The sequence below is a fragment of the Kribbella swartbergensis genome (assembly GCF_054784135.1).
The window spans coordinates 1-104,442 of the sequence record NZ_BAAGPM010000013.1 but is presented as its reverse complement, the minus strand read 5'-3'; the positions used below and the strand labels follow the sequence as shown (position 1 = coordinate 104,442).

General features: G+C 69.1%; 96 protein-coding genes and 1 riboswitch. Of the genes, 50 read left to right on the top strand and 46 right to left on the bottom strand.

The genetic code is table 11. The features are described from left to right. Positions 1 to 237: 237 nt before the first annotated feature. Positions 238 to 642 (bottom strand): MarR family winged helix-turn-helix transcriptional regulator, encoded by a 405-nt coding sequence (locus tag ACYVOK_RS06850; RefSeq protein WP_460661410.1) that lies wholly within the window; start codon positions 640 to 642, stop codon positions 238 to 240. A gap of 28 nt (positions 643 to 670) precedes the next feature. Here ACYVOK_RS06850 and ACYVOK_RS06845 point away from each other — a divergent pair, with 28 nt between their 5' ends. Continuing rightward, on the top strand, positions 671 to 1,102 hold the full coding sequence (locus tag ACYVOK_RS06845; protein WP_460661409.1) for a MarR family winged helix-turn-helix transcriptional regulator: 432 nt from the start codon (positions 671 to 673) through the stop codon (positions 1,100 to 1,102). Here ACYVOK_RS06845 and ACYVOK_RS06840 read toward each other — a convergent pair. The 3 genes from ACYVOK_RS06840 to ACYVOK_RS06830 form a co-directional block, all read right to left on the bottom strand. Next, on the bottom strand, positions 1,099 to 2,142 hold the full coding sequence (locus ACYVOK_RS06840; protein ID WP_460661408.1) for a GNAT family N-acetyltransferase: 1,044 nt from the start codon (positions 2,140 to 2,142) through the stop codon (positions 1,099 to 1,101). The genes ACYVOK_RS06845 and ACYVOK_RS06840 overlap by 4 nt on opposite strands. A gap of 53 nt (positions 2,143 to 2,195) precedes the next feature. After that, positions 2,196 to 3,647, bottom strand: coding sequence for an MDR family MFS transporter (locus ACYVOK_RS06835; protein ID WP_460661407.1), 1,452 nt, complete (start codon positions 3,645 to 3,647; stop codon positions 2,196 to 2,198). 179 nt (positions 3,648 to 3,826) lie between these two features. After that, on the bottom strand, positions 3,827 to 4,957 hold the full coding sequence (locus ACYVOK_RS06830) for an MFS transporter (RefSeq protein WP_460661406.1): 1,131 nt from the start codon (positions 4,955 to 4,957) through the stop codon (positions 3,827 to 3,829). 57 nt (positions 4,958 to 5,014) lie between these two features. Here ACYVOK_RS06830 and ACYVOK_RS06825 point away from each other — a divergent pair, with 57 nt between their 5' ends. After that, complete coding sequence (locus ACYVOK_RS06825; RefSeq protein ID WP_460661405.1) at positions 5,015 to 5,764, top strand: AraC family transcriptional regulator; 750 nt, start codon at positions 5,015 to 5,017, stop codon at positions 5,762 to 5,764. Here the strand turns inward: ACYVOK_RS06825 and ACYVOK_RS06820 are convergent. The 8 genes from ACYVOK_RS06820 to ACYVOK_RS06785 all read right to left on the bottom strand — a co-directional run bounded on the left by ACYVOK_RS06820 (position 5,737) and on the right by ACYVOK_RS06785 (position 16,714). Beyond that, positions 5,737 to 6,372 (bottom strand): TetR/AcrR family transcriptional regulator, encoded by a 636-nt coding sequence (locus tag ACYVOK_RS06820; RefSeq protein WP_460661404.1) that lies wholly within the window; start codon positions 6,370 to 6,372, stop codon positions 5,737 to 5,739. The two genes, ACYVOK_RS06825 and ACYVOK_RS06820, sit on opposite strands and share 28 nt — an antisense overlap. Continuing rightward, complete coding sequence (locus tag ACYVOK_RS06815; protein ID WP_460661403.1) at positions 6,365 to 7,921, bottom strand: AMP-binding protein; 1,557 nt, start codon at positions 7,919 to 7,921, stop codon at positions 6,365 to 6,367. Before ACYVOK_RS06815 ends, ACYVOK_RS06820 begins: the two co-directional genes overlap by 8 nt. A gap of 70 nt (positions 7,922 to 7,991) precedes the next feature. Next, positions 7,992 to 9,149 carry an acyl-CoA dehydrogenase family protein gene (locus ACYVOK_RS06810; protein WP_460661402.1) on the bottom strand — a complete coding sequence of 386 codons (1,158 nt, stop codon included), beginning with the start codon at positions 9,147 to 9,149 and terminating at the stop codon, positions 7,992 to 7,994. After that, positions 9,146 to 11,416: an acetyl/propionyl/methylcrotonyl-CoA carboxylase subunit alpha gene (locus ACYVOK_RS06805; protein WP_460661401.1), complete on the bottom strand. Its 2,271-nt coding sequence runs from the start codon at positions 11,414 to 11,416 to the stop codon at positions 9,146 to 9,148. The genes ACYVOK_RS06810 and ACYVOK_RS06805 overlap by 4 nt, the downstream gene beginning before the upstream one ends. Positions 11,417 to 11,524: 108 nt before the next feature. Then, complete coding sequence (locus ACYVOK_RS06800; RefSeq protein WP_460661400.1) at positions 11,525 to 13,090, bottom strand: acyl-CoA carboxylase subunit beta; 1,566 nt, start codon at positions 13,088 to 13,090, stop codon at positions 11,525 to 11,527. Next, the gene (locus ACYVOK_RS06795) at positions 13,087 to 14,220 is read right to left on the bottom strand and encodes an acyl-CoA dehydrogenase family protein (RefSeq protein WP_460661399.1); all 1,134 of its coding nucleotides are present in this window, start codon (positions 14,218 to 14,220) and stop codon (positions 13,087 to 13,089) included. Before ACYVOK_RS06795 ends, ACYVOK_RS06800 begins: the two co-directional genes overlap by 4 nt. Next, positions 14,217 to 15,929 (bottom strand): acyclic terpene utilization AtuA family protein, encoded by a 1,713-nt coding sequence (locus tag ACYVOK_RS06790; protein ID WP_460661398.1) that lies wholly within the window; start codon positions 15,927 to 15,929, stop codon positions 14,217 to 14,219. The genes ACYVOK_RS06795 and ACYVOK_RS06790 overlap by 4 nt, the downstream gene beginning before the upstream one ends. Beyond that, positions 15,926 to 16,714 carry a TIGR03084 family metal-binding protein gene (locus tag ACYVOK_RS06785; protein ID WP_460661397.1) on the bottom strand — a complete coding sequence of 263 codons (789 nt, stop codon included), beginning with the start codon at positions 16,712 to 16,714 and terminating at the stop codon, positions 15,926 to 15,928. The genes ACYVOK_RS06790 and ACYVOK_RS06785 overlap by 4 nt, the downstream gene beginning before the upstream one ends. A 196-nt stretch (positions 16,715 to 16,910) precedes the next feature. Here ACYVOK_RS06785 and ACYVOK_RS06780 point away from each other — a divergent pair, with 196 nt between their 5' ends. The 5 genes from ACYVOK_RS06780 (at position 16,911) to ACYVOK_RS06760 (ending at position 21,387) form a co-directional block, all read left to right on the top strand. Beyond that, the gene (locus tag ACYVOK_RS06780; protein WP_460661396.1) at positions 16,911 to 17,639 is read left to right on the top strand and encodes a GntR family transcriptional regulator; all 729 of its coding nucleotides are present in this window, start codon (positions 16,911 to 16,913) and stop codon (positions 17,637 to 17,639) included. An 83-nt stretch (positions 17,640 to 17,722) separates the two neighbouring features. Next, positions 17,723 to 18,376, top strand: a complete 654-nt coding sequence (locus tag ACYVOK_RS06775; protein WP_460661395.1) for a hypothetical protein — start codon at positions 17,723 to 17,725, stop codon at positions 18,374 to 18,376. Between the two features lie 88 nt (positions 18,377 to 18,464). Continuing rightward, positions 18,465 to 19,352 carry an N-acetylglucosamine kinase gene (locus ACYVOK_RS06770; protein ID WP_460661394.1) on the top strand — a complete coding sequence of 296 codons (888 nt, stop codon included), beginning with the start codon at positions 18,465 to 18,467 and terminating at the stop codon, positions 19,350 to 19,352. Next, positions 19,349 to 20,038, top strand: a complete 690-nt coding sequence (locus ACYVOK_RS06765) for an N-acetylmannosamine-6-phosphate 2-epimerase (RefSeq protein WP_460661393.1) — start codon at positions 19,349 to 19,351, stop codon at positions 20,036 to 20,038. Before ACYVOK_RS06770 ends, ACYVOK_RS06765 begins: the two co-directional genes overlap by 4 nt. 104 nt (positions 20,039 to 20,142) lie before the next feature. Continuing rightward, entirely contained in the window at positions 20,143 to 21,387 is a 1,245-nt protein-coding gene (locus ACYVOK_RS06760; protein ID WP_460661392.1) for a hypothetical protein, read from the top strand. Here the strand turns inward: ACYVOK_RS06760 and ACYVOK_RS06755 are convergent. Both ACYVOK_RS06755 and ACYVOK_RS06750 read right to left on the bottom strand, forming a co-directional pair. After that, positions 21,384 to 23,447 (bottom strand): YhgE/Pip family protein, encoded by a 2,064-nt coding sequence (locus tag ACYVOK_RS06755; protein WP_460661391.1) that lies wholly within the window; start codon positions 23,445 to 23,447, stop codon positions 21,384 to 21,386. The genes ACYVOK_RS06760 and ACYVOK_RS06755 overlap by 4 nt on opposite strands. Next, entirely contained in the window at positions 23,444 to 24,121 is a 678-nt protein-coding gene (locus ACYVOK_RS06750; protein WP_460661390.1) for an ATP-binding cassette domain-containing protein, read from the bottom strand. Before ACYVOK_RS06750 ends, ACYVOK_RS06755 begins: the two co-directional genes overlap by 4 nt. A gap of 57 nt (positions 24,122 to 24,178) precedes the next feature. Between ACYVOK_RS06750 and ACYVOK_RS06745 the strand changes: the two genes are divergently transcribed. After that, positions 24,179 to 24,787 (top strand): TetR/AcrR family transcriptional regulator, encoded by a 609-nt coding sequence (locus tag ACYVOK_RS06745; RefSeq protein WP_460661389.1) that lies wholly within the window; start codon positions 24,179 to 24,181, stop codon positions 24,785 to 24,787. Here the strand turns inward: ACYVOK_RS06745 and ACYVOK_RS06740 are convergent. Further along, positions 24,784 to 26,253 (bottom strand): molybdopterin-dependent oxidoreductase, encoded by a 1,470-nt coding sequence (locus tag ACYVOK_RS06740; RefSeq protein WP_460661388.1) that lies wholly within the window; start codon positions 26,251 to 26,253, stop codon positions 24,784 to 24,786. The two genes, ACYVOK_RS06745 and ACYVOK_RS06740, sit on opposite strands and share 4 nt — an antisense overlap. 200 nt (positions 26,254 to 26,453) lie before the next feature. Continuing rightward, positions 26,454 to 27,005, bottom strand: coding sequence for a MarR family winged helix-turn-helix transcriptional regulator (locus tag ACYVOK_RS06735; protein WP_460661387.1), 552 nt, complete (start codon positions 27,003 to 27,005; stop codon positions 26,454 to 26,456). A gap of 184 nt (positions 27,006 to 27,189) precedes the next feature. Here ACYVOK_RS06735 and ACYVOK_RS06730 point away from each other — a divergent pair, with 184 nt between their 5' ends. The 3 genes from ACYVOK_RS06730 to ACYVOK_RS06720 are packed head-to-tail and all read left to right on the top strand — an operon-like array spanning position 27,190 to position 30,217. Further along, on the top strand, positions 27,190 to 28,008 hold the full coding sequence (locus ACYVOK_RS06730) for a hypothetical protein (RefSeq protein ID WP_460661386.1): 819 nt from the start codon (positions 27,190 to 27,192) through the stop codon (positions 28,006 to 28,008). Continuing rightward, positions 28,008 to 29,369 carry a type IV secretion system protein gene (locus ACYVOK_RS06725; RefSeq protein ID WP_460661385.1) on the top strand — a complete coding sequence of 454 codons (1,362 nt, stop codon included), beginning with the start codon at positions 28,008 to 28,010 and terminating at the stop codon, positions 29,367 to 29,369. The genes ACYVOK_RS06730 and ACYVOK_RS06725 overlap by 1 nt, the downstream gene beginning before the upstream one ends. A gap of 56 nt (positions 29,370 to 29,425) precedes the next feature. Beyond that, a complete protein-coding gene (locus ACYVOK_RS06720; RefSeq protein WP_460661384.1) occupies positions 29,426 to 30,217 on the top strand; it encodes a metallophosphoesterase family protein in 792 nt (263 codons plus the stop codon). Between the two features lie 972 nt (positions 30,218 to 31,189). Here ACYVOK_RS06720 and ACYVOK_RS06715 read toward each other — a convergent pair. After that, on the bottom strand, positions 31,190 to 31,834 hold the full coding sequence (locus tag ACYVOK_RS06715) for a GNAT family N-acetyltransferase (RefSeq protein ID WP_460661383.1): 645 nt from the start codon (positions 31,832 to 31,834) through the stop codon (positions 31,190 to 31,192). Between the two features lie 63 nt (positions 31,835 to 31,897). Between ACYVOK_RS06715 and ACYVOK_RS06710 the strand changes: the two genes are divergently transcribed. Further along, on the top strand, positions 31,898 to 32,824 hold the full coding sequence (locus tag ACYVOK_RS06710) for a hydroxymethylglutaryl-CoA lyase (RefSeq protein ID WP_460661382.1): 927 nt from the start codon (positions 31,898 to 31,900) through the stop codon (positions 32,822 to 32,824). Between the two features lie 50 nt (positions 32,825 to 32,874). Here the strand turns inward: ACYVOK_RS06710 and ACYVOK_RS06705 are convergent, their stop codons facing one another. Then, a complete protein-coding gene (locus ACYVOK_RS06705; protein ID WP_460661381.1) occupies positions 32,875 to 33,570 on the bottom strand; it encodes an EcsC family protein in 696 nt (231 codons plus the stop codon). Positions 33,571 to 33,775: 205 nt separating this feature from the next. Between ACYVOK_RS06705 and aat the strand changes: the two genes are divergently transcribed. Next, a complete protein-coding gene (aat, locus tag ACYVOK_RS06700) occupies positions 33,776 to 34,441 on the top strand; it encodes a leucyl/phenylalanyl-tRNA--protein transferase (protein WP_460661380.1) in 666 nt (221 codons plus the stop codon). A gap of 2 nt (positions 34,442 to 34,443) precedes the next feature. Here aat and ACYVOK_RS06695 read toward each other — a convergent pair whose 3' ends face one another. Further along, complete coding sequence (locus ACYVOK_RS06695; protein WP_460661379.1) at positions 34,444 to 35,139, bottom strand: TetR/AcrR family transcriptional regulator; 696 nt, start codon at positions 35,137 to 35,139, stop codon at positions 34,444 to 34,446. A 112-nt stretch (positions 35,140 to 35,251) separates the two neighbouring features. On the opposite strand from ACYVOK_RS06695, the gene ACYVOK_RS06690 reads away from it, so the two are divergent. Further along, positions 35,252 to 35,725 carry a nitroreductase family deazaflavin-dependent oxidoreductase gene (locus tag ACYVOK_RS06690; protein ID WP_460661378.1) on the top strand — a complete coding sequence of 158 codons (474 nt, stop codon included), beginning with the start codon at positions 35,252 to 35,254 and terminating at the stop codon, positions 35,723 to 35,725. Between the two features lie 12 nt (positions 35,726 to 35,737). Here the strand turns inward: ACYVOK_RS06690 and ACYVOK_RS06685 are convergent, their stop codons facing one another. Continuing rightward, positions 35,738 to 36,577 (bottom strand): SDR family NAD(P)-dependent oxidoreductase, encoded by an 840-nt coding sequence (locus ACYVOK_RS06685; protein ID WP_460661377.1) that lies wholly within the window; start codon positions 36,575 to 36,577, stop codon positions 35,738 to 35,740. A 119-nt stretch (positions 36,578 to 36,696) separates the two neighbouring features. Between ACYVOK_RS06685 and ACYVOK_RS06680 the strand changes: the two genes are divergently transcribed. Beyond that, positions 36,697 to 37,770 carry an adenosine deaminase gene (locus ACYVOK_RS06680; RefSeq protein WP_460661376.1) on the top strand — a complete coding sequence of 358 codons (1,074 nt, stop codon included), beginning with the start codon at positions 36,697 to 36,699 and terminating at the stop codon, positions 37,768 to 37,770. Positions 37,771 to 37,804: 34 nt separating this feature from the next. Here ACYVOK_RS06680 and ACYVOK_RS06675 read toward each other — a convergent pair whose 3' ends face one another. From ACYVOK_RS06675 to ACYVOK_RS06655, 5 genes are all read right to left on the bottom strand, one after another. Then, positions 37,805 to 38,608 carry an ABC transporter permease gene (locus tag ACYVOK_RS06675; protein WP_460661375.1) on the bottom strand — a complete coding sequence of 268 codons (804 nt, stop codon included), beginning with the start codon at positions 38,606 to 38,608 and terminating at the stop codon, positions 37,805 to 37,807. Beyond that, entirely contained in the window at positions 38,608 to 39,597 is a 990-nt protein-coding gene (locus tag ACYVOK_RS06670; protein ID WP_460661374.1) for an ATP-binding cassette domain-containing protein, read from the bottom strand. The genes ACYVOK_RS06675 and ACYVOK_RS06670 overlap by 1 nt, the downstream gene beginning before the upstream one ends. Before the next feature lie 153 nt (positions 39,598 to 39,750). Beyond that, positions 39,751 to 40,446, bottom strand: a complete 696-nt coding sequence (locus ACYVOK_RS06665; protein WP_460661373.1) for a PadR family transcriptional regulator — start codon at positions 40,444 to 40,446, stop codon at positions 39,751 to 39,753. Between the two features lie 57 nt (positions 40,447 to 40,503). After that, positions 40,504 to 41,589: an acyltransferase family protein gene (locus tag ACYVOK_RS06660; protein ID WP_460661372.1), complete on the bottom strand. Its 1,086-nt coding sequence runs from the start codon at positions 41,587 to 41,589 to the stop codon at positions 40,504 to 40,506. Positions 41,590 to 41,744: 155 nt separating this feature from the next. After that, positions 41,745 to 42,698 carry a GlxA family transcriptional regulator gene (locus tag ACYVOK_RS06655; protein ID WP_460661371.1) on the bottom strand — a complete coding sequence of 318 codons (954 nt, stop codon included), beginning with the start codon at positions 42,696 to 42,698 and terminating at the stop codon, positions 41,745 to 41,747. An 82-nt stretch (positions 42,699 to 42,780) separates the two neighbouring features. On the opposite strand from ACYVOK_RS06655, the gene ACYVOK_RS06650 reads away from it, so the two are divergent. Then, positions 42,781 to 43,050 carry a hypothetical protein gene (locus tag ACYVOK_RS06650; RefSeq protein WP_460661370.1) on the top strand — a complete coding sequence of 90 codons (270 nt, stop codon included), beginning with the start codon at positions 42,781 to 42,783 and terminating at the stop codon, positions 43,048 to 43,050. Between the two features lie 228 nt (positions 43,051 to 43,278). On the opposite strand, the gene ACYVOK_RS06645 is transcribed toward ACYVOK_RS06650, so the two are convergent. Further along, entirely contained in the window at positions 43,279 to 43,425 is a 147-nt protein-coding gene (locus ACYVOK_RS06645; protein WP_460661369.1) for a hypothetical protein, read from the bottom strand. A 134-nt stretch (positions 43,426 to 43,559) separates the two neighbouring features. Here ACYVOK_RS06645 and ACYVOK_RS06640 point away from each other — a divergent pair, with 134 nt between their 5' ends. Next, complete coding sequence (locus ACYVOK_RS06640; RefSeq protein WP_460661368.1) at positions 43,560 to 44,417, top strand: DNA-formamidopyrimidine glycosylase family protein; 858 nt, start codon at positions 43,560 to 43,562, stop codon at positions 44,415 to 44,417. A 24-nt stretch (positions 44,418 to 44,441) separates the two neighbouring features. Then, positions 44,442 to 45,317, top strand: coding sequence for an SDR family oxidoreductase (locus ACYVOK_RS06635; protein WP_460661367.1), 876 nt, complete (start codon positions 44,442 to 44,444; stop codon positions 45,315 to 45,317). Between the two features lie 8 nt (positions 45,318 to 45,325). On the opposite strand, the gene ACYVOK_RS06630 is transcribed toward ACYVOK_RS06635, so the two are convergent. After that, positions 45,326 to 46,144 carry a hypothetical protein gene (locus tag ACYVOK_RS06630; RefSeq protein WP_460661366.1) on the bottom strand — a complete coding sequence of 273 codons (819 nt, stop codon included), beginning with the start codon at positions 46,142 to 46,144 and terminating at the stop codon, positions 45,326 to 45,328. Positions 46,145 to 46,271: 127 nt separating this feature from the next. Here ACYVOK_RS06630 and ACYVOK_RS06625 point away from each other — a divergent pair, with 127 nt between their 5' ends. The 3 genes from ACYVOK_RS06625 to ACYVOK_RS06615 all read left to right on the top strand — a co-directional run bounded on the left by ACYVOK_RS06625 (position 46,272) and on the right by ACYVOK_RS06615 (position 51,030). Further along, positions 46,272 to 46,595: a rhodanese-like domain-containing protein gene (locus ACYVOK_RS06625; RefSeq protein ID WP_460661365.1), complete on the top strand. Its 324-nt coding sequence runs from the start codon at positions 46,272 to 46,274 to the stop codon at positions 46,593 to 46,595. A gap of 147 nt (positions 46,596 to 46,742) precedes the next feature. After that, entirely contained in the window at positions 46,743 to 50,111 is a 3,369-nt protein-coding gene (locus ACYVOK_RS06620) for a phosphodiester glycosidase family protein (RefSeq protein ID WP_460661364.1), read from the top strand. Between the two features lie 10 nt (positions 50,112 to 50,121). Then, a complete protein-coding gene (locus tag ACYVOK_RS06615; protein WP_460661363.1) occupies positions 50,122 to 51,030 on the top strand; it encodes a S66 peptidase family protein in 909 nt (302 codons plus the stop codon). Here the strand turns inward: ACYVOK_RS06615 and ACYVOK_RS06610 are convergent. From ACYVOK_RS06610 to ACYVOK_RS06600, 3 genes are all read right to left on the bottom strand, one after another. Next, positions 51,023 to 52,804 (bottom strand): S9 family peptidase, encoded by a 1,782-nt coding sequence (locus tag ACYVOK_RS06610; protein ID WP_460661362.1) that lies wholly within the window; start codon positions 52,802 to 52,804, stop codon positions 51,023 to 51,025. The genes ACYVOK_RS06615 and ACYVOK_RS06610 overlap by 8 nt on opposite strands. A 61-nt stretch (positions 52,805 to 52,865) precedes the next feature. After that, positions 52,866 to 54,644 carry an ABC transporter ATP-binding protein gene (locus ACYVOK_RS06605; protein ID WP_460661361.1) on the bottom strand — a complete coding sequence of 593 codons (1,779 nt, stop codon included), beginning with the start codon at positions 54,642 to 54,644 and terminating at the stop codon, positions 52,866 to 52,868. Then, the gene (locus ACYVOK_RS06600) at positions 54,641 to 56,404 is read right to left on the bottom strand and encodes an ABC transporter transmembrane domain-containing protein (RefSeq protein WP_460661360.1); all 1,764 of its coding nucleotides are present in this window, start codon (positions 56,402 to 56,404) and stop codon (positions 54,641 to 54,643) included. Before ACYVOK_RS06600 ends, ACYVOK_RS06605 begins: the two co-directional genes overlap by 4 nt. 144 nt (positions 56,405 to 56,548) lie before the next feature. Here ACYVOK_RS06600 and ACYVOK_RS06595 point away from each other — a divergent pair, with 144 nt between their 5' ends. Continuing rightward, complete coding sequence (locus ACYVOK_RS06595) at positions 56,549 to 57,967, top strand: MFS transporter (protein ID WP_460661359.1); 1,419 nt, start codon at positions 56,549 to 56,551, stop codon at positions 57,965 to 57,967. Positions 57,968 to 57,985: 18 nt separating this feature from the next. Here ACYVOK_RS06595 and ACYVOK_RS06590 read toward each other — a convergent pair whose 3' ends face one another. Continuing rightward, a complete protein-coding gene (locus tag ACYVOK_RS06590; protein WP_460661358.1) occupies positions 57,986 to 59,002 on the bottom strand; it encodes a GTP pyrophosphokinase in 1,017 nt (338 codons plus the stop codon). A gap of 151 nt (positions 59,003 to 59,153) precedes the next feature. Between ACYVOK_RS06590 and ACYVOK_RS06585 the strand changes: the two genes are divergently transcribed. The 7 genes from ACYVOK_RS06585 to ACYVOK_RS06555 all read left to right on the top strand — a co-directional run bounded on the left by ACYVOK_RS06585 (position 59,154) and on the right by ACYVOK_RS06555 (position 66,420). Further along, positions 59,154 to 60,347, top strand: a complete 1,194-nt coding sequence (locus ACYVOK_RS06585; RefSeq protein WP_460661357.1) for an ATP-binding protein — start codon at positions 59,154 to 59,156, stop codon at positions 60,345 to 60,347. 789 nt (positions 60,348 to 61,136) lie between these two features. Then, positions 61,137 to 61,763 carry a hypothetical protein gene (locus ACYVOK_RS06580; protein ID WP_460661356.1) on the top strand — a complete coding sequence of 209 codons (627 nt, stop codon included), beginning with the start codon at positions 61,137 to 61,139 and terminating at the stop codon, positions 61,761 to 61,763. A gap of 87 nt (positions 61,764 to 61,850) precedes the next feature. Then, positions 61,851 to 62,729: a DUF3152 domain-containing protein gene (locus ACYVOK_RS06575; RefSeq protein ID WP_460661355.1), complete on the top strand. Its 879-nt coding sequence runs from the start codon at positions 61,851 to 61,853 to the stop codon at positions 62,727 to 62,729. A 48-nt stretch (positions 62,730 to 62,777) separates the two neighbouring features. Further along, positions 62,778 to 63,602: a hypothetical protein gene (locus ACYVOK_RS06570; RefSeq protein ID WP_460661354.1), complete on the top strand. Its 825-nt coding sequence runs from the start codon at positions 62,778 to 62,780 to the stop codon at positions 63,600 to 63,602. Then, a complete protein-coding gene (locus tag ACYVOK_RS06565) occupies positions 63,599 to 64,258 on the top strand; it encodes an alpha/beta fold hydrolase (protein WP_460661353.1) in 660 nt (219 codons plus the stop codon). The genes ACYVOK_RS06570 and ACYVOK_RS06565 overlap by 4 nt, the downstream gene beginning before the upstream one ends. A gap of 20 nt (positions 64,259 to 64,278) precedes the next feature. Continuing rightward, positions 64,279 to 64,392: riboswitch (TPP riboswitch) on the top strand. Further along, the gene (locus ACYVOK_RS06560; protein ID WP_460661352.1) at positions 64,385 to 65,713 is read left to right on the top strand and encodes a purine-cytosine permease family protein; all 1,329 of its coding nucleotides are present in this window, start codon (positions 64,385 to 64,387) and stop codon (positions 65,711 to 65,713) included. (Overlaps the previous riboswitch by 8 nt.) 26 nt (positions 65,714 to 65,739) lie before the next feature. Continuing rightward, positions 65,740 to 66,420, top strand: coding sequence for a class I SAM-dependent methyltransferase (locus tag ACYVOK_RS06555; RefSeq protein ID WP_460661351.1), 681 nt, complete (start codon positions 65,740 to 65,742; stop codon positions 66,418 to 66,420). Between the two features lie 111 nt (positions 66,421 to 66,531). Here the strand turns inward: ACYVOK_RS06555 and ACYVOK_RS06550 are convergent, their stop codons facing one another. Next, on the bottom strand, positions 66,532 to 67,098 hold the full coding sequence (locus ACYVOK_RS06550; RefSeq protein WP_460661350.1) for a methylated-DNA--[protein]-cysteine S-methyltransferase: 567 nt from the start codon (positions 67,096 to 67,098) through the stop codon (positions 66,532 to 66,534). Then, positions 67,091 to 67,585, bottom strand: coding sequence for an RNA polymerase sigma factor (locus ACYVOK_RS06545; protein WP_460661349.1), 495 nt, complete (start codon positions 67,583 to 67,585; stop codon positions 67,091 to 67,093). Before ACYVOK_RS06545 ends, ACYVOK_RS06550 begins: the two co-directional genes overlap by 8 nt. Positions 67,586 to 67,890: 305 nt before the next feature. Here ACYVOK_RS06545 and ACYVOK_RS06540 point away from each other — a divergent pair, with 305 nt between their 5' ends. From ACYVOK_RS06540 to ACYVOK_RS06505, 8 genes are all read left to right on the top strand, one after another. Continuing rightward, the gene (locus tag ACYVOK_RS06540) at positions 67,891 to 68,451 is read left to right on the top strand and encodes a flavin reductase family protein (RefSeq protein WP_460661348.1); all 561 of its coding nucleotides are present in this window, start codon (positions 67,891 to 67,893) and stop codon (positions 68,449 to 68,451) included. Beyond that, positions 68,444 to 69,505, top strand: a complete 1,062-nt coding sequence (locus ACYVOK_RS06535) for an ABC transporter substrate-binding protein (RefSeq protein WP_460661347.1) — start codon at positions 68,444 to 68,446, stop codon at positions 69,503 to 69,505. Before ACYVOK_RS06540 ends, ACYVOK_RS06535 begins: the two co-directional genes overlap by 8 nt. Beyond that, entirely contained in the window at positions 69,502 to 70,341 is an 840-nt protein-coding gene (locus tag ACYVOK_RS06530; RefSeq protein WP_460661346.1) for an ABC transporter permease, read from the top strand. Before ACYVOK_RS06535 ends, ACYVOK_RS06530 begins: the two co-directional genes overlap by 4 nt. Then, positions 70,317 to 71,033: an ABC transporter ATP-binding protein gene (locus tag ACYVOK_RS06525; RefSeq protein WP_460661345.1), complete on the top strand. Its 717-nt coding sequence runs from the start codon at positions 70,317 to 70,319 to the stop codon at positions 71,031 to 71,033. The genes ACYVOK_RS06530 and ACYVOK_RS06525 overlap by 25 nt, the downstream gene beginning before the upstream one ends. Continuing rightward, positions 71,030 to 72,373 carry an LLM class flavin-dependent oxidoreductase gene (locus ACYVOK_RS06520; RefSeq protein ID WP_460661344.1) on the top strand — a complete coding sequence of 448 codons (1,344 nt, stop codon included), beginning with the start codon at positions 71,030 to 71,032 and terminating at the stop codon, positions 72,371 to 72,373. Before ACYVOK_RS06525 ends, ACYVOK_RS06520 begins: the two co-directional genes overlap by 4 nt. Before the next feature lie 324 nt (positions 72,374 to 72,697). After that, a complete protein-coding gene (locus ACYVOK_RS06515; RefSeq protein ID WP_460661343.1) occupies positions 72,698 to 73,567 on the top strand; it encodes a glycerophosphodiester phosphodiesterase in 870 nt (289 codons plus the stop codon). Positions 73,568 to 73,846: 279 nt separating this feature from the next. Continuing rightward, positions 73,847 to 74,263 carry an ATP-binding protein gene (locus ACYVOK_RS06510; protein WP_460661342.1) on the top strand — a complete coding sequence of 139 codons (417 nt, stop codon included), beginning with the start codon at positions 73,847 to 73,849 and terminating at the stop codon, positions 74,261 to 74,263. 95 nt (positions 74,264 to 74,358) lie between these two features. Beyond that, positions 74,359 to 75,327 (top strand): DUF5926 family protein, encoded by a 969-nt coding sequence (locus ACYVOK_RS06505; RefSeq protein ID WP_460661341.1) that lies wholly within the window; start codon positions 74,359 to 74,361, stop codon positions 75,325 to 75,327. A gap of 338 nt (positions 75,328 to 75,665) precedes the next feature. Here the strand turns inward: ACYVOK_RS06505 and ACYVOK_RS06500 are convergent, their stop codons facing one another. Beyond that, positions 75,666 to 76,886 carry an arginine deiminase gene (locus ACYVOK_RS06500; RefSeq protein ID WP_460661340.1) on the bottom strand — a complete coding sequence of 407 codons (1,221 nt, stop codon included), beginning with the start codon at positions 76,884 to 76,886 and terminating at the stop codon, positions 75,666 to 75,668. Between the two features lie 272 nt (positions 76,887 to 77,158). On the opposite strand from ACYVOK_RS06500, the gene ACYVOK_RS06495 reads away from it, so the two are divergent. The 3 genes from ACYVOK_RS06495 (at position 77,159) to ACYVOK_RS06485 (ending at position 80,335) form a co-directional block, all read left to right on the top strand. Beyond that, positions 77,159 to 77,749: a dihydrofolate reductase family protein gene (locus ACYVOK_RS06495; protein WP_460661339.1), complete on the top strand. Its 591-nt coding sequence runs from the start codon at positions 77,159 to 77,161 to the stop codon at positions 77,747 to 77,749. Between the two features lie 223 nt (positions 77,750 to 77,972). Then, positions 77,973 to 78,761, top strand: a complete 789-nt coding sequence (locus ACYVOK_RS06490; RefSeq protein WP_460661338.1) for a glycosyltransferase family 2 protein — start codon at positions 77,973 to 77,975, stop codon at positions 78,759 to 78,761. Continuing rightward, positions 78,758 to 80,335, top strand: coding sequence for a glycosyltransferase 87 family protein (locus ACYVOK_RS06485; RefSeq protein WP_460661337.1), 1,578 nt, complete (start codon positions 78,758 to 78,760; stop codon positions 80,333 to 80,335). The genes ACYVOK_RS06490 and ACYVOK_RS06485 overlap by 4 nt, the downstream gene beginning before the upstream one ends. A 33-nt stretch (positions 80,336 to 80,368) precedes the next feature. Here ACYVOK_RS06485 and ACYVOK_RS06480 read toward each other — a convergent pair whose 3' ends face one another. The 3 genes from ACYVOK_RS06480 to larB form a co-directional block, all read right to left on the bottom strand. Beyond that, entirely contained in the window at positions 80,369 to 82,396 is a 2,028-nt protein-coding gene (locus ACYVOK_RS06480) for a hypothetical protein (RefSeq protein ID WP_460661336.1), read from the bottom strand. Between the two features lie 135 nt (positions 82,397 to 82,531). Further along, entirely contained in the window at positions 82,532 to 83,815 is a 1,284-nt protein-coding gene (larC, locus tag ACYVOK_RS06475; RefSeq protein ID WP_460661335.1) for a nickel pincer cofactor biosynthesis protein LarC, read from the bottom strand. Further along, positions 83,812 to 84,531: a nickel pincer cofactor biosynthesis protein LarB gene (gene larB, locus ACYVOK_RS06470; protein ID WP_460661334.1), complete on the bottom strand. Its 720-nt coding sequence runs from the start codon at positions 84,529 to 84,531 to the stop codon at positions 83,812 to 83,814. The genes larC and larB overlap by 4 nt, the downstream gene beginning before the upstream one ends. 110 nt (positions 84,532 to 84,641) lie before the next feature. Between larB and ACYVOK_RS06465 the strand changes: the two genes are divergently transcribed. Then, positions 84,642 to 85,136: a DUF4446 family protein gene (locus tag ACYVOK_RS06465; protein WP_460661333.1), complete on the top strand. Its 495-nt coding sequence runs from the start codon at positions 84,642 to 84,644 to the stop codon at positions 85,134 to 85,136. A 156-nt stretch (positions 85,137 to 85,292) separates the two neighbouring features. On the opposite strand, the gene ACYVOK_RS06460 is transcribed toward ACYVOK_RS06465, so the two are convergent. Continuing rightward, a complete protein-coding gene (locus ACYVOK_RS06460; RefSeq protein ID WP_460661332.1) occupies positions 85,293 to 86,885 on the bottom strand; it encodes a bifunctional phosphatase PAP2/diacylglycerol kinase family protein in 1,593 nt (530 codons plus the stop codon). A 93-nt stretch (positions 86,886 to 86,978) separates the two neighbouring features. On the opposite strand from ACYVOK_RS06460, the gene serS reads away from it, so the two are divergent. Beyond that, entirely contained in the window at positions 86,979 to 88,253 is a 1,275-nt protein-coding gene (serS, locus tag ACYVOK_RS06455; protein WP_460661331.1) for a serine--tRNA ligase, read from the top strand. After that, positions 88,250 to 89,044, top strand: coding sequence for an HAD family hydrolase (locus ACYVOK_RS06450; RefSeq protein ID WP_460661330.1), 795 nt, complete (start codon positions 88,250 to 88,252; stop codon positions 89,042 to 89,044). The genes serS and ACYVOK_RS06450 overlap by 4 nt, the downstream gene beginning before the upstream one ends. 160 nt (positions 89,045 to 89,204) lie before the next feature. Here the strand turns inward: ACYVOK_RS06450 and ACYVOK_RS06445 are convergent, their stop codons facing one another. Then, a complete protein-coding gene (locus tag ACYVOK_RS06445; protein WP_460661329.1) occupies positions 89,205 to 89,750 on the bottom strand; it encodes a WhiB family transcriptional regulator in 546 nt (181 codons plus the stop codon). A 573-nt stretch (positions 89,751 to 90,323) separates the two neighbouring features. On the opposite strand from ACYVOK_RS06445, the gene ACYVOK_RS06440 reads away from it, so the two are divergent. Continuing rightward, entirely contained in the window at positions 90,324 to 91,136 is an 813-nt protein-coding gene (locus ACYVOK_RS06440) for an HAD family hydrolase (protein WP_460661328.1), read from the top strand. An 8-nt stretch (positions 91,137 to 91,144) separates the two neighbouring features. Here the strand turns inward: ACYVOK_RS06440 and ACYVOK_RS06435 are convergent, their stop codons facing one another. From ACYVOK_RS06435 to ACYVOK_RS06425, 3 genes are all read right to left on the bottom strand, one after another. Then, complete coding sequence (locus ACYVOK_RS06435) at positions 91,145 to 91,756, bottom strand: bacterial proteasome activator family protein (protein WP_460661327.1); 612 nt, start codon at positions 91,754 to 91,756, stop codon at positions 91,145 to 91,147. Positions 91,757 to 91,807: 51 nt separating this feature from the next. Then, positions 91,808 to 92,338 (bottom strand): CGNR zinc finger domain-containing protein, encoded by a 531-nt coding sequence (locus ACYVOK_RS06430; protein WP_460661326.1) that lies wholly within the window; start codon positions 92,336 to 92,338, stop codon positions 91,808 to 91,810. Between the two features lie 225 nt (positions 92,339 to 92,563). Then, the gene (locus ACYVOK_RS06425) at positions 92,564 to 93,139 is read right to left on the bottom strand and encodes a TetR/AcrR family transcriptional regulator (RefSeq protein ID WP_460661325.1); all 576 of its coding nucleotides are present in this window, start codon (positions 93,137 to 93,139) and stop codon (positions 92,564 to 92,566) included. 73 nt (positions 93,140 to 93,212) lie between these two features. On the opposite strand from ACYVOK_RS06425, the gene ACYVOK_RS06420 reads away from it, so the two are divergent. After that, positions 93,213 to 93,629, top strand: coding sequence for a VOC family protein (locus ACYVOK_RS06420; protein ID WP_460661324.1), 417 nt, complete (start codon positions 93,213 to 93,215; stop codon positions 93,627 to 93,629). A gap of 193 nt (positions 93,630 to 93,822) precedes the next feature. On the opposite strand, the gene ACYVOK_RS06415 is transcribed toward ACYVOK_RS06420, so the two are convergent. Genes ACYVOK_RS06415 through mobA form a run of 3 tightly spaced genes read right to left on the bottom strand, consistent with a single transcriptional unit; the run spans position 93,823 to position 96,236 of the window. Then, the gene (locus ACYVOK_RS06415) at positions 93,823 to 94,800 is read right to left on the bottom strand and encodes an NAD(P)H-quinone oxidoreductase (RefSeq protein WP_460661323.1); all 978 of its coding nucleotides are present in this window, start codon (positions 94,798 to 94,800) and stop codon (positions 93,823 to 93,825) included. A 17-nt stretch (positions 94,801 to 94,817) separates the two neighbouring features. Next, complete coding sequence (locus tag ACYVOK_RS06410; RefSeq protein WP_460661322.1) at positions 94,818 to 95,693, bottom strand: phosphotransferase family protein; 876 nt, start codon at positions 95,691 to 95,693, stop codon at positions 94,818 to 94,820. A gap of 3 nt (positions 95,694 to 95,696) precedes the next feature. Beyond that, positions 95,697 to 96,236, bottom strand: a complete 540-nt coding sequence (gene mobA, locus ACYVOK_RS06405) for a molybdenum cofactor guanylyltransferase (protein WP_460661321.1) — start codon at positions 96,234 to 96,236, stop codon at positions 95,697 to 95,699. Positions 96,237 to 96,295: 59 nt separating this feature from the next. On the opposite strand from mobA, the gene ACYVOK_RS06400 reads away from it, so the two are divergent. The 5 genes from ACYVOK_RS06400 to ACYVOK_RS06380 all read left to right on the top strand — a co-directional run bounded on the left by ACYVOK_RS06400 (position 96,296) and on the right by ACYVOK_RS06380 (position 102,183). Then, the gene (locus ACYVOK_RS06400) at positions 96,296 to 97,087 is read left to right on the top strand and encodes a carbon-nitrogen hydrolase family protein (RefSeq protein WP_460661320.1); all 792 of its coding nucleotides are present in this window, start codon (positions 96,296 to 96,298) and stop codon (positions 97,085 to 97,087) included. Between the two features lie 50 nt (positions 97,088 to 97,137). Further along, on the top strand, positions 97,138 to 98,163 hold the full coding sequence (cobC, locus tag ACYVOK_RS06395; RefSeq protein ID WP_460661319.1) for an Rv2231c family pyridoxal phosphate-dependent protein CobC: 1,026 nt from the start codon (positions 97,138 to 97,140) through the stop codon (positions 98,161 to 98,163). A 135-nt stretch (positions 98,164 to 98,298) separates the two neighbouring features. Continuing rightward, a complete protein-coding gene (locus ACYVOK_RS06390) occupies positions 98,299 to 98,988 on the top strand; it encodes a BatC protein (protein WP_460661318.1) in 690 nt (229 codons plus the stop codon). Positions 98,989 to 98,993: 5 nt separating this feature from the next. Next, positions 98,994 to 100,232 (top strand): cupin domain-containing protein, encoded by a 1,239-nt coding sequence (locus ACYVOK_RS06385; RefSeq protein ID WP_460661317.1) that lies wholly within the window; start codon positions 98,994 to 98,996, stop codon positions 100,230 to 100,232. Positions 100,233 to 101,541: 1,309 nt separating this feature from the next. Then, positions 101,542 to 102,183: a sucrase ferredoxin gene (locus ACYVOK_RS06380; protein WP_460661316.1), complete on the top strand. Its 642-nt coding sequence runs from the start codon at positions 101,542 to 101,544 to the stop codon at positions 102,181 to 102,183. A 646-nt stretch (positions 102,184 to 102,829) separates the two neighbouring features. Here the strand turns inward: ACYVOK_RS06380 and ACYVOK_RS06375 are convergent. Next, positions 102,830 to 103,432: a gamma carbonic anhydrase family protein gene (locus tag ACYVOK_RS06375; protein WP_460661315.1), complete on the bottom strand. Its 603-nt coding sequence runs from the start codon at positions 103,430 to 103,432 to the stop codon at positions 102,830 to 102,832. Positions 103,433 to 104,442: the final 1,010 nt, after the last annotated feature.

The following is a 104,442-nucleotide window of genomic DNA, read 5'->3' as shown; positions in this document are numbered from 1 at the left end:
AGGTGCGGTCCGGAGTCCTCCTCAACTCCGGACCGCACCGCCCACCAGACCCGGCTGGGCGTGGCGGCTGACCCCTGTATCGCCGCCGCCCAGCCGTTCCAACCACCTCCTGGCCGACACCTCGGGCCAGGCGGGGAGTGTCCTGGGCGGTAGGACACCGTATGGCTCGTGCCACCTCACCATGAGCCATCCCCCGAGGTGGCCCGGCTCCGCTGTGTGACCGCCGCGCCTGGGCGGTCACGCGGCGGAGCCTTTCAGGTTCTCCGCCATCTTCCGCAGTACGCCGATCGTCGCGGCGTACTCCTCGCCGGTGATCCCCGCCGTCACCCGCCCCCGCTGAGCCTGGACCTTCGCCTCGAGTCGCTCCAGCGCGGCCCGGCCCGCCGCGGTCAGGCGCTGGTCCTGCAGCCACCCGCGGGCGATCAACGGGTCGATCGCGGCCCGCAACTCGTCCGGTCGACCGCTCAGGAACGGTGCGAGGGCCACCTCGATCGGCTCCTGACCGGCGGCCGCGTTCAGCGCCTGCCACTGCCGCCGGGTCAGCCCGTCCTCTGCCAGGACCTGCTCGAACGCCGCCTCCAGCAGTCGGTCGACCTCCTTCAGCCACCACCCGATAGGCTTGTTGTCATCTGACATATACATGTCAATAAATATATATCTGGGAGGAGCGGTGGACAAGACGGATCCGGTGACCGCGGTGGAGGCGGCGATGATCGCGATCCGCCGGCGGCAGACCCGTCGTACCTTCGCCGTGCAGGCCGGTGGACCGGACCCGGTCCAGGAGGTCCTCGACGCGCTCGAGGCGGCCGGGCCGGACCCGATCGGCGTCAACGGAGTCGCGGCCGCACTGGGGGTTGACCAGCCACGGGCCAGCAAGCTGGTCGCTTCGGCGGTCACGGCAGGTCTGGTCCGACGTGAGGCCGACCAGGCGGACGGGCGTCGTACGAACCTGGTCCTGACCGCGGATGGCCGGCGGCAACTCGAGCGCGTCCACGAGTACCGCCGGGAGCGCTTCGCGGCCGCGATGGACGGCTGGACCGATGCCGAGCGGCGGACGTTCGCGGACCTGCTGACCCGCTTCGTGACCGCGCTGGACCGCTAGATGTCCGCTTCTGGTCCGGTTGGGGTGTCCGGCGTCCGGGTCGTGACGTAGACGGCGAACGGCGCGTCCGGCTGCACCTCCGCGGACCCTTCGACCAGGCCCTCCGTGGTGATCTCGCCGGCGTAGGTCATGCCGAGGCGTTCCATCACCGCTCGCGAGGCCGCGTTGTGCCGCTCGGTGAACGCGATCACCGCCTGAGCCTTCAGCGTCCCGAACGCGAACTCCAGTCCGGCCCGCCCGATCTCGGTCGCCAGCCCACGACCACGCGCCGACTCGGTCAGCGCCCACCCCAGCTCCAGCCGGTCGGCCGCCCAGTCCGGGCCTGCCAGCTCGCCGATCGCCTCGGTCACTGCCCCGCCCGCCGGCAGCCGGGACAGCCCACCCCGTCCCGCGAGCGCTCCGCTGTCACGCTCGTACGCCATCCACTTGTGGACGCCGTCGGCCTCCCAAGCAGCCCCAGCATCGGCGGCACAACGTACGGCGTCCTGCTCCGACCAGGCACCGCCGTACCAGTGCGCCACCCACGGGTCCGAGTACAGCCTCACCAGGTCCGCCGCATGTCCGGGCAGGACCTCACCGGGACCTCTCAACGGTTCGAGCCGGAGGTGCTTGGTGAAGCGGGTGCGGACCACGTGGGCGACGATGTCCCGCAGCCGCCGGTCGCCGTCGGTCCGGTTCACCATCAGCAGTTCGAGGTTGTCCGGTCCGACCCAGGCACCCGCGTCGTGCTTGCCGTCTTCGAGTCGCGGCCTGGCCAGGTCTCCGTCGACGGTGACGAGGAAGTCGAGTTCACGCCGTACCCGTCCCTGCCACTCCCACTCCCAGTCCGCCACGGTCCAGACGATGTCCCGGACCTTCCAGCCGGTCTCCTCCTCGACCTCCCGGGCCAGCGCCTCCTCAGGGCTCTCACCCGGCTCCAGGTGTCCGCCGACGACGTCCCAGATCCCGGGCAGCAGCCGCCGCCCCGCCGTACGGCGTTGCACGTAGACCCGATGCTGCCCGTCCCGGACCAGAGCAGCCACACAGTCAACCGGACGCATACCGCCAACCTAGCCGCCGGACTGGTGGCTGCCCGCGTCGCGCCGATGCCGCGTTAGCGGAGAGGTTGTTCGGTGATTCGGTTGGGCATGAAGAGTACGGCGGCCACCAGGAGGACTGCGGCCGCGGCGGCTCCGTAGTACACGTCGTGGATGGCAGGAGCGAGCACGTCGCTGGGCAGGTTCTCCAAGTCGGCGTGCGTGTCACCGAGTCGTGCGGCGACCACACTGTTGGCCACTGCGCCGAACACGGCTACGCCGACCGCACTGCCGACTGAGCGGGCGAACATGTTGGCGCCGGTCACCACACCGCGCGTCTGCCAGGCGACCGACGACTGTGCCGCCACCACCGAGGGCGAGGCGGAGAAGCCGAGTCCGAGCCCGATGACGAAGCAGGCCGCGGCCAGGTGCAGTACGGCGCTACCCGAGTCGACGGTGAGCAGCAACCCGGCTCCGATCACGACGATCACCGCGCCGAAGAGCATCGTCGTACGGAAGCCGAGGCGCAGATAGATCCGGCCGGCCAGCGAGGCCGCGATTGGCCAGCCCAGCGTCATCGCGGCCAACGCGAAGCCGGCCACCAGAGCCGACGTCCCCAGGACGCCTTGGGCGAACAGCGGCACGTACGTCGATAGGCCGACCATCAGCACGCCGATGAGCAGAGCCGACGAGTTCGCGGAGTTCAGCACGCGGTGGCCGAGGACCCACAGCGGCAGGATCGGCTCAGCGGCGCGGCGCTCGACCAGGACGAACGCGGTCAGCAGTACGGCGGCCCCGGCCAGGATCGCGATACTGACCGCCGAGTCCCAGGCCCAGATCACGCCGCCTTCGAGCAGACCGAGCAGCAGCAGCGAGCCGCCGACCGCGAGCAGGATCGCACCGGCGTAGTCGATCTGGTGGCTGGCCTGCTTGGCCACGTTCTCCCGGAAGCGGCGGGTCAGCACCCAGGCGGCGGCGAGGCCGAGCGGGATGTTGACGAAGAAGATCCAGCGCCAGGAGATGTAGTCGGAGAACACGCCGCCCAGCGCCGGGCCGACGAACGACGAGATTCCCCACACGCTGGCGATGTAGCCCTGCACCTTGGCCCGCTCGGCGACAGTGTAGATGTCGCCGACGATCGTCATCCCGATCGGCTGGATCGCGCCGGCGCCGAGCCCCTGGATCAGCCGGAACGCGATCAGGGCCGGCATGCTCCAGGCGAAACCGCACAGCACCGAGCCGGCCACGAACAGGCCGACGCCGAGCAGCATGATCGGCTTGCGGCCGCGCAGGTCGGCGAGCTTGCCGTAGATCGGCACCGAGACGGCCTGGGCGAGCAGGTAGATCGAGAACAGCCAGGGGAACTGGGTGAAGCCGCCGAGGTCCGCGACGATCGAGGGTACGGCGGTGGCCAGGATGGTCGCGTCGATCGCCACCAGCCCGATGCTGAGCATCACCGCGAGCAGAATCGGCCCACGCTCCGACCGGAGCCCCACCCCGGCGGCCCGGTCGATCCCCTCGGTAGTCATCTCAGACAGCAACTTACGTCACGGGCAAACGATTCCAGAGCCCCTGACCGTCTGGTGGACCGCCGCCCGGCCGAGGTCCGTCCTACGACTGCCTCGAGCCGGACGAGGTATCCCAGCATCGCCGACCTCGACCCCTCGCAGCCACTATCAACTCCGTCGGCTACTAGCTGCAGCTGGAATCACTCAGCCGCGGGTTCCTTCAGCCCGTAGCCGATCAGGCAACTGGTGAGGACCAGGACGATCAGGGTGCTGAGCGCCAGGCGCAGGGAGGTGTGTTCGGCGATGGTGCCGAGGAGGGGTGTGGCGATGCCGCCGATACTGACGGCCAGGCCGAGGGTCATGCCGCCGGCGGTGCCGATGCGGGTCGGGAGGTAGTCCTGGCCGAGGGTGACGTGGAGGGAGAACGGGACCGACATCGCGATGGCGGTCAGCGTGAGGAAACCGAAGAACGCCGGGCCGGGGACGAACACCAGGCCGGCGATCGCCGCGACAGCCACACCGTACGACGTCCGCATCGTCCGGACCCGCCCGTACCGGGTGGCGAACCGCCCGCCGAGCAAGGTGCCGAACGCACCAGCCGCGAACAGGACGAAGAGCGCGACCCCGCCGGTCGTCGTCCCGCCGCCGACTCGCTCACCGGCATACAGCGCGATGAACGTGCCGAGCCCGACGAAGACGATCGACCGGCAGACCATGATCGCGGACAACCGCAGGAACGAAGGCCAGTCGTCCTTCCCCGCCTTCGGGAGACGCCCGGTGACAACTCTGGAGCGATGCGACCGGACGGCACGTGACGTGATGAGCGCACCGGCGAGTGCGGGTACGACGAGCACCGGCGTCAGCGACAGCCCACCGGCAGCCATGATCGGCGTGACCAGCACGGGCGCGAACGCGAACCCGACGTTCCCGCCGACCGAGAACCAGCTCATCCCGACATGGCTGCCGCCGCTGACCACCCGCGCCATCCGCGCCGCCTCCGGGTGATAGGCCGCGACTCCGAGCCCCGACAACGCGGCCGCCAACCAGGTCAGCACATACGCGTCACCCACCCCGACCAGCGCGATCCCGAGCCCGGCTGTCGTCATACTCACCGGGATCAGCCAGGCCATCGGCCGCCGATCGGTCAGTACGCCGAACACCGGTTGCACCACGGACGACAGCAGCGTCGCGGCCAGCGTGATCCCGGACACCGCCACGTAGCCGAGCCCCCGCTCGGCGACCAGAAAAGGAACCAGAGCCGGTACGGCGCCCTGGTACACGTCCACGCAGGCATGCCCGATCGCCATCAGCCCGATCGGTCGAAGTCTCATCACCCGACGATCCTGATCGGGCAGGCATGTGTCGGTCTTCCGATAAAATGCCAACCTATGCCGGAAATACGCCAACTGCGCCCCGCGAACTCCGGCTTCCAGTCGATCCCGGCCGGAGGCGGCGTCGACCCGCACTGGCACGAGCAGAACCAGATCGTGTACGCCGGTCGCGGCGTCCTCTCGGTGACGACCGAGGCGGGCAGTTGGATCGCCCCTGCGAACCGGGCGATCTGGGTCCCGGCCGGCACGGTCCACCAGCACCGTGCGTACGGCGATACCGCCCTGCACACCGTCGGACTCACGGAGAACCTGCTCGGCCTGAACGCGCCGTCGGCGCTGGTGGTCAGTCCTTTGCTGCGCGAGCTGATCCTCGCCTACACGTCTGGAGAGGGTGGCGACGGCCGCGAGGCTGATGCGGACGAGCGACGGCGGCTGCACGCCGTACTGCTGGATCAGCTTCGGCGGTCTCCGCAGCGGCCGACGTACCTACCGACTCCCCGCGATCCACGGCTGGCGGCGGTCTGCAAGCTGCTGCAAGACGACCGGGCAGACAACAGGACGCTCGCCGAGCTCGGCCGGGAGATCGGTGCGAGCGAACGCACCCTGAGCCGGCTCTGCAAGGCGGACCTGGGCATGACTTTCCCGCAGTGGCGCACGGAGTTGCGGCTACACCTGGCTCTGCGGCTGCTGGCCGGTGGCGACTCGGTGACCCGCGTGGCGCATCAATGCGGCTGGGCGTCGACCAGTGCGTTCATCGACACCTTCCGACGCGCTTTCGGTCACACACCAGGATCTCGAAGCGCCTGATCGAGGATGTGGCTCCACTGCCGTACTACTCCGCGACGACGTGCACTGTCATCCGTGAGCAGGTCAGCCAGACCCAGACCGCGTGCCATGTCCAGCACGCCCTGCACGGTCTCCCGCACCCCAGGAGTCCGCTCACTCACGTCAAGCACTTCCAGTAGAGCTCTGTGAGCCTGACGCCCGACATGCGCCTCCAACCCGACGATCTGCTTCCGCAACCCCTCTTCGGTCGACGCTGCGACCCAGAGGTGCAGCGCGGCACGGAAGAGTGGTCCGGTGTAGACGTCCGCGAGCATCCCCACGATCGCCTCGGTCCGCCCCGGACCGCTCGGCAGAGCGGCGGCCTGGGCTCTGATCTCGGCCAGCCGCACCTCGGTCATGTACTCCACCGCCGCGGCGAACAGATCGGCCCGCGTCGGGAAGTGGTGCTGTGCCGCACCCCGCGAGACCCCGGCCCGGGCCGCGACGACCGCTACCGTCGTCGCGGCGTACCCGACCTCGGCCAGTGACTCCACCGCCGCCTCGAGCAGCCGCTGCCGGGTTGCCCGGCTGCGGTCCTGCTGGGGTTCCTTGGGGCCGTGAGCGAGCGCAGCGAGCTCACCATCACTCACGGGCGGCCTCGCGGGCTCTGAGCTCACGCCGGAGGATCTTGCCCGAGGCGGCCTTCGGCACCGCCTCGATGAACTCCACCTGCCGGATCTTCTTGTACGGCGCCACCCGCGCGGACACGTACTCGATCACGTCGTCCTCGGTCAGCTCCACGCCCGGCATCGGCACCACGAACGCCTTCGGCACCTCGTTCCCGTCAGCCTGGACACCGATCACCGCCGCGTCCGCGATCCGCTCGTCGGTGAGCAGCACCGCCTCCAATTCGGCCGGCGGCACCTGGTAGCCGTGGTACTTGATCAGCTCCTTCACGCGGTCGATCACGTACAGGTACCCGCGCTCGTCCATCCGGCCGATGTCGCCGGTGTGCAACCAGCCGTCGGAGTCGATCGTCGCCTCGGTCTCGGCCGGCCGGCCCAGGTACCCCTTCATCACCTGCGGCCCGCGGATCCAGATCTCGCCCTCGTCGGCATCGTTGCCATCGGCACCGACCAGCCGCAGCTCGGTCGACGGGAAGAGCTTGCCGACGGCGCCGGGCGGTGGCTCCGGGTCGTCCTGCGGCACCGAGTGCGTGCCCGGTGACAACTCGGTCATCCCGTAGGCCTGCAGTACGGCGTGCAGCCCGAGCCGCTTCGCGCACGCCTCGGCCAGCTCACCGTCCAACGGCGCCGCCGCGGACATCACGTACTTCAGCGACGACAGGTCGACCCCGTCGACGGCCGGGTGCTTCGCCAGCGCGAGCACGACCGGCGGCGCCACGAACGCCCGGGTGATCTTCTGCTGGTCGAGCGTGGTCAGGAACTGCTCCAGGTCGAACTTGGGCAGCACGACGACCGTCGCGCCGAGCCGGAGCGGGAGGTTCATCAGCACGGTCAGCCCGTAGATGTGGAAGAACGGCAGGATCGCGATGATCCGCTCGTCCTCGCCGAGCGTGATCATCACCTCGGCCTGCGCGATGTTGGTCGAGATGTTCCGGTGCGTCAGCATGACGCCCTTGGCCGCGCCCGTCGTACCACTCGAGTACGGGAGTACGGCGACGTCCTCGGCCGGATCGATGGTCACCTCCGGCTCCGGCCCGGTGGACGCGACCAGCTCCATCACCGAGCGGTACCCCTCCGCGCTGTCGCAGACGAAGATCTCGGTCACGTCCGTGCCCTCGACGGCCGCGGTCGCCGCCGGAAGGAACAGCGAGATCGTCACCAGCAGCTTGGCCTTGGAGTCGACCAGTTGCTTGTGCAACTCGTCGGCCGTGTAGAGCGCATTCACCGTGGTCACGGTCGCGCCGGCCCGGGTGGCGCCGTAGAAGACGACCGGGTAGAGGATCGTGTTCGGGCTGTAGAGCGCGATGACGTCACCGTGCCGGATGCCGAGCTCGGCGAACCCGGCCGCGACGCGACGGCTCATCGCGTCCAGCTGGGCGTAGCTGATCTCCTTGCCGCTCACGCCGTCCACGAGCGCCGGCCGGTCGCCGTACTCCTGGGCCCGGCCGAGGACGGCGTCGTGGATCGGAACGTCCAGGATCTCTACGGGTGGGAACTCGCTGGTGATGATCATCGTGGCCTGATCCTCTCTGGCGACCGCTGGTGCAGGAACTGTGGCCTACTCGGGGGTAGTGGGGAAGACCTCAGTACGACTTCGGCAGGCCGAGGCTGTGCTGGGCGACGAAGTTCAGGATCATCTCCCGGCTGACCGGCGCGATCCGGGTCGCCCGCGCGGCCGCGACCAGCGAGGCGACGCCGTACTCCGTCGTCATCCCGTTGCCGCCGAGGCACTGGACGGCCTGGTCGGTGGCCCGGACGGCGACCTCGCCGGCCGCGTACTTCGCCATGTTCGCCGCCTCACCCGCGGCCAGATCGTCGCCGGCGTCGTACAGGGCGGCGGCCTTCTGCATCATCAGCCGGGCCAGTTCGAGCTCGATCTTGATCTGCGCGAGCGGGTGCGCGAGACCCTGGTGCGCGCCGATCGGGGCCTTCCAGACCTGACGCTCCTTGACGTACGCCGTCGCCTTGCCGAGCGCGTGCCGCGCGATCCCGATCGCGAACGCCGACGCCATGATCCGCTCGGGATTGAGCCCCGCGAACAGTTGCAGCAGTGCCGCGTCCTCGGCGCCGACCAGGGCCTCCCGCGGCAGCCGGACGTCGTCGAGGAACAGGGCGAACTGCTTGTCCGGGCTGATCAGGTCCATCTCGATCTGGCGGAACTCGACCCCGGGTGCGTCCACCGGCACGATGAACAGGGCCGGCTTCAGCTTCCCGGTCCGCGCGTCCTCGGTCCGGCCGACGACCAGGACGGCCTTGGCGACGTCGAGGCCGGAGATGAAGACCTTGCGCCCGGTCAGCGACCAGCCGTCCTCGGTACGGCGTGCAGTCGTGGTGATCTCGTGCGAGTTCGAGCCGGCGTCGGGCTCGGTGATCGCGAACGCCATGATCGTCGTACCGTCGGCCAGAACCGGCAGCCAGTGTTCCTTCTGCTCGTCGGTGCCGAAGCGGGCGATCACCGTGCCGCAGATCGACGGCGAGACCACCATCATCAGCAGCGGGCAGCCAGCTGCGCCGAGCTCCTCGAGCACGATCGACAGGTCGGCCATGCCGCCGCCTCCACCGCCGTACGCCTCGGGCAGGTTGACGCCGAGATAACCGAGCTTGCCGGCCTCGAGCCACAACTCCTTGGTGTGCCCGCCGGTCCGCGCCTGCCGGTTGAACCACTCGTAGCCGTACTTCTTGCCGAGCTCGCCCACGGCCTTGCGAAGGGCTTGGCGTTCCTCCGACTCGATGAAGCTCATGCTTCCTCCCCAACCACGGCCAGTACGGCGCCGACCTCGACCTGTTGACCTGCCTCGACCCTGAGCTCGCTGACGACTCCATCGGCCGGCGCGGAGATGGTGTGCTCCATCTTCATCGCCTCCAGCCAGAGCAGCGGCTGCCCTTGTTCCACCTGGTCACCCACCTGCACGCCGACCCGGATCACCGTGCCCGGCATCGGCGCCAGCAACGATCCCGCCGCCACCTGGCTTGCCGGGTCCGCAAACCGCTCCACCGGCGTCAACTCGACGCTTCCGAGCGACGAGTCCACACACACCAGACCGTCGTACGTCGCCACCTCGAACGCCCGCCGTACGCCGTCGATCTCCAACACCACGCGATCCGGGTGGTGCTCGACGAGCTGGATGTTGCCGTCGACAACCAACCCGTCGCGGGTCAGCCGATAGGCGACCTCGTGCACGACATCGCCGGCGCGGTAGCTCTTCCGCTGAGGCTGGGACGGGACGTTGCGCCACCCACTGGGCACCCGCACGGGGGTCGCCGCCTGCCGCCGGGCCGCATCCGCCAGTGCCGCAGCCAACGCCGACACCCGCACCACGTCGTCACCGACCGGCACCCCCACGCCGTGCCTGTCGAAGAACCCGGTGTCGGTTTCCCCGGCGAGAAACGCCGGATGCCGAAGCACCCACACCAGCAGATCCCGGTTGGTCCCCACCCCATGAATCCGAGCCCGCTCCAACTCCCCCGCCAGCCGCCGAGCAACCGCCCTCCGATCCACCCCCGAACCAATCACCTTCGCCAACATCGCGTCGTAATACGACGAAACCTCCGACCCACCCTCCACCCCCGAGTCCACCCGCAACCCCGGCTGCACGCCCCACCCGTGGCTACCCCTCCCCGCATCCCCCGCGCCGGCGGCCTCCGGCCGCCGGCGCGGGCTTACCGGAGCGACACCGCCTACTCCACCACCCAGCGCGGCGGCGCTCTCCCCACCGCCCACCGCGGACCCGCTTGCTCCGCCGCCGAGCGCGGGGCCGGTTGCTCCGCCGTCCGGCGCGGGGCCGGTTGCTCCGCCGTCCATCGCGGGGCCGCGTGCTCCACCATCCAGCGCGGGGCCGGTTGCTCCGCCGCCCAGCGCGGACCCGCTTGCTCCACCACCCAGCGCTGGGGTGCTTCGCCCACCACCTAGCGCGGGGGCGCTCCCCACACCGCCCACCGCGAAGCGGTGGAGTGTGCCGGTTTGGGGTTGCCAGTCGTTGGATGGGTCTTCGGCGTACAACCGCACCTCGATGGCGTGGCCGAAGGTGGGCGGGGGGTCAGGCGGAAGCCGGTCTCCGGACGCGATGGCGAACTGCAACTCGACCAGGTCGAGGCCTGTGGTTTCCTCGGTGATCGGGTGTTCGACCTGGAGGCGGGTGTTCATCTCCAGGAAGTAGAAGTTGCCGTGCTCGTCGGCGAGGAACTCGACCGTCCCGGCACCGACGTAGTTGATGGCTGCGGCTGCCTTGCGGGCCGCGTCGAACAACGAGGCGCGCATGGACGGGATGCGTTCGACGAGCGGTGACGGCGCCTCCTCGACCACCTTCTGGTGGCGGCGCTGAATGGAGCACTCCCGTTCACCGACCGCCCAGATCGGGCCGTGCCGGTCGGCCATCACCTGCACCTCGATGTGCCGCCCGGACGCCAGGTAGCGCTCGCAGAACACCGTCCCGTCCCCGAACGCCGACAACGCCTCCGCCGACGCGGCCTCGATCTCCCGCGGCAGGTCTTCCAACCGTGAGACGACCCGCATCCCTCGCCCACCACCGCCCGCGGACGCCTTCACCAGCACCGGCAGCTCCGCCTCCGACACCTCCGCCGGCGTCAGCTCGGCGAGCACCGGGACTCCGGCCGCCGCCATCAGCTTCTTCGCCTCGATCTTCGAACCCATCGAGGAGATCGCGTCCACCGGCGGCCCGATCCAGGTCAGTCCGGCGTCGATCACCGCCTGTGCGAACCCCGCGTTCTCCGACAGGAACCCGTAGCCGGGGTGGATCGCGTCGGCGCCCGCCTTCACCGCTGCCTCGATGACGAGGTCGCCGCGCAGGTAGGTCTCACCGGGCGCGTTCCCGGGCAGGTGAACCGCCGCGTCGGCCTCGGCCACATGCGGCGACCCCGTGTCGGCGGTCGAGTGGATCGCAACGGTCGACAGCCCGAGCGATCGCGCGGTCCGGAAGATCCGCCGGGCGATCTCACCGCGGTTGGCCACGAGAACCGAGCTGATCACGGGCGGCTCCGAGGTGGTCATGGGGCCTCCCGGCCTGGACTGAGGAGCGGAGCGACGAGGGAAGGCCGGGAGTCAAGGCCCCAGGACCCTGCCGGCGCCGAAGGCCCGGCCAAAGCACGGTCATGCGCATCACATCCGGAAGACGCCGAAGTTGGCGCCGTCGAAGCGGGTGCCCTGGACCGGGGCGGAGTGGATGGCGGACAGGCAGATCCCGAGCACGGTCCGGGTGTCGCGCGGGTCGATCACGCCGTCGTCGTACAGCCGCCCCGACAGGAACATCGGCAGCGACTCGGCTTCGATCTGGCCCTCGACGTACGCTCGCATGGCCGCGTCGTCGTCCTCGTCGTACGGCTGGCCCTTCGCCTCCGCGGCCGCGCGCGCGACGATCGACAGTACGCCGGCGAGCTGCTGCGGACCCATCACCGCCGACTTCGCCGACGGCCAGGCGAACAGGAACCGCGGGTCGAAGGCGCGACCGCACATCCCGTAGTGCCCGGCGCCGTACGACGCCCCCATCAGGATGGAAAGGTGCGGCACGCGAGAGTTGGAGACCGCGTTGATCATCTGCGCGCCGTGTTTGATGATTCCGCCCTGCTCGTACTCCTGCCCGACCATGTAGCCGGTGGTGTTGTGCAGGAAGATCAGCGGCGTGTTGGCCCGGTTCGCGAGCTGGATGAACTGGGCCGCCTTCTGCGACTCCTCGCTGAACAGCACACCGCGCGCGTTCGCCAGGATGCCGACCGGGTACCCGTGCACCGACGCCCACCCGGTCGCCAGCGACGACCCGTACAGCGGTTTGAACTCGTCGAAGACGGACCCGTCCACCACCCGGGCGATCACGTCCCGCGGGTCGAACGGGATCTTCAGGTCAGCCGGCACGATCCCGAGCAACTCGTCGGCGTCGTAGAGCGGTTCGTCGTACGACGGAGCCGGCGGCGGACCGAGTTTGCGCCAGTTCAGCCGGGACACGATCTGCCGGCCGAGCCGGATCGCGTCCTGCTCGTCGACCGCGAAGTAGTCGGCCAGCCCGGAGACCCGGGCGTGCATCGATGCGCCGCCGAGCGACTCGTCGTCGGCGTCCTCACCGGTCGCCATCTTCACCAGCGGCGGCCCGGCCAGGAACACTTTCGCGCCGCCGTCGACCATCACCACGTAGTCGCTCATCCCGGGGATGTACGCGCCGCCGGCGGTGGAGTTGCCGAACACCAGCGCGACGGTCGGGATCCCCTCGGCCGACAACCGGGTCAGGTTGCGGAACATCGCGCCGCCGGGGATGAAGATCTCCTTCTGGGTCGGCAGGTCGGCGCCGCCGGACTCGACCAGGCTGATCACCGGCAGCCGGTTGGCCCGGGCGATCTCGTCCGCCCGCAACGCCTTCTTCAGCGTCCACGGGTTGCTGGCGCCGCCTTTGACGGTCGGGTCGTTGGCGGTGACCAGGCACTCGACGCCTTCGACCACCCCGATGCCGGTGACCAGGCTCGCGCCGACGGTGAAGTCGGAACCCCAGCCGGCCAGCGGTGACAGTTCAAGGAACGGCGAGTCCGGGTCGAGCAGCAACTCGATCCGTTCGCGGGCCAGCAGCTTGCCCCGCTGATGGTGCCGTTCGACGTACTTCGCCCCGCCACCGGCCAGCGCCTTGGCGTGCTCGGCCTCCAGTTCGGCCAGCTTCTCCAGCATCGCCTCGCGATTGTTCATGCGCTGAACCCCAGTCGTTTCGCGGCCAGGCCGGTCAGGATCTCGGTGGTGCCGCCGCCGATCGCGAGGATCTTCTGGTCGCGATACTGGCGTTCGACTTCGGCCTCCCGCATGTAGCCGAGACCGCCGTGCAACTGGAGTGCCTGGTCGCACACCCACTGGCCGGCCTCGACGGCGGTGTTCTTGGCGAAACAGGTCTCGGCGATCACGTCCTCGCCGGCGTCGGCCCGGCGAGCAACGGAATGCACGTAGACGCGGGCGACATCGATCCGCCGCGCCATCTCGGTCAGCGTGTGCTGCACGGCCTGCCGCGAGATCAACGGCCGGCCGAACGTCTCGCGGTCCCGGCACCACTGCACGGTCAGATCGAGCGCTCGCTGCGCACCGGCGTACGCCTGCACTGCCAGCGTCAACCGTTCGGCGACGAAGTTCACCGCCAGTTGGACGAAGCCGGTGCCCTGAGCTCCGACCAGGTTGGCCACCGGCACCCGTACGTCGGTGAACGACAGTTCGGCCGTGTCCGAGCACAGCCAGCCCATCTTCTCCAGCTTCCGCGACACCGTGAACCCAGGCGTGTCCTTCTCGATCACCAGCAGGCTGATCCCGTGAGCGCCCGGCCCGTCGGTGCGGACCGCGGTGGTGACGAAGTCCGCACGGCAGCCGGACGTGATGTACGTTTTCGCGCCGTTGACAACGAAATGGTCGCCGTCCCGCCGGGCGCTGGTCCGGATCGATGCGACATCCGAGCCGCCGCCGGGTTCGGTGATCGCCAGCGCGCCGATCAGCTCGCCGTCGAGGGTCGGCCGGACCCACCGGTCGATCTGCTCCTGGTTGCCAGCAGCAACGATGTGGGGCAGCGCGATACCGCAGGTCAGCAGCGAGGCGACCAGCCCGCCGGACCCGCCGGCGTAGTGCATCTCCTCGACCACCGCGATCGCGTCCAGCAGCGAACCGCCCCCACCGCCGACCGCCTCCGGGAAGCCGACGCCGAGCAGCCCGAGCTGACCCGCCTTCTTGTGCAGGTCCCGGGGCAACTCGCCGTCGCGCTCCCACTGGTCCAGCTGCGGCAGTACCTCTGCCACCACGAACCGCCGTACCGAGTCCCGCAGTGCCCTTTCTTCGGCGTTCACAGCAACACCTCCGGTACGTCGACGTACCGGGATCGCAGCCACTCGCCGACGGCCTTCGCCTGTGGGTCGAAGCGCGCCTGCGACGCGACGCCCTCACCCAGCAAGCCTTCGACGACGAAGTTGAGCGCCCACAGGTTCGGGAGGACGTAGCGCGTGACCGGCAGGTCCTTCGTTTCCGGCAGCAACTCCTGGAAGAGTTCGACCGTCAACGTGTGCGCCAGCCAGCGCCACGCCTTCTCCTGCCGTACCCATACGCCGACGTTCGCGTCTCCACCCTTGTCGCCCGACCGTGCACCGGCGATCCGGCCGAGCGGCACCTCCCGCGTCCGCGGCCGTCCACTCGACGCGAGTTGTGGCAACGGCATCGGCAACCCGATGTCCTCGACCTCGGTCAGCGGCTGCGTCTCCGCGCCGGGCTCGACGGTCTTCCGGGTCCCGTCCGGCAGTACGACGACGTGCTCGACCTCGCGGATGTCGACGTACCCGGCCCGGAAGATCCCGTACGGCGAACCGTCGCCAGGCGGAGCCGTGACGTGGAAGCCCGGGTAGCTCGACAACGCCAACTCCACCGCGGCGTTGGAGAAGGTGCGGCCGACGACCTGCGGATCCGGGTCCTTCACGGCGCAGCGGAGGATGACGCTCGCCTCCTCCTCGGACTCGGCGTTCGGCTTCTCGGTCCAGGCCAGGGTCCACTTGAGCTCGGCCGGACGCTTCGGCAGCGCCTGCTCGAGCTGCCGCTGGACGAGCTCCGCCTTCGCCTCGAGGTCGAGTCCGGTCAGCACGAAGCCGACCTCGTTGCGGAACCCGCCGACGCTGTTCAGCGACACCTTGTACGTCGGTGGCGGCGGCTCACCGCGGACGCCGCTGATTCTGACCCGGTCGGGCCCGTCGGTCCCGAGTTCGATCGTGTCGAGGCGGGCGGTGACGTCCGGACCGGCGTACCGGGCGCCGGTGATCTCGTACAGGAGTTGGGCCTTGACGGTGTCGATGGTGACCGCGCCGCCGGTGTTGTCGTGCTTGGTGATCACGCTGCTGCCGTCGGCATGGATCTCGGCGATCGGGAATCCCGGCCTGCCCAGGTCGCGGATCTCGCTGAAGAACGCGTAGTTCCCGCCGGTCGCCTGGCAGCCGCACTCGATCACGTGACCGGCCACGACGGCACCGGCGAGCTCGTCGTACTGCGTCCGCTTCCAGCCGTGGTGCGCGGCGGCCGGTCCGACGATCACCGAGGCGTCGGTGACCCGGCCGGTGACGACCACGTCCGCGCCGGCCTGCAGCGCCTCCGCGATACCCCAAGCGCCGAGGTACGCGTTGGCGGTCAGGGGTGCGCCGAGGCCGAGCTCCTCGGCTCTGTCGAGTAGATCGTCGCCTTCGACGTACGCGATCTTGGGTTGGAGTCCGAGCTTGTCGGCCAGCGTCTGGATGGCGGTGGCGAGTCCGGCGGGGTTGAGACCGCCGGCGTTGCTGACGATCTTGACGCCGCGGTCGAGCGCCTCGCCGAGGCCGGTCTCCAGTTGCTTGAGGAACGTCCGCGCGTACCCGAGCGACGGATCCTTCAACCGGTCCCGGCCCAGGATCAGCATCGTCAGCTCGGCCAGGTAGTCACCGGTCAGCACGTCGAGCGGCCCGCCGGTCAGCATCTCCTGGACCGCGCTGAACCGGTCGCCGTAGAAGCCGGACGCGTTCCCGATCCGGACCGGCGGAGTCATCCGAACTGCCCCGCCGCGCGGCCCTTGCCCGGCAGACCCGCGAACGTCTGGATGATGCCGAGCCACTCCTCCGCGTCGGCACCTTGGGCCTGTACGGCGAGGTCGTCGCGATGCCGGCGCTGTGTCGCGAGCAGGCAGAAGTCGAGCGCCGGGCCACTCACCCGCTGCTCCGCGTCGTCGGGACCCCAGGACCAGGTCTGCCCGTCCGGACCGGTGAGCTCGACTCGGAACGGCTCGGCCGGTGGGGTGCGGTTGTGCAGCAGGTAGGCGAAGTCACGGGTGCGGACAGCCAGGTGGGCGACGTGCCGCAGCCGGTTCGACGGCTGGCGGGTGACCTGCAAGGCGTCGACCACGTCCTGGCCGTGCGCCCACGTCTCCATGAGCCGGGCGGTCGCCATCGAGGTTGGACTCATCGGCGGGCCGTACCACAGCACCTTCTGACCGGGCGGGACCTGCTTGAGCGCCTCGGCGAGGTCGGCGCGGGTCTCCCGCCAGTACGTCAGCAGTTGGTCCGGCGGAAGTGTGGCGGTCTCGTTCGCGCCTTCGTCGACGTACGTCGCGGGGCTGGCGGCCGCCTTCTCCAGCGAGGCCCTGAAGGCGTCCGGATCGGTGACGGCGAGGTGCGCGGCCTCGTCGGTCCAGGCGAGATGGGCGATCTGGTGTGCGATGGTCCAGCCCTCGGCCGGCGTCGGCGTGGCCCAGTCCTCGGCCGGCAGCCCACCGACCAGCCGGTCCAGCTCCGCGCTCTCGGCCCACAGGTCGGCCAGCACTTCGTCCAGTTGCACGCTGCACTCCCCGCGGTAGGGATCGTGCAGCCGAGCGTCGCACGCCCCACAAAAAGAATCAAGCGTGCTTGTTTTCCACTTCGGCAGGACTGCCGCCCTGTGCGGGAGTGGAGTCGCGGCGACCAACTCCACTCCCGCACGTCGATCGGGGTGGAAAGCCTTTGCGACGACCCGGTGCCGGTGCTACGCAAGACCAATGCATGGTTCGCTGCCCGGCAAGGCCGCCGAGATACGGGCGTTGCTGCTCAGCCTCATCGACACCCTGCCCGAAGGAGCCGCGCTGCCGCCGGAGCGGGAACTGGCCGCCCGCTGGAACATCGCCCGGATGACGCTGCGCCGCGCCGTCGACGAACTGGTGATCGAGGAACTGCTCGTCCGCCGGCACGGCAGCGGGACGTACACCACCCGGCCGAAGGTGGCGAAGTGGCTCGGCATGGTCGGCTTCTCCGAGGACGTCCGGCGGCGCGGGATGCGACCGGGCAGCACGATGCTCGAGTTCCGCCAGTTGAAGGCCGAGCGCGCGGCCGCCCGCCGGCTGCGCATCCCGGTCGGTGACCCGATCATCACGTTCACCCGGCTCAGGCTGGCGGACGACGTACCGATGGTGGTCGAACGCACCACGCTGCCCGCGGCGTACGTCCCGGGGCTGCAGGCCGACGACCTCAACGGGTCGCTGTACGACCTGCTGGACTCGCGCTACGGCATCGGTCACGTCAGCGGCACGTCCCGGATCGAACCGGCCATGCCCGACGCCCGGACAGCAGGCTGGCTCGGCATCCCCACCACCCAACCCTGCCTCGCCGTCCACGGCATCAGCCTCGACCGCCGCGACCGCGTCTTCGAGTACACCTCAGCCCTCTACCGAGGCGACCGCTACGCCTTCACCGCCGACCTCCGTACGGCGCCGGCTCCCCGCGGGCTGTGACCCGGTTGCCCAAGGCAAGTAATTGTTGTTCCGTCACGTTGATTACTCCCCGTGGACGGTTGATACCTATCGTGGGCACCGTCATGGATCTCAAGAGCCCGATCAGCACCGTCATACCGTCGCTGGACGGTCCGGTCCTGCAGGTGCTGGCACGGAGTGAGCGCGGGCTGTCCGGCCGGCAGATCCACAGGCTGGCCGGCACGGGCAGCGTCGCCGGCGTCCGCCTGGTCCTGCAGCGGCTGGCGACGACCGGCCTGGTGCACGTCGACGACGTCGGCAACTCGTTGCTCTATCGCCTCAACCGCAACCACCTCGTCGCCCCGGCGGTCGAGTTCCTCGCCGACCTCCGCAGTACCCTCACCAGCCGGCTGGCCGACGAGATCAGTGCCTGGCGGATCCCACCCGTGCACGCCAGCTTGTACGGCGCGATCGCCCGCGGCGACGGCGATCTCGAGAGCGACGTCGATCTGCTGCTGATCCGGCCGGACCAGGTCGACCCGGGCGACGTCCTCTGGGAGGACCAGGCGGGCCGCCTGATGCAGTCGATCGTCGACCTCACCGGCAACCCGGCTCATGTCTTCGAACTCAGCCGGACCGAGCTCACCGACCACCTCACCAACGAGGACCCGATCCTCAACGACTGGCTCCAGCCCAGCATCCCGCTGTACGGCGTCCCCATCCCCTCACTCCTGGACCGCACGGCACCGGTGACCCGCACCCGCCTCGGCGTGGGCTGACATTGGTCTAGTCGGTGTGCTTTACCCGGCAGCCGGGGGCAGCGAGACTGGGCGCGGTGGGTACGTCGAGTCACAGAGGTCGCCCTGCATGACGAGCATTGCCATCGACGGCGGGCAGTCCGCCCTCAGGCTTCGGGTCCTGCCGACCGGACGGGTCGGCCAGGGACCTGGGTACGTCCACGGACCCGACAGCATCGAGCACCTGCTGGGAGCCGTCAGGACTGCCGCGGCGGCGGCCGAGGTCGCCGGCCCGATCGAGGTCGTGGCGCTCGGGCTGACCGGGTTCCCGCCGGCGCGTGAGGTCGCGGAGGGGCTTGCTGCGCGGATCGCCGGGCTGCTCGACGCCAGTGAGGTCCGGCTGACGCAGGACATGGTGACGGCGCACGCCGGAGCTCTGGCCGACGGGTACGGCGTAGTGGTTGCTGCCGGCACCGGTCTGGTCTGTCTAGCCGTGGACCGCGACGGGTCCTGGCACAAGGTCGACGGGCACGGGTACCTGTTCGGAGATGCCGGTAGCGCGTTCGCCATCGGTCGCGCGGGCCTTGTCGCCGTACAGCGGGCTCGTGACGGTCGCGGTCCCGCGACGAAGCTCGCGGACACCACATTGGACCCCGTCACGCTCTACAGGTCCGCGACACTGGTCGACGATGTCGCACGGTTCGCTCCAGAGGTACTTCGGTGTGCTGCCGAAGGCGACCCGGTGGCAGCGGAGATCGTCGTACGGGCTGCTCACGACATCGCCGAGACGATCGACGCGGCAGTGTCAGCGCTTGCGGGCCGGGATGCTGTCCCGGTCGCGTGTGTGGGCGGTCTGTTCGCCGGTGCGGGTGAGCAGCTACTCGGTCCGGTCCGTGCCGCCCTTCCCGCGCGTGCTGAGCTCGTTCCCCCCGCCGGCACGTCCCTCGACGGCGCAGAGCGCCTGGCAACCAGTCCACCCGGTCCGTACGCCGACCTGATCATCACCCACCGCTCGTGAGGACCCTGCCGCCCGGCTGCCTGGTGGTGTCGTGCCAGTCCATCGCCGGGGACCCGTTCGACTCCGCCGACCTGATGGCGTTGATGGCGCGTGCCGCCGAGCTCGGCGGGGCGGGCGCGATCCGTGCCAACGGCGCGGAGCACGTCGCCGCGATCCGGGCCGTGACGGAGTTGCCGATCATCGGCATCAACAAACTCGGCGATCCGGCGGGCGTGTTCATCACCCCGACGTTCGAGTCGGCCGCCGAGGTCGTCGCCGCCGGAGCCGACCTGATCGCCCTGGACGGGACGCTCCGGCCACGGCCCGACGGGCAGCCTCTGCGTCGTCACATCGAGCGCATCCACGACGAACTGGGTGTACCACTTCTGGCCGACGTCGACTCACTGGACGCGGGCCTCGCCGCGCGGAAAGCCGGTGCCGACCTCGTCGCCACGACGTTGTCCGGTTACACCGGCGGCGCTGCTCCGCCCGGACCCGATGTCGAACTGGTCCGCAGCCTTGCCGGCGCACTGGATTGCCCGGTCGTCGCCGAGGGCAGGATCAGGACACCCGAACACGTTCGCGCGGTCTGCGACGCCGGCGCCTACGCCGTCGTCGTCGGATCGGCGATCACCAATCCGACGAACATCACGGCTCACCTGGTGAGCGCGTTGCCACCGAAGTGGTCTACTCGATCTCACCGCTGACCGCCTGACCCCGGAGGCGCCCTGTCGATACCGCCGGCACCCACGGGCTATCTTGCCCGGACCGGAAAGATTTCACCGGCACGACCGTTGGAGCGTGTAAGTAAGTGAGCAAACTCCTCCTGGCCGCGACCTCCCTGGACGTCACGCCACCGCCTGGCCACCGTCTGGACGGCTACGCCGCCCGCACCGCCCCGGCCATCGGAACCGCCGACCCGCTGCACGCCACGCTGATCTGGCTCGGTACGGCGGACGACCCCGGCGTGCTCTGGCTGAGCCTGGACGCGATTGCTGTCGGCAAGGAACTCGTCGCCGAGCTGTCCGCCGCGGCCGCGTCGGCGACCGGAATCCCGGCATCGCACGTGGTCGTGTCGGCATCGCACACTCACTCCGGTCCGTCCGGCTGGACCGGCGAGATCCACCCGGTCATCCCGGCCGAACGTGAGCCGGTTCTGTACGAGGCTCTGGTCTCGGCGGTCGCCGGCGCGGCGTTGCCCCGCCGGCCGGTCACGGCGTCCTGGCGTTCGATCGAGGTGGTCGGCGTCGGCGCGAACCGGCACCGCAAGAACGGTCCGCACGACAACACGGCCGGCATCCTGGCGCTGCACGGCCTCGACGGTTCGCTCGAGGCGATCCTGTTCGACTTCGCCTGCCACCCGACGACGTACGGTCCGGAGAACCTGCGGTGGTCTGCTGACTGGCCGGGAGCCGCTCGGGCCGCCCTGGCTCCCGCAGTGGTCGGCTACCTCCAGGGCGCGGCGGGTGATGTGAGTCCACGGTTCACGCGTCGAGGTCGAAGTGCGGAGGAGGTGGCTCGTCTCGGCGGCCTGCTCGCGTCCCGGGTCCGTGAGGCGCTGGCCGGTCCTGGGCTGGAGCTACCACAGTCCGCACCGGCCATCCGCCGTACGACGATCGAACTGCCGGTCCGGGACCTGCCATCGGCCGAGGAGGCGGCGTTGACCGTGGCGGCGGCTGCGAGCGCGGTCCGCAGCAGCGTGGACGATCCGTCGGGCCGGATCGCGCAGACCCGGCTGGACGGAGCACGGGGTCAGTCGCTGATGGCGGCGGCCGTGTTACCTGACACGATGGAACTTCCGATCAGTGTGGTGACCCTCGGCGACGTCTGCTGGGTGAACCTGCCGGTCGAGCTGTTCGCCGTGCACGGCGCCTGTCTGCAGGCCGACAGCACGCATCCGATCACCCGAGTGGCCGGTTACACGGACGGGTACTTCGGCTACATCGTCGACCCGTCCGCCGCCGAGTCCGGCGCGTACGAAGCCCTCATCACGTACTTCGACCAGCCCACCACCAACCGCCTCCTCGCCGAGACAGCCGCCTTCGTGAACAGTTAGAGCGCCAGCTCAGGCTGCAGCTTCTTGGCGGGCCAGACGCGTTGGTTGCGGGCCGCGAGGGTGGACGCGGCGAGAGCAGCGAGGAACCAGGCTGCGAGGACCAGGAGGTCGCGGCCGAGGGAGGCGCCGGAGCCGCCGTACATGAGGTGACGTACGCCGTCGATCGCGTAGCTCATCGGGAGTGCGTGGTGGAAGAAGTACAGCGGCTCGGGGATCGTCTGCCACGGGAACGTACCGCCCGCGCTGACGAGCTGGATCACCATCAGCACCAGGCCGAGGAACTTGCCCACGGCCCCGAGCCAGGCCGACAGCGCGTGCAGGATCGCGACGAACGTGAACGACGTGAGGATCAGGAACCCGACCGTCAGCCACGGGTGCGCCGCGTGGATACCGAGACCGATCGTCACTGCGCTGAACACCAGCGTCGCCTGGATCGCGCCGAACAGAGCCGGCGGCAGCCAGCCGCCCAGTGCGACTCGGAACGGAGACTGCAACGCCGCCAGCGCGCGTGGTGACAGCGGACGGACCAGCAGGAACAGTACGTATGCCCCGATCCAGCAGGCCAGGCTGAGGAAGAACGGAGCCAGTCCGGCGCCGTAGCTGTCGGCGGTGGCCTGCGAGACGTTCTGCAGGGTCACGGGTGCGCCGAGCGTCTCGGCAACCGCCTTGCGCTGCTGGGCCGACGGATTGGGAATCTGCTTCAGGCCGTTGGCCAGTCCGGTCTGCAGCTGCGTCGCACCGGTCTTCAGCTGAGTGACTCCGGTCGCCATGCCGTTCACACCGGTGAGCAACTGGCCCTGCCCAGCAACTGCCTGCTTCTCACCAGCCGCGAGCTGCTGCGCGCCGGTCTGCACGCTCGCCAGACCGGTCTTCAGTTGGCCGGCGCCGGTGTCGAGCCGGTGCGCGCCAGTGGCCGCCGTACTGATCCCACTGGTCAGAGCAGGGGTCGCCTTGGCCAGCGCGGCAGCGCCGTTGGAGACCTTGCGAGCACCGGTCGCGAGCTGGTTGAGCTGCTTGGACGTCGACTGGATCTTGGTGTTCGCACGTACGACGGGTGCCCGCAGCTTGGCCGTCTCGGTCAGCACCTGGTTGATCTGCGTCTGGGTGAACCCCTGCGCCCTGAGCCGCGCGGCCAGACCGGTGTTGAAAGTGCTCAGATCCTTCACCAGCGTGCTGGACGCGGTCGCGACCTCTTGCCCGGTCGCGGCGATCTTCTCGTTGCCGTCGGCGACCTGATCGGCCCCCGTCGCCAGAGCCTTCGTCTGCTTCGGCAGGGTCGACGTCTTCTGCTTGAGGGTGCTCAGGCCGTTGTCGAGCTTGTCGGCACCGGCTGCGAGCTCTGTCGCGCCCTGCGAGGCTTGCGTGGTCCCGGCCGCCAGCTTGGTCGCACCGGCGGAGAGCTGCTTCTGCGCGGTGTTGAGCTGTGTCGCGCCGGTCTGCAGCTTGGTGACGCCTGTCGCCGCACTGGTGAGTCCACTCTGCAACTGGGCCGCTCCAGTCGCTGCCTCGCCCACCTGCGTGTGGATCGTGCTGAAGCCGGCCAGCAGCTTGCTCGCCGCGGTCTCGCTCACCTGTGACGCGACAGTCTTGGTGACCTGGGCGACGACCTGGTTGGCCATGGTGTGGGCGATGTAGTTGTTGGCGTCGTTGGTGAGCAGCTCGAGACTCGCCTGCCGGGGCGTGAACTCCGCACTCGACGCGAGGTCCGCGGAGAAGGACTCCGGCAGCACGAGGGCGAACTCGTACGTGCCGTCCGACACACCCGCTGTCGCCACGGCACGATCTACCTCGTGCCAGTCGAAGCTCTTGGACTTCACGAGCTCGTCGGCCACCTGGGGCCCGACATCCAGCTTCTCGCCGGTGGCGAGCGTCGTACCCTCGTCCTCCACCACGACCGCGGTCGGGATCTTGTCGAGCCGGCTGTAGGGGTCGTGATTCGCGTAGAGGTACAGGCCGCCGTACAGCACCGGCACGAGCAGGAGCGCCACCACGGCCAGCTTCGGCAGCCGTCCCGCGGTCAACCGCCGCAGCTCGCCCAGTGCCATCCGTACCGCGGTCACGCGTGGGTCTCCTCTGCAAGTGATTCATCGAACGGGATTACCTGCACTGGCTCCGGTTGCTTCTTCGAGCCCAGCTGGGCGGCCGGTACGCCGAGTAGCCGTGCCGATGCGTCCGCGCAGGTGATAATCACGCCGTACCCACGGGACGCCACGTCGCGGCCGACGGCGTACCAGTCGTGGGGATCACCACCATGCCGGTCCGGCATCGTCAGGATGACCATCTTGACGTCAGGCCTCGCCACAGTGAGCTCGGTAAGCAGTCTGGTCCGTACTGCGATCGGCAGGTGCTCGAACCGTTTGTCGGCGTGCTCAGCCGCTTGATGCTGGTCCAGCCACTCCAGCACCGCTCTGCGGCCGGCCTTGCGACCGGCAATCGCCAGCTCCTCGCCGACGACGGTCTGGACCGGCAGTGCGTCGTCCGGCTCGGTGATGCCGGGTGTGTCCACCACAGCGACCCGTCGACGAAGTAGAGCGGCGTCCGCGTTCCCGTCCAGCCGCACCTGACCGGTGTCGGGGCGAAGACGACCGGACAGCCCGAGAGACGCGGCCACGTGCCCAGGACCCGGGTAGCCGGCCAGGAGCACCAGCTGATGGTCAGCGACCCGCAGCGAAGTCGCGTCCAGCATCGGCGCGTGCGGGCCACGCACGCTGATCCCGGTCGCCTCGAGCTCCATTCCAGTGTCCCCGTTCAATACGATTGTGTATTCAATACAGAACTGTATCCTATGGTCATGGAACTGCCCAAACGCCGCCGCTCCAACACCCGGGCCCGCCTGCTCGAAGGCGCCCTCGACGTCTTCGCCGAGCGGGGTTTCCACGGCGCCTCGGTGGAGGACATCTGTGACCGCGCCGGGTTCACCCGCGGCGCGTTCTACTCCAACTTCGCGTCCAAGGACGAGTTGGTCATCGCGCTGTTCCAGGCGACCACCGACCGGCTGATCGAGCAGATCAGCGCACTCCTGCCTGAGTTGGCCGACCAGCCCGTGACGTTGCTGGACACCGTCCTCGGGCTGCTCGACGAGGCCGCGCCGGACCAGCGGCGGTGGCATCTGATCTCCACCGAGTTCACCCTGCACGCCCTGCGCAGCCCGGAGGCGGCGCGGGCGCTGAACGAGCAGCGGGACATGTTCCGGACGAGGCTGACGGAGTTGGTCGAGCAGATCGGCGAGACCAACGGGCTGGAGTTCAGCGTGCCGCCCGAGCAGTTCGTCCGGCTGGTGATGGCGCTGCACGAGGGTGCACGCTCACAGAGCCTGCTGGAGCCCAAGAAGGTTCCGGCCGGGTCCCTCGAGCGTACTTTCCTGCCGATGGTTCTGGCCGCGGTGACGTCGAAGAGCTAGCTGACCTTCACGTTCACCGTGTGCAGGCCGGTCGACCCGTTCGGAGCCGGCGGTGCCGACGCCTCGATCTGTGGGTTGCCTTTGGCATCGAACGCCCGTACCTGCAGCAGATGGTTGCCTTGCGGCGCGTCCCAGGTCCAGTGCCACTGCCGCCAGGTGTCGATCGACGCGTCCACGGCCAGCGTTGCCTGTTGCCACGGGCCACCATCCACGCGCACCTCGACCTTCGACACCCCGACGCGCTGGTCCCACGCGACGCCGGCCACGGTGACCGGACCGGGAGACACCTCCTTTCCAACGGGTACGTCGATCCGCGACGACAACTTGATCGGCCCGAGCTCCGACCAGCCGCGTGGCGTCCAGTACGCGTCGAACCGGTCGAAGCGGGTCACCTCGATGTCCGTCAGCCACTTGGTCGCCGACACGTAGCCGTACAGACCAGGTACGACGATGCGCACCGGGAACCCGTGCTCGACCGGCAACGGCTCACCGTTCATCGCGAAGGCGAGCATCGACTGCCGATCGTCCAGCAGCGTGCTGAGCGGCGTACCGGCGGTGAAGCCGTCCTTAGACGTGGACTTGATCGCGTCGGCCTCGATCGACGGACCGGCCTCCTGCAAGAGGTCCTTGAGCAGTACGCCGGACCAGAGTGCATTGCCGATCAGGTCGCCGCCGACCTCGTTGCTGACACAGGTGAGGGTGACCCACTTGTGCAGGACCGGACGCTTCAGCAGGTCGTCGAACGTCAACTCGAGTTCGCGGTCGACCATGCCGTGGATGCGCAGCTTCCAGTCCGACGGCAAGATCTGCGGAACCGACAGCGCGGTGTCGATGCGGTAGAACTCGTCGTTCGGTGTCACCCAGGGTGTGGCGCCCTCGGCCTGTACTCCGGCCGGCGGATCCAGGGTCGGCGGTCGAGGGAGGTCGAGCGCCTCGCGTGCCTCGGCGACAGCCGCGCGGTTGCCGCCGACGATCCGTCCGAGTGCGCCGATCGCCGCGGACCCGATCGCGACACCGGCCGACAGTTGGAGGAAGCCCCGGCGGCTGACCCCGTCGTCGGGGTCGTCGATGAGGGGTTCGAGTCGTCGGACGAAGAGTCTGAGGATGAGCAGCGCGGTGATTCCGGCAACTGCTGACGGGACGAAGCCCGTCTGCCCACTGTCAGGTCTGGTTGCGGCCGCGACGACCGCCAGCCCGGCCAGTACGACGGTGACGAGTGCGCCGGCCCAGTAACGCCGTACCGCGAGAACCCCGCCGAACGCGGCGAGCACGAGCAGCACGATCAGGATCCCGACCCGCAGTGCGGTCTTGTCGTGCGTGCCGAACCAGGCGATCGCGAGGTCCTTCAACCACGGCGGCACCCGGTCGATGAACGCGGACCCGATCGCCACCACCGGCGTCTGCCGCGTCCCGAGCAGACCAGCGACCACACTCCCCGCCGCCAACCCGGCCAACGCCGCCAGCACCCCACCAACAGCCCCCCGCCACCAGGTCGCGTCCCACCCCCCAGCCCTCGCGTTGACGGGACCGCTCTCACCTCGGGCGGGCGCAGGGGACTGCTCGGGCTGGTTCACCACTCAACGATTACGCGGCGGAGCGCCCGACACCAGTCGGGCGCTCCATCCGTTAGTCGCGGGTAATGCAGTGTGTTCGGTTGTCGGTTGATTCAGATCCGGTCGGCAGTGATCGCCCCCAGGCCCGGCCGGCCGTTCGGCCAGCGGCGGGCATTGTCGCGAACCCGGCGGAGCTTGCCGAGCACGACCTCCCGCTCGTCGGCCAGCTGCGACATCCACAGGCTGTCGATCTCCAGGAGGTGGTCCGGCAGTGCTTCGCGCAGCCGGCGCTTTCCCTCCTCGGTGATGACCGCGAACGAACCGCGGGCATCGTCGGGACAGGGCTCCCGGCGTACCAGACCGAGGTTCTCGGCGCGGTCGACCAGCCGGGTGATGCCGCCGGTGGTGACGGTCAGCTCCCGGGCGAGAGAGGTGAGACGCTGTTTCTCACCGTGGCTGCGGGCCAGCCGCAGCAACAGCTCGAACATTGCCATTTGCAGACCACTGCGCTTGAGGGAATGGCGCATCACGTGATCGAGTTCGGCCGCTGCTTCACGCAGCAGTCCGTACGCGGTGATCACGTCGCTTTCCCAGGGTTCGGCGGCACGTGTGGGTTCTGCATCGGCGAGCGCTAGGGGCGAGCAAAGCGATGGCGCGATGGTCATGCGCGGACTCTATTAGCTGACTAGGTCACTTCGCTACACGGGGTGACCTTTCGGCTACAGATCGACCCGGAACCGCAAACAGTCCGAGCGTAACCCGGCCCCCGTCCGCCCGTCTCCGCGCCCCACCCGCGGAGCCTGTGGATAACTTCCGCGGCGATCGCCCGGATTTTGCCAGCCTTGACCCGTGACGTTTTCGACCGACGGATCGGGGAGCCAGATGAACGACAACGACGACCAGTCCCCCTACGGCCGCGGCTTCATCGCCGCCTGCATCGTCATAGCCGCCATCCTCCTCTGCGGCACCGTCCTGCTCGTCACCGGACTCACCGATGACTCATCAGCCTCCACCGGCACGGCACCCATCAGCAAACCGGCCCAGGCCAGTTCGGGCGGTGCCGATTCCCCGGAGACGGCCATGCCACCGGCCACCCCCACCACCGAGCCCAGTCGACCCGCTGGTGGCGCAACGGCCGATTGCTTCCTCCCTACTGGCGGCCAGGCTATTCCTACCGAGCCCCCGTCCGTCGACACGTGGGACGTCAGCCGCCGAGTCGTCGTACCCCGTTCCTCGACGTACGGCCCAACCAAAACCGACCGCGACGGCTTCCGCCGGTGCTTCGCCCATTCCCCCACCGGCGCCGTGTTCGCCGCCTACAACGTGGTCGCCGCCCTCGCCGACCAGCGCCAATCCGTCCCCACGGTCCGGAAGCTCATGCTTCCTGGCCCGGACACCGACGCCCTCATCCGCGAACTCCGCGACGAGAGCCCGAGCGACTCGGTGCCCACACAACTGGCCGGCTTCCGGGTCCTCGACGCCAACCAGGATCGAGCCACCATCATGCTTGCCCTCCCCGTCGAGTCGGCCTACATGAGCATCACCTTGACCCTCATCTGGCACGGCGACGACTGGCGCCTCCAACCACCCCGCTCGGGTGACCCCGTAGGTAGCCCCTTCGCCCAACACCGCGATCTGAGCGACTTCGTGAACTGGAGTGGCGTCTGATGTGCAACAAGGTGGATATCGCGTGTCACGTGGAGAAGGGCTTCCTCTCGATCGCCGCAAACAGCCTCGAGCGGCTGCGGGACGAGGCGAACGCGGCAGCGCTGGACAGCCTGCACTCGCTCGCCACCTTCTGGCTCAAGCTCGACGGCCCCACCATCGCCACCAGCAGCGGTGACAGTTGGACGAACAGCGTGCCTGTCGGATTCCTGCAGAGCAAGGTTCTCTGGATCTCGGGTGCGATCTTCGCTGTCACCGTGATCATCGCCGGAGTACGAACGGCCTGGGAGCAGCGCGCGCAGCCGCTTCAGGAGTTGCTGAAGGCAACCATGGTGTTCGTTGTCGTCTGCGGCGCGGCGACGGCGGTGCTGCAGTTGCTCACCACGTTCTCGGACGAGTTCGCGGTCTGGGTGGTGACCGAGGCGGCCAAGAAAGAGCCCGACGCCGATCCGCCGCTGTCGGAGATCGAGCAGCGGCGGGAGGCGGCAACGGCGATCACCGACCTTCTCAAACAGGGCGGCCTAGCCGACGCGGTGTCCAGAGACCTGCCAATGTTGCTGGCGATGGGCATCAGTCTGACCGTGGTCTGCGCCTCGCTCATCCAGGTCGCCCTGATGCTGATCCGCTCGGCGATGCTGGTCCTGTTGGCCGGAACGTTCCCGCTTGCCGCGGCGGCGACCAGCACCGAGGCCGGACGAGCCTGGTTCAAGAAGTACTGCGCCTGGACGCTCGCCTTCATCGCCTACAAGCCGGCCGCCGCACTCGTCTATGCAGCGGCGCTCAAGATGAGCCGGGAGAGCATGCTCTCGTCCAGCAACAATCTCGTGCAGGCCATGACAGCCATCATGATGCTGATGCTCGCCATCTTCGCGCTGCCGGCGCTTCTGCGGCTCGCCGTACCGGTCACGGCGGCTGTCGCGGGTGGGAGTGCCGCAATGGGCAGCGCGGTCGCCGATCCGGGCGGCCTTGCGTCCGGCGCCATCAACGTGGGCCGCTCGACCTTCGGCGGACGGGCTTCCGGCGGAGGCTCGTCGTTCGGAGGCGGCGGCGGTGGAGGCGGCGGTGGGGGCGGCGGCGCCGCCGCGACCGGGGCGAAGGCGGTCGGCGCCGTGGCCAGCGCCGGTCTGGTCGCCGCCGGCGCTGCCGTCAACGGTGCTCGCAAAGCAGCAGGCGCCGTCGCAGGCGCCGCGGCCCACTCGGCCGGTGAATCAGGTGGCGGCGCGATCACCCCGACCGCATCCTTCGGTCCAATGGCTCGCGGTGCCTCCGGTTCGCGGCCGCCGCGGCATCAGTCCAGCTCAGGTGCCGGCGGCGCCTCCCAGGAACGGATCCCAGAGCCGGCCGGGCCGACCGGCAGCGGCTGACCCGCGGGGTGAAAACGGTTGTCGGCGGGGTGGGACAGGATGACAGCATGGCGGACATGGGGTTGGAACGGATCGCGCTGATTTCGGATGTGCACGGGAACCTGACCGCGTTGGAGGCGGTGCTGGCGGACATCGACGGGCGGGGGATCGAGCGGATCTTCAACCTGGGGGACTACGTCGGCAAGGGACCGCGCGGCCGGGAGGTGGTGGACCGGTGCCGGCAGGTGTGTGAGGTGAACATCCTGGGCAACTGGGACGACTTCCTGCCCAACTCGGACCGCGAGTACGACAGCGAAGCCCTGCGCTGGTGGAAGAAAGAACTCCGCGAGGACCAGTGGACCTGGCTGCGCGGCCTCCCGTTCTGTCACGACTTCCTGTTCAGCGGCCGCCAGATCCGCCTGTTCCACGCGTCCTCGACGAGTGTGCACCGGCGGGTGCAGTTCGATCACGACGAGGCGGAGTTCGCGGAGCTGTTCGTGAACACCGAAGCCACCGGCGAGGGTCCGGTCCCGAACGTGGTCGGGTACGGCGACACCCACGACCCGTTCTACGAGGTCGATCTGGGCCGGACGCTGTTCAACACCGGATCGGTCGGCAACAGCCTCGATGATCCGACCCCGGTGTACGTGATCCTCGAGGGTGTCCCGGACTCACCGGATCCGGCTCCGTTCTCGATCCAGTTCGTCCGCGTCCCGTACGACGCCCACGCGGAACTCGCCATCGCCCGCGAACTTGGCATGCCCGAAATCGAAGGCTACGAAGCCGAAATCATCCACGGGATCTACCGAGGCAACCACTACGCCAACGAACCCCACACCTACCACCGCCCGCCCCGCCCGTCCAACTAGGGCCTCAGGCAACTATCCACAACTTGTCCACACCTGTGGAACATCCGAAATAGATGCTCAAAGCAACCAGTCCGCTCCGAGCGTAGCCGGCCCACTCGGAGAGCATCTGGTTCCCGCATGACCAGCTGGGTCTCCGGGTGAGCGGCGAGTCTGCAAGGGCAACCGGTCTCACCTCAGATGCGGCTGGTCCTGCCGGAGCAGCAGCTGGTTCGCCTGGACAGGTACCTGGGCGCTCCCGGGAGCGCTGGTCCGGTGAAGCGACCGGTTTCACGTGGTGATGTGGCTGGTCTTGCTGGAGCAGCAGGTGGTTTGCCTGGAGAGGTACCTGGGTTTCCGGGGAGCGGCTGGGCCGGTGGAGCGGCTGGGTTTACGTGGTGATGTGGCTGGTTCTGCTGGAGCAGCAGGTGGTTTTGCCCGGGGAGGTACCTGTTTCCGGGGAGCGGCTGGGCCGGTGAAGCGGCTGGTTTCACGTGGTGATGTGGCTGGACTTGCTGGAGCAGCAGGTGTTTTGCCCGGAGAGGTACCTGGGTCTCCGGGGGAGCGGCTGGTTCGGTGGAGCGGCTGGTTTCGCGTGGTGATGTGGCTGTCCTGCTGGAGCAGCAGGTGGTTTTGCCCGGGGAGGTAACTGGGTCTCCGGGGGAGCGGCTGGTTCGGTGAAGCGACCGGTTTCACGTGGTGATGTGGCTGGTCTTGCCGGAGCAGCAGGTGGTTTGACCGGAGAGGTACCTGGGTCTCCGGGGGAGCGGCTGGTCCGGTGGAGCGGCTGGTTTCGCGTGGTGATGTGGCTGGGTCTGCTGGAGCAGCAGGTGGTTTTGCCTGGAGAGGTACCTGGGTCTCCCGGGGAGCGGCTGGGCCGGTGAAGCGGCTGGTTGCACGTGGTGATGTGGCTGGTCTTGCTGGAGCAGCAGGTGGTTTTGCCCGGAGAGGCACCTGGGGTATCGGGGGAAGCGGGTGGGTCCTCCGGAGGAGTAGTTAGTTGACTAGGAGGGCTTCGGAGCCTACGGGTTTGTAGCCGGCGGCGAGGAATGTCCGGAGGGAGGCCGCGTTGCCGGGTGTCACCTGGGCCCAGATGTGTGCGTCCGGCGGGATCAGGGCGCGAGCAGCGCGGGCGAGGCGTCGGCCGTGGCCCTTGCCCCGTGCAGCATCGGGTACTTCGACCGCGCACTCCAGGCGGCCAGCCAACCCTCGTCCAGTGAGCACGAGTCCGCCGTACGCGTCGACGTACACGCGAACCTCGTCGCGATACCGCCACGCCCGTTCGACCCGCGGGTGGTCGTGGTCGGTGAGCTCCGTCAGTCCGGTGATCGCCGCGGCTCGATCGGCGGCATCGACGAGGGCCGGCGCGAGCAGCATCGCGTCGATCGCGTTGACTCGGCGGCCGGTAGCCTCCTCCAGCGCCGAGAGGAACGGCGGGTTCGTCGGAGCGGCGAGATCTCCGGCCGGGACGCGTTCGGCGACCCAGGCCGGGTCAACGTCCGCGGCGATCACAATGTGCCCGGTGAACGCGACCACGCAGGCCTCCCCCGAGGACGGAGCCGGTACGACGGTGATCCCGAGGTCCGGGGCGGGGAAGACGCCACGTTCGATGCCGCGCAGAATGTCAGCCAGAGTTGTCATCACGAGCCATTGTGCAGGCGACCCCTGCCAGGCTCGTCCACGGACGCGACGGAGGCGACACACATGCGGAAGCCGCAACTGGTGAGGACCGACGGGCTGCCCGACCGGGTGACGATCTACGAGGTCGGTCCGCGCGACGGCTTGCAGAACGAGTCGGCGATCGTCGACGTCGCGGTCAAGGCGGAGTTCATCCACCGCCTGGTCGACGCGGGGTTGACGACGGTCGAGACGACGAGTTTCGTCCACCCGAAGTGGGTGCCGCAGCTCGCCGACGCCGCCGAGCTGCTCGCCGCGCTCGAGCTCCCGGACGCCGTACGCGCGCCTGTCCTGGTACCGAACGAACGTGGTCTCGACCGTGCCCTGGCCACGAACGTCCGGGAGATCGCGATCTTCGCCAGTGCGACCGAGACGTTCGCCGCGAAGAACCTGAACTCCACGCTGGACGAGCAGTTCGCGATGTTCACCCCGACGATCCAGCGGGCACTGGCCGAAGGGCTGGCGGTGCGCGGGTACGTTTCGATGTGTTACGGCGACCCGTGGGAGGGCGACGTACCGATCGACCAGGTGGTGAAGGTGGGTGCGCGTCTGGTTGATCTCGGCTGCCACGAACTGTCCCTCGGCGACACGATCGGTGTCGCGACACCGGGTCAGGTCTCCGCGCTGATCAACGCCTTCGCCGCGGCCGGAGTCGGTGTGGACAAGCTGGCCGTCCACTTCCACGACACCTACGGCCAGGCGCTCGCCAACGCACTGACAGCCCTCCGCGAAGGCGTCACCACCGTCGACAGCTCCGCCGGTGGACTCGGTGGTTGCCCGTACGCCGAGAGCGCCACCGGCAACCTCGCCACCGAAGACCTCCTCTGGCAACTCGACGGCCTCGGCATCCAGACCGGCGTCGACCTCGAAAAGCTCGTCGCCACCAGCACCTGGATGTCCACCCAACTAGGCAAACCCTCCCCAAGCCGAGTAGTCCAAGCCCTCGCCGGCTGACGCGCGCGCCCGCCGGCTTGGAATCCAGGGCGGCGTCTGGCGGAGTGGCGTCAGGGCTCGATGGGGCGGCGGATTCGGCGGATCAGGCTCTTTTCGGCGAACTCGCCGACCCGGTACGTCGACCAGCCGTCGACGCCGGCGCCGACGGCACCGCCGAGGAGCGGGACGCGGCGGGTGACGGTGAGCGCCATCCGCTTGCCGCTGATCCGGGCGATCAGCTCCGCGACGACCTCGCCGGCGACCTGGCGGTCCAGCTCCGGGTCGAACACCGGGGCGGTCGCGATCGCCAACGGCGACGTGGGCAGGCTCGACTTCTTCAGCCGGTCGGTCACCCCGTCCTCACCCAGCAGACAGGTGATCACCGCGGTGCGGACCCGCGGGTCGTCCAGGTCGTACCCGCGCAGGTGCGCGATCGCGGCGACCATCCGGGCCTGGACGATGGCGAGGCCGGTCAGGTTCGCCGGCATTGCGACCGGGAGCGTGACGAGTCCGCCGACGCTGGTGACGAACCCCTGGACGCCGGCCAGCCGGATGTGCTGGTCGATCACCGCGTCGATGGCCAGTTGCGCGTCGCCGGACGCCTTCTCCAGCTTCGTCTCGGCGATCTGCTCGGCGCCGGGGAACCGTTGATACCCGTCGATCGCGATCTCGAGGACCTGACGCAGCACACCCGCCGCGGCCTGGGGCGCGAACCGCTGCGCGGCGGGCGCGAGACTGCTCGCGACGAACCTGGCTACTCCGGCCACGGTGCTCCTTCCCGCCCTCCTCCGCGTCGGAGCTGGGCGTGCTTCAACTTTACGTGTCTCCGGGAAGACCGCCACTCGGGAGAAACCCCAGGTGTCCCCGGATCCCCTGCCGCCGGCCTTGACATCACGGCACTCGAGCCGTCTTCGGGTACGGCGGGGGCGGGCCGTCGTACCTCTGGGTGGAGGCGTGGTCCAGGATGGTGGTGTGCCTGTCGAGCCAGCCGCTTCTGTGTGGGACTTTCCGCCGGTGGCCGTTGCCGGGGCGAGCGACATCGTCGCGGGCGGGGCGGATCTGCAGCCGGGGACCATACTGGCGGCGTACCGGCGTGGGCTGTTCCCGATGCCGGATCACCGCGGTTCGCTGCTGTGGTGGTCGCCGGTCGACCGGGGGATCATCGAGATCGCCGGCTACCGCCCGTCGCGGTCGGTCCGGCGGGCGCGGAAGAAGTTCGAGATCCGCGTGAACACGGCCTTCGACCGGGTCATCCGGGCGTGCGCCGACCCGCGCCGGCCCGGCTCGTGGATCGACCGCGGCATCATCGCGGCGTACACCGAACTCCACCGGCTCGGGTGGGTGCACTCGGTCGAGGCCTGGGAAGGCGACGAACTCGCGGGCGGCCTGTACGGCGTCGCGATCGGCGGGCTGTTCGCGGGCGAGTCGATGTTCCATCACAGGACCGACGGCTCGAAGGCAGCCGTGGCCGGCCTGATCGAGCTACTGGACGACGAGTACGCCGCCGAGCGCGTCTTCGACATCCAATGGGTCACCGACCACCTGGCCACCCTGGGCGCAGTCTCCATCCCCCGGGAGACCTACGTCCGCCGCGTCCAACACGCCCTCAGTCTCCCGCTCCCGAAGGCCTTCAGCTGACATCAGCGGAAACCGACGAAGGCTGCCATTTGTTGGGCGGCTTCGGTGAAGAAGTCGTCGGCGGGATCCATCGTGCCGACGAGTTGGCCGAAGAGCTCGAAGCTGATCATGCCGAAGAGCTGGGTCCACATGATGGCTACTCGCACGAGGACCTTACGCGGGACGCCGGGGGCGTACTCGGCGAGGACGTCCACCTGCTCGGCGAGCCGGCCGGTCGGCTCGGGCGCGGCGGCCGGCGGCTCGAGCCAGCCCTGGGACCAGGCCCGGCTGACGATCTTCAGCATGAGAATCGGCACCCGGCTGGCAGGCTGCACGGTCGTCTGAGGCGCCTTGTACCCGCTGATGGGCGACCCGTAGATCAGCGCGTACTCGTGGGGGTTGCTGCGAGCCCAGTCGCGTACGGCGTGGCACACCGCCAGCCAGGTGATGGACGGGTGCGAATCGTCCTTGGCGGCTGCCGCGGCTTCCGCGGCAGCCCCGAGAGCGTCGTACGCGTCGATGATCAGGGCCGTGAGCAAGTCGTCCCGGCTGGGGAAGTAGCGGTAGATCGCCGAGGACACCATGCCCAGCTCGCGGGAGATGGCGCGCAGTGACAGAGCTTCGGCTCCCTGGGTCGCCAGTTGCCGCCGCGCGATCGCCTTGATCTCGTCGGTCAGCTCGGCCCGGGCTCTGTCGCGTGCGGTGCGTCCGGCGTTCATGAAGGCAGTCTGCCACAAAACCGAGAGCAGTGCTCTTGACAGTGAGCAGCGCTTCCGTGTTCACTGATCACAACAGAGAGCACCGCTCTCGCAAATGACGAAAGGTACGCCGATGCCGGAGTACAAGCAGACCTACGACAACCAGCGCGTGATCACCGCCGGCGAGGGCAGCATGCGCGTCTTCAACCGGATCGTCGCCCGCCTGACCAAGCTCGGCATCAGCCTGATGGGCAGCCGCGTCCTCTCGGTCCGCGGCCGCAAGACCGGCGAGTGGCGCAGTACGCCGGTCAACCTCCTGGTCATCGACGGCCAGCGCTACCTGGTCGCGCCGCGCGGGCACACCCAGTGGGTCCGCAACCTGCGGGCCAGTCGGGAGGGGCGCCTCCAGCTCGGCCGCACCATCGAGACGTTCCGGGCGGAGGAGGTCGCCGACGCCGACAAGACGCCGATGCTGCGGCTGTACCTGAAGAAGTGGTCCTGGGAGGTCGGCGCGTTCTTCGGCGGCGACGTCGACAAGAACTCCCCCGACGAGGTCCTCCGCCACATCGCCCCCGGCGTCCCCGTCTTCAAAATCCACCCCGCCTGACCCCAAACCCACTTAGGCCCGGGTGCCGTGGGATTGCAGGGAGAGGTCTTGCCAGTCGGACCAGGTTTTGAGGCGGTCGGCGTAGGTCTGCTCGATCATCGCGTGGAAGCCTTGGCCGAAGAGGATTCGCAGGGGTGGGTTGGTGGAGTCGACGATCTTGAGGAGTGCCTGGGCCGCGGCTGCCGGGTCGCCGGCCGGCTTGTTGCTCATGGCGCCGGCGAGGCGTTGGCGTAGAGCGTCATAGGCCGGGTGGGGCTCGGCCATGTAGCCGTTGTTGAGCGGATCGGGGTTCTTACCGGACCGGGTGGCGAACCCGGCCGGCTCGATCACGGTCACCTTGATGCCGAAGTCGGCGACCTCCTGGGCGAGGGTTTCGTTCAGGGCCTCGAGAGCCCACTTGGACGCCTGGTAGGCGCCGCCGAGCGGCATCGCGATGAGCCCGGCGATCGAGGACAACTGGATGATGTGACCCGCGCCCTGCTCGCGCAGGTGCGGCAGTGCGGCCTGAATGACCCACACCGCGCCGAACACGTTGGTCTCGAGCTGGTCGCGCAGGTGCTGTTCGGTCAGCTCCTCGATCGCGCCGATCTGGGCGTAGCCGGCATTGTTCACGACGACGTCGAGACGGCCGAACTGTTCCTTGGCCCGGTTGACGCCCTCGAAGACCGCAGCCTTGTCGGTCACGTCAAGCTCGAGCGGGAGCACCGCGTCGCCGTACGCCGCGACCAGTTCGTCAAGGCTGGCGGTGTTCCGGGCGGCCGCCGCCACCTTGTCGCCGCGAGACAGGGCGGCCTCGACGAAGTTGCGGCCCAGACCGCGCGACGAACCGGTGACGAACCAGACCTTGCTCATGATGTCCATCCATTCTTCGTTGTGCACTGTTGGCCATGAGATGCCGGCGGTTGCATCCCTGTGACAGGTACGGCGACGTGACCCGTGTCATAAGCACCTGGGCCTGGGAGGATGGCGGGATGATGACCCCGGAACAGGTGCAGTCGGCGCCCAAGGTGTTGCTGCACGACCATTTGGACGGCGGGCTCCGGCCGGGGACGGTTGTGGAGCTGGCCCGGGAGATCGGGCACAAGCTGCCGCGGACCGATGCCGGTGAGCTGGGGCAGTGGTTCGTCGAGTCGGCGGACTCGGGCTCCCTGGAGCGGTACCTGGAGACGTTCGATCACACGGTCGCGGTCATGCAGAACGCCGAGGCGATCAAGCGGGTCGCCAGTGAGTGCGTGCAGGATCTGGCCGCGGATGGGGTCGTGTACGCCGAGGTGCGGTACGCGCCCGAGCAGCATCTGGCCGGTGGGCTGACGCTCGAGCAGGTGGTCGAGGCGGTCCGGGAGGGGTTCGAGCACGGCATGGCGCACGCCGAGCGGCCGATCGTCGCGAGGCAGTTGCTGACCGCGATGCGGCACCGGGCGCGGTCGATGGAGATCGCGCAACTGGTGGTCGCCTACCGCGACGCCGGGGTGGTCGGTTTCGACATCGCCGGCGCGGAGGCGGGGTATCCCCCCACTCGGCACCTCGATGCGTTCGAGTACCTGCAGCGGGAGAACGCCCACTTCACCATCCACGCGGGCGAGGCGTTCGGGTTGCCGTCGATCTGGCAGGCGATCCAGTGGTGCGGCGCGGACCGGCTCGGCCACGGCGTACGGATCATCGACGACATCACCTACGATCCCGCCGGCGACAAGGCGGAGCTCGGCCGGCTGGCGGCGTACGTCCGGGACGGGCGGATCCCGCTGGAGATGTGCCCGAGCTCGAACCTGCAGACCGGCGCGGCGGAGTCGATCGCCGAGCATCCGATCGGGTTGCTCACCAAGCTCCGGTTCCGGGTGACGGTGAACACGGACAACCGGTTGATGAGTGGTACGTCGATGAGCCGCGAGCTCACCCTGCTCGCCGAGGCGTTCGGCTACGGGCTGGCCGACTTCCGGTGGTTCGCGATCAACGCGATGAAGTCGGCGTTCCTGCCGTTCGACGAGCGGCTGGCGATCATCGACAACACGATCAAGCCCTGGTACGCCGCAGCCCTCGCCGACTGAGATCGGCGAGGGCCACGCTGGGCACCAAGCTGGGTCAGACGGAGCGCTGGTAGGTGCGGAAGGCCCGAGTGGAGAGCCAGGCGACCACCAGGGTGAAGGCCAGGAGGTAGCCGCAGTGGCGGGCCACCGATGGCCAGTCGGGGTCGGCGGAGAGGGCTTGGCGGGCGGCGACGGTGGCCCAGTCGACCGGGTTGAAGCGGGCCGCCACCGTGACCCAGTGAGGTGCGACGTTCGGGTCGATCATGATCGACGACAGGAAGGTCAGCGGCAGCGAGACGAACTGCGAGATCCCGATCAGCGCGTCCTGCTGGCGGGTCAGCAGCGCCACCGCGTTCGACAGCGAACCGAACGCCGTGCCGACGAGCATCGACGCGGCGACCGTGACGGCGTAACCGGCGGCACCACCGTCGTACCGCGCGCCGGCGGCCATGCCGATCGCGAACACCAGCACGGTCTGGATCACCGTGGTGGTCGCGTTGCTGATCAGTTGCCCGGCCATCAGCCCACCGCGGCTGACCGGCGAGGCGAGCAACCGGTCCATCACGCCGCGCTCCATGTCCGCGATGAACGTCGTACCGCTCCACCCGCTGTTCATCAGGGCCGTCATCATCACGATCCCCGGCGTCAGGAAGGCGATGTACGACGAGTCGCCGAACCCCGGGATGTTCACCACCCCTTTGAACAACTGCCCGAACAGCAGCAGCCAGATCGCCGGCTGGATCAACGTGAACGCGATCAGCGCCGGTTGCCGGTACTGCGCCCGCAGCCAGCGACCCGTGATGAAGAGAGTGTGCCCGGCGAACCCGGTCCGGCGCTGGGCCACGCCGACTGTGCTCATCACGCCGCCTCGCCTTCGACCGACGCCTCACGGAACGAGCGACCGGTGTACCGCAGGTAGACGTCGTCGAGCGACGGACGCGACACCGTCACTGCCGTGACTGGAATCGACTTGTCCTCCAGCGTTCCGAGTACGGCGGGAACCGCGGTCGCACCGTGGTCGACGCGCGCCCGCAAGACATTGCCCTCGACAACGATCTCACCGACGCCGGGCAACGCGCCAAGCAGAGCGGACACGCTCCGGTCGGTGTCCGGAGCGACCAGTTCGACGTGCACCGAGTCGCCGCGCAGCTCGGCCTTGAGCGCCTCCGGGGTGCCTTCGGCAACGATCTTGCCGTGGTCGACGATGGCCAGCTGATCGGCCAGCCGGTCCGCCTCCTCGAGGTAGTGCGTGGTGAGCAGCACGGTCAGACCCTCTTGGCCGGACAGCCGCCCGACCTCCTTCCACAGGTCGGCTCGCGCCTCGGGATCGAGGCCGGTCGTGGGCTCGTCGAGGAACAGCACCTGCGGTCGGTGGACCAGACCGAGCGCGACGTCGAGCTTGCGCTGCATGCCACCGGAGTAGGTCTTGACCTGGCGGCCGCCCGCGTCGGTCAGGCCGAATCGCTCCAGCAGTTCCGCCGCTCGTCGTACCGCCTCCGCTCGGGTCAGGCCGTAGATCCGGCCGCTCAGGACGAGGTTCTCGACTCCGGTGGCCTGCGGGTCGGAGCTGGACTTCTGCGGCACGTAGCCGATCGCCCGCCGTACCTGATCCGGCGAGTGGTTGACGTCGTACCCGGCCACCCGGGCCGTGCCGGAGTCGGCCCGGGAGAGGGTGGTGAGGATCTTGACGGTGGTGGACTTGCCGGCGCCGTTGGGTCCGAGCAGACCCAGGACGACGCCTTCCGGAACGCTGAAGGTGAGACCGTCGAGCGCGCGCAGGGGTGGCTTCTTGCGGCCGGCCGGGTACGTCTTGACCAGCTCGACCGCTTCGAGGGCATGCGTAGTCATGGTGTGGTGACTCCCTTGTGGTGACGGGAGCCGGTCCGCCGCTGGCTATCCTGATGGTTGCGCCTTGGGTGCCAGGTCTTCGGACCGACTCGAGGAACTGCGGCCCTTGACCCCTGGTGTTGCCGCACCGTGGGGTCGAGGGCCGTCCTGCTACTAGGTGGCCTCCGGCGGTATCGCCCGCAGCCAGGCGAAATCGGTGCCGAAGTACTTGACCGGGTCTTTCAGCTGCTCGGCCGGGCTGATGCCCTCCTCCTCGAAGATTTGCCAGGCCTTGCGCCAGAACGCCGAGCCGTCGAGTGCGTCGGTCCGGATCTCCTCGACGAGTCGGTGCAGGTACGCCGACTCGGCCTCGAGCAACGCCAGCCGGAACTCCGACTCGACCCAGAAGAGCCGCGGGAACTCCGTCGACGTCATCTGATCGTGCATCGCGGTGAACTGCTGGATTTCCGCGTCGATCCCCTTGACCCGCTGCTCCAGCAACTCCACGACCCGGTCGGGTGGGAGGCCGGGGAGGTAGGCGAGGCCGGCCTCGAGCGGGTGGAACTCGCGGGTCGGCGTCCCGATCAGCTCGGTCAGCCAGCCGCGGAACTCCTCCCGGCCGGCCTCGGTGATCTCGTACACGGTGCGCTCCGGGCGGTTTCCCTCACGGATCGTCTCCCGGGCCTCGACGAAGCCGTTCTTCTCCAGGGCCGCGACGACGGAGTAGAGCGAGCCGTAGTTGAGCTTGATGCTCTGGTCCTTGCCGCGGGCCCGGAGCATCGTCGAGATCTCGTACGGGTGCATGGGCCGCTCGCTCAGGCTGCCCAGGACAGCGAACGCCAGCGGGTTCGCCACCTTGCGCTTCGCCATTCGCGCCTCCTGAGCTCGATTACTCGAAATCGAGTATTACGTCTCGGGTATCCGGCGTCAAGTATTCAGCCAGGCGAAGGCGCGGAAGCCGAGCCGATGCAGTGGCTGGATGCGGGTCGTGCTCAACACGCGGTACACCGGCTGTTCGACGTACTTCGTCAACAGCCAGGCCAGCGCGATCACGCCTGTCACGGCCCCGGCGATCTGCTCGACGCGTCCCGCTCCCAGCGTCATCAGGTGGTAGGCGATCAGGTACCCGAGCTGCTGGTTCAGCAGGTAGACGGCGAACGAGATCTGTGCCAGGAACCGGATCGGCCGCTGGATCGGCGCGAACACGCGCCAGTCCGGGCCGCGGGCAGCCAAGGCGACGACCACCAGCAGGACGCCGATACCCAACGACGACGGCAGGTCAGCCGTGTGGGCATGTTGAGCGAAGACCGTGGCGGCCAGCAGCGCGCCGAGGTGCAGTACGCCGATCCGACGCTGTGCCCAGAGCCAGATCGCGATGCCGATCGCGAACAGCTGCAGCCGGTGCAGCCCGAGGCCGTTCCAGGCCTGCTGGACCCAGAGCGGGCTGTGCAGGATCCGGTCGTGCCACTGCAGGATCACCGGCGCCACGATCATCACCCAGAGCAGTCCGGTGATTCGCCCGCCCGAACCCATGCCACGCGGCCAAAGCAGCGCCGCGGCGGCGAAGGCCATCAATTGCAGCGGAAGCGTCCAGTAGGAACCATCGATGAGGTGCACTGACGGGTCGAACGACGCGGCCAGCGTCAGATTGGCCCACAGGTCGCGCCGGGTCGGCAGATCCCAATGGTCGGGTCCTAGGTGCACCAGCGCCATGTAGGTGACCGGTACGGCGGCCAGGTACGGCGGAAGCACTCGGCAGACCCGGCGCCACAACCACCGTGAGGTCGATCCCTTCCGGATTGTCACGCAGACGAAGTACGCGCTGATCACCAGCAGGACGCTGGCTCCGACCTGGAACGGGTACTCACCCAGTGGCGCACCGAGCTCGGGATGCAGCACCGGGCCCTGGTACGTCGTGTGGCAGAACACCACTGCGAGGACGGCGAGGACGCGGACGACGTCCCAACTCAGACGGCGGGAGGTGCTGGCCCGAGGCGGGTCCGGCGTGGCCACAGTTGCTCCAACTTCTCTCGGCTCGCCGATCTCTTTCGGCCGTTACCCCCCTGTGACACCCGAAGGATCCTAGAAGGCCCGGGGAGGGTCACCGCAACTTGTGTGGGGGTTGTCACGCCGTGACGAGCGATCGAGAAGCAGGCCCGCCGCTGCGATCAGCTGGCGGTCCGGAAGGTGCGGCGGTAGTCCTGTGGCGGTACGCCGACCACCCTGCGGAAGTGGTGCCGCAGCAGCGCCGCCGTACCGAATCCGGACTCGGCGGCGATCTGCTCGATGCCCATCCGGGTCTGCTCGAGCAGCGTCCGCGCCCGCAGCACCCGCTGCGTGGTGACCCACTTCAGCGGGGTCGTCCCGGTCTCGGCGACGAACCGTCGTGCGAACGTCCGCTCCGACATCTGCGCCCGTCGCGCCAACGCCGGCACGGTGTGGTCGATGGTGAGGTTGTCGAGCATCCAGTCGAGCACCGGCTGCAGGCTCTCGCCCGACGACTCCGGCACCGGTACCTCGACGTACTGCCGCTGCCCGCCGTCGCGCTGCGGCGGGACCACCATCCGGCGCGCGATCCGGGTCGCGACCGCGCTGCCGAGCTCGCGCCGGACCAGGTGCAGGCAGGCGTCGATCCCGGCCGCGGTGCCGGCGCTGGTGATGATGTTGCCGTCGTCGACGAACAGGACGTCCGGGTCGAGCTTCGCGGTCGGGAACTGCTCGTTGAACAACTTCACGTACCGCCAGTGGGTCGTGCACGGCCGGCCGTCGAGCAGTCCGGCCGCGCCGAGCACGAAGGCGCCGGAGCAGACCGTCAGCAGGATCGCACCGCGCGCCTCGGCGCGGCGGAGAGCGTCGAGGACGCGCTCGTCGTACGCCTCCCGCCAGGTGGTCGCCGGGATTCCGATCAGGTCGGCGTCCTCGAGCTCCTCCAGCCCGTACGGCGCGACGATCGCGGAGTGAGTGCTGGTGCGCAGGGGCTCGCCCGGGCGGGTCGAGCACACCCTGAAGTCGAACGGGGGCACGCCGTCGTCGGTCCGGTCGAGGCCGAACACCTCGGACAGCACCCCGAACTCGAACAGGGCGACGTCCTCCATCAGGACGACAGCGATCTTCCGGAGCATGCGGACAGTATGGCAGAAATTTGTGGAACTATGTCAATAGTGCCAATGGTGGCAGGATCTGGTTGATAGCAAAATCTATGCCATGACCGGAATCCTTCTTCTCGCAGTACTCGCGCTGGCCGTGATCGCGGCCCTGGAGATCAGCAACAGGCGTCACTCGACCGGTCTGACAGCCGGTCCGAACGGCTCCTCGACTGCCGACGACCGCGACCTGGCCCGGACCAAGCTCGACCTGCTCGCCCTCGGCGGCGCGGCCGAGCCGCTCAACCACAAGCCCGCCGCCACCGCGGACACTGTGCACACCATCCGCCGGGCCCGCGTCATCACCCACGACGGTCGCCACGCGGCCTGAAGCCGGTTGCTCCGCGGCGCCACCGGGACACGGCGCCGGGCGCGACCCCACGACCGCCGGGGAGGCCACTCCCCGGCGGTCTTTTCGTGAAGTCGGTGGGAGCTCGGCTCGCCGCGACGCACACGCCGCAGGCGCCGAGCGACCTACACGCCGCCTGCGCACAACCCGCCTGAGCACACACCTCAAGCCCGGCTGCAACGGCCAGCCGGGCCGAAGTCCAGATCGGTCCTAGTGCGCGCCGCCGCGGCGCTGCTGCACCTTCTGGAACGCTTCCTTGAGTTTGCGCTGGTTCTCAGGCTTGCTGAGCTCCCGCTGCGCGATCTGCGCCAGTTTGGCGACGACCGCACCCTTCACCAACGTCTTCACAAACCCCATCAGGGCCTCCCTACTCTCTTGCCCTCAGACGCTACCGTCCCGAGCCAACAAACACCTGCGGGTTCACCCCACGAATCCCCTGTGCCCACCCTGAGCGCGGGAAACTTGTCCCTGGTGTAGGGCACACTGGGACGGTGCCTGAGTTGCCGGAGGTCGAGTCGCTGGCGGGGTTCTTGCGCGAACGTGCCGTCGGGCGGGCGTTCGTGCGCGCCGACATCACCGCGATCAGTGCGTTGAAGACGTACGATCCGCCGATCTCGAGCCTGGTCGGCCTGTTGATCGACGGCGTCCACCGGCACGGGAAGTTCCTCGACATCGAGGCCCAGGGGATCCATCTGGTCATCCACCTCGCCCGGGCGGGATGGCTGCGGTGGAGGGAGGAGCAGTCGACCGCGCTGGTGCGGCCGGGCAAGGGCCCGATCGCGTTGCGCACGGTGTTCGACGACGGCTCCGGCTTCGACCTGACCGAGGCCGGCACGCAGAAGAAGCTGGCGGTGTACGTCGTCCGTGAGCCGGCCGAGGTGCCGGGGATCGCGCGGCTCGGGCCGGATCCGTTCTCGCTGACGCTGGAGCAGTTCCGCGACATCCTCAAACGCGAGGGCCGGGTCCAGCTCAAGGGCGTCCTGCGGAACCAGTCCGTCATCGCCGGCATCGGCAACGCGTACTCCGACGAGATCCTGCACGTCGCGAAGATGAGCCCGTTCAAACCCGCGTCGAACCTGACCGACGACGAGGTGCAGCTGCTGTACGACGCGATGCTCGAAACGCTCCGGGACGCGGTCAATCGATCCGTCGGCCTCGCGGTGCAGGACCTGAAGTCGGAGAAGAAGTCCGGTCTGCGCGTGCACGGTCGCAAGGGCCAGAAGTGCCCGGTCTGCGGTGACGTCGTCCGCGAGGTCAGCTTCCACGACTCTTCGCTGCAGTACTGCGCCACCTGCCAGACCGGCGGCAAACCGCTCGCCGACCGGCGGCTGTCCAAGCTGCTCAAGTAGTTTCACCGTGGGTACTGCGGGACCATGGCAGACCCCACCGAACGCTACGCAGGAGCCGAAGCGCAGGGACCGGAGCAGCTCGAGCATCCCGGCCGCAGCGCGGACATGGAGCGCAAGCCCGACTACGGCGAGGACACCTACAAGGGCAGCGGCAAGCTCACCGGCAAGCGCGCGCTGATCACCGGCGGCGACTCCGGGATCGGCCGGGCCGTCGCGCTGGCGTTCGCCCGCGAGGGGGCCGACGTCCTCGTGTCGTACCTCGAGAGCGAGGAGACGGACGCTCAGGAGACCTGCCGCCTGGTCGAGGACGCGGGCCGCAAGGCCGTCGCGGTCCCGGGCGACATCCAGGACGAGAACCACTGCCGCAAGCTGGTCAACCAGTGCGTCTCCGACCTCGGCGGTCTCGACATCCTGGTGAACAACGCGGCGTACCAGATGTCGCAGGAGGGCATCTCCGCGATCAGCACCGAGCAGTTCGACCGGGTGATGAAGACCAACGTCTACGCGATGTTCTGGTTGTGCAAGGCCGCGGTGCCGGTGATGAAGCCGGGGTCGACGATCATCAACACGACCTCGATCCAGGCGTACCAGCCGTCGCCGCAGCTGCTGGACTACGCGACCACCAAGGCCGCGATCCTCAACTTCACCAAGGGTCTCGCGCAGGAGCTGGCGCCGAAGGGCATCCGGGTCAACGCGGTCGCGCCGGGTCCGATCTGGACGCCGCTGATCCCGGCGACGATGCCGCCCGAGAAGGTCGACGAGTTCGGGGCCGACACCCCGCTCGGCCGGCCGGGGCAGCCGGCCGAGATGGCACCGGCGTACGTCTTCTTCGCCTCGGACGACTCGACGTACATCACCGGCGAACGCATCGGCGCGACCGGCGGCCGGCCGCTGCCCTGAGGCACCGGTCAGCCCGGCAGGCGGACGACGTACGGCGACGAGGCCGAGCGCCGGCCGGCGTCGAGGCGGACCCGGAGCTCGTGACGACCGGATGGCCCGCCGATCTTGACCGGCCAGTCGATGGATGCGCCCGGGGCGAGGGCCCCGAAGCTCCAGTCGCACCGGGATCCGTCGGGGAGCGCCAGCCCGGCTTCGCCGTGCGCTCGCGTCCGGCCGAAGTTGGTGACGACGACCGACAGTTCGCCCGCGCCTCGCGGGTGGACCGAGGCAAGGACGGTCCCGATCGGCGCGACGAGGATGCGTCGTACGGCGGTCGCGTCGACCCGTAACGCTGTCACCCGGCCCGAGGGCATCGGGAACGGTCCGACGGTCCGGCTCGCGTCGTGGGCGACGTACGACTGGTTGGCCAGGCGGATGTGTGCGCAGTGGTCGGCGAACACCCGGACGGCGACGTCCGCGGAGCGCCGGGCGACGAGATGGGACGTCGGCCCGCTCGGGCTGAGGTCCCAGACGCCGTCGGCGTTCGCGGTGACGGTGTCCGGCGGGACGATCCGCAGCTTGCCCTTCAGGGCGACGCGGACCACGGGCGCCTCGGCGGAGTCGGGCAGCCGGACGAGCAAGTCGTCGCCGTCGCGTCGCCAGGTGAGGGCCCGGCCGGTGCGGTCCTCGACCACGTGGAGCGGTGTCGTCGCCAGTCCGGGCAGGCGGACCTCGTGATCGACCGGCCGGCGGGTGATCCGGAGCAGCAGGAGTTCGCAGTTCCGCAGGATCGCCTCACCCCAGGGTTGCGGCCCGAATTCCCCGGGGATGCCCTGAATCAGTGCCACCGCCGCCTCCTTCGCAGCAGGGTCCGCAATCCGCGGGCCGGTGTCAACGCGCGATCCACGCTTCGGGCAACCGCATTCCCGCTGTCCTGCGCCGGGCCGTGACCAGCGGCCTGAGATGATCGGGGGCATGTTCCAGAACCAGGAGATTCCCTCGGTCGTGGTGGCCGAGTTGGACGACGCCCTGCTCGCCGAGGCGTTCGTGTTGGATGTGCGGGAGCCGGACGAGTGGGACCGCGGGCACATCGACGGCGCGAAGCACATCCCGCTCGGTGAACTGCAGGAGCGGGTCGGCGAGGTGCCGGTGGACCAGAAGATCCTGTGCGTGTGCGCGGTCGGCGGCCGCTCCGCGGTGGCCACCCAGTTCCTCAACCAGCTGGGCCGCGAGGCGATCAACCTGGACGGCGGCATGCATGCGTGGCAGACCTCCGGCCGCCCGGTCAGCACGTCCTGAAGTATCAGTAGGGGAGAAAACCTTCCGGTCAGCCTCCGGAGACGTTACTTTGTCACCGGGCGGTTGACCGGCGTACACCTGTGCCTCATGTGGCGGTAGGGCGCACGGCGTCGGATGGCCGCGTCCGTCCACGTTGGGGAGGCTCCCGTGTCGATCTTCCGTTCCTTCACCACAGCGATCGGCGTGGGCGGCCTGCTCGCCGGTGCCGTCGTCGCTCCGGCCGTCGCAGACACGCCGGACCAGGCGATCCCGGACGCCGCGATCGCCGGCGACGGTGTGCTGACGACCCGTGAGGACAGCCCGGTCGCGCCGGGCGTGAACTACACCTCGTTCGAGCGGCTCGACCCGAAAGGCTGGCTCCGCGGCGACATCCTCACCACCGACCTGGACAAGAACGGCGTGACCGTCGGCTACGTCAACACCGGCAAGGTCTCGGGCGGTACGCCGCTCAGCCGGCAACTGGCCCGCAAGGGTGCGATCGCCGGTATCAACGGCGACTTCTTCGACATCAACGACACCACCGCGCCGCTGGGTGTCGGGGTCGACGACGGCCGCCTCGTCAACGCGCCGGCGGCCGGGCACAACGACTCTGCGGTGATCGGCAAGGACGGTCTCGGCCGGATCGCCCAGCTCTTCCTCCAGGGCAGCGCGACCGACGACGACGCGATCAAGCTCGAGCTGACCAACCTCAACTCGCCGACCGTCAACGCCGGCGGTGTCGGCCTCTACACGCCGGAGTGGGGCGACGCGGCCCGCACCAGGACCGTCGACGGCCTGCCGACCGTTCGCGAGGTGATCCTTCGCGACGGCGTGGTCGTCTCATCGGCCGCCACTCCGGGCACCATTCCGTTGGCGGCGAACGAGCAGGCGCTGATCGGCCGCGAGGCCGGCGCGACCGCCCTCGAGGCGTTCGAGGTCGGCGACAAGGTCGAGGTGCAGTACGGTCTGCGCCCCGACGCCGCCGACGTCGCGGTCGGGATCAGCGGCAACCACCAGCTCGCGAAGGACGGCAAGGTCCCGGCCACTGTCCCGGACGCCGACCTGGCGCCGCGGACCGCGATCGGCTTCGACGCCGACGGCAGCCGGATGCTGCTGCTCACGGTCGACGGTCGCGCGACCGGTTCTCGCGGTCTGTCCCTGAAGGAGCTGGGCGAGCTGATGGTCGGCCTCGGTGCCGACGACGCGCTCAACCTGGACGGTGGCGGCTCGTCGACGATGCTGGCCCGCTCTCCTGGTGAGGCGGCACCGCAGGTCGTGAACGACCCGTCCGACGGCGGAGAGCGGGTCATTCCGAACGGTCTCGGTCTGCTGCCGGTCAAGGGCTCCGGCAAGCTCACCGGCTTCCGGGTCGAGGCGGCCGGGACGTCCGCCGAAGACCCCGACACCGACGTCTCCCGCAGCTCCCGCGTCCTCACCGGCCTCAGCCGCGTGCTGGCCGCGACCGGTCACGACGAGACCTACGCTCCGGCGACCGGTACGCCGTTCTGGTTCGCCGGCAGCAACGTCCGGGTCGACCAGGAGGGCGTGGTGACCGGGCGGAGGGCCGGCGACGCGATCGTCACCGCAGTCCGCGGCCCGGCGAACGGCCGGTTCCCGATGACCGTCCTCGGTACGCCGGCCCGGCTGGCGCCGTCGAACCGGCAGGTGTCGTTGTCCGACTCGTCGGCCAAGGGATTCTTCGAGATCAGCGGGTACGACGCCGACGGCTTCTCCACCTGGATCGAGCCGCGCGACATCACCCTCTCGTACGACGCCGCGCTCGTGAAGGTGGTTGCTCGCGGCAACGGGTTCGAGGTGAACGCGCTGACCGACGACGCGGTGTCGACGGTGATCACCGCGAAGGTCGGCACCCTGACCACGCAGCTCAGTGTCACGTCGGGTCTGAGCAGCACGGTGATCGACGAGGTCGACGACCTGAGTCGCTGGGCGGCGAACGCCGTACCGGCTGGAGCGGCCAAGGCGTCGCGGTCCGCCGCCGAAGGGCACGACGGTGGTCAGGCGATCGCGCTCGACTACTCGCTCACGGGCACCACGGCGACGCGGGCGGCGTACCTCTCGGTGACGCCACAACTCACGCTGCCGGGGCAGCCGCAGAAGCTCGGCGCCTGGGTCTACGGTGACGGCAAGGGTGCGTGGTTGCGGGCGAACGCCTACACCGCGGCCGGTGGATCGCCGCAGACACTGAACATCGCCGCGTCGGTCAACTGGACCGGGTGGAAGTACGTCGAGGCCGACATCCCGCCGGGACTGGCGATGCCGCTGCGGTTCTGGCGGATCTATGTCGTCGAGACCGTGCCGACCCGGCAGTACTCGGGCCGGATCATCATCGACGACCTGACCCTGCGCGGCGCGCCACCGGTCGACATGGCACCGCCGGCGAGGGTGGCCGACCCGCTGGTGGTGACCGACGGGACCGTGGCGACCGACGGCCGGTGGCGGTTCGCGGTCATGTCGGACGCGCAGTTCACCGCCGACAACCCGGATTCCGACTTCGTCAAGCAGGCCCGGCGGACCTTCCGCGAGGCGCTCGCGCAGAACCCCGACTTCCTGGTCATCAACGGTGACTTCGTCGACCGCGGCTTCGCGAACGACATCGCGCTGGCCAAGCGGATCATCGACGAGGAGGTGGCCGGCAAGGTGCCGGTGCACTACGTGCCGGGAAACCACGAGAGCTACGGTCCCGGTGACCTGTCCGAGTGGACCAAGGTGTTCGGGCCGCCGACCAGCACGTTCGACCACAAGGGGACGCGGTTCGTCCTGCGCGACTCGTCGCTCGGGTCGCTGCGGGCCGGCGGGTTCGCGCAGATCCTCGACCTGCGTGCGCAGCTTGACGACGCGGCAACCGACAAGTCGATTCGCAACGTCGTGGTGATGGCGCACCACCCGATCGACGACCCGTCGCCGACGGCCAACTCGCAGCTGGGCGATCGCAAGGAGGCCCGGATGATCGTCGACTGGCTGGCCGGCTTCCGGGCGTCGACTGGCAAGGGTGCCGCGTACATGGCGGCCCACGCCGGTACGTTCGCGGCGTCGCGGACGGACGGCGTCCTGCTGCCGCTGACCGGCAACTCGGGCAAGGGTCCCTCGTCGGCACCGGACGACGGCGGGTTCACCGGCTGGGCGCTGGTCGGCGTCGACCCCGACGTCCTTCCGGCCCCGGCCGCTGAGCGGAACTGGTCGGCACCCGAGCGGTCCTGGCTGAAGCTGGAGTTCCGGGCGCACGTGGACTCACTCGAACTGACCGCTCCGGCGTCGCTGCAGCGAGGTGAGACGGGTACGGCGGGTGCGACCGTCGTACAGGAGAGTCGGCGAGTGCCGGTCGCCTATCCCGTGTCTGCTGATTGGTGGGGTTCGCGGCAGTTGCACATCGGTCCGGCGCAGACGGCTCCGTTCTGGGCAGTCGCGTCGTACGACCCGGCTACCGGTCAGGTGACCGGACTGCGTCCCGGCACGGCTCAGCTGGGCGTCACCGTCAACGGCGTCACCAAGAGCACCACGATCACTGTGGATTGGTAGCGTCGCCGGCGTGACTGACGTGAGGATGCCGGAGCGGTTGTCGGCCGGAGATCGAGTTGCCGTGGTCGCGCCGGCCGGCCCGGTCCGGGAGGATCGCCTGAAGACAGGCATCGAGCACCTGAAGGCGTGGGGCCTCGAGGTGGAGGTACTGCCGTCGGTGCTCGCCGGCCACGAGCGGCTCAACTACCTGGCCGCGGACGACAAGGCCCGCGCCGAGGATCTGCGAAACGCTTGGCTGGACCCTGGCTTCGCGGCGGTCTTCTGTGCCCGCGGCGGGTACGGCGTGCAGCGGATGCTCGAGTACGTCGACTTCGACGAGTTGTCCGCCGTACCGAAGTGGTTCATCGGGTTCAGCGACATCACTGCATTGCACGAGCCGCTGAACGCGCGGGGGCTGGTCACGCTGCACGGGCCGATGGCTGCCGCTGTCGAGCAGTTGGGGACTGCGGTTGGCCGGCAACGCCTGTACGACCTGCTGTTCGAGCCGAAGAGTGTCACCGACCTGCTTGCGCCGGCGGGAGCTCGCACTGTCGTCGATGGGGTCGCGGAAGGACCACTTCGCGGTGGCAACCTCGCACTGCTCGCGGCCAGCGTTGGTACGCCGACCTACGCACCGCCGGCCGGAGTCGTCGTGATGGAGGACATCAGCGAGGACGCGTACCGCGTGGACCGGCTGCTGACTCAGCTCCTTCGGTCAGGCTGGTTCACCGGCGTCACGGGGCTGGTCATCGGTGACTTCAGCGGTGCCGACGACTCCGGCCTGGTGAACGCGGTCATGCGCGATCGACTCGAGCCCCTTGGGCTACCGATGGTGGAGGGGGCCGCGATCGGGCATGAGGACATGAACCTCGCCGTACCGCTCGGACTGCCCGTCCGGCTCGACGCAACCGCAGGAACTCTCACAGCGCTCTTCAGCTGAGGTGCTCGCGGAGGAACGCCATGGCTTGTGGGTAGCCGTCGAGCTTGTTCTTGAGCTTCGCCAAGCCATGACCCTCATCCGGATAGACGAGGAGCTTGCACGGTACGCCGCGCCTGGTCAGGGCGTCGGTGATCTGCTCAGCCTCCGACAAGGGCACCCGTGGGTCGTTGGCGCCGTGGATGACCAGGAGCGGTGCCCGGATGTCGTCGACCCGGCTGAGCGGGCTCACCGACTCCAGGAACTCCCGGTCGGTCGCGAGGTAGCCGTACTCCCGCTCGCGCGTCGCCCGCCGGTAGTCCGACGTGTTCTCCAGGAACGTCACCAGCGACGCGATGCCGACGATGTCCACACCGGCCGCCCACAACTCGGGCTGGAAGGCCAACCCGGCCAGCACCATGTAGCCGCCGTACGAGCCACCCCACAGCGCGGCGCGCGAAGGATCGCAACCGATGGACGGCAACCAGGCGTGGATCGCGGCCAGGTCCTTCACCGAGTCCAGCCGCAGCTCCCGGTCGTCCAGGGAGTACCAGCGCTTGCCGTACGCCGCCGAGCCGCGGACGTTCGGCACGACGACGGTGTGACCCTCCGCCGCGAGTCCGGCGATCACCGGCTGCCAGGCCCGCATCGCCGCACCCTCGGGACCGCCGTGGATGTGGATGACCGTGGACCCGAGGTCAGGCCCGGTCGGGCGGAAGACGAACACCGGCACCTGCTCACCGTCGAACGACGGCACGCGGTGACTCTCGGGGTGTGCCAGTTCGGCAGGGAGCTCGGGCATCCCCGGCGGCCGCATCGCGACGACGTCTCCAGTCGCCAGGGTGTAGCGGTAGACGGTGGGCGGCTCGATCGGCGAGTTGTACGTGATCAGCGCGAATGCGCCGTCCGCAGACCAGATCGGATCCGGCATCATCATCGATCGGGCGCCACAGCCGAGCGGCGGCAGGTCGATCGGCGCGACCAGTGAGGCGTCCTCCAGTTTGTGCAACGTCAGCGGCACCTGGCCGTCGTCGATCGTCGCGACCAGCAGGTGCTCGCCGTCAGCGCAGACCCAGCCGGCCAGGTCGTGCTCGTCGTCCACCAGCAGATCAGACCAGGTCCCCTCGGCCACGTCGTACTGCCGCAGAGCCATCCGGTCCCGACCCGCGTCACTCGCCACCAGGAACCCGGAGGAGCCCGGCAGCCACGACACCGCCTTCTGATCGTTGTGAGCGTCGTACGGCGTGAGCTCGGTGATCGACCGGGTCGTGGTGTCGACGAGCAACAGCTGCACCGCGTTGGCGGGTGCACTGGCCAGGGACAGGACGACCCACTTGCCGTCCGGGGACGGGTCGACCGCCATGGGCCAGCCGCCACCGTCGTACAGCACGGACTCTTCGCCGGTGGACAGGTTGCGGGCGATCAGGTCGAAGTCGACGCCGTTGCGGCGGTTGGTCGTGTACAGCACGTGGTCGGTCTTGACCTCGACCAGGCCGTGCTTGAACGCGGGGTCGTGGACGAGCGGCGTGAGGGTCTTGTCGTCCAGGTCGAGAAGGGACAGCTGTCCGCGTTCGTTGCCGCCGCTGTCGTGCTCGACCACGGCCTTGCGGCTGCCCGGGACGAAGCGGGCGTTGCGGCACGTCTCGTCCAGGTCGGTGAGCGCACGCCAGGTGCCGTCGGGTGCCACTTCGTTGACCTGGCGGGTGCCGGTCCCGTCGTACAGGACCAGCAGGCGGCCCTCGTCGTTCACGTCGAGGGCCAGGGTGGTGGGCAGCGAGAGCAACGTCGTCAGCAGCACGCCAACATCCTCACATGCTCCACAGAGTGGGGCAGCCCGTCAGCGTGGGCTGCCCCACCGGTCAGCGGTCGCCGTGCCAGGAGTGCCACAGCGCGGCATAGGCGCCCTGGGCATCAACGAGCTCGTCGTGCCCGCCCAGCTCGACGATCCTGCCGTCCTCGACCACCGCGATCACGTCCGCGTCGTGCGCGGTGTGCAGACGGTGGGCGATCGCCACCACGGTCCGGCCCTCCAGCACACCGGCCAGCGACCTCTCCAGGTGCCGGGCGGCACGCGGGTCCATCAACGAGGTCGCCTCGTCCAGCACCAGCGTGTGCGGGTCCGCCAACACCAGCCGGGCCAATGCGACCTGCTGTGCCTGGGCGGGCGTCAGTGAGGTCCCACCGGAACCCACCTCGGTGTCGAGCCCGTTGTCGAAGCCGGCGACCCAGCCGTCGGCGTCGACCGAGCGCAACGCCGCCCACAGGTCGGCGTCGGACGCGTCAGGCTTCGCCAGCCGCAGGTTGTCCCGGACAGTGCCCACGAACACGTGGTGCTCCTGGTTGACCAAGGCAACGTGGCTGCGCACCTGCTCGGCCGACATCTTGTCGAGCGCCGCACCGCCCAACGTGATGTCACCGACCCGAGGCGAGTAGATGCCTGCCAGCAACCGACCCAGCGTCGATTTCCCTGCTCCTGAAGGGCCGACGAGCGCGACCCGGGCACCTGGCTGCACGGTCAGCGTGACCCCGTGCAGTACGTCGCGGCCTTCCAGGTAGCCGAAGCGGACGTCGTCGGCCAGCACGGTCCGGCCGTCCGGCTCGTCCTGCTGGTCGGCTTCGGCCGCCTCGATCTCACGGACGCCGACAAGCCGTGCCAGTGACACCTGCGCCACCTGGAGCTCGTCGTACCAGCGGATCATCATGTTGACCGGCTGGACCAGCATCTGGATGTACAGGGCACCCGTGGTGAGCGCACCGACCGTCAGCCAGCCCTGGATGGCGAAGCCGCCACCGATCACCAGCACAGCGGCCAACGCGACCGTGTGGGTCATGTTGATCACCGGGAACAGGATCATCCGCAGGTAGAGCGTGTAGCGCTCCCACGCGACCCACTGACCGATCCGGGTGTCGCCCACCTTGACCCGGCGACGACCGAGCCGGTGCGACTCAACGGTCCGGCCGGCGTCGACGGTCTCGGCCAGAGCCGACGCCACCGCGGCGTACCCGGCGGCTTCCGACCGGTACGCCGCTGGCGCGCGGCGGAAGTACCAGCGGCCGCCGATGATCAGGATCGGTGCCGCGATCACGACGGCCACCGCCAACTCCGGCGCGGTGACGATCAGCGCGCCGATCAGCAGCGACGCCCAGATCACCGCGATGGTCAACTGCGGTACGGCGTCCCGCATGGCGTGCGAGAGCCGGTCGACGTCGGTGGTGATCCGGGACAGCAGGTCACCGGTCCCGGCGCGCTCCAGCACACCCGGCGGCAGGCCGACCGCCCGGACCAGGAAGTCCTCGCGCAGGTCCGCGAGCATCTCCTCACCCAGTACGGCGCCGCGCAGCCGGGTCATCCGGACGAAGACGGTCTGGACCGCGAGCGCACAGACGAAGCCGATCACGACGTACGGCAGGTCGACGTCGCGTTCGCCGCGGGAGAGCTTCTCCACCACGGTGCCGAGCAGCCAGGGCCCGACCATGCCGCTCAGCGCCGCCACCGCGTTCACCAGGGTCAACCAGGCGAACTGGCGGCGATGCCGGCGGAACAGGGTCTTCAGGTAGGCGCGCACGGTGGCGGTGCCTGCCACCGGCAGCCGGGCCGCTTCCTGCGGGGCTGCCGGGTCGTACTGGGGGCGCTTCACGCCATCTCCTCGAGGGTTGGCTCGTCTTCGCGGGTGACCACCGCGCGGTAGCGCTGGTTGGTCTGCACCAGCTCGTGATGGGTGCCGACGGCATCGACTCGGCCGTCCGGCACGAACACCACCCGCTCCGCGCGGTCCAGCATCAGCGGGCTGGAGGTGAACACCACAGTGGTCCGGCCGGATCGCAGCAGCCGCAGGCCGTCCGCGATCCGCGCCTCGGTGTGTGCGTCGACCGCACTGGTCGGCTCGTCCAGCACCAGCACCGGCGGGTCGACGTACAGCGAACGGGCGAGTGCCATCCGCTGCCGCTGCCCACCGGACAGGGACCGGCCGCGCTCGGTCAGCACGGCCCGCATCGGGTCCGACTCACCGGCCGGCAGGGACTGACGCAGTACGTCGAGAATGTCCGCGCACTGCGCCGCGTCGAGTGCGGTCTCCGCGGACACCGCACCACTCGACGGCACATCGAACAGCTCCCGCACCGTCCCGGACAGCAGCACCGGGTCCTTGTCCTGCACCAGTACGACGGTCCGCGCCGACTCCAGCGGGATGTCGTCCAGGGCGACCCCGTCCAGCAGTACGGACGCCTGGTCGTCCTCCGCCGCCGGGCTGTGCCCGCCCAGGCGGTCGGCCAGCCGGCCGCCCGCGTCCGGGTCGCCACAGACCACGGCGGTGAAGCTCCCGGCCGGCACGTGCAGACCCGAGACCGGGTCGAGCAGGTCACCGTCGGGCAGCTGCGCCTCGGCCGTGCCCTTGGTCTCGTCGGTCCGCCGGAGCGACAGCACCCGCGCGGCCCGTCGCGCCGACACCTTGGAGAAGATGAACGCGCTCGCCGTCTCCTCGAACGTGTGCAGCGGCACCATCATGAACGTGATCAGGCCGTACGTCGTGACCAGCTCGCCGACCGTGATCCGGCCGGACATCACCAGCCGGACCCCGAGCCACACGATGAAGACCAGGAACAGCCCGAACAGCAGCACCTGGAGCGCCGCGATCAGCGACCACATCCGGGCACTGCGGACCGCGCTCGCGCGATACTCCTGCGAGGCCGACCGGTAGCGGTCCAGGAACAGCTGCTCACCGCCGATGCCACGCAGCACGCGCAGACCGGCGACGGTGTCGGCGGCCAGCTCGGTGGCGCGGCCGCCCTTGGCCCGCTGCGCGTCCGCCCGACGCTCCGCGGGACCCATCAGCGGCACGATCGAGAACGCCAGCACCGGTACGGCGACGGCGACGACGAGACCGAGCTGCGGTTCGTACAGGAGCAGCCCGATCACCACGGCGAAACAGGTGAGCAGCGCGGCCACGAACCGGCCGAGCACCTCGACGAACCAGCCGATCTTCTCCACGTCGCCGCTGCTCACCGCGACCACCTCACCGGCGGCGATCCGGCGGGTCAGCAGCGACCCCAGCTCCGCGGCCTTGCGGAAGAGCAGCTGCTGCAGGCGGGACGCCGTACTGATCCAGTTGGTCACCACGGCTTTGTGGAAGTACGAGTCGGCGGCGGCCTTGGCGGCGCCGAAGACGAGCAGCAGGCCGCCGGCCAGGAACAGTTTGGGCCAGGACAGGTCGATCACGGCCTGGACGGCCAGGCCGACCGCGACCGGAGCGGCCGCGATACCGCCGAAGTACACCAGGCCCCAGAACAGCGCGATCGCCTGACCGCGCAGCTGCTGGTGCTCGAGCCAGAGGATGAGTCGGAGGCCGGACCGGGTGTCCGGCACACCCGGGTCGGCGAATGGAACATGGCGCAGCGACATGACGCTCACAAGAGGGCATAGGAGGGTGGAAAGAAGGCACCTGACCAGGCGAACGGATCAAGCCTAGGCGGGCCCGCCGACAGTCCGTCAAACCGTTTTCAGCCGGTAGTACAGTCTTCAAGTACGACGATGGAGAGGAGCCGGGTGGAGGGACTGACGCGCAGGCGACGGTTGCTGATCCTCGGCATCTGCTGCTTCAGCCTGTTCATCGTCGGGCTCGACTCCACCATCGTGAACCTGGCCCTGCCGGCCATCCGGAACGACCTGGACGCGGACGTCTCCAAGCTGCAGTGGACCATCGACGCGTACACGCTGGTGCTCGCCGGCCTGTTGATGGTCTCGGGCTCGACCGCGGACCGGGTCGGGCGGCGGCGGACCTTCCAGGCCGGGCTGGTGGTGTTCGGCATCGGGTCGCTGCTGTGCGGATTCGCGCCGACCGTCGACCTGCTGATCGCGTTCCGGATGCTGCAGGCGGTTGGCGGGTCGATGCTCAACCCGGTCGCGATGTCGATCATCACCAACACGTTCACCGATCCGCGCGAGCGCGCCCAGGCGATCGGAGTCTGGGGTGGCGTGGTCGGGCTCAGCATGGCGGTCGGCCCGGTCGTCGGCGGGGCGCTGGTCGACACGGCGGGCTGGCGGTTCATCTTCTGGATCAACGTGCCGGTCGCGCTGGCCGCCGTACTGCTCACCGCGTTCTTCGTGTCCGAGTCGCGGGCCGCCGTACCGCGGCGGATCGATCCGGTCGGACAGGTCCTCGTCGTGCTGCTGCTCGGTGGGGTGACGTACGGGATCATCGAGGGGCAGCAGGCCGGATGGACGTCGCCGCTGATCATCGGGTGCTTCGTGCTGGCAGTGGCGGCGTTGAGCTGTCTGGTCGCTTACGAGCGACGGCGGGAGCAGCCGTTGCTGGAGCCGCGGTTCTTCCGGAGTGCGCCGTTCTCGGGCGCGACGCTGATCGCGATCGCGGGGTTCTCTGCGCTGTCCGGGTTCCTCTTCCTCAATTCCCTGTATCTGCAGTCCGTGCGCGGGTTCTCCGCGTTGCATGCCGGTTTGCTGACGTTGCCGATGGCCGCGATGACGGTGGTGTTCGCGCCGGTGTCCGGGTGGCTGGTCGGGCACCGCGGGCCACGGCTTCCGCTCGTGGTTGCCGGAGGCATGTTGACCGCCTCCGGGCTCATGTTGTCGCGGCTCTCCCTGGACACTCCGACGCTGGTGTTGCTGGCCGGCTACCTCGTCTTCGGGCTCGGGTTCGGGATGCTGAACGCACCGATCACCAACGCCGCCGTGTCCGGGATGCCACGCTCCCAGGCCGGTGTCGCTGCCGCCATCGCGTCGACCAGTCGTCAGGTCGGCGCGTCGCTCGGGGTCGCGATCGCGGGGACTGTGCTGACCGCCCGGCTGGTCGGGTCGCTGGAGTCGGGGTTCGTCGACGCGGCTCAGCTGTGCTGGTACATCATCGCCGGCTGTGGACTGCTGGTGCTGATCCTCGGCCTGATCACCACCGGCGCCTGGGCCCGCCGCACCGCCGCCTCCGTCGCCGAGGACCTGGTCAGGACCTGAGGCGTCGCCGCCCCAGGATCAGCCCGTGACGATCCCGGCCCGGGCGAGGGCCTTGAGGCGGCCGCGGAGGATCTTCTGCCGGCGTTCCTCGTCGGGGAACAGGTCGATGTACGCCGTACCTTTCGCGGCGAGCAGGTCGTCGTCGAGCCGCCGTACGGTGCCGGCCGGGAAGCGATGGGTCATCGCGGCCTGGACCGCGGCGCTGTCGATACCGGTGAGCAGATCGGTGAGCTGCTCCTCGGTGGTCACGCCGAGGCGCTCGAGGACGCTGAGGATCCACGCGTAGTGGTTGGTCTTCGCGTGCGGCGCATCCGGGTAGCGGCGGGTCAGGTACGACGTCAGCGTCGAGGGGGTGAGGTCGCGCGGAGCCTTGTCCGACTGGGCGGCCGCGAGTTCCCGGTACAGCCGGTCGATCTCGGTGAACTCGTTGTCGGCCAGTTCCATCAGGGCCGCCGCGAGCAGGAACCGTCGGTCGAACTCGGGTTTGCGGTCCGGCGGGATGTCCAACTTGTACCGGATGTCGTGCTCGAACTCGGCCCAAGCGTGCTGCACCGCGGTCCGGACCTGGATCTCCATGGTCAGGTTCTTCAGTACGGCGTACTCCGGCAACTCCCGCCGATGTGCGTTCAGCCGGACCAGGTAGTGCTTGCTGGCGTACCCGAACACGCCCTGCGCCCGGGTGTGCGCACCCATGTCGGTGTGCTCGACGATCTCGAACTCGGACTCGATCACCTCGCAGACCCGGTCCACCGCCTCCACCAGGAAGGTGATCACCCGGGCCGCGACCAGGTCGGTGATCTGGTTCAGCGGGTCGTCGTACTTCGGCCGGGTCGGGTCGTCCGGATGCGGTTTCGACGCCTTCGCCAGGAACGACTCCGGATCCTTCGCGCGGGCCGTCGCGCTCAGGTAGTTGATGCCCTCCTCCTCGCCGATCAACTCGTTGATCAGCGCCTCCAGCTTCCGGGCACCCCCGACGTACTGCTGATGCACCCGCTCGTACAAGGCTCCGGCTTGCCGAGCCCACTCCCCAACCATGGCGGCACGATAGTGCTCCGGCGGCGCTAGGCGCGTCTAGCGGAATCTAGGTCTATTACTAGAAAACTGTAGAGAAGGCTGATGCGACACGCTCTGGGTGTCGCTAGGGAAATCTAAGGAAAACGCTAGACGCGGTCATACAGTGACAGGCATGGATCCGATCCGGAATCCCTATGCGCCCGGCGCCGGTCAGCGGCCGCCTGAGCTGGCCGGACGCGACACCGAGGTGCGGCAGTTCGAGGTGGTCCTCGAGCGGGTCGCGGCAGGCAGGCCCGAGCGGAGTCTGGTGCTGAGCGGACTCCGCGGGGTGGGTAAAACGGTGTTGCTGAACACCCTGCGGAGCCAGGCCATCAAGCGCGCCTGGGGCACCGGGAAGATCGAGGCCCGGCCGGACCAGAGCATCCGGTTGCCGATCGCGCAGGCGATGCACACCGCGATGCGCGAACTCGGCCACCGGCACCGCGACGACGACCGGGTCGACCAGTTCAGCGCCGTACTGAAGGCCTTCGCACTGCGGACCGCGGCGAACGACCGCAAGGGCATCCGCTGGCACCCCCCGGTCGACGTGGCCGCGGCGAAAGGCCGGGCCGACTCCGGTGACCTGGAGATGGACCTGATCGAGCTGTTCACCGACGCGGCCGACCTGGCCGGCGACCTGTCCGTCGGGGTCGGGCTGTTCATCGACGAGATGCAGGACATCAGCGCCGACGACCTGTCCGCGCTGTGCGCCGCCTGCCACGAGATCTCCCAGCAGAGCGCACCCCTGGTCGTCGTCGGGGCCGGCCTGCCGCATCTGCCCGCCGTACTGTCCGCCAGCAAGTCGTACTCCGAGCGGCTCTTCCGCTACATCCGCGTCGACCGCCTCGCCCGGGACGCGTGCGACCGCGCGCTGATGATCCCGGCCGAGAGCGAGGGAGTCCGGTACGACGACGAGGCCCTCGACGAGCTGTACGCACAGACCGACGGCTACCCGTACTTCGTCCAGGCCTTCGCCCACGCCACCTGGGACCACGCCCCGACCTCCCCGATCACCGTCAAGGACGTCGCCGTCGCGGCCCCGGAAGCCTCCGCCGAACTCACCGTCGGCTTCTTCGGTTCCCGGTACGAGCGCGCGACGCCCGCCGAACGTGAATACATGCGCGCGATGGCCGAACTCGGCGTCGGCGTCGGCGACGGCGCGGTCCCCACCGCCGAGGTCGCCAACACCCTCGGCCGCAAACCCCAGTCCCTCTCCCCCGCCCGCGACGGCCTGATCAAGAAAGGCCTCGTCTTCTCCGCCGAACGCGGCACCGTAGCCTTCACCGTCCCCCACTTCGGCAAGTTCCTCCGGACCCGCACCGCGTGAGCTAGTCGACCCACGCGTACTGAGGTTCGATCCCACGCGTGCTACGCAGCGGCTCCTTCGTCGCCGCCGCTTCGCCCGCTCCCACCCGCCCCCCGGCTGTCGCCGGTGCATTCCTTGCCGGCTGCCGCCGGCGGTGGCGGGCTTATCGCCCACCGGGGCGGATACCGGGCAAGCGTGGTGAGTGGAAGAACTGCCAACACGCGCACTGAGGTTTGATCCCACGCGGGCTCCTTCGTCGCCGCCGCTACGCCCGCTCCCGCCCGCCCCCCGGCTGTCGCCGGTGCATTCCTTGCCGGCTGCCGCCGGCGGTGGCGGGCTTATCGCCCGTGGGCGACCATCGGGGACGGGTGGGTGGGCGAAAGTACTGTCATCACGCGTACCGGGATTGAAGCCCCACGCGTGCTACGCAGCGGCTCCTTCGTCGCCGCCGCTACGCCCGCTCCCACCCGCCCCCCGGCTGCCGCCGGTGGTGGCGGGCTTATCGCCCGCCTGCGCACCCCTACGTCGCGCGTATTCGAATACCCCGCTGACCCGCATCCGCGGGACCACCGTAGCCACGCCCGGCCGTCGGCACCCATAACCGCCTCACGCGATGATGTGGGTGTGCAGATATGCAGACGCTTTCGCTCGGATGGAACCCGTTGCCAGAACGCGACGAATTACGCGGACGGCTGGTGTCGCGAGCCGGACTGCGCTGGCTTCGTCCGCCCGGATCCGTCGTCTGCCCCGGAGGTGGAGGGTGCCCCCGAAGGGACACCTTCGCACCTGAGGACCTCTGGCGATTCCGATGTGGGTGACATCACGGTCGAGGACGTCGCGGCTGTCCACGTCTCGGATCGTGCTATCGAAAACTTCCGGTTCCATCATGGTGGCGGGCACCTGGAGGCCGACGCGCAGCTACGCTCGATGCTTGAGGACTTCCTGCTCAAATCATCGAGACGTGCGTCGCCGGAAGGATATCTGAGGCTGGCGCGCGGTGGGTACGCAGTGGTCCTCTCCCCTGATCGCGGCACCGTCGTCGCGTATTCGACGGTGCACCGCGAACGGACCTGGGCCCAGGTCAAGGCAGGTGTCCAGTCCCGGATCGCGGGGCCACGGCGGGGCCCCGGTCGGGCCGAGGCGCCAGAGCCAGGTCCGCCCGTCGAGCTGGGCGAGTTTCGCACGGCATTGTGTCCGGATGAGATCTTCTTGACAGCTCGCGTCCGTAGGTCGTACGCGAAGCTCGCATCGATGCAGGCGAGCACCGATGACGATCTCGACAGAGCAATCCGGGACGAGGTCGCGCAGTTCGCTTCGGCGATCATTGGCCAGCGCGACGATGGGATCTTCGAGGTCCAAGCGGGCTCGAAGATCTGGTTGGTCGCGCCGGATCTGAGATCACTCATCGGAGTGAAGCGGAGCCACGAAGAATTCTGAGTAATGGTGCGCAGCTCTGTCACCCGGCGAAGCTGTTCAACGACTGCACTTTCGGGACGGAGGTGGGGGTGGGTAAGGTGAATCGACATGACCACCGGGCGGACTGGCCAGCGCGGGGACGCGCGTGGGCGTGGTGCTGCCCGCGTGAAGCGGGGCCGGGGTGGGCGGCACAGCCGGAAGAAGTCGTACAGAGCGCAGTGGTTCTCGGTCACGGCGCTGGCGCTGCTGGGGACGGTGATGGTCGCGCATCCGGACGCGACGAACCGGCGCAGCCTGGCGTCCGAGGTGATCGCCGGGGTGAACGCGTCGGCGACCGAGGAGCCGTCGGTCAGTACGCCGACACCGGCGCCGGTGGCGACGCCGACGCAGAAGTTCACCACTCCGTTGCGCCCGGCACCGACGTTGACGCGGGCGCCGAAGGGCTCGAAGCCGAACTACTCGGTCTCGTCCGGCAAGCTCGCAGTCGTCCCCGGGTTCGACAAGGCGACCGGTGTCCGCGACAAGCTGACCTACCGGGTCGAGATCGAGCAGGGCCTGTCGGTCAACGGTGCCGCGGTCGCGGCGATCATCCACCGGACGCTGACCGACCCGCGCGGCTGGCAGGCGATCCACCCGGTGAACTTCGAGCGCACCGACAAGGTGGACGCCGACCTGCGCATCATCCTGGCCACGCCGACGCTGACCGACAAGCTGTGTCTGCCGCTCGACACCGGCGGTGAGGTCTCCTGCCGGGTCGAGGACCGGGTCGTGCTGAACGCGAAGCGGTGGATGTTCGCGGTCCCGGCGTACCAGGGGAACGTCGCCCTCTACCGCAACTACCTGGTCAACCACGAGGTCGGGCACGCGCTCGGCCACGGCCACTCCACCTGCGACAAGGCGAAGACGCCGGCGCCGGTGATGATGCAGCAGACCAAGGGACTGGCCGGCTGCCTCCCGAACGCCTGGCCGACGATCAAGGCGACCTGAGCGAAACCCTCGGTCGTGAGAAGCTGAGGCCGAGGGGAGGGAGCAGCGATGTCCTCACAGGATTTCCCGACGTACGGCCGAGGCGAGCCACCGGAACAGCCGGCGGAGGAGCATCACTACGCACCGCCCGCTCCGTACGGCGGCCAGACGTACAACGCCCCGCCGTACGGCCAGCCGCAGCCGGGTGAATACGCACAGCCCCAGCCCTACAACACCCCACCGGGCCAGTACGGCGATCCGCCCCAGGCGGCACCCGGTGCGTACACCCAGCCGCCCAACTACCGCCCCGGCAACCCGTACGGCACCCCCGCGCACCCGCAGCAGCACGAGCTACCGCAGTACGGGCGCGAGCAACCGGTCGCACCCCGTGACCCGCGCGCCGCCCGCGTCGTACTCCTGGCGACGATCGTCGCGGGCGTCTACGGCCTGCTCGTCCTCACGGTCCAACGGGTCGCTCTGCGCGAGATCTCCCAGGCTCCCGGCTCGCCGCTCAACCACCCGTTGCGCACGGATGTCATCGACACGATCGGCCAGTTGCTGCTGCTCGTGCTCGGTTCGGCCGCGATCGCGATGTGGGCGCGCGACCTGATCGCCCGCCGCAAGGTCGGGCGCGAGCTGGACCCGGTCGAGCTGGGCGGCCTGCTCCTCGTCGGAACGTCGCTGATCCCGATCGTGATCTGGGCGGTGATGGTCCTGTCGACCGGCATGGGCGCGATCGACGACACGCTCCACCGCCTGCCGACGGCGTACGGCTGGGGCGGTATCGGCCTGCTGATCCTCGCCGCCGGTTTCCTCCTCGGCTACCGCGAGCTGAAGCCGGACGTGTCGAACCCGGTCGTCCAGGCTCCACCGGCCCGAGCGCCCTGGGAGTGAGCATTCCGATCGTCCTGGTCCCGGGACTCGGCCTCGGGGTCAAGTCGTACGCGCCCACAGTCGAGCACCTCACCACGCCGTACCGGATCATCACCCTCCCCGGGTACGGCGAACCGGCCGGACCGGGCGACGACCTGCGACCGCAAGCCTTGGGTACGGCGGTGGCGGACAAGATCCGGGAGCGGTCGGTCCTGGTCGGGCACTCGTCCGGCGCCCAGATCGTCGTGGAGACGGCGGTCGCCTACCCCGAACTCGTCCATACCCTGATTCTCGTGGCGCCGCCCGGGGATGCGGGTTCGGTGACCTGGCCGCAGCTCGCGGCCCGCTGGCTCGGCTCGGCGATCCCGGAATCCCCGCGGCTGATCCCGGCGCTGGCCCCGCAGTACGCGCGGACGACGCTCCGCTCGATCGCCCGGGCAGCGGAAGCAGCCAGACGCCACGATCTGGCCGCGATCATCACCCGGGTGCAGGCGCCGGTGGTGATCGTCCGCTGTCGGCACGACCAGCTGTGCCCGGCCGACTGGGTGGAGCGGCTGGCCGCCCTCACCCAGGGCGAGGCGCGGACGCTCGCAACCGGCTCTCACATGCCGGTCCTGACCAACGGCCCCGAACTGGCCGCTCTCATCCAGCGGGCAGCCGCCGCCCGCGGCGACTGACGCGGTATCGTTGACGCGCTAACAACACCTGCGGGAGCTCGCACCATGCGCGGGCTGAGAGGGCGACGCCGGGTCGCCGACCGCCTGAACCTGACCGGGTAATGCCGGCGTAGGGAGTGGTCACCCATGACCAGTACTGCTGTTCGTCCTGCCGTCCGCACCGAGGCGCCGCTCGTCCTCACCACGGACGCTCCGCGCACGCTCGGCTTCTTCGACCAGTTCACCCTCTGGGGGAACCTCGGCATCTCGCTGTTCGGCCCGGTGACCGGTGCGCTGGTCGCGGCGTACACGGGCTCGCTGGCGCAAGGACTGCTCGCGGTCGTGGTCGGCTGCGGGATGGGCGCGCTCGTGCTCGGTGGTGCGGCCGTGTTCGGTTCGCACACCGGAGCACCGGCGATGGCGAGTCTGCGCGGGCTGTTCGGCCGCCGCGGCTCGATGGCGCCGACCGTGCTGAACATCGCGCAGAACGTCGGCTGGGCGACGATGGAGATCATCGTCATCTCGCAGGCCGCGGTCGCGGTGACGAGTGAGCGGTGGCGCTGGCTGTTCGTCGTCCTGGCCGGCGTACTCGCGACGGTGATGGCGGTCCGGCCGCTCGGCAGTGTGAGACTGCTGCGGAAGTTCATGGTCTGGCTGGTGCTGATCGCGTCGGTCTACCTGTTCGTGCAGGTGCTCAGCAAGCCGGTGCAGGACCTGCCGCAGGACGGTGTCTTCGGCTTCTGGCCCGCTGTCGATCTTGCCGCCGCCGGTGTCGTGTCGTTCGCGCCGTTGGCCGCGGACTACACCCGTCATTCGCGGACCAACAAGGCCGCCTTCGCCGGCTCGTCGCTCGGCTACGGGATCGCGGCGATCGTGTACTACGCCCTCGGCGTGTTCGCCGTGGCGACGCTGGGGACCAACAGCGCGGACGTGATCACCGCGCTGGTCACGTTGCCGGCCGGTGCGATCGCGTTGCTCGTCCTGCTGGTGGACGAGGTCGACGAGGCGTACGCGAACGTGTACTCGACCACGATGGCCGCGCACAACCTGATCGGCCACGTCGACCGGCGGTGGATCTCGATCGCGATCGGCGTGGTCGCCACCGGCCTCGCGCTGATGGTTGACCTCGGCAACTACACGCAGTTCCTCTACCTGATCGGATCGGTCTTCGTCCCGCTGTTCGCGGTCGCGATCGCCGACTTCTTCGTGGTCAGCAAGATGAACTGGGACGTGTCCGGTACGGCGCGGTTCCGCTGGCAGCCTGCCCTCGCCTGGCTGATCGGCTTCGTCGCGTACCAGTTGGTCAACCCCGGCACCGTCTCCGGCTGGTCGCCGTTCTGGACCGACGTACAGCAGTGGCTCTTCGCCGGGCAGCCGGTGCCGACCTGGCTCGGCGCGACGTACACGTCGATCGTGGTCTCGATGCTGGCCGCCGTACTGCTCGGCCGGATCGGTCGCCGACCGCTGGACAACTGACCCGGACCTACCGGGATACTTGCGCAATGCTGAACTCCGCACTGCGCAGCCGGGCCGAATACGCGGAACTCGGGGCGGACGGACTGGCGGCGCGCACCACGCCGGAGCGGGACGCGGCGATCGTCGAGGCCGTCGAGGAACTGCTGGAGGGCCGCGAGTCGGTGCTCGACCTGTGCTGCGGATACGGGCGGATCGCGCTGCCGCTGCGCCGGGCGGGGAAGGTGGTGCGGGCGCTGGACATCTCGCCGAACCTGGTCGAGGCCGGCAAGGCGAAGGCGTCCGAGGAGGGGTTGTCGATCGACTGGGCGATCGGCTCGATGACGGACCTGCCGTACAAGTGGGACTCGTTCGACGCGGTGATCTGCCTGTGGACGGCGTTCCACGAGTTGTTCGCCGAGGACGAGCAGTTGTCCACCATCTGCGAGATCTCCCGGGTGCTGAAGCCGGGCGGTGTCGCGATCATCGAGGGCCCGGTCTGGGGTCCGGCCACCGCGGCCGAGATCGCGAACGGGATGCGGCAGGGACCGGAGCACCGGATCGTCACCACCGAGCACTTCGGCTCCAGCAGCGTGCACTTCATCCACGACGAGATCAGCTACGGCCGGCTCTGCGCGGCGGCCGGAATCGAGAACTACAAGGTCTACAAGCGCGACTGGGGCGGCCGCCGCCGGCTCCTCCTGGAGATTCGCCAACCGGCCGCCGACTGACGCCATCTTCCTTACAAGGAAGGAAAAACAAGAAGCAGATCCCCACTCCACACTGGGGATCTGCTCCTGTGTCCGTCGAGTGTAAATGCTTTCTGCGCGCCGCGTGAAAAGTCAGTTTTTTGCTTCGAGATTCAGCAGAAATCGCTTTGCGTCCAAACCGCCGGCGTATCCGGTGAGCGCGCCGTTCGAGCCGATCACCCGGTGGCACGGGACCACGACACAGACCGGGTTGGCGCCCAGCGCCGTACCGACCGCGCGGGCCGCCTTCGGTTTGTCGATCTCGTTCGCCACCGCGCCGTACGTCGTCGTCGCGCCGTAGCTGGTGTGCCGGGGCAGATCCTCCAGCACGAGTCGCTGGAACGGCGTCGCCAGGGCGAGATCCACCTGCAGGTCGAACTCGTGCCGGAGGCCGGCCAGGTACTCGTCCAGTTGCCGTCGTACGTCGTCCAGTGCGCGAGGCTGCCGTAGTACGCGCGGGGAGACAGCCTTGGCGAGGCGGTTGGTGATGGTCTCCTCGTCGCCGAAGGAGCTGGCCACGACACGGCCGTCGGCGACCGCGAGCAGCATCGTGCCGATCGGGGTGTCGTGCAGGGTGTAGGCGACATCGGCGTCCGGTAGGACCGGTGGTTTGAGGTCTGGTGCGGTGAGCCGGGCCAGCCGGCTCTCGAGGTCAGTCATCGTTCACTCCGAGTTTGATGCGCAAGGTCGCGAGCGCGTCGCTGACGAGGCGCCGCGACGCGGCAGGCGTGGTGTCCAGGGCGGCGGCCACGCCGTGGTGGTCCAGGTCGCCGACGTACTTGAGCGTGATGGCGAAGCGCTGGCGTTCCGGTAGTGCGTTGACGGCTTGCCAGAGGTCGGGATCGGGCCAGTCGGCGGCGTCCGGGCCGTCGACGGCCATCGGTGGCGCTTCGTCGAGCGGGCTCTGCGGCCGACGGGACCGGTGCAGGTCGGTGGCGCATCGGGCCGTGATGGTCAGCAGCCAACTGCGGAGGTTCTTCGCCGAGGTGAGCTCGGGGTAGGCGGCGAAGGCTTTCTCCCAGGCGCGCTGGGCGACGTCGTCACCGTCCACCGGTCCGGCGAGCGCCCGCGCCAGCCGCGCCACGTCCTTCCAGTGCGCGTCGACGAGCGCCTGGAACGGTGGTAGCGAGACCTTCTGCTGAACCATCACGCCAGTAGAACGCATACCCGCGGGCCGATGTGAGGGTGCCTGGTCCGGATCCCGAGATTGTGCAGTTACTCAGTAGACTTTAGTGCGAAGATGGCTGACATGACGACGACCTTGCTCACCCGCCGTCGCGTCATCGATCTCCTGCGGACGGCGAGCGCCACCTGTCGCTGACCCCTGCACGCGTTGCTCCGGCGGACATCCGCCGTACGAGGCCTGTCTGAACGCCTCCCACACCCCGCCCGGTCGTGGTGCTTCCTGCTGCCCGCCGCCGGTCGTCCCTGCCCCGATTCCGAGGGAGAGACATGTCCGTTCCCGCATTGCATCGTCCCGCTCTGTCCGTCGTACCCGACCGCCTGGAGGAGCGGACCGTCGACGCCGACGTCTACCGGTCCGTCTTCCGTCGCCACGCCGCCGGTGTCGTGGTGATCACGGCGGACGCCGGCCGCGGTCCGGCCGGGTTCACCGCCACCTCACTGGTCTCGGTCAGCCTGCTGCCGCCGCTGGTCTCGTTCGCGATCGCCACCAGCGCCTCCAGCTGGCCGACCGTCAGCCAGGCCCGCAGCCTGGTGATCAACTTCCTGTCCGCCGACCAGCAGGCCATCGCCGGCCGGTTCGCGACCAGTGGCATCGACCGGTTCGCCGAGCCGACCCGCTGGTCCCGGCTGCACACCGGTGAGCCGGTCCTCGACGAGGCGCCCAGCTTCCTGCGCGCCCAGGTCGAGCACCGCTTCGCCGTCGGCGACCACTACCTCGTCGTCGCCCGCCTCACCACCCACTCCGAACGACGCGAGCACGAGCCGTTGCTGTACCACGACGGCCGCTACGCCACCGCCACTCCCAACTCGAAGGCACAACATGTCTAGGAACCGCACGTACGCCGTAATCGCCGCAGCACTCGCCACCGTCGCCGTGGTGGCCGGCTGCGGCGGCGACGCCCAGGCCGGAGGCAGCGGCGCCGCGAAGCTCGCCCTCGACGCCCCGCTGCCGACCACCGTCCCGGACGGCGTGAAGATCGTCGTCGGCGACCCGACCACACAGAAGGCGCTGGAGCTGTCCGGCCAGCTCGACAAGGTGTCGAAGTTCGTCCAGTTCGCCAACCTCAGCGGCGGACCGCAGACCACCGAGGCGTTCCGGGCGAAGGCGCTCGACGTCGGCTCGGTCGCGGAGATCCCGCCGATCCACGCGACCTGGACCGGGCTGCACGTGAAGATCGTTGCCTCCAAGTTCCGGCAGGACCCGTTGAACCACCCGATCTACAAGCTCGGCATCGCTCCGGGTACGACGGTCAAGACCCTGGAAGACCTCCGGGGCAAGAAGATCGCGTACAGCCCGGGTCAGGCGCAGGGCGCGCTGGTCCTCAAGGTGCTGAAGAAGGCCGGGCTGACCAAGGAGGACGTCAAGCTGGTCGAGCTGCCCAGCACCGGTGACGTCTACTCGCAGGCGCTGGCCGGCAAGCAGGTCGAGGTCGCACCGATCGGCGGTGTGCAGATCAAGCGGTACCTGGCCAAGTACGGCAAGGACGGCGCCACCACCATCGACCACGGTCTGCGCGACGACGCCGGCCACCTCTACGTGGCGACCGAGTCCCTCGAGGACTCCGGCAAGGCCGCCGCGATCCGTGCGTACGTCGCCGCCTGGGGCGTCGCCCAGGAGTGGATCGACAAGCACCCTCGCGAGTGGATCGCGGGGTACTACGTGAAGGACCAGGGGCTGACCGAGGCCGACGGCCAATGGCTGGTAGAGAACGCCGGCCACCCCGACATCAGCCCCGACTGGAGCGACGCGATCCAGCGTCAGCAGGAGACGATCGAGCTGCTCGCCAAGGAGACCGGCAACCCGGTGATCCAGGCGAAGGACCTCTACGACCTGCGCTTCCAGGCGGTCGCCGCCGACGCCATCAAGGGAGCCGCGAAATGAGCGCAACCACCCTGCCCGGCCTGCGCACCCAGCAGGTCGCCGAGACACCCGTCGTACGCCGCCGGCGGCTCGGACCGGGGAAGCCGATCAGGTTCGGCGCCATCCTCGGACCGGTCCTGCTGCTGGTGATCTGGAGCATCGGGTCGGCCACCGGCTGGCTCGACGAGCGGGTGCTGTCGGCGCCCTGGACCGTCGTCACCACCGCCGGCGACCTGATCGCCGACGGCCGGCTGCAGTCGAACCTGTGGACGTCCACCCAGCGCGCCGTCGTCGGTCTCGGCCTCGGCATCGTGCTGGGCGTCGTCCTCGCGCTGATCTCCGGGCTGTCCAGGCTCGGCGAGGCGGTCCTGGACGGGCCGATCCAGATCAAGCGCGCGATCCCGTCGCTCGCCCTGCTGCCGCTGCTGATCCTGTGGCTCGGCATCGGCGAGTCGATGAAGATCGTCACCATCCTGCTCGGCGTGTTCGTGCCGATCTACATCCACACCCACAACGGCCTGCGCACCATCGACGCGCGGTACGTCGAACTCGCCCAGACCGTCGGGCTGTCGCAGTGGGACTTCATCCGCCGGGTGGTCCTGCCGGGTGCGCTGCCCGGATTCCTGCTCGGCCTGCGGTTCGCCGTCACCGGCGCCTGGCTGTCGCTGGTCGTCGTCGAACAGATCAACTCCACCAGCGGTATCGGCTACATGATGGAGCTGGCCCGGACCTACGGACAGACCGACATCATCATCGTCGGCCTGGTCCTGTACGGCGTACTGGGCCTCCTCTCCGACGCCGCCGTCCGCCTGATCCAAAGAAAGGCCCTCTCATGGCGCCGCACCCTGGACTCCTAACAGCCGCCGTCCAGGTCCGGGACCTGGTACGGCGGTACGACGATCGCGCCGTGCTGGACGGGGTGGATCTGGACATCGCGCCGGGTGAGTTCGTGGCGCTGCTCGGGAAGAGCGGGTCCGGCAAGAGCACGCTGCTGCGGGCGTTGGCCGGGCTGGACTCGGGCGTCGACGGGTCTGGGGAACTCGTCGTACCCTCCAACGTTTCCGTCGTTTTCCAGGACTCGAGGTTGTTGCCTTGGGCAAAGGTGCTGGACAACGTCGTCCTCGGACTGGGCGGTGCCGACGCGCGCGGCCGGCAGAGTCTCGAGGAGGTCGGGCTGGCCGGACGTGAGACGGCGTGGCCGAACGAGCTGTCCGGTGGTGAGCAGCAGCGAGTCGCGTTGGCGCGGTCGCTGGTGCGCGAGCCGGAGCTGCTGCTCGCGGACGAGCCGTTCGGGGCGCTGGACGCGCTGACCCGGCTGAAGATGCATGTGTTGCTGCGCAACCTGTGCGCCGCGCACCAACCCGCCGTACTGCTGGTGACACATGACGTGGACGAGGCGATCGTGCTGGCCGACCGGGTGATCGTGCTCGACCAGGGCCGGATCGTCGCGTCGGAGTCGATCACGTTGAGCACACCGCGCAGTCCGGCCGATCCAGGTTTCGCCGCCGTACGGTCGCGGCTTCTCGATGCATTGGGGGTTTCGTTGTGAGCAGGCAGTTGCACCTGAACGCGTTCCTGATGAGCACCGGTCACCACGAGGCGTCGTGGCGGCTGCCGGAAAGCGACCCGTTCGCCAACACGTCGGTCGCGCACTTTCAGGAGCTGGCGCGCATCGCGGAGCGGGGGAAGCTCGACTCGATCTTCTTCGCCGACTCGCCGGTGCTGTTCGGAGACGTCGGCCGTCGCCCGGCCGGGTCGTTGGAGCCGACCGTGCTGCTGACCGCGCTGGCGGCCGTGACATCCCGGATCGGGCTGATCGCGACCGCGTCGACGACGTACAACGAGCCGTTCAACCTGGCCCGGCGGTTCGCCAGCATCGACCACGTGAGTGGCGGTCGTGCGGGCTGGAACGTGGTTACCACAGCCGGTCCGGAGGCGGCGAAGAACTTCAACCTGGCCGACCAGCCGGCCCACGCCGAGCGGTACGACCGGGCCGCGGAGTTCCTCGAGGTCGCATACAAGCTGTGGGACTCCTGGCAGGACGACGCAGCGATCGCCGACAAGGCGTCCGGTGTATGGGCGGTGAACGACCGGGTTGTGCCGATCGATCACGTCGGCCGACACTTCCAGGTCCGTGGTCCGCTCAATCTGCCGCGGTCGCCGCAAGGTCACCCGCTGATCGTGCAGGCCGGCTCCTCGGAAGACGGGAAGGGTCTGGCGGCTCGGTACGCCGAAGCCGTGTTCACAGCCCAGCAGACGCTGGAGGATGCGCAGGCGTTCTACCGCGACCTGAAGGCCCGGGCAGCCGCGTTGGGGCGCGATCCGTCGACGCTCAAGATCCTGCCGGGGATCGTGCCGGTGATCGGCGGGACGGTCGAGGAGGCGGTGGGGCTCGAGCGTGAGTTGGACTCGTTGATCCGGCCCGAGTACGCGCGGCTCCAGTTGGCTCGGACGCTGCGGGTGGCGCCGGAGGACCTGCCGTTCGACCAGCAGCTGCCGGCCGACCTCCCGGACGAGGACGAGATCGAGGGTGCGAAGAGCCGCTACACGCTCATCGTGACGCTGGCGCGACGGGAGAAACTCACCGTCCGCGAGCTGATCGGCCGGCTGGGCGGTGGTCGCGGGCACCGGACCTTCAGCGGTACGCCGGAACAGGTCGCGGACGCGATCCAGGACTGGTTCGACGCCGGCGCGGCCGATGGCTTCAACATCATGCCCGCGGTCCTGCCGTCGGGCCTGACCGCCTTCGTCGACCACGTGGTCCCGATCCTGCAGCACCGAGGCCTGTTCCGCACCGACTACACCGGCACCACCCTCCGCGACCACTACAACCTCCCCCGCCCCCCAGCCCGCCACCCCTCCCCAACCCCCACCAAAGCCACGGCGTAACCCCCACCCCGGGTGCCCCACCAGGTGGCGGGGCACCCGGCTCTCCCCACCCACCCCGCTCCAGTCCCGCACCCCCGACGCCAGCCACCTCTCCCCAACCCCACCAAAGCCACGGCGTAACCCCCACCCCGGGCCCGAGCGCAGGCCCGGGACCACCAGTCCGTCCCGCTAGCTCAGCGTGCCACTCAACGGCTCTCTAGGCTGACCGCATCCTGCCTGCGCTTCGTGTGATCGGGGTGATCCAAGACGTGGTGAGTAATCGTTTTCTGGGGATGGGCGTGGCTGGGTGACGGGGGGAGTTGGGTGCGTGATTGAGTTGTCCTCATGGGGAAACGCCCGAGCGTGGTGGCCCATCGTGGCGCGAGTGAGGTCAGTCCGGAACACACGCTGGCGGCGTACCGCCGGGCGGTCGACGCAGGAGCCGACGGACTGGAGTGCGACGTTCGGCTCACCTCCGACGGACATCTGGTCTGCGTCCACGACCGCCGGATCGACCGCACCTCCAACGGCCGCGGCGTGCTGTCCACGATGAGCCTGGGGGAGCTCGAGTCGTTCGACTGGGGTTCCTGGAAGAACCCGTGGTCGGAGCTCGACGAGGAGGCCGAACTCCCGAGCCCCGACATGCGCAAGGTCCTCACCCTGGACGAGCTGCTGTCAACGGTGCGCGACGCCGGCCGCCCGCTCGAGCTCGCGATCGAGACCAAGCATCCGACCCGGTACGCCGGTCTGGTCGAACGCCGCCTGATCGAGGCCCTCGACCGCTACGGCTGGGCGCACCCGAAGATCGGCACCGAGTCCCCGGCCCGGGTGATGAGCTTCTCCTGGCTGTCGCTCCGCCGGATGCGCACGATGGCGCCCGGCCTGCGAACCGTCCTGCTGATGGACCGTGTCCCGCTCCGCTTCCGCGACGGCTCCCTGCCGACCGGGGTCTCGCACGCCGGCCCGAGCCTGGAGATCGTCAGCGCCCATCCGGAGTACGTCGACCGCGCGCACAAACACGGTCACCAGGTGCACGTCTGGACCGTGAACTCCGACGCCGACATCCGCCACTGCCGCGACATCGGCGTCGACGCCATCATCAGCGACCGCCCCGAAGCCGCCCTCAAAATCGTCGCGGAACCGGCAGCTCCACCCCTGCCCTCCTACACGTTCCCGCCAAAGCGGCCACCCCGCCGCCACCGCCCCAACCCATAGACCTCCCCACCCACATCGTGCTCCTACCGGGACTGTACGAGCCTGGCGCGGAGCGTATGACGTGGGTCACTCAGGGTGAGTGGCCGAGAGGTTTGGATACGTAGTGATGTGAATGCGTCGTGTTATCGCAACGTTCAATTCTGTCGTTTTCGTCTCGGTTTCTTGGGTAAACCTGTGATCTTCGGCGCCGGTGTGTAACGGAATACCCGGTGGTGTTTTCCCGGGGTGGATCGTGGGCAGAAGTGCATATGGCTGTTCCGATGATCGAGGAGACCCTGCTTGTCCTCAGCGACCCTGCCCGCCGACGTGAGCGTCGTGGACGTCGTACTGCCGCACGAAGTGTCCGCGGTGGCGGACGCCCGACGCCGTCTGGCCGCCTACCTCAAGCGCTTCCGGGTCGCCGAACACGCCTGTGACGACGCCCAGCTCGTCCTTTCCGAACTGCTCTCGAACGCGATCCGGTACGCACCCCCGCTCCCGGCCGGCGAGGTCCGTGCGGCCTGGTGGATCGACAAGGCCGGCATCCACGTCGAGGTGACCGACGGGTGCGGCGACACCGAACCGCAACGGATCAACGACGCCCACCCCGAATCCATCGGTGGCCGCGGTCTCGCCATCGTCGACGTACTCACCTCCGCCTGGGACGTCCGCACCGCCCCTCGCCACCGCACGGTCCACGCGGTCATCCCGAGCTGACCTTCGGCTCCCACGGACGAACCTCCGCGGCGGCGTTTCCTCCGGTCAGGTCGGCGGGTTGGCCGTCTGGGGTGGACGGCTGCAAGACTGCGCGTATGGGAAAGAAGTCGCGGCAGCGCGCGAAGAACACGACGACCGTCACGCTGGATCCGGCCGACCTGGTTGATGTCGGACCGCGGGAGCCCTGTCCCTGCGGATCGGGTAAGCGGTTCAAGCAGTGCCACGGGCGGGAGCGGGCACAGGCGGCTGACGCGTTCGTGGTGCGGCCGTTCGAGGGGTTGCCGTCGGAGTGCGACCTGATCGCGTTCCGGGAGATCGTTCCGGCGGGTACGGCGGAGGTCGTGCTGACCGGCGAGAACGCGGGCAAGGTGGTCAACCTCGTCACCCTGCTGCCGATGGCGATGCCTGGTCTGGTCCGCGACGACGAGACGATCTGGATCGGCATGCAGACGCACGCGTCGTCAGGCGATCCGAGCCGCGACCTGGGGCACGCGATCACCGCGGCGCTGAACACCGAACCGGGCAACCCGATCCAGCTGGGCGACCTGCTGAAGGAGGGGCCGCGGCTGCAGGACCTGATCGACACGTCGAAGCCGATCGAGGTGAAGGTGCACGAAGGGTTCGACTTCTGGGTCAGCGAGAGTGTCGACGACCCGACCGGTGAGGTCGCCGCGGGCCTCGAGCGGGCGAACGCGGCCGCGGCGCCGACCGTACGCCTGGAGTCCGTCGAGGCGGCGTACTGGACGCAGATCGGTGACCGCCGCTACCTGCGCTGGGTGATGCCGCACAGCGAGGACACCCTGCTGGACGCACTGGCGCGTCTGCATGCGGCCGGCTCGTCCGCGCTGATCGAGGGCAGCCGGCTGATCGGCTCCTTCCGCGCACTCGGCGTACTCGCGCCCGTGTGGGAGCTCCCCGCCGAGACCGAAGCTGCCGACCTGGAGAAGCCGGCGGCCGAGTTCGCCGTCGCTCTCGAGAAGGCGCTGGCCACCGAGGCGCCCCTCACCACCGAAGAACGCGCCGCCCGCGCCGGCCTGTCCAGCCGCCAACTCACCATCCGCTGACTCCCGCCGATCCCGGACAAGCAACCCCGGTCACACTCCCGTGACCGGGGTGTTTGCTGACCCGTCGACGGGCGCCGACCGGCTGTGCGAACCGTCAGCGGGTTGGATGCGGTGGGCAACCGTTTTGGTCTAGGCCGATGGGGGCCTGGAGCAAAGGCCGGGAGGCTTGTGCCTGCTACCGGGGAGAAAAGTGGACGGCCCAAGTCCTGCTGACGGGGGAGCAACAGGGCCTGGGCCTAGGCATGAAGAGTACTCAGGATGGTGGTCCGCCACAAGCCCCGATTTCACTGCGCGTGTCGCTGGGCTCACTTGGCCGGTCAACCCGGTCTTCACGCAGGTCAGGCCATCGCGAGCGGGGCCCGGAGGACCGGGCAGGACATGCAGCGGGGCCCGCCACGGCCGGAGCCGAGCTCGGAACCGGAGATGCGGATGACCTCGATCCCGGACTCCTCCAGTCGCGTGTTCGTCTCCACCGTGCGCTCGTAGGCGATGCACACGCGTGGCGCGAGCGCCAGGGTGTTGTTGCCGTCGTCCCACTGTTCGCGTTCGGCCGTGACGGGGTCCAGACCGGTGTCGATCCGGCGGAGAGTGTCGATACCGAGCGCCTTCGCCGCCGCGACCAGGAACGGCTCGGGCTCCGCGACGTGCAACTCGTCCCCGTCGGTGGTGACCGCGTGCGCGCGCATCTCCTCGGCCATGTTCGGATACATCAGGACGGCGTCGACGTCGACCATCGTGCACACGGTGTCGAGGTGCATCGTCGCGCGCTGCTGTGCGATCGGTACGGCGAGCACGGTGTGCGCCAGTCCCTTCGCGAACACCCGCCGGGCCAGTCGCTCGACCCCGGCCGGTGTCGTCCGCTCGCCGACGCCGACGGCCAGGACGCCGGGGCCGAGCGCGAGGACGTCACCGCCTTCGACGTGTTCGAGCTGGTGGCCGTACACCTTGTCCGCGCCCCGGAACCGGGGGTGGAACGTGTAGATCAGGTCGGTCAGCTGGGTCTCGCGCGCCCGGGCCGGCATCGCGAGAGACGTGACCGCGACGGAGTCCTGGATCCAGACGCTCGAGTCGCGGGTGAACAGCAGGTTCGGCAGGGGGTCGATCAGGAAGTCCTCGTGCGCCAGGAGCGACGTGACCAGGCCGCCGGCGCGCACCTCGTCGTTCCGTACGCCGGCCATCAAAGCCTCGGCCAGTTGCGACGGATCGAGGTCGCCCAGGGACGCGCGGAGGTAAGCCCGCAGGGTGTCGCCGAGCCGGAGGTCCTCGGTCGCGCCGGTGACGGCGACCGAACGTGCTTCCGGGTCGGTCAGCGCCTCGGTCAGCAGCTCGCCGAGGTACAGCACCTCCACGCCGCGGTCTCGCAGTGCCTGGGCGAACGCGTCGTGCTCCTCCTGCGCCCGGCCGACCCACGGGATGCCGTCGAACAGGAGCTTGTCGTTGTTCCGCGGGGTGAGCCGGCGGAGCTCGTTGCCCGGCCGGTGCAGCATCACCGTCCGCAGCGGTCCGACCTCGCTGTCGACGCCGTACGCCGTGTCGACTCCCTGAGCAGCCTCGGTCATCCGCCTGTCCCTTCTCCGGTCGTCCCAACCACGCTACGGCAGCGGCGCCCGTTGCGCCGATCACCACGACGATCTGTCTGATTGTCCGACAATATCCCTCGATCTCCAATTCCTGCCGGTGCACGGCGGGAACAGACCGGCCAGTGGCGGCGGTCAGCGTCGGCCAGGGACGCAGGGATATCGGCCAGGTGGCAGATGTTCGGCACAGGCCGCGGCGACAGGATTTCGGGTGTGAGGACGCCGAAGGGGTGTCCGGGACCGGAGGTACTGAGATGACTCGCACGGTGACCGCCAACATCACGCTCTCGCTGGACGGCCGGGTGAACGGCGTCGGTGGGGACTTCGACATGGGATGGATCGTGCCGCACGCGATCACCGAGACGTCCCGGAATCACATGATGCGCGTGACCGAGCCGGCGACCACCATCCTGCTCGGGCGGAAGAACTACGAAGGGTTCGCCGGCTTCTGGCCGGCGGTGGCCGACGACGAGAACGCGGCCCCGCAGGACCGGGCGGCGTCGAGGTGGATGACCGAGACCGAGAAGGTCGTCTTCTCGTCGACGCTGACCGAGGCGACCTGGCAGAACAGCCGGATCGTGGACGCCGAACCCGCCGACGTGGTCAAGCAGCTGCGCGGCGAGGACGGCGGCGACATCGTCGTCCTGGCCAGCGTCAGCGTGATCAAGGCACTGCTCGCCGCGGACGAGATCGACCGGTTGAGCATCACGCTCGCCCCGGAACTCGTCGGAGGCGGCGCGCGGCTCTTCGAGGACGGTCTGCCGTCGTCCTCGTGGTCGCTCGTCGACTCGACGCCGACGGAGTCCGGCGCCCTCTGCCTGCTCTACGACCGCGTCCGCTCCTGAGCCGGCGAGCGACCACACGGGGCCCGCGCTCGCGATGACTGTGTGTGGTTGTGAAGTGGGCATGAGGTCCTCCGCTGGGCTGATCGGCTGTCGGCAGAGAAGATGCCGCGATCCGGGCGGAGGGCCTCGAGGTTTTCCACAGGTCGTTCGAAAGAAGGAGATATCCACAGCGGATCGGAACTGACGAGGTCGATCGGCTGCGGAGGAACTAGGCTGCGGTGCTGTGTCCGGTCATGACCTGCCTTCCGAGCCCTTCGAGCGAGCCGTCGCCTGTGTGATCCCGGCGAAGGACGAGGCGCAGCGGATTGCGGCCACGGTCGACGCGGTGCACAAGATCATCGGAGTGGACCTGGTCGTGGTCGTGGACGACGGCTCGGCGGACGGTACGGCGGAAGCCGCCGAGCGCGCCGGGGCGGTCGTCGTCCGGCACGAGCGGAACCGGGGGAAGGCAGCGGCGATGGAGACCGGCGCGGCGGCGGTCGCGGAGCGGGACGGCGCACGTGCGCGGCACCTGCTCTTCCTCGACGCCGACCTCACCGACTCCGCGACCGCGGCCGCGCCGCTGATCGAGCCGGTGCAGACCGGCAAGGCGGACATGACGATCGGCACCCTGCCGGCGCAGTTGCGGCCCGACGGTTCCAAGGCCGGCGGCCACGGTTTCGTCGTACGGCTCGCGCGGGCCGGGATCGAGGAAGCGACGGGGTGGGCGCCGGAGCAGCCGCTGTCCGGTCAGCGCTGCCTGACCCGGGCCGCGTTCGACGCCGCCGTACCGCTCGCCGCCGGTTTCGGGGTCGAGACCGCGCTGACCATCGACCTCGGTCGCAAAGGGTTCCGCATTATCGAGGTGCCGATCGACGTCAGGCACCGGCCCACCGGCACGGACCTGCGCGGTCAACTGCACCGCGGCCGTCAGTACCTGCATGTCCGTCGTGCCCTGGCCGCGCGGAGCGCCCTGCCCGCCGGCAGCGGCCCGTCGCTGCGCAGTCTGTTCCCGCGGAAGTCGTCGCAATGAGCACCAGCAATCCCGGCGACACCAGCACCGAGGCGACAGACCCACGGCTGGCGGAGCGGTACGGCCGCCGTGCTGTCGCGCTCTACCTGACCTGTACGGCGCTCATCGTGGGAGCCGGCCTGCTCGGCCCGTCCGTGGTCGTGCTGACCCTGACGAACCGGCACCCGTGGCTGCCGTCGTACTGGTTCGACGCCAAGCCGAACGACTGGCTCGTCACGACCATGGTCTACGTCGGCATCGTGCTCGGCGGGTACGGCGTCTTCCTCGCGACCAGGGCACTCAAACACGGCTGGGCCCCGCGGGTCGAGCGATTGATTGCCCTAGGCATCGGTACGACGGCGGCCATCACGCTGGTCCCGCCGATGGCGTCCGGTGACGTTCTGATCTACGCGGCGTACGGCCGGATCATGTCACTCGGCGGCGACCCGTACACGACCGCGCCGGCGGACACGATCCGGCTCGGGTACGACCCGGTCATCGCGGCGACGGAACGCCCGTGGCAGGGCGCGAAGAGCGTGTACGGACCGATCGCGACCTGGATCCAGTGGATCTCGTCGCTGATCGGCGGCGACTCGATGCAGCTGACCGTGTGGATGCTGCAGTTGTCGGTCGCGATCAGCCTGGTCGTCACCGGGTTGCTGCTGCTCAAACTGGTGGGGCCGAACCTGCCGAACCGCCGCCGCGTGGTGATGCTCGGCCTGGCGAACCCGCTGATCCTGTGGACAGTCCTGGCCGGCGCGCACAACGACGCGATCGCGGTGATGTTCGCGGTGATCGCGCTGTGGCTGTTCCGGCGGCACGTGTTCTGGGCGGGCATCATGATCGGCGTCGCGGGCTGCACGAAGCTGTCGATCGGTCTGGTCGGTGTCGCGATGCTGTGGGCCCTACGGGCGGACCGGCGCAAGGCCGCGATCTTCTGCGGGGGCGGCGCGCTGGCGATGGGCAGCCTGTACGCCGTCGTCGGGTTGCAGGCGTTCCAGCAGGCGCGGTCGCAGACGTCGTTCATCTCCACCGGTACGCCGCACAAGGTCCTGCTGAGCTTCTTCGACCTGTTCCTGCCTGGGCCGCTGGTCCGGACGTTCCTGGCGATCCTCGCCTGGCTCGGGCTCGTGGTCGTCGCGATCCTGCTGTCCCAGGTGTTCCCGAAGTCGCTGGTCCCGCAGACGCATCCGGACGACCCGACCCCGGCCGCGATCCGGTACACCGCGATCTACGCGATCGCGTGGATCCTGACCGCGATGTACTCGCTGCCCTGGTACGACCTGATCGCCTGGGTCGCGCTGGCGGCCGTCGCGGCGTCGAAGGTGGACGGGCTGATGGTCGTCCGGACGACGATGCTCGCGATCGCCTATGTCCCGGGACGAGATCCGAACGCACGCCAGGTGGCGGCGAGTCTGTCGGACTCGCTGGAGTGGTTCAGCGCTCGCCTGCGGGACACCATCTGCCCGGCCATCGAGCTGGCCGTGCTGATCGGACTCATCGTCTGGGCCCGGCGCAGCGGCGCACAGTGGTGGCCATACGACTGGCCGCGCCGCCGACAGAAAGCTGTGCCGGAGAAGGCCGAAGCACACTAGTGTCGCCGGGTGAAGAACTGGTCGGGGCACGCGTCAGGTGCGCCGTACGGCGAGCCCGTCGATCTGGTAGACCTTGCCGGCTACCCGTGTGGTCAGGAGGACTGACCCGGTGAGGAAGGTCGCCGGCAGCGGAAGCGGTACGACGGCCTGGTACTCGGTTGTGGCCTTGTACAGGTTCACGACGCCGACGTACTTGCCGTTGTAGTAGACGTTCAGGCTGCCGCAGGTGGCGCACTTCGTCGCGATCAGGAACAGCCGCTTGGCCTGCACGCTCCGTGAGACAGAGATGCTCTTGGCGGTGGTGACGGTCGCGGTTCCGAGGTAGTAGGCCCGATGGCTGGCCCGGACCCAACCCTTGGACGCGCCCATCAAACGGTCGTCCGACGGGCGGGAGAAGCACTTGTCGGCGGTCCATCCCGACACGTTGCCGGCCAGGTCACGTGCCCGGACCGACACGCAGTACTCGTAGCCCGCCGCGACGTTGATCAGCACGGAGGTCGCCGTCGTACCGGACTTGACCGGAGCGTAGGCGCCGAAGTTGCCCGCGGTTGATGCGATCCGCCACCGGACGTCGTACGAGCCGATGCCGCTGTCGTCCGACCCGGAGTAGGTGACTGTCGCCGTGGCGGCCTTGGTCACGTCGAAGGTCGGGCCGGTGAGCCGAGCGGTCGGAACAGTGTTGTCGACGGTCAGCCAGCGGACGGCTTCGGTACCGCGACCCCCGGGTTCGACGCCCCAGATCCGCAGTACGTGGGTACCGGCCGCGACGCCGGCTTTCTGGAAGGGCGACGGCGGGCACGGCGCGGTCTTCACGCCGTCGAACTCGCAGGTGAGGTACGGCGAAACCAGTCCGGTCGTGTCGAACGGCACAGACAGGTTCGGTCCCACGACCGGCGCGGTCGGCGGGATCGTCAGGTTGGGGCCCTGCCAGACGGCCGACTCGACCAGTTCCCCGGCCGGCGGATCGAAGAGCTGGGCGTTCACGTACGGTCGTCCGTCATTCACCGGCACCTGCTGGAGGGTGCTTCCGGTCTCGGTACGGCGGGTGACGAGCAGCAGACTGCGACTCGCCCAGCTGATCGACTCCCCACTGGTGCCGAACGGGTACGCCGGTACGGGAGTGCCGCCGGCGACCGGGATCACGTTCACCGAGGTGTTCTTGAAGTAGGCGATCCAGAGACCGTTCGGTGACGCGACCGGATGCTGCGACAACTCAGTACCGGCGTACGTGGTCAGGACCGCTCCGCCCGCCCGCGCCTGGACGCGTTGCAGCTTGCCGGTCAGCTGGTCCTTGACGATCAGCGTCTGGTTGTCGGGCAGCCACGACGGCGAGGCCAGGTTGCAGCCGACCCGGACCGGCACGCCGCCGGTCGCGGCGATGATCTCGACGCAGGGGGTGCCGTTCTCTGCCCGTTGGAAGGCGATCCGGGTGCCGTCCGGGGACCAGGACTTCGCGGCGAGTCCGCTGGACCCGTCCAGGATCTTCACCGCTTGCGCGTGCGGGACGACCGCCGAGACCGTCCAGAGGCTCGACTGTCCTTGGGAGAAGACGACCCGGCGCCCGTCCGGGGAGGCCGCGATGGCCTTGTCGACCTGCTGGGTCGGACCCGAGGTGTCGAGCGGGATGATCTTGGTCGCGCCCTGGGGCACGATCTGACCGAGGAAGGTACGGCTGACGCCGTTCTCCGTCACGGTGTGAGCGACCGTGACGGCGTCGGTTGTCGTACCCGGGGACGTCGGCGTGCTGGCCGGCCCTTCGCCGTCCGCGTTGACCGCGGCAACGGCGTACGTCGCACCGGAGAGCCGCTCGGTGTCGTGCCAGTTGAGGGTGGTCCGCGGCACGCTGTAGGTGGTCTCGGCTCCGTTCGCGGATCGCCGTACGACGAAGCCGGTCACGCCGTCGGCGGTGCCTTCGTCAGTGGGAAGACTCCAGGCGACGTCGACCCCGGTGAACGTTCCCTTCACCCGAACCCCGACCGGCGCCGAGGGAACCGCCTCGGCCTGTTCACTCGACGCCACGGCCGGTACTGCCGCAGTCAGGAGAAGAGCCGACAGAACCATCGGCGCAGCAAAACGCAGAGCGGTGCGCAAGGGAGCCCCCCAGAATCAGAACGGGCGGACCGACCGCACCTCCCCTTCTATCGCGGCAGACACCCCGGCGTTACATCCAGCGTTGAGCTCGGGGCGGGTTGGTGGTCAATGCCAGAGGGGTTCCGCGGCGGCGATGGCTCGGGCGAGGACGGTTTTGACCGGTTGTTTGAGTTCGGCGGCGGCCGCCACGACGTCGTCGTACTCCGGTTGCACGTTGACGACCTGACCGTCGTACCGGGCGATCTTGACGCTGATGCGCTGGCCGTCGACCTCAACGGTGGTGAACTCGCGGTCCGCGGCGTGCTTGGTGATCGGGAACTCGCGCAGGCCGATCGCCGTGGTCTCGGTGAGGATCACGCGGCGGACCGCGTCGGCGTTCACGCTGCTGACCAGGACCGAGAGGGTGTGGGCGGGCCGGCCCTTCTTCATCAGGATCGGGGTGAGCCAGGCGTCGGCCGCGCCGGCTTCGAGCAGGCGGGCGAGGATCTGCGGCCAGAGGCGTGGGTCGAGGTCGTCGATGTTGGTCTCGTAGACGAGTTCGGTCGCCGGGCGGTCGGTGGTCTCGCCGACGACGACGCGGACGACGTTCGGCACCTCGACCGGGTCGCGGCCGCCGGCGCCGACGCCGGTCCGGGTGATCCGCATCGGCGGGATCATGCCGAACTCGTCGGCCAGCGTCGCGAGCAGCGCGGCGCCGGTCGGGGTCGTCATCTCGTACGGCGCTGTGCCGCCGACGACCGGGGCGCCGGCCTCGGAGAGCAGATGGAGTACGGCGGGACCGGGCACCGGGATGCCGCCGTGCTGACCGCGCACCTGGCGGCCGCCCCCGAGCGCGATCGTCGACACCACGACCCGGTCCAGTCCGAGCGAGACCGAGGCCGCCGCGACGCCGACGATGTCCGCGATCGCGTCCAGCGCGCCGACCTCGTGGAAGTGCACCGCATCCGGCTCGACCCCATGCGCGGCAGCCTCCGCCCGAGCCAGCCGAGCAAACGCGTCCAAAGCCCGACTCCGAACCGCCTCGTCTAGCTCAGCCCCCTCCAGCAACTCCCGCACCTGAGCCCAAGCCCGAGTAGACCCATGCCCATGCTCGGCAGCAGGTTCGTGGCCGTGGCCGTGCCCATGAGATGGCTCCGCGCCGTGCCCATGGCCATGTCCGTGTCCGGCGTCTGGGGAGTTTTCGGGGTGGGGTTGGCCTTGGACGCGGACGGTGGCTTTGGTGGCGGCTATTTGGTGGCGGGTGGTGGGGGCGACGGTTACCGAGAGGGAGGGGTCTACTGCGGCTACGGCGGCGTTGACTGTGGTGAGGTCGGCGCCGGCGTCGAGGAGGGCGCCCAGGAGCATGTCGCCGGAGGCGCCGGCGGAGCAGTCGATCCAGGCGATCCTCACGGGTTCTCCTTGGTGTCCCGCGGTGCCGAGCGCCGTGCCACGCGGGCCGCGAACACCCCGGCCCCGAAGCCGTTGTCGATGTTCACCACGGTCACACCCGGTGCGCACGAGTTGAGCATCCCGAGCAGCGCCGCGATCCCGCCGAACGAAGCGCCGTACCCGACGGACGTGGGTACGGCGACGAGCGGTACGCCGACCAGTCCGCCGACCACGCTCGGCAGCGCGCCCTCCATCCCAGCGACGACGATCAGGCAGTCCGCCGCGTCCAGTCGATCGCGGACACCCATGATCCGGTGGAGCCCCGCGACGCCCACGTCGTTGATCACCTCGACCCCGGCGCCGAAGACACGAGCAGTTGTCGCTGCCTCGGCTGCCACTGGGGCGTCCGACGTACCGGCCGCCACGACTGCGACGGTCCCCCGCAGTACGGGCGGCTCACCGAGGACCGCCGTACGCCCGACCGGATCGATCACTGCGGTCGGCAGGGCGGCGGCTACGGCCTCCTGCGCCTCCACGGTCAGGCGAGTGGCCAGTACGGCGTGGGACGGGTGGGTGGCGTGCAGAGTGCGCAGCAACTCCACCACCTGGGCGGGCGTCTTGCCGGCGCCGTACACCACCTCGGCGTCGCCGGTGCGCTCCAGCCGATCGGTGTCGAGGCGGGCGTAACCGAGGTCGTGGACGCCCGGCTGGGGACCTGGGTCAGGCAAATGTGTCACGTCGTGAATCTACGTGGCGGCGGACACCAGTACGTCGTGTGGTCCGCCCGAGCACGCTCCGCAATCAGCTGAATACTCAGGTATGACGGGAGATGCTCTAGGCTTCCGTCGTGTCTTCGACGTTAGCCGGTGCATTCGGGATCGCCGCTCTGTTCGTGGCGGTCCTCGCCCTGGTGTTCGCCATTCAGGCGCTGCGCGCGCAGGCCGGCGCGGCCAAGGCGGCCAAGGCATCCGCGGCGCCGCCCCCGGAACCCGAGCCGCAGCCGCAGCCGGAGGCCAAGCCGGGCACGGTACGGGCCGAACTGCGAAAGCTCGGCAGGGAGATCGAGGTCACCCGCGGGGAGTTGCGCGAGACGCTGCAGCACCTGGCCGTCGTTCGGTACGACGCGTTCGGTGACACCGGGGGAAAGTTGTCCTGGTCGTTGGCGCTGCTGGACGACAACGGTGACGGGGTCGTGCTGACATCGATCAACAGCCGGGCCGACGCGCGGACGTACGCCAAGGAGATCCGGGGGTTCGCGAGCGAGTCGAAGTTGTCGCCCGAGGAGGAAGAGGCGATCGACACCCTCCGCAAGGAAGCCGGCGGCCCCACCGCCGAAAGCTGAACCGCTGAAGCCGACCGTTGAAGCAGAGCCGCTGAAGCCGACTGTCGAAGCTGGGCCGCTGAAGCCGACTGTCGAAGCTGAGCCGCTGTAGCCGACTGTCAAAAGCTGAGCGACCGGCAGTCGCGGAAGCCGGCCCGCAGCGCCCGCCAAGAGACCTCAGCGGCGCTTGGGAACGCGGGCGACCAGTGCGCCGGCCTCGATCTCCGCCGTCAGCGAGCGCCCCGGCCCGATCGGGTCCCCGTCCAGTTGCCGCTGTACGTCGACCGCCGCGGTGATCTCCACCTTCCGACCGGTGAAGCGTTCCAGGTACATGTCGTGGCGGTTCGTCCGGGTGAGCAGCCGCCAGACGACGATCGGCCACTGGGTCACCCGCCGCGGCGCGATCACCACCACGTCGAGCAGGCCGTCGTCCGGCCGGGCGTCCGGGAGCAGCGGGATGTTCGCCTGCAGCATGCCGACGTTGCCGACCACGACGGTCCGGACCCGGCGTTCGATCGTGAGATCGTCGTCGAGGGTGAGCTGGACCCGGACCGACGGGTGGTTGATGTTCTTCGCCGCCGACACCAGGTACGCCGTCCAGCCGATCTGACGCTTCAGGTGCGGCGGCGCGTCGGAGATGATCGCGGCGTCCAGCCCGAGCCCGGCCATCACCGCGAACCGGTCGGTGTCGAGTTCGTCGCCGTGCACCTTGACCAGGTCGATCCGCCGGTTGCGGCCCTCCAGGACCCGTTCCAGCGCGTCGTCCAGGTCGAGCGGGATGTGCAGGTTGCGGGCCAGCAGGTTGCCGGTGCCGGCCGGGATGACCCCGACCGGGATCGCGGTGTGCGCGAGCGCCGCGCAGACGACCCGCACCGTGCCGTCGCCGCCTGCCACCAGCACCAGGTCCGACTCATTCTCGATGGCCCGCTTGGCCATCGCGTTCCCGGCGTCGTCCTCGCGGGTCTCCAGCCAGAGCGGGTCATCGAACCCGCGCAGCGCCAGCGCCCGCGTCACCTTCCGCCGGAACGCCACCCCGTCGCCGACCTTGATCGGGTTGACGATCACGGCGGCCCGTGGCGGAGTCGTCGTACCGTCGTCGGCCGCAGGGGTACGGCGACGTCGTCGGCGCAGTCCTGGTCGCAGGCCGAAGCCGATCGAGGTGGCGGTCAGGATGGCCAGGCCGAGCGCCCAGCCACCGAGCACGTCGGACACGTAGTGGACGTTCAGCGCGATCCGGTCGACCGACGTGAGCCAGACGACGGCGATGGTGGGCAGCGCGACCAGCAGGCGAAACCGTCGGCGCCAGCCCCGGACGGACGGCAGCACCACGCCCAGCGCGCCGGCCATCACGAACGCCGCGGTGGCGTGACCGGACACGTACGCCCAGCTGTCGGCCGTGGCGAGCATCCCGTCGGGTCGTGGCCGGTCGAAGATGTGCTTCGCCGCTTGCACCAGACCGAGCTCAGCGCCTGCGGTCACCAGGAGCCAAATGGTCAGCACCCGGGCGCGCCGCTGCCAGAGGTACACCGCGACGACCACCATCACCGTGCGCAGCACCCAGGGCTGGGTCACCGCACCGACCACCTGCCAGAAGTCGACGAAGTCGTTGCGGACAGAGCCGTACGCGGCGGCCCGGGCGGCGAGGGTCCGATCCCAGCGCTCGAGCGGCGGCCACTGGTTGAAGACGAGCAAGGTGACCACGGTGAAGGGCAGCGCACCCAGCACGACCGTGAGCGCACGGCCTACCGGACTGGGTGGATGGTGGTTCATGGCCCGCTCGGTTCCCCCTAGTAGTCGCCTACCGCAAGCCCATCATCCCGAATAGACTTCGCCGGTTCTGACACGCCCCGATACCCTCGTCGTGTGATTGACGCAAAACTGCTCCGTGAGAACCCCGATGTCGTGCGTGCGGCCCTGGCCAAGCGCGGCGAGAGTACGGACCTGGTCGACCGGATTCTGGTGGCCGACAGTGAGCGTCGATCGTCCATCTCCGCGTTCGAGGCGCTGCGCGCCGAGCAGAAGTCGCTCGGCAAGCAGGTCGCCCAGGCCAAGGGCGACGAGCGGGCCGCGCTGCTGGAGCGGACCAAGACGCTGGCCGCCGAGGTGAAGGCGAACGAGGCTGCCGCGAACGAGGCCGAGCGCCGCTTCGACGAGCTGGCCCGCGCGCTGCCGAACCTGGTGTCCGACGAGGCGCCGGTCGGCGGCGAGGACGACTACGTCGTGGTCGAGGAGATCGGCAAGCCCCGCGACTTCGCCGCCGAGGGCTTCGAGCCGCGTGACCACCTGGAGCTGGGTGAGTTGCTCGGCGCGATCGACATGGAACGCGGTGCGAAGATCTCCGGCTCGCGGTTCTACTTCCTCAAGGGCGCCGGCATGCTGCTCCAGCTCGGCATGCTGCAGCTGGCGATCCAGCAGGCGGTCGAGGCCGGGTTCGTGCCGATGATCACGCCGACCCTGGTCAAGCCCGAGGTGATGGGTGGCACCGGCTACCTGTCCGCCCACGACGACGTCTACCGGCTGGCCGACCCGGACCTCTACCTGGTCGGTACGTCGGAGGTGTCGCTGGCCGGCTACCACATGGACGAGATCCTCGACCTGTCCAACGGCCCGATCCGGTACGCCGGCTGGTCGTCGTGCTACCGCAAGGAGGCCGGCTCGCACGGGAAGGACACCCGCGGCATCATCCGCGTCCACCAGTTCGACAAGGTCGAGATGTTCTCCTACTGCACCCTCGAGGAGGCGGCCGAGGAGCATCTGCGGCTGCTGAACTGGGAGAAGGAGATGCTCGACAAGATGGAGCTGTGCTACCGGGTGATCGACACCGCGACCGGTGACCTCGGCATCTCGGCGTACCGGAAGTTCGACTGCGAGGCGTGGGTGCCGACGCAGGGCCGGTACCGCGAGCTGACCTCGACGTCGAACTGCATCGACTTCCAGGCTCGCCGGCTGAACATCCGGCACCGGGACGCCGACGGCAGGACGCAGCCGGTCGCGACGCTGAACGGGACGCTGGCCACCACCCGCTGGATCGTCGCCATCCTGGAGACGCACCAGCTGGCCGACGGTTCGGTCCGGGTGCCGGCCGCACTGCGTCCGTACGTCGGCGGTCGCGAGGTCCTCGAACCGGTTGGCAGATGAGGGACGGTCAACGGCCGACGGCCGTTGCCCTGGACATCGACGGCACCCTCCTCGACCACGACGAGCAGCTGTCGCCCGCAGTGATCGACGCGGTACGGCGTGCCGCCGCCGAGGTGCCGGTGATCCTGGCCACCGGCCGGGGCTGGCAGACCACCAGGCCGGTGGCCGAGCTGCTCGGCCTGGCCGCCGGTGAACTGGTTGTCTGCAGCAACGGTGCGCGGACGATGCGGTTCCCGTCCGGTGAGCTGGTGGACGAGCGGACCTTCGACCCGACGACGGTGATCGAGTCGGTGCGCAGACACGCACCGAACGCCCGGATGGCGGTCGAGGAGCACGACGGCAGCTATCTGGTCACCGCGCCGTTCCCGGACGGCGATCTCGGGTACGACGCACGGATCCGGGTGGTCAGCGACGACGAGCTGGCGCCGGAACCCGTGACCCGGTTGATCATCCGGGACCCGGAGCAGTCGGAGGCGGACTTCGTCCAGCTGGCGGAACGCCTCGGCCTGCACGGCGTCAGCTACTTCGTCGGCTGGACCGCGTGGCTGGACATCGCGCCCGAGGGCGTGGACAAGTCGACCGGGCTGAAGGTCGCGCTCGCGCAGTACGACCTGGATCCGTCCGGGCTGGTCGCGATCGGGGACGGACGCAACGACATCGAGATGCTGACGTACGCCGGTCTCGGGATCGCGATGGAGTCGGCGCCGGACGAGGTCAAGGCGGCCGCCGACGAGGTGACCAAGTCGGTGCAGGACGACGGCGTCGCCGACGTCCTCAACCGCTGGTTCTGACCGGACCGTCGCCAGGCAGGAGGACCTTTCGATCAGGATCGAAAGGCTTGACAGCTCCATTTGCTCCAGGCAACCGAAAGGCCCGGAACCCCTGCGGAAGCAGAAGTTCCGGGCCTTCGCTGTCGGATTCCGATAGTCCGCTGGCGGGCCGAGTATCGGATCAGGCCACCCGGCTGCCGCCGGTCCGGCATTGCTGGTCGACGACCGTGTCGAAGGCGTCGAGGACAGCGCTGACCGCGGGCCGCGGTCGCGGGGTCTTGGCGGCCGGGCTCTGCCCGCGGCGCGCCCGGCGCAGGTGACGCTTCACCGTCGACAGCGAGCAACCGAGCCGCATGGCCAGCGATTCCAGGCTGTCGTTCGGGTACTGCGTGCGCAGCCGCAGCACCTCTTCGTGACTGACCGGCCGGCGGGTCCCACGGGCCCCGGCGAGCTGGTCGAAGTCGTCGGCCTGCACCTCGATGTCGAGCAGGTTGCGCATCGAACGCCGTTGTGCGGCAGTGGTTCCGGCGACGAAACCGCTGACGTCGTGTTCGGCGACCGCGCTGTACAGGCAGTCGGTGAACAGCGGGCACGCGGCGCACAGAGCCTTCGCCTCGCGCACGAGTTGTTCGTACCGCTCACGGGTCCGCCGGGTGGCGGATGCGGGCGGTGGCTCTTCCATCAGCCGGTGCTGGAAAATGTCCGACCGGGCGATACAGCCGGTCATTGCCCCTTCCATGGTGGAAGATGTGTCGACAGCGGCTCGGGAACTGCTGCCCCCTGATCCCGCTAGATTGGCGCTGTTGACGGTCATGTGGCTCCCCAAGTATTCGGACCCGAATGAACGAACGGTGAACGACGTTCGGCCACGCGGATCCACTAGCTGATGAATCGGCGAATGTTGCCGACCCACCGTGTCGTCCCCCACGGGACGCATCGATCCATAACTGTTGACGCCGCTGCCGTGGTTTTGGTTGCAGCCAACTCCACAACAGTTCTTCGACGTTTGTTTGTGCTTCCAGGGCGGTGGGTTGCTCCAGTCGCGCTGATCCAGAACAGGCTTACGACGCGGCTGAATCGCCCCCGGTTCCCCTCCAGACCACCGCATGAAATCATGCGTAAACCGCGCTGAGCAGGGGAACTTGCTGCCTTTGCAGCATCCTGCCGTAACGGTCTGGTGACGTTGTTCAAGCCTCAATCAGATAAGTCAGAAACGTCTCAAATCGGCTGTCCGATCGCTTGCGCCGACAGTGCCGGGAGGGGTAATGAGCAATCCTCACGTCCCGGATACGGTGGTGCGGTGACAGCCTCCGAAGATCCCCGCCGACCGCGTCTGATCGCCACCGATCTGGACGGAACCCTGGTGCACAGCGACGGGACCATCTCCGAACGCACACGTGCGGCGGTGCTCGCGGCGCAGCGTGCCGGAAGTGTTTTCGTGATGGTCACCGCACGTCCACCTCGCTGGCTGCACGATCTGGACGACCTGGTCGGCGAACACGGTGTCGCGATCGTTGCCAACGGCGCCATTTTGTACGACGTCGTCCGGCGGCAGCCGATCCGGACCCGGTTGATCGAGCCGGCCGTCGCACTCGAGGTGGCCCAGGCGATCCGGGCCGAGATTCCCGACGTGGAGTTCGCGATCGAGCGATCGGACCGTTACGGACAGGAGCCGCACTACCTGAACCGCTGGCCGAGACCCGAGGACGCCTTGGTCGCCGGCATCGAGGTGCTGCTGTCCGAGCCGGCCGCGAAGCTGCTCGTCCGGCATCCGAGCTGGCATTCCGACGAGTTGCTGGCCCGGATCAACCCGGTGGTCGCCGGCCGGGTCACCGCCAGCCACAGCGGCGGGACCAGTCTGGTCGAAATCTCCGCCAGCGGTGTGTCGAAGGCGGCGATGCTGGCCGATTTCGCCGTCGGCCAAGGGATTTCGGCGAGCGAGGCGATCGCCTTCGGTGACTCGATCAACGATCTGCCGATGCTCGCCTGGGCCGGTACGTCGTACGGGGTGGCCAACGCGCATGCCGAGGTGCTGGCGATCGTCGACGAGGTCTGTCCGTCGAACGACGAGGACGGCGTCGCCGCCGTCCTCGAGAGGTTGTTCCGCCGGTGAACTGAGAGTTACAGGTACATCCCGCCGCTGCCGGGACCGTCGGTGTTGTTCGCCTGGGGTGCGCCCGGGAAGCCGGGGGATTCCTCGCCCCGGACCTGCTGTCCGCCCGGCAAAGCGCGCCGCATCTGCTCCAACTGCTGGCGCGCTGCCATCTGCTGGGCGAACAACGCCGTCTGGATGCCGTGGAACAGACCCTCCAGCCAGCCCACCAGCTGGGCCTGCGCGATCCGCAGCTCCGCCTCGGTGGGAACGCTGTCGTCGGTGAAGTCGAGGCTGAGCCGCTCCAGCTCCTCGACCAGCTCCGGCGCGAGCCCGCTCTCGAGCTCCTTGATGGAGACCTCGTGGATCGACTTCAGCCGCTGCCGGGAGGCTTCGTCGAGCGGAGCCGACTTCACCTCCTCGAGGAGCTGCCGGATCATGTTCGCGACCCGCATCACCTTGGCCGGCTGCTCGACGAGCTCGGTCACCGACCGCGGCTCGTCCTGCTCGTCCTGGTCGTTGTCGGAGCGCGGCGGCCCCTCGACGGCCATGCCGTCCGGCCCGACGATCAGCACCTTGCCGTCCTCGGTCCGCGCCCCGGCCATCGGAACTTCCTGGCCCTCGCTGCTGCTCTCGGTCATCTGCCCATCCTAGGCGGCGCTCGCGCAGAACCGAGTGGCGGCTGGGCGCGACTACGAGGAGCGAGCGCGGTGGCGTCGTACGGCGTCCCGGTTGGCGCAGGCGGGACTGCAGTAACGCTGCCGGCCGGTTCGAGACAGGTCGGCGTACACGTTGTCGCAACCCTCCGTCGCACACCGGCCGAGCCGGGTGATGCCGCGGCCGGCCAGGTGCAACGCCGTACCCGTGCTGATCAGCGTTGCGACCAGCCGTCCGACCGAGACGTTGTCCGGGCGGTAGTGCATGTGCCAGCCGTCTCCCGCGTGGTTGGTCAGCCTCGGATGCTCGGTGTACTTCGCCAGCATCGCGTTGATCAGGTCGACGCGGGTTTGCTCGTCCTTCGCGTCGACCACCTCGAGCCACTCGTCCAGCGCGACCCGTACGGCGGCCAGGTCCGCGGCCGTGACACGACGCTCACGCACCAACCGGCTCTCGACTCCGCTCTCCTCGCACCGCTGAGCCAGCTCCTCCGGGGTCCCGGCCGGTCGTGTGACCAGGTTGACGGCCAAGAGCACCGCGTCGGCGCCGTAAGGGTTGAGATGCATAATGGCATTACATCACGATGAGCACATGACAGCCAGACTTGAAGCCCACCGCCACCGTTGGACCGTGGCGTCCTCCCACCAGGTCAGTGAAGGCCTGGTCGTCTATCAACGGTGCGCCTGCGGCCAGTGGCGAGTCACCAGCACCCCGCCGTACCCGGTCGCCTATCCCGAGCGTGCCCGGATCGTGGCGGGTCAGCCGTCCCAGCTTGTTGCTGTCGGCAACCTTTACCGGTCTTCCCGGACCAGGCGGCGGACCAGGCGTTCGGTGGTGGCCCGCACGTCGTACGGGCGGCCGGTGCCTGGAGTCAGTTGGTCGAGGACGAGGCCGTCGACGGCGAAGTGGAGGAGGCGGATCTCCTCGGCGCCGCCGGGCAGACCGGCGTTGGAGTTGAAGGCGACATCGGCGTCGAAGCCCTGCCTGAGCGTGCGGGACAGGATCTCGTGCAGGCCGGGCCGGCGGGCCGCTTCGAGCCGGAGTTCCAGGAGGGCAAGGGAAAGCTCCGGTCGGTCCAGGAGTCGCTCGACGATGTAGTGGACGTAGTCGATCATCAGGTCGACGCCCGGCTCCCGCTTCGACAGCGGTTCGAGCACGGCTTCGTCCGGGGCGAGCCGCTCGAAGATGCGCTCGCCGAGCGCGCCGAGCAGCGCGTCGCGGGTGCGGAAGTAGTTGGACGCCGTACCGGCCGGGAGTCCGGCCGCGGCGTCGACGGCTCGGTGGGTCAGGCCGCGGGCGCCGGCTTCGGCGAGCACGGCGAGGCCGGCGTCGGCGAGTTGGGTACGGCGTTCTGGGTTCCTCGGCATGTTGACAAGGCTAGCAGACATCCACTACAACTGTCGTGCACAACAACGACAGCTGTAGTAGTCAGGAGAGCGTATGCAACCGGCATCATTCGGCGCCACCGTGGTCACCGACCGGCCGGCGGAGGTCGCCGCCTTCTATCAGCAGCACCTCGATCTGGAGCTCACGCTCGACCTCGGCTGGTTCCTGACGCTGCGGCGCGGCGGGGCCGACTGGGAGATCGCGGTCTGCCGGCGTGGGCACGAGACCGTGCCCGCCGCGGTCAGCAAACTCACCGAGAGCACGAACGTGTTCGGCTTCGTCGTCCCGGACGCGGACAAGGTCGCGGAGTCGCTGACCGAAGCGGGCGTGAAGCTCGAGACCGAGGTGGTCACCGAGCCGTTCGGGCAGCGGCACTTCTTCGTCCGCGATCCCGAGGGGACCTGGCTGGACGTCATCCAACTGGTCGAGCCGGACCCGGAGTGGTTGGCCGCCAACATCCCGGCGACGTGAGCGGCGGCCCACCCACCCCCATCTCAGGGGTCAACCCCTGCGATGGGGCGTTGCGGAGCCGGATACTGGGTGCGCAACCCATCGGCTGAGGGGTTGACCCCTGAGACGTGGGCGGCGACGTCGGGGATTGGCCGGCGACCGAGCAGTCAGGCACCCGATGAACGCGCCGGATGGGCTGGATCGCGGCGGAGTGTCAGGTGGTGAGGAGGACCTTGCCGATCTGGGTGGACTGCTCGAGGGTCTCGTGGGCAAGGGCGACCTGGTCGAGGGGGAAGGTGGTGTGCACGATCGGGCGCACCTTCTTCTCCGCGACCAGCGGCCAGACGTGGCCGACGACCTCGGTGAGGATGCGGCCCTTGTCCGCCACCGAGCGGGCGCGCAGGCCGGCGCCGGTGATCGAGCCGCGTCGGCTCATCAGCCGGCCGAGGTCGAGCTCGCCCTTGACGCCGCCCTGGAGCCCGATGACCACCAGGCGACCGTCGTACGCGAGCGACTTCACGTTGTCCGTCAGGTACTTCGCGCCGATGATGTCGAGGATGACGTCGGCGCCCGCCTGGCCGGTGGCCTCCTTCACCACCGAGGCCCACTCGGCTTCCTTGTAGTTGATCGCGACATCCGCGCCGAGCCGGGTGCAGAACTCCATCTTGTCCGTGTTGCCGACCGTGCACAGCACGCGCGCGCCGTGTGCGACGCCGAGCTGGATCGCCATCGTGCCGATCCCCGACGCGCCGCCGTGGACGAGCAGCGTCTCGCCCTCCTTGAGGTGTGCGGTCATGAACACGTTCGACCACACGGTCGCGACCACCTCGGGCAGGGCGGCCGCACTGATCAGGTCGAGACCGTCCGGAACGGGCATCACCTGCGGCGCGGGTACGGCGACCTTCTCGGCGTACCCGCCACCGGCGAGCAGCGCACAGCACTCGTCGCCGACGGACCAGCCCTCGACCTCGTCGCCGACGGCGGAGATCGTGCCGGAGACCTCGAGCCCGATCGTTCCCGGCGCGCCGGGCGGCGGTGGGTAGTGCCCCTGCCGCTGCAGGAGGTCGGCCCGGTTCACGCCCGCGGCGACCACGTCGATGACGACCTCGTCGACGGCCGGTTTCGGATCCTCGACCTCACCGATCGCCAGAACGTCGATCCCGCCGGCACCCTCACACACGACAGCTCGCATGCTGCACACCGTACCCGCTACCTGCCGACGGTCTCGGCCATGTCCCGGGCGATGCTGTCGAGGTGAACCGCGTTGCCTATCGAAGCGAACCAGTCCCATAGTTCGAGCGAATGGTAGAGCCGGTAGACGGTGGTCCGTTCACGCCAGTCCGGCGGCAGTTCGCCGTACCCGGCCCGCAGACCGTCGAGTTTGTCGGCGTTCCCGCGGATGGAGTAGGACTCCGTCTTGGCGAGGTCCATCAGCGGGTCGGCGGCGATCGCGTTCTCGACGTCGATGAAGCCGGTGACGCGCCAGGTAGCCGGATCCACCAGCACGTTGCCCTCATGGAAGTCGTTGTGACACAGGACCGGTGCCCGGTTGGCCTCGAAGAGCACGGCATGCGTCTCGACGTACCGGTGAATAGCCTCGTGGAGCTCGGAGTCGCCTCCGAGGTCGGCGAACTCCCTGAGTTTCTTGGCGAATTGACGACGCATGTACTGCGCGTTGTCCGGCAGCGGGTCGAGGATATCGTCGGTGAGGTAACCGTACGCCGGTTGCCCGATGCTATGGACGCGGGCGAGGAGTTGCCCGAGTTGTTCGTACGTCGCTCGCCAGTCGGGCGGATCGGTCTCGGACAGTGGTACGCCGTCCAGCTTGGAGAGCACGGTGAAACGGTCACCGGTGTCGATCACGTGCGGGACCGCGTTGCCGAGCTCCGTCAACAGCAGGCCGTAGACGTGGATCTCCTTGGCTTGTTTCCAGGCCCACTCGGGTTCGTAGATCTTGACGATCAGCGGCTCGGCGGCTGTTCGCCGTACTTCGAAGACTGTGCTCAACTGGCCGCCGGTACGGCGTACGACGTCTTCGATTTCGCTGCCGGGGCAGGCCTTGGCGACGATCGCGGCGATGTCCACGGATCAGTCGTCGAGGTCGGACCAGGTGTCGACGTCGCGGCCGGCCCGGGTCGGTGCGGACCAGCTCATGTCGAGACCGGCGAGTGTGCGCCGTACCGGTTTGTCCCGGGGATCGCCGACCTGCTTGATGGCTTCGGCGAGCGCCGTACGGCGGTAGGCCGCGGCGAGGTGTTGTTCGCGGCCGCCGGTGTCGCGCAGACCGTGGCCGTCGTGGTCGCCGAGGCCGTTGACCAGATGGGCGATGTCGTCCCTCTCGAGCCAGGGGAGGTCGCAGCTGAGCACCACGACCACGGGTGCTGTGCCGTGGGCCAAGCCGGCCGCGATGCCTGCGACCGGGCCTCCGGACGGCGGATCCTCAACAGTCCAGTCGACCGGGCGGCACGTCGTACGCACCGGACCCACGACCACTGTCGACGTGGCGTCTGCCGTTGCCGTCAGGACGCGGTCCAGCAGCGTGACGCCGTCGAGCACCAGCATCGCCTTGTCAGCTCCGCCGAACCGGGTCGACCCACCCCCGGCGAGGACCAGCGCGTCGTACTCCACGACGGCAGTCTTCCCGGCTCGGACCACCGGCAGCAACCTGTTTCGGGCACCATGGAGTAATGAAGATCGCCGTGGTGCAGGCCGCCAGCAGCTACGACAAGGCCGCCAACCGGGAGTTGGTGACGCGGGTCGTCGCCGATGCGGCCCATGAGCGGCCCGACCTCGTCGTACTGCCGGAAGCGATCATGGCCGACTTCGCGGTCGAGGGCGGGTCGGTGGCGGAGGCCGCGGAGGCGCTGGACGGGGAGTTCGTGAGCACGCTGCGCAAGTGCGCGGTGGACCACGGGGTGGCGATCGTGGCGGGGATGTTCGAGCTCAGCTGCGACCAGCACCGGCCGTACAACACGTTGCTGGCGGTCGGCGCGGACGGCTCGCTGCTGGGTGCCTATCGGAAGATCCATCTGTACGACGCGTTCGGCTACAAGGAGTCCGATCAGCTGACCGCGGGAGATGTGGCGCCGGTGGTCGTCAAGGTCGGAGAGTTCTCGCTCGGGCTGATGACCTGCTACGACCTGCGCTTCCCGGAGCTGTCTCGCGCCCTCGTCGACGCGGGTGCCGAGGCCCTCGTCGTACCGGCGGCCTGGGTCCGTGGTCCGCTGAAGGAACACCACTGGACGACGTTGCTGACCGCTCGCGCGGTGGAGAACACCTGCTACGTCGTGGCTGCCGCCCAGAACGGGAAGAAGTACTGCGGACTGAGCCAGGTCATCGACCCTCAAGGCGTCACGATCGCCTCCGTCGGCGAGGCGGACGGGCACGCTTTTGCGGATCTGTCGGCGGACCGGTTGGCCGACGTACGCCTTCGGAACCCGTCGCTGCAGAACCGCCGCTACACCGTGACTCCTCGATAGTGCGCGGACTCACACACCTTCGGCGGGCCCGGAGCGGTTAGCCTCCTGGGGTGGCCGACGGGTTTGATCTGGAGCATCACGGCGATCTCGAGGTCGGGGGTGGGCTGGTCGACCTCGCGGTCAACGTCAGGATCGGCACTCCACCCGGCTGGCTGGTCGACGAGATCACGGCCAGTTTGACCGACCTCGCGGCGTACCCACGGCAGGATGCCGCGTTGACGGCAGTCGCGGGGCGGCATCGGGTGACGCCGGATCGGGTGTTGCTGACCGCCGGTGCAGCCGAGGCGTTCGTGCTGATCGCGCGGGCCTTCCGGCCGCGGCACGCGGTTGTGGTGCATCCGCAGTTCACCGAGCCCGAGGCCGCGCTGCGGTCGGCCGGTCATCTGGTGGACCGGGTGATCCTGCGGCCCGAGGACGGCTTCGTCCTCGATCCGGGCGCCGTACCGGCCGACGCCGACCTCGTTGTTGTCGGCAATCCGACCAACCCGACGTCCGTGCTCCACCGTGCCGACGACCTTCGCGAACTGGCCCGGCCGGGCCGGATCCTGGTCGTCGACGAGGCCTTCATGGACGCCGTGCCGGGTGAGCCGGAATCTCTGGCGGGCGCGCCGATCCCCGGGCTGATCGTGATCCGGAGCCTGACCAAGACCTGGGGCCTCGCTGGGCTGCGGATCGGTTATGTGCTCGCGGCGCCGGGACTCGTCGAGCAGTTGGCGGCGGTCCAGCCGCACTGGCCGGTGTCCACTCCTGCGCTGGCCGCGGCCATTGCCTGCAGCAACGGGCAGGCGCTCGCCGAGGCTGCTCGGGCCGCTGTCGAGCTCGAGCGGCAGCGGGCGTATCTGCTGGACGCCTTGACTGGTGTCACGACGTACGGCGTGCCGCGGGGGCCGTTCGTGCTGGTGCGGATCGAGGGGGCCGACGTACTGCGGAATGCCTTGCGTGAGCGTGGATACGCGGTCCGCCGGGGGGACACCTTTCCGGGACTCGGGCCGGACTGGCTGCGGATCGCCGTACGTCCGGCGGAGATCACCGAAGCGTTCGTGAAGGTCTGGCGGGATCTGATTCCGGCCGGGTGACGGCCGCCGTCCAACCGAATGGTCGCTGTAACCCTCGAGGGGTTTAGTCGGACTGCCATTTGCGCACAGGATGGTCGCAGGGTGCCTGCTCGATCCCGGCACCCGCGGTTCCACGGTGCGAAGGGAGCAGCGAACATGAGTCTCAACGACGACGACATGACGACCTCGTCCGAAGGTGAAGAGGGTCTGGCGGACGGTGGCGCGACCGCGGGTGCGACGGACGGCGGTGCCGACGGCGGCGCCTCGGGTCAGGGCAACGACACGACGGCCGGCGGGTACGGCGCCGAGGGACCGGGGGATGGCGGAGCCACCCAGGGCGCGACCGACGGTGGCGCGGACGGTGGTGCCGGGGCCGGCTCGGGTGAAGGGCTTGCGGACGGTGGTGCCGTGCCGGGTGGCACGGACGGCGGTGCCGATGGTGGCGCTGACGGTGGTGCTGGAGCTGGCTCGGGTGAAGGGCTTGCGGATGGTGGTGCCGTGCCGGGTGGCACGGACGGCGGTGCCGATGGTGGGGCCGACGGTGGTGCTGGAGCTGGCTCGGGTGAAGGGCTTGCGGATGGCGGTGCCGTGCCGGGTGGCACGGACGGCGGTGCCGATGGTGGGGCCGGCTTGGAGGAAGGTCTTGCTAGCGGTGGTGGCGAGGGTCTCGCGGACGGTGGTGCCTCGCCTGGTGTCAGCGACGGCGGCGCCGACGGAGGTGCCGATAGCGGTGCCGGGGGTGGTTCGGAAGGAACTGCTGACGGTGGCGCCTCGCCAGGCGTCAGCGACGGCGGTGCCGACGGAGGTGCCGACCGTGGGACCAGCGGGGGCTCCGGAAGTTGGTGAGTGCGGTGCGGGAGGCCGGGCCGCTGCCGGACGAGCGCCCGGCTCTCCGGCGTTGTGTCGCAGGTGATCTGGATGAGTTCGCGCGCTCCTACTGGGGCGCGCGGGCTCTGCTGTCGCACGGTCCGGATCTGCCGGCGCCGTACGACGACCTGTTCAGCCTCGAGGCCGCGGACGAGTTGCTGTCCCGTCGCGGCCTGCGAACGCCGTTCCTGCGGATCGCGAAGAACGGAGCGGTCGTCGGCGACGCGCAGTTCACCGGCTCCGGCGGTGTAGGCGCGGAGATCGCGGACCAGGTGCGCGACGACAAGGTGGCAGCCCTCTTCGCCAGCGGGCACACCGTCGTGTTGCAGGCTCTCCACCGCACCTGGCCGGCTCTCGTCGACTTCGCCACGCAGTTGACGGTGGACGCGGGTCACCCGGTGCAGATCAACGCGTACATCACTCCGCCTGAGTCACAGGGGTTCTCTGCGCATTACGACGTACATGACGTGTTCGTGCTGCAGGTGGCGGGTGAGAAACACTGGACCGTGCACGAGCCAGTACACGTGGATCCGCTGCGCAACCAACCGTGGACTGACCACTCGCAGGCTGTGGCAGCTGCCGCGCGTGACAAGGCTCCTGTGATTGACGACGTACTGCGGCCGGGAGACGCGCTGTACGTGCCGCGGGGGTTCCTGCACTCGGCGAAGGCGCTGGGTGGAGTCAGTGCGCACCTGACTGTCGGGCTGCACACCCTGACGCGGTATCTGCTAGTGCAGGAGCTTGCCGCGCTTGCTGCGGACCAGGCCGCGTTGCGTGCTGCGTTGCCGCTTGGCTTCGATGCCGGCGACCCTGCCCAGGTTGCTGAGGTCTTGCCGGAGGTGGCTGAGCTCTTCGTCAAGCAGATCCTGTCGGCGACCCCCGACGAGTTGGCCGCGCGACTGCGGCGTCGTACTTGGTCGAGCAGTCGTCCAGCACCGTTGGCCCCGCTGGCTCATGCCGCATCGATCGCATCGTTGGCGGTCGGTACGACGGTACGCCTCCGCGCCGGCCTCCGGTGTCGCGTCGTACCCGGGGATCCCGTCGTCCTCCAGTTGCCGGACCGCACGATCACCTTCCCGGCAACCACAGCCGACGCTGTCCAGGCCCTCTGCTCCGGCACAGACCACAAGGTAGGCGACTTACCGGGCCTCGACGACCAAGACCAACTAGTCCTAGTACGCCGCCTCCTCACCGAAGCCGTCCTAGTCACGACAACCACGTAGCCGGTGCCCCCAGGCAGCAACCTCCACGTGACACCCCCACCCGCCACGCCATCAGCCCGTCCCCCGAGCCCGTCTGCAGGAGTGGAGTATCCGTGGCGGCAGGTCCCGAGCGTGGCCGCTGCACCCGCGATACCCCCACGGCCGCCGGTCGACCACGACAGCCGGCCGCGCGCTGCAGTCACCGTCGCGCACAGGACCAGCCGCGGGTGAGGTCGGCACGAGCGGCTGTGGTGGGTGGAAGGTGGGTTGTGGTGGTGCGAGGCGGCTGCAGAGGTGAAGGGGCTGTGGGTGGCAGGTGAGTTGCGGTGAAGTGGCTGTGGTGGTGGCCTGTGGGCTGCGTGGTGTGAGGCGGCTGTAGTGATGAAGCGGCTGTGCGTGAAAGGTGAGTTGCGGTGGCGTGAACGGTGTGGTGGGTGGGCTGCGTGGTGTGAGGCGGCTGCGGTGGTGAAGCGGCTGTGGGTGGAAGGTGAGTTGCGGTGGCGTGAAACGGCTGTGGTGGTTGGCCTGTGGGCTGCGGTGGTGTGGCGTAGGTCGGCTGTGGTCTGCGGCGGGTTCGGTGTGGTGTGCTGCGGTCAGCGTGGTGCGAAGACAAAGGTGTGAGCATGGTGTGGTGGCGTGAGGCGGGCGGGTTATGACTGAGAGGTATCGACCGGAGGCGGGTTGTGCCGCGCTGGCCGACCGTCGCGGCGACTCCCTCGTCGCCACAGCCCCACCCGCCGAACGCTGGCTCCTCATAGAGTCCCGAACCCCCTGGCCCCGCAACGCCCTAACAGCCCTCCGCCCCTCCCCACCCGAGCGCTCCCTGGGTGAGCTGGACAGGCGTGAGCCGTCACCGGACGAGCCCTCCCAGTTTGAGTCCCGCATGCCCGAGCCGTCCGGTGGTGAGCCGACCCAGGGTGGGGCATCCCAGACGTCCCCGGCCGAGCTCTCCCGGTTTGAGTCCGCCGTGGGCGAGCCGTCTCCGGGCGAACCGTTCCCGGACGAGCCTTCGCGGTTCGAGTCCCGCATGGTCGAGCCGTCCCGGGGTGAGCCGTCGCAGGGTGGGATGTCCCGGAGTGAGCCGTCCCAGAGTGGGTTGTCTCGGCGTGAGCCGTCCCAGGGTGGAGCGTCCCGGGGTCAGCTCTCCCCGGACGAGTCCTCCCCGGTTGCGGCCTCTTCTGCGGAGTCCTTGTCGGTTGGGGCGAGCGGGGGTTTGGGGGTGGAGTTGGGGGCTGAGGTTGCGCGGTTGTGTCGGGAGTTGGGGTATCGGCCTGTGTTGATTCGGCGGTATGGGCGGATTGATCGGTCGGTGCCGCGGCGGTGGGGGTTGGTGGACAGTCGACCGGGGCGTGAGTCGATGCGGTGGGGTGTACTGCGCTCGGACGAGCACGCGCTGGAAGTGCTCGCCGGGAAGGAGCCGGGCGAGGTCAGCCACGAGCCGATCTACTTGGTGTGCACGCACGGGCGGCACGACGCGTGCTGTGCCGTGCGTGGGCGACCAGTGGCGGCCGCGCTGGCTGCTGCCTACCCCGGTCGCACGTGGGAGTGCAGCCACATCGGCGGTGACCGGTTCGCGGCGAACGTCGTCGTACTGCCGCACGCGCTGTTCTACGGGCACGTCTCAGCATCCCGCGCCGTCGAACTCGCCAAGCACTACGACGAGGGCCTCATCGTGCCCGACCTCCTCCGCGGATCAGGTGCGTTCGCCCCAGCTATCCAAGCCGCCCAGCACTACGCCCGCGCAGCCGGCCACTCTCTGGCCGTCGATGCCCTCGTCCCCAGCTCGATCCACCAACTCCCCAACAATCACTGGCAAATCGCGCTGTCCGCCCGGAGCGGTGCCGAGGCGCCGGCAACCGTAACCGTCGAACTGTCCGTCCACCTCGACACCGTCAACGCCCGCCTGACCTGCGCAGGCACCACCCCATCCCAAATCCGCCGCTTCGAACTACACGCCCTCACCACCACCTGACAACAAACTGCACACGCACCCGACAGCCAACTGCACGCGCACCTGTCGCAAACTGCACCCGCACATGACGGCGAACTGCGCACGTGACGGCGAACTGCGGCACGCACCTGTCGGAAACTCCACCCGCACCTGACGGCAAACTGCGGCACGCACGGGACGGCGTACTGCGGCACGCAGGTGACGGCGTACTGCGGCAGGCAGGTGACTGTGACTGGCGCACGCCGACAAGCAGTTGGCGGCGTTCCACCCAGCTGGCCGCGCGCTGCGACAGCCAGCTGGCTAGGACGCCGACGACAGCCGGGCCCTATGGCGCGGCCGCCGCGCGGCAGGCGCTGGACAAAGGTCATGTGTACTACATGCCGGCCCCGGCATCCCCGAACTGCGTACCGCGGTGGTGGACTTTGCGAGCGCACCAACCGGCTTCGCACCCGCCGGACGGGTGTTTGAAGCAGTTGGCTTCACGCGGCGGCAGGCAGTTGGCTCCTACAACCGAGGGGCCGAGGTCAGCGCGCGCGACACGACCAGCCCCATGCGAATCCGATCAGCACCAGACTCACGATTCGCAGCACGGGCGTGCGAGTAGCTCGCTCTTCGAACGCTCGGGTGCGGCTGCTGGTCGGCTTGGCGTGAGGGACGGAGTGGCTGACTACTCGGGGTCCGGTAGGAGGCGGTCTTGGTGGTGGGTGCCGTAGAAGGTGGATTGGCGGGACATGATGTCGCGCATGGGGGTGCTGCGGGGGACGCCGTACACGGTGCCGGGGAAGTCCAGGTCGCGCTGGATCTGCCAGAGCTCCTCGTGCCGGTCGGGCGAGAAGAGCTGGGCCGGGTCGCCGACCGCGATCCACCCGATCGGGAGGACGGCGCCGGGTTCCAGGCGCGAGTTCACGTGCAGCACGCTGTTGATCCGGAGTTCCGCGCCCCTGCCGGCGACCGAACCGGGGAACAACGCGGCGCCCGTGGCGATGAAGACCTCGTCCTCGACCGTGGCGCCGTTGACGTGTGCATGGGGACCTACCAGAACCGCGTCGCCGATCAGGGCGGGATGGTCGGCCCGGCCGCGTACCAGGGCGTTCTCCATCACCACACTGTTCTCACCGAGACGGACCTCGCCGTTCTCCGCGGTCAGGACGGCACCGTGCAGCACGCGGCTGCCCTCGGACAGTACGACGGCGCCGCAGAGCACTGCCGATGGTGCGACATACGCGGATTCCGGCACGACCGGTCGTCGGCCGCGGTGTTCGAGCAGCATTCAGCGCTGTCCCTTCGTTGAGCATCACCTCGTCCTCGCTAGCTGTACCTGTTCGGCGTGCGGATCTCCACTGCCCGGGCCCTCACAACCCGGGCGGCGGTGCCCGGCGGCCGTCCACATCGAAGGTGGGAGGTTCGGTCGTCCGGACGATCCGGGGTTGGAGAACCGCGAACGAGGAAAACATTAGAACAGATGTTCGATCGAGTGCAATGAATGCTGACTCGTCAGCCGCTCGGCTCGCGAGGTGGTCACGCGAGCATGAATGCGGGCTTGAGGGCCGGCTCTCGAAAGGCGTGGCGCCGAGCTCGCCGCAGGGTTGGCGCGGGGTTGGCGGGCGCTTGGTGCGGGGCGGATGCGGAGGCGGTCTGGTGCCGGTGGTCCAGCGGCGGGGTGTTTGGGAAGAGCGCTCGGTTGGCGCGGAAGGGTGCTCGGGGGTGCGGTGGGGTCGGGGTGCCGTGGGGGGCGCTGTGCGCGGTGTGGTCGGGGTGCGTGTTTGGTGCGGGGGCAGCGACGGGATGATCGGTGCGCTCTGGTCGGGGGTGCAGTGGCGGGTGTGTTCCGGGTGAGCTTTGGTGTGGCGCAGGAGGGTGTTTTGGGGTGCGCTCTGGTGTGCGCGGGAGGGTGTTCAGGGGTGCGGCGTGTCTGGCGCTGTGCGGCGGTGTGGTCGGGGTGCGTGTTTGGTGCGGACGGCAGCGACGGGATGGTCGGTGCGCTCTGGTCGAGGTGCAGCGGCGGGTCCGTTCGGGAGTTGCGCTGTGGTGTGGTGTGGTGCGGGAGGGGTCTGGGAGGTGCGCTCGGTGCGCGGGAGGGTGTTCCGGGGGGTGCGCTGTGGTGTGGCGCGGGAGGGTGTTTGGGAAATGCAGTCGGTGTGCGCGGGAGGGTGTTCAGGGGTGCGGTGGGGTCTGGTGCCGTGGGGGGCTGTGCGGCGCGGTGGTCGGCGTGCGCGTTTGGTGCGGGGTAGCGGCGGTGTGATCGAGGTGCGCTGTGGTGAGGGAGGGTTGGCAGTGGCG

Coding starts and splice junctions, on each gene's coding strand:
- ACYVOK_RS06850 (WP_460661410.1), bottom strand. CDS start 642: ATGTATATGTCAGATGACAACAAGCCTATCGGGTGGTGGCTGAAGGAG.
- ACYVOK_RS06840 (WP_460661408.1), bottom strand. CDS start 2,142: ATGCGTCCGGTTGACTGTGTGGCTGCTCTGGTCCGGGACGGGCAGCAT.
- ACYVOK_RS06835 (WP_460661407.1), bottom strand. CDS start 3,647: ATGACTACCGAGGGGATCGACCGGGCCGCCGGGGTGGGGCTCCGGTCG.
- ACYVOK_RS06830 (WP_460661406.1), bottom strand. CDS start 4,957: ATGAGACTTCGACCGATCGGGCTGATGGCGATCGGGCATGCCTGCGTG.
- ACYVOK_RS06825 (WP_460661405.1), top strand. CDS start 5,015: ATGCCGGAAATACGCCAACTGCGCCCCGCGAACTCCGGCTTCCAGTCG.
- ACYVOK_RS06815 (WP_460661403.1), bottom strand. CDS start 7,921: ATGATCATCACCAGCGAGTTCCCACCCGTAGAGATCCTGGACGTTCCG.
- ACYVOK_RS06810 (WP_460661402.1), bottom strand. CDS start 9,149: ATGAGCTTCATCGAGTCGGAGGAACGCCAAGCCCTTCGCAAGGCCGTG.
- ACYVOK_RS06805 (WP_460661401.1), bottom strand. CDS start 11,416: ATGACCACCTCGGAGCCGCCCGTGATCAGCTCGGTTCTCGTGGCCAAC.
- ACYVOK_RS06800 (WP_460661400.1), bottom strand. CDS start 13,090: ATGAACAATCGCGAGGCGATGCTGGAGAAGCTGGCCGAACTGGAGGCC.
- ACYVOK_RS06790 (WP_460661398.1), bottom strand. CDS start 15,929: ATGACTCCGCCGGTCCGGATCGGGAACGCGTCCGGCTTCTACGGCGAC.
- ACYVOK_RS06780 (WP_460661396.1), top strand. CDS start 16,911: ATGCATGGTTCGCTGCCCGGCAAGGCCGCCGAGATACGGGCGTTGCTG.
- ACYVOK_RS06775 (WP_460661395.1), top strand. CDS start 17,723: ATGGATCTCAAGAGCCCGATCAGCACCGTCATACCGTCGCTGGACGGT.
- ACYVOK_RS06770 (WP_460661394.1), top strand. CDS start 18,465: ATGACGAGCATTGCCATCGACGGCGGGCAGTCCGCCCTCAGGCTTCGG.
- ACYVOK_RS06750 (WP_460661390.1), bottom strand. CDS start 24,121: ATGGAGCTCGAGGCGACCGGGATCAGCGTGCGTGGCCCGCACGCGCCG.
- ACYVOK_RS06745 (WP_460661389.1), top strand. CDS start 24,179: ATGGAACTGCCCAAACGCCGCCGCTCCAACACCCGGGCCCGCCTGCTC.
- ACYVOK_RS06735 (WP_460661387.1), bottom strand. CDS start 27,005: ATGACCATCGCGCCATCGCTTTGCTCGCCCCTAGCGCTCGCCGATGCA.
- ACYVOK_RS06725 (WP_460661385.1), top strand. CDS start 28,008: ATGTGCAACAAGGTGGATATCGCGTGTCACGTGGAGAAGGGCTTCCTC.
- ACYVOK_RS06720 (WP_460661384.1), top strand. CDS start 29,426: ATGGGGTTGGAACGGATCGCGCTGATTTCGGATGTGCACGGGAACCTG.
- ACYVOK_RS06715 (WP_460661383.1), bottom strand. CDS start 31,834: ATGACAACTCTGGCTGACATTCTGCGCGGCATCGAACGTGGCGTCTTC.
- ACYVOK_RS06710 (WP_460661382.1), top strand. CDS start 31,898: ATGCGGAAGCCGCAACTGGTGAGGACCGACGGGCTGCCCGACCGGGTG.
- ACYVOK_RS06695 (WP_460661379.1), bottom strand. CDS start 35,139: ATGAACGCCGGACGCACCGCACGCGACAGAGCCCGGGCCGAGCTGACC.
- ACYVOK_RS06690 (WP_460661378.1), top strand. CDS start 35,252: ATGCCGGAGTACAAGCAGACCTACGACAACCAGCGCGTGATCACCGCC.
- ACYVOK_RS06685 (WP_460661377.1), bottom strand. CDS start 36,577: ATGAGCAAGGTCTGGTTCGTCACCGGTTCGTCGCGCGGTCTGGGCCGC.
- ACYVOK_RS06680 (WP_460661376.1), top strand. CDS start 36,697: ATGATGACCCCGGAACAGGTGCAGTCGGCGCCCAAGGTGTTGCTGCAC.
- ACYVOK_RS06675 (WP_460661375.1), bottom strand. CDS start 38,608: ATGAGCACAGTCGGCGTGGCCCAGCGCCGGACCGGGTTCGCCGGGCAC.
- ACYVOK_RS06670 (WP_460661374.1), bottom strand. CDS start 39,597: ATGACTACGCATGCCCTCGAAGCGGTCGAGCTGGTCAAGACGTACCCG.
- ACYVOK_RS06665 (WP_460661373.1), bottom strand. CDS start 40,446: ATGGCGAAGCGCAAGGTGGCGAACCCGCTGGCGTTCGCTGTCCTGGGC.
- ACYVOK_RS06655 (WP_460661371.1), bottom strand. CDS start 42,698: ATGCTCCGGAAGATCGCTGTCGTCCTGATGGAGGACGTCGCCCTGTTC.
- ACYVOK_RS06650 (WP_460661370.1), top strand. CDS start 42,781: ATGACCGGAATCCTTCTTCTCGCAGTACTCGCGCTGGCCGTGATCGCG.
- ACYVOK_RS06645 (WP_460661369.1), bottom strand. CDS start 43,425: ATGGGGTTTGTGAAGACGTTGGTGAAGGGTGCGGTCGTCGCCAAACTG.
- ACYVOK_RS06635 (WP_460661367.1), top strand. CDS start 44,442: ATGGCAGACCCCACCGAACGCTACGCAGGAGCCGAAGCGCAGGGACCG.
- ACYVOK_RS06625 (WP_460661365.1), top strand. CDS start 46,272: ATGTTCCAGAACCAGGAGATTCCCTCGGTCGTGGTGGCCGAGTTGGAC.
- ACYVOK_RS06600 (WP_460661360.1), bottom strand. CDS start 56,404: ATGTCGCTGCGCCATGTTCCATTCGCCGACCCGGGTGTGCCGGACACC.
- ACYVOK_RS06590 (WP_460661358.1), bottom strand. CDS start 59,002: ATGGTTGGGGAGTGGGCTCGGCAAGCCGGAGCCTTGTACGAGCGGGTG.
- ACYVOK_RS06585 (WP_460661357.1), top strand. CDS start 59,154: ATGGATCCGATCCGGAATCCCTATGCGCCCGGCGCCGGTCAGCGGCCG.
- ACYVOK_RS06575 (WP_460661355.1), top strand. CDS start 61,851: ATGACCACCGGGCGGACTGGCCAGCGCGGGGACGCGCGTGGGCGTGGT.
- ACYVOK_RS06570 (WP_460661354.1), top strand. CDS start 62,778: ATGTCCTCACAGGATTTCCCGACGTACGGCCGAGGCGAGCCACCGGAA.
- ACYVOK_RS06560 (WP_460661352.1), top strand. CDS start 64,385: ATGACCAGTACTGCTGTTCGTCCTGCCGTCCGCACCGAGGCGCCGCTC.
- ACYVOK_RS06555 (WP_460661351.1), top strand. CDS start 65,740: ATGCTGAACTCCGCACTGCGCAGCCGGGCCGAATACGCGGAACTCGGG.
- ACYVOK_RS06550 (WP_460661350.1), bottom strand. CDS start 67,098: ATGACTGACCTCGAGAGCCGGCTGGCCCGGCTCACCGCACCAGACCTC.
- ACYVOK_RS06545 (WP_460661349.1), bottom strand. CDS start 67,585: ATGGTTCAGCAGAAGGTCTCGCTACCACCGTTCCAGGCGCTCGTCGAC.
- ACYVOK_RS06540 (WP_460661348.1), top strand. CDS start 67,891: ATGTCCGTTCCCGCATTGCATCGTCCCGCTCTGTCCGTCGTACCCGAC.
- ACYVOK_RS06535 (WP_460661347.1), top strand. CDS start 68,444: ATGTCTAGGAACCGCACGTACGCCGTAATCGCCGCAGCACTCGCCACC.
- ACYVOK_RS06530 (WP_460661346.1), top strand. CDS start 69,502: ATGAGCGCAACCACCCTGCCCGGCCTGCGCACCCAGCAGGTCGCCGAG.
- ACYVOK_RS06525 (WP_460661345.1), top strand. CDS start 70,317: ATGGCGCCGCACCCTGGACTCCTAACAGCCGCCGTCCAGGTCCGGGAC.
- ACYVOK_RS06515 (WP_460661343.1), top strand. CDS start 72,698: ATGGGGAAACGCCCGAGCGTGGTGGCCCATCGTGGCGCGAGTGAGGTC.
- ACYVOK_RS06505 (WP_460661341.1), top strand. CDS start 74,359: ATGGGAAAGAAGTCGCGGCAGCGCGCGAAGAACACGACGACCGTCACG.
- ACYVOK_RS06500 (WP_460661340.1), bottom strand. CDS start 76,886: ATGACCGAGGCTGCTCAGGGAGTCGACACGGCGTACGGCGTCGACAGC.
- ACYVOK_RS06495 (WP_460661339.1), top strand. CDS start 77,159: ATGACTCGCACGGTGACCGCCAACATCACGCTCTCGCTGGACGGCCGG.
- ACYVOK_RS06485 (WP_460661337.1), top strand. CDS start 78,758: ATGAGCACCAGCAATCCCGGCGACACCAGCACCGAGGCGACAGACCCA.
- ACYVOK_RS06480 (WP_460661336.1), bottom strand. CDS start 82,396: ATGGTTCTGTCGGCTCTTCTCCTGACTGCGGCAGTACCGGCCGTGGCG.
- ACYVOK_RS06460 (WP_460661332.1), bottom strand. CDS start 86,885: ATGAACCACCATCCACCCAGTCCGGTAGGCCGTGCGCTCACGGTCGTG.
- ACYVOK_RS06450 (WP_460661330.1), top strand. CDS start 88,250: ATGAGGGACGGTCAACGGCCGACGGCCGTTGCCCTGGACATCGACGGC.
- ACYVOK_RS06445 (WP_460661329.1), bottom strand. CDS start 89,750: ATGACCGGCTGTATCGCCCGGTCGGACATTTTCCAGCACCGGCTGATG.
- ACYVOK_RS06435 (WP_460661327.1), bottom strand. CDS start 91,756: ATGACCGAGAGCAGCAGCGAGGGCCAGGAAGTTCCGATGGCCGGGGCG.
- ACYVOK_RS06430 (WP_460661326.1), bottom strand. CDS start 92,338: ATGCATCTCAACCCTTACGGCGCCGACGCGGTGCTCTTGGCCGTCAAC.
- ACYVOK_RS06425 (WP_460661325.1), bottom strand. CDS start 93,139: ATGCCGAGGAACCCAGAACGCCGTACCCAACTCGCCGACGCCGGCCTC.
- ACYVOK_RS06420 (WP_460661324.1), top strand. CDS start 93,213: ATGCAACCGGCATCATTCGGCGCCACCGTGGTCACCGACCGGCCGGCG.
- ACYVOK_RS06415 (WP_460661323.1), bottom strand. CDS start 94,800: ATGCGAGCTGTCGTGTGTGAGGGTGCCGGCGGGATCGACGTTCTGGCG.
- ACYVOK_RS06400 (WP_460661320.1), top strand. CDS start 96,296: ATGAAGATCGCCGTGGTGCAGGCCGCCAGCAGCTACGACAAGGCCGCC.
- ACYVOK_RS06390 (WP_460661318.1), top strand. CDS start 98,299: ATGAGTCTCAACGACGACGACATGACGACCTCGTCCGAAGGTGAAGAG.
- ACYVOK_RS06375 (WP_460661315.1), bottom strand. CDS start 103,432: ATGCTGCTCGAACACCGCGGCCGACGACCGGTCGTGCCGGAATCCGCG.